We start from the raw sequence: 115343 nt of genomic DNA, 5'->3' as shown, positions 1-115343 counted from the left end.
CAGTGCCGCGCTCACACCGCCGAAGAGCAGGAAGGCCAGCGGCACGACGGCGAAGCCGAAATCGAAGGACGTGAGCGCCACCTGCGAGCCGAAGGTGATGTTCACGAAGGGCGTGAGGCCGAGGAGGAAGTTCACGGCACCGAGCACGGCCACCGCGAGTGGCAGCAACAACGGCACCACCTTGCTCTGGGCGGATGCGCCTGCGGGGAATGTCATCGATTCTCCTGCCGTCGATCGGTATGTGTCGGTCACTCGTCCTGCAGTCAACAGCCTAGGGACTACCCGAGAGAATGGGGTCCATGCCGCACACTCTCGCCCCGGGTCCCGACGTCGTGGTCGAGACGGAGGTGAAGCACTCGCGTTTCCTCGCCGCGGTTCGTCGTGTCGACACGGCCGACGCCGCGCTCGCCTTCGTCGACGAACAACGCCGACTGTATCCCGATGCCCGACACCACTGCTGGGCGTTCGTGGTGGGCGACGACCCGTCGGCGCGTGCCGAGCGGTCGAGCGACGACGGGGAGCCGGGCGGCACGGCCGGCATCCCGATGCTGCAGGTCCTGCACCACCGGGATCTGGTGAACGTCGCGGTGGTGGTAACCCGATGGTTCGGAGGGATCAAGCTCGGCGCGGGCGGGCTGGTGCGCGCGTACTCGGGTGCGGTCGCGACGGCCTTGGACGAGGCGCCCCTCGTCGAGCGCAGGCAGCAGGAGAAGTTCACCCTCGCGATCGATCACGGCGAAGCGGGTCGCGTGGAGGCGGAACTGCGCGGGCGCGGGGTCGCGGTGCTCGACGTGGCCTATGCGGACCGGGTGGTCCTCACCGTCGCGGGGCGCGAGCGGAGCGAACTGGAGGGCTGGGTGGCGTCACTGACGTCCGGGGCGGGCGAACTCGAACCCGCGGGAGTCGACTGGATCGACTCCTGAAACGGCGCGTGCGCGCCTTCCGATGGCGGAACGCCACCGGAAGGCGCGCACGGAAGGCGACGCTGCTGTCAGAGCGACTGCAGGATCTCGCGAGCGAGCGCAGCGGTCTCGGACGGCGTCTTGCCGACCTTCACGCCGGCCGCCTCGAGAGCGTCCTTCTTGGCCTGAGCGGTGCCCGAGGAGCCCGAGACGATGGCGCCGGCGTGGCCCATGGTCTTGCCCTCGGGAGCGGTGAAGCCTGCGACGTAGCCGACGACGGGCTTGGTCACGTTGGCCTTGATGTAATCGGCCGCGCGCTCCTCGGCGTCGCCGCCGATCTCGCCGATCATGACGATGACCTTGGTCTCCGGGTCCTTCTCGAACGCCTCGATGGCATCGATGTGGGTGGTGCCGATGACCGGGTCGCCGCCGATGCCGATGGCGGTCGAGAAGCCGTACTCGCGCAGCTCGAACATCATCTGGTAGGTCAGGGTGCCCGACTTCGAGACGAGGCCGACCGGACCCTTGCCGGCGATGTTCGCCGGGGTGATGCCGACGAGCGCCTCACCCGGGGTGATGATGCCGGGGCAGTTGGGGCCGATGATGCGGGTCTTGTTGCCCTTCTGGACGTTGTAGGCCCAAGCGTAGGCGGAGTCCTGCACCGGGATGCCCTCGGTGATGACCACGAGCAGCGGGATCTCCGCGTCGATGGCCTCGACGATGGCGTCCTTCGAGAAGGCCGGGGGAACGAACGCGATCGAGACGTCGGCGCCGGTCTCCTTCATGGCCTCGGCGACGGAGCCGAAGACGGGGAGCTCGACCGGGTTGCCGTCCTTGTCGGTGTGCGAGACCGTCGTGCCGGCCTTGCGGGCGTTCACGCCGCCGACGACCTGGGTGCCGGCCTTGAGCATGAGCGCGGTGTGCTTGGTGCCCTCGCCGCCGGTGATGCCCTGGACGATGACCTTGGAATCCTTGGTAAGGAAGATTGCCATTGTTCTGTGTGTCCCTTTACTTCGCTGCGAAGGCGAGTTCGGCCGCCTTGTCGGCAGCCTCGTCCATGGTGGCGACGACCGTGACCAGCGGGTGGTTGGCCTCGGCGAGGATGCGGCGACCCTCGTCGACGTTGTTGCCGTCGAGGCGGACGACCAGCGGCTTGTTGGCCTCGTCGCCGAGGATCTCGAGGGCCTTGACGATGCCGTTCGCGACCGCGTCGCACGCGGTGATGCCACCGAAGACGTTGACGAACACGCTCTTGACCTGAGCGTCGTTCAGGATGACGTCGAGACCGGCAGCCATGACGGCCGCGGAGGCGCCGCCACCGATATCGAGGAAGTTGGCGGGCTTGACGCCGCCGTGCTTCTCGCCTGCGTAGGCGACGACGTCGAGGGTCGACATGACCAGGCCGGCGCCGTTACCGATGATTCCGACCTCGCCGTCGAGCTTGACGTAGTTGAGGTCGTTCTCCTTGGCCTTGAGCTCGAGGGGATCCGTGGCGTCCTTGTCCTCGAACTCGGCGTGGCCGGGCTGACGGAAGCCGGCGTTGGCATCCAGGGTGACCTTGCCGTCGAGGGCGAGGATCTGGTCGTCCGGGGTACGGACGAGGGGGTTGACCTCCACGAGAAGAGCGTCTTCCTTGACGAAGACCTCCCACAGCTTCTGGATGGTCACGGCTGCGGCGTCGAGGACCTCGGCGGGCAGGTGGCCCTTCTCGGCGATCTCGCGCGCGAACGCGAGGTCGACACCCTTGACGGCGTCGACGGGGACCTTGGCGAGGCGCTCCGGCTTGGTGGCGGCGACCTCTTCGATCTCCATGCCGCCCTCGACCGAGCACATGGCCAGGTAGGTGCGGTTGGTGCGGTCGAGCAGGAAGGAGATGTAGTACTCCTCCGCGATGTCGCTGGCCTCGGCGACCAGGAGCTTCTTGACGATGTGACCCTTGATGTCGAGCCCGAGGATGTTCTCGGCGTGGGTCTGCGCGTCGTCTGCGGTGGCGGCGTACTTCACGCCACCGGCCTTGCCGCGGCCGCCGACCTTGACCTGGGCCTTGACCATGACCGGCTTGCCGATTTCCTCCGCGATCTCGCGGGCACCGGCGACAGTGTCGGTAACACGGCCGGCCGACGTCGGCACGTCATGCTTGGCGAAGAGTTCCTTCGCCTGATATTCGAAGAGATCCATCTGCTCACCGTCTCGTCTGCGTTCACGCCCGCTCCGGGGTATCGAGCGGGTCGTTTCGGACTCTAGTTTCTCGGCCGGGCCGCGGATCACGCGCGGCAGTCCCATGTGGCACAGGTCACGCGCGCGTAGGTCCGGGAACGACTTCGCAGTTCCCCTCCCGGGACGTGGCGGGCGCCACGTTCGAGCGGAGCACTCGGTTCAGAATGACAGGTACCCACTCGCTCCCCGACACCGGATCCCACGCTGCCGCGATGCAACAGACTCGTGACGTGTCGGAAAACAGTGTTTGGAACTCCGGCCGCTGGGGCATGTCCCAATTTGCCCCGGTTTGCACTGTGATGCCACTCACATAACGTCCGCCGGACGAACTACGGCTTGCCACCCCCGCGATCACTTCGTTACCGTCGCCTGGTCGAAGTAACGATGAGGTCACGAACGGAGGATGGCGATGCGCTCTGGTAACCCGAGTGCCGAGAGCCGAACCCGCCGTCCCGAATCGGCACCCGAAGACTGGAATGCCTGGGAAGCCGCCACGATGGACTTCCGTAACACCGGCCCCGGTTCCGAGCCCACCTACTACTCCGACTCCTTCGGCCACGCCGTCCGCGACGACCGCTTCGCGCAGGATCGTCGCGACGAGAGCACCGACGTCACCGCTCCCGCATCCCGCGGTGGAGCCCATCGACTTCCCACTCCCCCCACTGCCCTCAAGGGCCGCGCCGCAGTCTTCGCGGTCGCCGCAGGCGCCGTGGTCGCCGCGGGCCAGGCCGCAGCCAATGGTGGTCCGGGACAGAACACCGAGCACTCCGAGGTCGCTCTCGCCGCCGGCGAAGCCGATTCCTCGATCATCACGGCCACCGCAGTGCCGCAGGCCGCGCAGTTCGCGCCGAGCGCCGACGCCGAGCCGTCGCAGGCCCCGCAGGTGCTCAACATCGCCGACCCGAACGACCTGTCGCAGTTCTCGAATCTCCTGGCCAAGGGCCAGCGATTCAGCGAGGAACGCGCTGCGCGCGAGGCCGCGGCCCGTCGCCCGCTGTTCGTCCTCCCCGCCGCGGGGTCGTTCACCTCGAACTTCGGCGCACGCTGGGGCACCCTCCACGCCGGCGTCGATATCGCAGGCCCCATCGGCACCCCGATCCTCGCGGTCGCCGACGGTGAGGTCATCGATTCCGGCCCGGCTTCCGGCTTCGGCATGTGGGTCCGCCTCCTCCACGCCGACGGCACCATCACCGTGTACGGGCACATCGACCAGTCCCTGGTGACCGTGGGTCAACACGTCATGGCCGGCGACCAGATCGCCACCATGGGCAACCGCGGCTTCTCCACCGGCCCGCACCTGCACTTCGAGGTGCACCTCAACGGCGTCGACAAGATCGATCCCGTCCCGTGGCTCGCCACCCGGGGTATCGCCCTCGGCATCCAGCGCGACTGACCGACCTCGCCGCCGTACGTTCGGCGTGCGTCCCGTTCCGCCCTCTTTCCCGCTTCGGTGCGGACCCGCTCTTTCGTGCGAATCCGCGCCTGACACAGGCTTTCAGGGCATCACAGTTTGATCATCGGCACACCGCCGACGAGCATCAACCGCACCTTGCCGGCACTGCCGAAGTCGATCACGACGGTGGCCGTGGGGCCCGAGCCCCGAGTTTCGAGAACCGTTCCGAGACCGTACTTGTCGTGGCTGACGCGGTCGCCGACGTCGAGCACCAAGTGGTTGTTGCGTCCGCGCGCCGCACCGAAACTCGGTGTTCCCGAGGATCCGCGCCGCTCGCCCGCACCGAACCGTGAACCGGTGCCCGAGCCGATCGCCTGACCACGGGCGGGCGTGGGCTCGAGGCGTCGCCAGTCGATGAGGTGCTGCGGAATCTCTTGCAGGAAACGAGATTCCGGATTGGTGAGCGGCTGCCCCCAGGACGAACGCAGTACGGCCCGCGTGAGGTAGAGACGACGCCGGGCGCGCGTGATGCCGACATACGCGAGTCGCCGTTCCTCGGACAGCTCGGCCGGATCGCCGAGGGCACGCATGTGCGGGAACTGGCCGTCCTCCCAACCGGTGACGAACACAACCGGGAACTCGAGGCCCTTCGCGGTGTGCAACGTCATCAGCGTGACCACACCGGCCTCGTTCTCCGGGATCTGGTCGGCGTCGGCGACGAGCGAGACCTTCTCGAGGAACGCCGCGAGCGATCCCGGTTCGGGATCCCCCTCTTCACGTTCGTCGTCGACGATCCCGGCCGCGTTACGGACGTCGGCACTGAATTCCCTTGCCACGCTGACGAGTTCGTGGAGGTTGTCGAGACGGGCGCCGTCCTGCGGGTCGTCGCTCGCCGACAACTCGGCGCTGTATCCGGTGCGATCGAGGATCGCCTCGACGACGTCGCCGATGTCCACCATGTCGTTGCCGTCGGCGTCGCTCGCGACGAGCATCGCCCGCAGGCGGTCCATCATCTCGACGAAACCGGCGATCGCCTTCTGCGCCCGCGTGTTCAGCAGCGCGACCTTGCCGGCCGCGGCGTCGGCGAGGGCCTGCCCGAAGCTCACACCGAGCCGCTCGGCGTGCACCGCCACGCACGCCTCGGCACGATCGCCGATACCGCGGCGAGGGGTGTTGAGGATGCGGCGCAGGCTCACCGTGTCGTCGGGGTTGTCGAGCACCTTCAGGTACGCAACGACGTCGCGCACCTCCTTGCGCTCGTAGAACCGCACACCGCCGACGACCTTGTAGGGCACACCGTGCCGGATGAAGACGTCCTCGAACGCGCGGGAGGCATTGTTGGTGCGGTAGAACACCGCGATGTCGGAGTAGGTGGTGTCGCCGCCGTCGACGAGCCGGTCGATCTCGGCGGCGACGAACCGCGCCTCGTCGTGCTCGTTGTCGGCGACGTAGCCGGTGATGAGTTCGCCCTCACCCGAATCGGTCCACAGCCGCTTCTCGCGGCGACCCGTGTTCTTGGAGATGACGGAATTGGCCGCCGACAAGATGTTCTGGGTGGAGCGGTAATTCTGTTCGAGCAGGATCGTGCGCGCCTGCGGATAGTCGCGCTCGAACTCCTCGATGTTGCGGATCGTGGCGCCGCGGAAGGCGTAGATCGACTGGTCGGCGTCGCCCACCACGCACAGTTCGCTCGGGGGGACGGCGGATTCCTCCTCCGGATCGCCCACGAGGGTGCGCACCAGCACGTACTGCGCGTGGTTGGTGTCCTGGTACTCGTCGACCAGGACGTGACGGAACCGGCGCCGGTAGTACTCGGCGACCTGCGGATGAGCCTGCAGCAGCGCCACCGTCTCGCCGATGAGGTCGTCGAAGTCGAAGGCGTTCGCCGTGCGCAGGCGCTGCTGGTAGTGCGCGTAGACCCGAGCGACGACGCGGGTGAGTTCGGTGGCCGCCGAATCGGTCTCCGCCTCGTGGGCGGCTTCTTCCGGCCCGATCAGTTCGTTCTTCAGGTTCGAGATCTGTGTGGACAGCAGCCGGGCGGAGTACTTCTTGCTGTCGAGTTCGAGATCCTTCGCGATCATCGTGAGCAGACGACGGGAATCGTCGGCGTCGTAGATCGTGAAATTCGAATTCATGCCCTGCAGCAGACCCGCCTGCGCGCGCAGGATCCGGACGCAGCTCGAGTGGAAGGTCGAGACCCACATCGCATTTGCGCGCGGCCCCACCAGGGCCGCCACCCGCTCGCGCATCTCGGCGGCGGCCTTGTTGGTGAACGTGATGGCGAGCACCTGACCAGGGACGACGTCGCGCTCGGCCAGCAGATAGGCGATGCGACGCGTGAGCACCGCAGTCTTGCCGGAGCCCGCGCCCGCGACGATCAGCAGCGGGGCTCCTTCGTGCGTGACCGCTTCCCGCTGCTGCGGATTGAGCCCTTCGAGAAGAGCATCGGATCCGGGGCGGGAGTTTGCGAGCGCGACGGGAGTGTTCATCGTTTCACCAAACTACCGGACCGTTCGGACAACGGATCCGGACCACACAGTCGATCAAGCCGAGTGGCAGGGCCTACATGGTGAGTGGCAAACTGGAGACCATGTCTTCTGTCCTTTGCAGGCTCGGATCGAGTTCCGGTTGTCGCTGTCGATTCCCGACTGCCGGCCCGACCCGATACCGGTAACAGCCGCTCCCATACGGGCGATCCTTCAGAGCAGATGCGAGGAGACGACATGAGCACGCACATCGATTCTTCCCTTTCCGGCGAGCCGGACCAGGCGAACGCCGGAACACCGGCCGCGACCGACGACACCGCAGTGCCCACCGAGGCCGAGATCGAGGAGCTCCGCAAGGAGATCGATCGTCTCGACGCCGAGATCCTGGCCGCGGTCAAGCGCCGCACCGAGGTCTCCCGCATGATCGGGCGTACCCGCATGGCGTCCGGCGGTACCCGTCTCGTGCACAGCCGCGAGATGAAGGTCCTCGAGCGGTTCAGCGAGTTGGGCCAGGAAGGCCACACCCTGGCGATGCTGCTGCTCCGCCTCGGGCGTGGCCGCCTGGGCCACTGACGGCGAGGCCGTCCGCGTCACTAACGGCGTGGCCGTCCGCGTCACTGACGGCGAGGTCGTCCCGGCCATCGCCGAGTTCCCTACTGCAGGGCGATGTACTTGGTTTCGAGGAATTCCTCGATGCCTTCGGTACCGCCCTCGCGTCCCAGCCCGGAATCCTTGATTCCGCCGAAGGGGGCCGCGACATCCGAGACGACACCGCGGTTCACACCGACGATGCCCGTTTCGAGCGCATGCGACACGCGCAGGGCCCGGTCGAGGTCGCGCGTGAAGATGTAGGCAGCGAGCCCGTAGCGGGTGTCGTTCGCCGCCGCGAGGGCTTCCTCCTCGGTGTCGAAGCCGGTGACGGCCGCGACCGGCCCGAAGACCTCTTCCTGCAGGATGCGGGCCTGCTTCGGCACGTCGTCGAGCACGGTGGCCGGGTAGAACCATCCCGGTCCGTCCGCGGGTTCACCGCCCAGGCGCACCGAGGCACCCGCCGACACCGCGTCCTGCACGAGTTCGATCACGGTCTTCTTCTGGTTCTCGTTGACCAGGGGGCCCAGCGTCGCGTCGGGGTCCGTTCCCGGCCCGAGCTTGTACGACGCCATGCGTTCGGTGAGCTTGGCGACGAAGGCGGCGCGCACCGAGTTGTGGACGTGGAAGCGGTTCGCGGCCGTGCAGGCCTCTCCCCCGTTGCGCAGCTTGGCTGCCACCGCGCCCTCGACCGCGGCGTCGAGGTCGGCGTCCTCGAAGACGACGAACGGCGCGTTGCCTCCGAGCTCGAGCGAGGTGCGCAGCAGCGAACGACCGGCCTTCTCGGCGAGCATGCGCCCGACCTCGGTGGAGCCGGTGAAGGTGAGCTTGCGCAGCCGGGGATCCTCGAGGAGCGGCCCGGTGACCTCACCGGCATGTGAGGACGGGAGCACCGACAGGACACCCCTGGGTAGTCCTGCCTCGTCGAAGAGCTGCGCGAGCAGCTGGATCGTGAGGGGCGTCTCGGACGCGGGCTTGACGATGATCGTGCATCCCGCCGCGAGGGCGGGACCGATCTTGCGGGTTCCCATCGCGAGCGGGAAGTTCCACGGTGTGATGGCCAGGCAGGGACCGACGGGTTGTTTCGTCACGAGAACGCGACCGGTGCCGGCAGGGGCGGGCGTGTAGCGACCGGCGATGCGGACCGCCTCCTCGGAGAACCATCGCAGAAATTCGGCGCCGTAGGTCACCTCCGATCGGCTCTCCGGTAGTGCCTTACCCATCTCGAGTGTCATGAGCAGCGCGAAGTCGTCGGCGCGTTCGGTGATCTTCCGCCACACCGTCCGCAACAGTTCGGCGCGTTCTCGCGGCGGGGTCGCAGCCCATTCCGGACCGGCCGCGACGGCCGCGTCGAGGGCCCGCAAGGCATCACCGGGCGCGGCATCGGCGACACGGGTGAGTTCGTCACCGGTCGCGGGATCGTGGACTCCGAAGGTGGCTCCGTTCTCGGCCGCCACCCACTCACCGCCGAGGAACAGGTCGGTGGGGACGGACCGAATCAGTTCTGCAGCATCCATATGCCCCATCATGCGCGTCGCGGTCGCTCGCTGTGGGAAACCGAGGGATCCGTTCGTCACACCGGGGCCCAGTTGCACACCGGGCGCACCGTGTCGGGGCGCACTACTGTCGACGACATGAGCGACGTAACCGCAACGGCACCGTGGAAAGCTCTGGAAGACCATCGCGACCGGCTCGAATTGGTGTCGCTGCGGCAGTTGTTCACCACCGAACCCGACAGGGTCTCGGCGTTGACGGTCCCTGCCGGGGATCTGGTGATCGATTTCAGCAAGCAACGCCTCGACACCCCGGTCGTGCAGGCCCTGCTCGAGCTCGCCGACACCGCGGGGATCGCCGCGGCTCGGGAGGCGATGCTCTCGGGTGCGCACATCAACGTCACCGAGGATCGGGCGGTGCTGCACACCGCCCTGCGCCTGCCCCGCGATGCGCAGTTGATCGTCGACGGGGTCGATGTCGTCGCCGATGTCCATGCCGTGCTCGACCGGATGGGCGAGTTCACCGACCGCCTCCGCAGCGGCGACTGGCGCGGCGCCACCGGGCAGCAGATCACCACGGTGGTCAACATCGGCATCGGCGGCTCCGATCTCGGCCCGGCGATGGTCACCCGCGCACTGCGGCGCTTCCACGACGGGCCGGCGACGCGGTTCGTCTCCAACGTCGACCCCGCCGATCTGACCGCGGCACTGGCCGACCTGGACCCGGCGACGACCGTGTTCATCGTCGCGTCGAAGACGTTTTCCACCCTCGAAACCCTCTCCAACGCCACCGCCGCCCGCCGCTGGCTCGTCGACGCCCTCGGTGAAGACGCGGTGGCGAAGCATTTCGTCGCGGTGTCGACGCACACCGAGCGGGTGGTCGAGTTCGGCATCGACCCGGCGAACATGTTCGAGTTCTGGGACTGGGTCGGCGGCCGCTATTCGGTCGGCTCGGCGATCGGGCTGGCGGTGATGTGCGCCATCGGACGCGAGCGGTTCGCCGAGTTCCTCGCCGGCATGCACACCATCGACACCCACTTCGCCACCACCGCCCCGGCCCGGAACGCACCGTTGCTGGCGGGGGTGATCGGGGTGTGGAATGCGAGCGTCCTCGGTTATCGGTCGCGCGCGGTGGTGCCCTATGCGCAGGATCTGGCGCGGCTGCCGGCCTATCTGCAGCAGCTGACCATGGAATCGAACGGCAAATCCGTGCGCGCCGACGGCACACCGGTGGTGTGTCCGACCGGGGAGGTGTTCTGGGGTGAGCCCGGTACCAACGGTCAGCACGCCTTCTTCCAGCTGCTGCACCAGGGCACCGAGATCGTCCCCGTCGACTTCCTCGGCCTGGCCCGTAGCGGCGACGACCTACCGGCCCGCGACGGGCAGACCAGCATGCAGGTGTTGTTGCTGGCGAACATGTTCGCCCAGGCCAAAGTGTTGGCCTTCGGGCGTGATGCCGACGAGGTCCGCGCCGACGGCGTCGACGAGGCGTTGGTCGCGCACAAGGTGATGCCCGGGGATCGGCCGTCGACGACGATCCTCGCCCCGGAACTGACCCCGTCGGTGGTCGGGCAGATCATCGCCTTCTACGAACATCAGACCTTCGTCCAAGGCGTCGTGTGGGGGATCGACTCGTTCGACCAGTGGGGCGTCGAACTCGGCAAGACCCAGGCCACCGCCCTGCAGACGGTGCTCGCCGGCGACGAGATCCCCGAGACCGGCGACGCGTCCACCGACCACCTGATCGAGGTCTACCGCACCCTGCGCGACGGAGCCTGACCGCATCCTGCTCGAGAGATCAAGCAGCCTTCGGATCGGACCAGGCCGTGGTGGTCCGGACCCGTCCGTGCGTGTCGACGAGACGCGCCGGCAGGTCGTACTGTTCGAGCCACGACAGGGCTCCGATGCCCCGCTGCAACGCCGTCGCCGCGGCCGCATGAGCCCACACCGCGTCGGGAGCGATGACGCTGACGAGACGCCACCGCTCGGGGTCGACGACGTCGCTGGTGTGCGACGCCATCGCCGATCCGGCAGGCAGTTCGACCGAGCCCCGGTCCGGGAGCGGCACCTGCCATCCCCCGGCAGGCGCGTGCCCCGCGGTGGCCATCACGTCGCCGATGCGCACGAGCGCCCCGCATTCGAGCAGATTCGCGACGAGCGCCGCGGAGTAGTCGACGGTGTCGGCCACGGCCGTCGCGCCGAGTTCGAGACTCACCCCGAAAGGAGCGAGCACGATGTCTCCGTCGATCTGCACGTCGCGGTAGGTGGGGATGGGATGGATCGGCGGGATGGCTCCGGCATCGACGGAGGCGTCGTCGGAGTCGACCGGGGTGATGGTCCCGCCCGTCATGCGGGCCGCCCACAGCGCCGACCGCACCATCGATGCCAGTCGGGGGCTCATCGTGACCGGAGTGCCCTGCGCGAGGTTGACGGAGTGGATCTCGGCGTCGCCCCGGCGGCTGTCGCTCACCGCCTCGGATTCGGCGACGACGCCGCGCACGATCATGCGGGCACGGTGCAGTGCATGCGGCTCGGTCACCGCGAGTGCGATCTGCCGACCCCACTCCCACCATTCGTTGCTGCCGATCATGACGGGCTCCACCCGTAGTCGATTCCTCGCAGGACGTACTCCAGTATGCCCTCGACCTGAGACGGGTGACAGCGCCGCAGGATCGGACCCGCCCTCGTCAGACCCGGTCGAGGATCGCGGCGGTGTCCACGCCGGTCGGCAGTGTGCCCATCGCGATGCCCCAGTCGTCGTCGAGCCGACTGCGGCAGAACGCCTCCGCGACGGCGGGATGTCCGTGCCGGACGAGCTGCGCGCCCTGCAGGGCCAGGGCCATGAGCTCCACGACCCGCCGTGCCCGGTACTCGGCGTCCTCGAGGTCGGCGAGTTCCTTGCCGATCCGGGCGATGGCCGAATCGAGCCGCGGATCGGCACCTTCCGCAAGCCTGACCTCGGTGAAGAACGCCTCGACGGTGTCGGGTTGCCGCGCCATTGCACGCAGCGCGTCGAGTGCCGCGACGTTGCCGGATCCTTCCCAGATCGACATGAGCGGCGACTCGCGATAGAGCCGCGGCATGCCCGATTCCTCGGCGTAGCCGTTGCCGCCGAGGCATTCGAGGGCTTCGGCGGCGACCGCGGGTGCCCGCTTGCACACCCAGTACTTGGTGACGGCCAGCGCGATGCGGCGCAGGGCGGCCTCCTGCTCGTCCCCGGCGGCGCGGTCGGTGGCCCCGGCCAGACGCATCATCATCGTCGTCGCGGCATCGGACTCGACGACGAGATCGGAGAGGACGTTGCGCATGAGCGGCTGGTCGACGAGCAACGCGCCGAACGCCTTCCGGTGACGGGCATGGTGAACCGCGCGCAACGTCGCGATCCGCATGTTCACGGCCGAGCCGATGACACAGTCGAGTCGCGTCATGTTCACCATCTCGATGATGGTGTTGATGCCGCGACCTTCCGGGCCGACGAGCCAGCCGATCGCGTTCTCGTACTCGATCTCGGAGGAGGCGTTCGACTTGTTGCCGAGCTTGTCCTTCAGCCGCTGGATGCGGATGGCGTTGCGGGTGCCGTCGGGCAGGACGCGCGGGAGCAGGAAGCACGACGGTCCGTGCTCGGTCTGCGCGAGCGTGAGGAACAGGTCGGACATCGGCGCGGACGTGAACCACTTGTGCCCGACGATCGTGTACGAACCGTCGGCGTTGGGGGTCGCGGTGGTGGTGTTGGCGCGGACGTCGGAACCGCCCTGCTTCTCGGTCATCGACATCCCGGCGATCAGGCCACGTTTCGTGGAGGGTTCGCGCAGCCCGAAGTCGTAGTGCGGCGCGGCCAGCAGCGGCTCGTAGCGCTCGGCGAGTTCGGCGTTGTGGCGCAGCGCCGGGATCGCGGCGTAGGTCATCGAGATCGGGCACATGTGCCCGGCATCGGTATGCCCCCACACGTAGAACTTCGCGGCACGGGCAACGTGCGCGCCGGGACGCGGGTCGCGCCAGGGTGCCGCGTGCAGGCCGTTCTCGACGGCGACGGTCATCAGGTCGTGCCAGTGCGGATGGAACTCGACCTCGTCGACGCGGTGGCCGTAGCGGTCGTGGGTGTGCAGCACGGGCGGATACTCGTTGGCGAGCCGCCCCCAGTCCTGGGCACGGGCGGTGCCGGCGAGGGCGCCGAGTTCGCGGACCTCGTCCTCTGCCCAACTCGCCCCTTCGCGGCGCAGTCCTTCGAGGAGGGCGGGGTCGTCGGCGGCCCCGTAGGGCTCGAGGTCCGGTACCTGGTTGAACACTTCGTGGGTGGCGGGGAAATTCACGGCTTCACTCCTGAGTCGTTCCGGAAGGCAGATGCCCCGCCGCTCGCAGTACGAGGACGACGAGGTCGGGGACGGTGGATCCGGCCGCGCTGTCTCGAAGGCGACCGTCGGCCGCACTGTCTCGAAGGCGACCGTCGGCCGCACTGTCTCGAAGGCGACCGTCGGCCGCGCCGGGGAGGCGACCGGTGAGCACCTCACCGACAGCCCCGACGAGCGCCGCGGCGGTGAGCTCGACGTCCTGTTCGGGGAATTCACCGGTCTCGACGCCGTGGCGCACCGCGTTCGCGAAGGCCGCTGCGAAGGCGCGGCGCAACACGAGTCGTTCGGCGTCGACCGCGGCGTCGACCGGTTCGGCGAGCAGGGCGTAGGCGAGGGTGGGATTGCGCAGCGCACGGCGGGAGAAGGTGTCGACCACCGCGGTCACCCGGTCGGCACCGGATCCGGTTGCGGCCGCGGACGTCACGGCCTCGACCTCCCGCTCGCACAGTTCCCGGAAGATCCGCACCATGAGATCGGACTTGTCGACGTAGTGCCGGTAGACGCTGCCGGTGGCGACGCCGGCCCGTTCGGCGACCGCCGAGACGGACAGTCCGCTGTATCCGCGTTCGCTGAGCAGAGTCACGGCGGCAGCGGCGATCGCCTCGCGCTGCGCGTCGAGTCGCTCCTGCACTGCGGGTGTCCGCCGGTACGCCACACCAAGGATTGAACCTCGGTTCAGTGCTTCGGTCAACGGTCGGCGCTACGGTCGGGATTGTGAATCGCCTGAGCGTCGTGGACGAGATGTTCCTCCACCGCCACAAAGGAACCGGCCTGCCGTCGGTGATGCAGGGTCTGTGGCGCACCGACGAGACCGTGGACGCGACCCTGTTGCTGTCCCTGCACGACGTGCTGTCCGAAGGCCCGCTCGGTCGCCGTGTGGTCCGCCCCCGGGTTCCCGGTGCACGCCCCCGCTTCGAACCCAACACGCACGTCCATCCACTGCGCTATCCCGCGACCCCCATCCCCGACGACGAGCTCCTCGCCTGGGCCGACGAGCACGCGAACGTGGACGTCGATCCCGAGCTCGGTCCCGGCTGGGCGGTCGCCGCGACCCGACTCACGAGCGGCGGCACCGCACTGTCGATCGTGTGCTCGCACGTCCTGACCGACGCGCGGGGATTCGTCCGCGCGGTCGCCGACGCGCTCGCCGACCGGCCGCGACGACCCGACCCCGGTCGCCAATCCGACCTACGCGATGCGATGCAGTTGTTCCGGAAGGTCGGCAGCGGGCTGCGCCGCGTGAAGTACACACCTCGCACGGAGAAACCGCCCGCGCCGCAGACGGTGCACTCGCGACCGCGCACCGCGCTCGTCGACGTCGACGCGGCGCAGTGGAAGGCCGTCGCGGCCGCGGAGGACGGCAGCCCGAACGCCCTGCTGCTCGCCGTGTCCGCCGGTGTCGCCCGGCGCGCCCGCATCCCGTTCCCCGTGCGCATCTCCGTTCCGGTCGACGACCGGAAGGAGGGAACCGTCTCCAACGGCGTGTCGATGGTGGGGATCACCGTCGACGACGGCGACACGCTCGCCTCCATCCGGGCCCGCGCCGCGCACGCCTATTCGCAGCCGCGGGAGGGCGCGCCGCACAACATGCCGGCCGAGATCCTGCAACTCCTCCCCGACCGGATCGCCGCCCGCGTCGCGCGCGGTGCCGGTGAGCGGGACCTGTTGTGTTCCAACATCGGTGCGGTGCCCCGCGAGCTCACCACGCTGGGCCCGTACCGCACCACCGGGATCGCGATGCGCGCTATGCACCCGGGACTCGACACCCGGCCGGCCCGCACCACGACCCGCCTGTCGGTCTACGCCTGCCACACCGACGAGCGGTACACACTCGCGTTCGTCGCCCTCGACGAGGAGCGCTTCCCCGACACCGCGACGCTGCGCACCTACCTACGGGCAGAGCTCGCGGGCCGAGGCCTCGAGCCCCACTTCTGGTGACGTCGAGACGGTGGACACGGCGGCTACCGTGACGCCCCGTCACGTACAGTGCGGAGCATGACGCCCGAGACCCACGTCACATTCGCCGACGGAACCGTCCGCGGCACCCGGCTCGGCGGCCTCCTCGCCTGGCGCGGCATTCCCTACGCCGCTCCCCCGGTGGGCCCGCTGCGGCTGCGGGCGCCGCAACCGGTCGAGCCCTGGACGGGAGTGCGCGATGCGACGCAGTTCGGAAATGCCGCCCCGCAGCGTCCGCGCTACGCCGAGACCGGTCGTCGCGGGGTGCGAGTGCGTCCCGACGAGGACTGCCTGACCCTCAACGTGCTCGCCCCCGCCGGTCGGGTCCATGCGCCGCGACCGGTCATGGTGTTCATCCACGGCGGCGCCTTCACCCTCGGCACGAGTGCCCTGTCGGTCTACGGCGGCGAGTCGCTGGTCCGACGCGGCGACGTAGTCTACGTGTCGATCAACTACCGCCTCGGAGCGCTCGGCTATCTCGACTTCGGGTCCTTCTCCACCGATTCGGTCCGATTCGATTCCAATCTCGGTCTGCGCGACCAGGTGGCGGCGCTCGAATGGGTCCAGCGCAACATCGCGGCCTTCGGCGGCGACCCCGACAACGTGACGATCTTCGGCGAGTCCGCCGGCGGCACCTCGGTGACGACCCTGCTCGCGACACCCGCCGCGCGCGGGCTGTTCTCCGCCGCGATCGCACAGAGCCCGGCGCCGAATCTCGTCGTCACCTCCGACCGCTCGGCCGAATGGGGCCGGAAGTTCGTCGAACTGCTCGGTGCCGATCCGGATACCGCCGCGCAGGCGCTGCTCGACACCTCCCCCGTCGAACTCGGGCGGGTGGGATCGCGCCTCGGGGCGCAGGTACTGCGCGCGACTCCCGGTCTGCATCCCTTCGGCCCGGTCGTCGACGGCGATTTCGTTCCGCTCCAACCGCTCGAGGCGTACGAGACGGGCGCGGCGCATCCCGTTCCGCTCGTGCTCGGGACGAACGACCGCGAAGGTGCACTGTTCCCGAAGTTCCTCGACGCGCTGCCGACGAACCCTCGGCGGATCGACGCACTGTTCGCCGCGACCGATCCCGAGGCGAAGGATCGCATCACGGGGATCTATCCGGGATATCCGGACGAGCGTGCCGCGATCGATCTCGGCGGCGACCTCACCTTCTGGTATCCGTCCGTGCAGTTCGCGCAGGCACATTCGCGTTTCGCGCCGACCTTCATGTACCGCTTCGATCTCGCGCCGCGAGTGCTGCGCTGGACAGGCTTCGACGCGACGCACGCGGTGGAGTTGCTCGCGGTCTTCGACCAGACCGACGAACCGCTCGGCCGGGCGCTCACGGCACTCGGTGGGCGACGCGGCCTGCGGACGGCCGCCGGGGCGATGCAGCGCCAGTGGCTGAACGTGGCCCGGCACGGTGAACCACTGCCGTCGTGGCCACCCTACGACGAGAAGGACCGCGCGACAGTGATTTTCGACGAGGTCACGCGCATCGAACACGATCCGCGTCGCGAGCGCCGCCTCGCGTGGGAGGGCTACCGCGGGTACGCCGCTCCGGCACCTGTTCAGTAAGCGCCGCTTCTCGACGCGCGCAATGAGCGTCGCTACTCGGCGCGTGCAGTGAGCGACGCTACTTGGCGACGGTGAGCAGGAAGGCGACGTCCTCGATGGCGCTGACGCTGTGCCGGGCCGGCGGGATGATGATCATGTCGCCCGCCGAACCCTTCCACACGTCGTTGCCGGCGACGAGCTGGAGCTGACCCGACAGCACCTGCAGGGTCGCCTCGCCGGGGCTGTCGTGCTCGCCGAGTTCGTGGCCGGCGAGCAACGCGACGACGGTCTGCCGCAGGTGCTTGGTATGCCCACCGAAAACCGTCTGGGAGCTGCGTCCGCTGCTGGACGTAGCTGCGAGTTTGAGCTGCTGCCGTGCCAGGGCGGTCAACGAGAGCTTGTCCATGTACCGCAGTATCGCTCAGATGCCGCCGCGAGAACTCAGCTTCGCGCGTACCGGATCCAGCGGAACCTGATTCCCTTGGTGGACGTCATCCATTCCCCGGGTTCCGCCACCCACTCGGGCCCGATCGGAGGTGCGGTCGCATCTCCTACGACGTCGAGGTCGACCTCGGTCACGAGCAGCCGAGTCGCGAACGGCATCGCCTGCGCGTAGATCTGACCCCCGCCCATCACGACGACCTCGTCCTCACCGGCGAGCGTCAACGCGTCCTCGAGGCTCATCGCGGTCTCGGCGTCCTCGGCCGACCACTCGACGTTTCGGGTGACGACGATGTTCCGGCGTCCCGGCAGCGGCCGGAATCCGACCGGGAGCGAGTCCCAGGTGAGCCGGCCCATGATCACCGGCTTGCCCATCGTGGCGTCCTTGAAGAACGCCATGTCCTCGGGGATGTGCCACGGGATGGTGTTCTCCCGGCCGATCACACCACCACGTGCCTGAGCCCAGACGAGGGTGACATCCCCCATCAGACGGCCACCGGCGCCTTGATCGCCGGGTGGTGCCGGTAGCCGACGACCTCGACGTCCTCGTAGCGGTAGTCGAAGATCGAGTCGCGCGGGTGCAGCTTCAGCGTCGGGTAGGGATACGGATCGCGGGTGAGCTGCTCGGTGACCTGCTCGATGTGGTTCGAGTAGATGTGGCAGTCGCCGCCGGTCCAGATGAACTCTCCCGGCTCGAGTCCGGTCTGCTGCGCGACCATGTGGGTGAGCAGCGCGTAGCTGGCGATGTTGAACGGCACGCCGAGGAACATGTCGGCGCTGCGCTGGTAGAGCTGGCAGCTGAGCTTGCCGTCGGCCACGTAGAACTGGAAGAAGGCGTGGCACGGCATGAGCGCCATCTTGTCGAGCTCGGCCACGTTCCACGCCGAGACGAGGATGCGCCGCGAATCGGGGTTGGTGCGCAGGGTCTCGATCACCTGGCCGATCTGGTCGATGTGCTGCCCGTCGGGGGTCGGCCACGAGCGCCACTGCACGCCGTAGACCGGGCCGAGATCGCCGTCGGGTGCGGCCCACTCGTCCCAGATCGTCACGCCGTGCTCCTGCAGCCACTTGACGTTGGAGTCGCCGCGCAGGAACCACAGCAGCTCGTAGACGATGGACTTCAGGTGCACCTTCTTCGTGGTGATCAGCGGGAAGCCCTCGGACAGATCGAAGCGCATCTGATGGCCGAACAGGCTCCGTGTGCCGGTTCCGGTACGGTCGGCCTTCTCCGCGCCGGTCTCGAGGATCAGGCGCATCAGGTCTTCGTAGGGCGTCGACACAGTCACGAGCGCAGTCTATCGGTGGGTCGAAGGTGTCCGTCGCCACCCGCGAACGGCCCGGCGACCGTAGCCTGTTCCCATGCCCGAGCTCCCCGAGGTGGAAGCACTTGCGGTGTTCCTGCGCGAGCACGCGGTCGGCAGCGTCATCGGACGCATCGACGTCGCGGCGCTGAACGTGCTGCAGACGGCCGACCCGCCGATCACGGCGCTGCAGGGACGCGACATCACCGGAGCGGTGCGCTTCGGCAAGTTCCTCGCGATCGACTGCTCGGGGCTGCACCTGATCACGCACCTGTCGCGCGGCGGCTGGTTGCGCTGGCTCGACGAACCGTCGCAGACTCCCCCGAAACTCGGTCGCGGTCCGCTCGCCCTCCGCGTGCACCTGTTCGCCCCCGACGCGACGACACCGGCCTTCGATCTCACCGAGGCCGGCACGAAGAAGCGCCTCGCGGTCTGGATTGTCGACGATCCGCAGCAGGTGCCCGGCATCGCCCGCCTCGGCCCCGACGCGCTCGCCCTCACCCGCGACGAGTTCGCCGAGCTCCTGACCGACAGCACCTCGCGCCTCAAGACGTTGCTGATCGACCAGAAGATTCTCGCGGGCATCGGCAACGCCTACTCCGACGAGATCCTGCACGTCGCGCAGCAGTCACCGTTCGCGACCGCCGGACGGCTGACCGACGACGAGGTGACCGCGCTGTACGGGGCGATGCGGTCGGTGCTGACCGATGCCGTCACGCGCTCGGTCGGGCAGGACGCGGCGCGCCTCAAGGGCGAGAAACGGTCGGGGCTGCGCGTGCACGGCCGCACCGGTGAGCCGTGCCCGGTGTGCGGCGACACCGTCCGCGAGGTCTCCTACACCGACCGTTCGTTCCAGTACTGCCCGACCTGCCAGACCGGAGGGAAGGTCCTCGCCGACCGGCGGATGTCCCGCCTGCTGAAGTAGCGGGCACGCAGTGCAGGCCCCTTCCCGTCTCCGCGAAGAAGTCCGCATCCTCGCGCCGGGTTACTTCGCCTTCGTCATGGCCGGCGGAATCGTGTCCACCGGACTCCACCTCCGCGGTTTCCACCTCGCATCGGCCGTGCTGCTGATCGTGTCCGCGATCGGATACGCGACGCTGGTGGCCCTGTCGGTGTGGCGGTTCTTCGCGTTCCGCGACGAGGTCCGCGCCGATCTCGCCGATTCCGGACGGGCGTTCGGCTTCTTCACCTTCGTCGCGGGCAGCAACGTGCTCGGCGTACGCCTGATGATGGACGGCTGGCATTCCACCGCGGCCGTACTACTCGTGGGCGCGGCGGCGACGTGACTGGTGCTCGGATATGTCGTCCCGTGGACCGCCGTGCTCGGCACGGCGGAGCGTCCCGTCCTCGCGAAGGCGAACGGAACGTGGTTCATCTGGGTCGTCGCCAGCGAGTCGGTGGCCATCGCCGCGGCCACGCTCCAACCGGTCTACCGCGAACTGGACCGGCTCCTCGCCGCCCTCGCGGTGTTCACCTGGGGCGTCGGGCTGTTCCTGTACGCGGCGGCCGGCGTCTTCGCCGCGGTTCGGATGTTGGAGTACCCGTTGCGACCCACCGACCTGACCGCTCCTTACTGGGCTCTTCGCGCTTGAGCGGGGTGCCCGGTAGTTGATGGGGCTCGTGGCCCCGACATGCTGTTGGTCTCTCACAACGCGACAACAGCGAGGCCACGAGCATGAACGAGGGTACGTCAGTGCTGCTCGGGCTGGAGGACGAGTTCACCGTCCTGCAGCTCGAACGAATCGATGCCGACACGGTGCGTGTCGTCATCGAGGTCATCGACCCGGAGGGCGCCTGCCCCGAGTGCGGGGTGCTCACCTCAAGGATCAAGGAGCGGCCACTGGTTCGAGTCAAGGACTTGCCTGCCTCCGGCCAAAGAACCGATCTGTGGTGGCTCAAACGGCGCTTGGTGTGCCGCGAACCGGCCTGTGGGACAGCGACATTCACGCAGCAGTCCCGCGCTGTGCCGGCACGGTCGCGGCTCACGACCCGGCTACGAGAGAAGATCGGTTCGGCGATCGCGTCGGGCAACCGCGCCGTCAGCGAGGTCGCTAGCGAGTACCAGGTGGCGTGGTCGACCGCGCACCGGGCGCTCATCGCACTGGCCAACCAGTGGCTGCCCGAGCCGGAACCCACCCGCGTGCTCGGCATCGACGAGACCCGCGCCCGGTCGGTGCGCTGGGTGCTCGAAGAGGCCGGCTGGACACGGTCGAACCCGTGGATGACCTCGTTCGTCAACGCCGACCCCACCCTGCCCGGGCACCTTCTCGGGCTGCCCCCGGGACGCTCCGGGGCGTGCGTGATCGACTGGCTCGCGCTGCAGACACCCGCGTTCCGGGCCGGCATCGACCTGGTCGTGATCGACCCGTCCGCGCCGTACGCGGGCGGGATCCGCACCGCCCTGCCGGACGCGCGGATCGCAGTCGACAAGTGGCATCTCGTCGCCCTCGCCAACCTCATGGTCACCCAGGTCCGTCAACGGATCACCCGGCAACTGCACGGCCGCCGCGGCACCGCCACCGACAAAGTCTGGGCCAGCCGGCAACTGCTGCTCACCGGCTACGAGCACCTCACCGTGAAGCAAAAGGCCCGGTTCAACGCCGCCCTCGCCGCCGAGGATCCGACCAACGAGATCGCCGCCGCGCATGCCGTCAAGGAACGCCTGCGCCTGCTGCTGGCCGAACACCAGCCGCACCAGATCCGGCGCAGGCTGTACGACTTCTACGACGCCGCCGCCCGCGCCGACATGGAGGAAACCAGCCGCCTGGCGACCACGATCGACACCTGGTGGCCAGCGGTGCTCGTCGCGCTCACCGAGGACGTGACCAACGCCCGCACCGAGGGCTTCAACCGGATCATCAAGCAAACCAAGCGTGTCGGATGCGGCTTCACCAACATGGACAACTACCGAAGGCGCATCATGGTCCACATCGCCCTCACCCGAGGGCAGAGACCAGCAGCATGAAATCAGCACACGCCCCGCTCAAATGCGGAGAGCCATTTATCTCTGCAGTAAACGCCCGGCCCGTCTTCGGCGCCTCGTGCCACACATGCCTTCCCGCTCGGGTTGCGGCGGGCCATAATTCGCCTTTCACGTGCCCGGCTTGCCGTCTTCGGAGCTGGGCCTTGACACCCCTGCACCGGGTACCCCCGCATCAGTACCGCACCTGCCGCTGGGCAGTCGATGCATCATCTGTCCGAACGGAATCGACCGGCCCCACGCTGATCACTGCTCCCACACCGCCGAAGCACTTCAACCGATCCGTCACTGCAGCATCATCGAGAAGCCGTCCTCGACACCGGCAGGTCCCGGGCCCGCTGGCTGTGATGTCTTCGCGCTGGCGGCGTCGGCGGGGAGAGGATTTCGCAGTGAGCAGCACCGCTCTCTCCGGGATCGAGGCGACCACCGAATCCGGCCCGCGGTGCTGCACGAAACCTTGGGGCTCCATCGAGCCAGTGGCAATCGGCCCGTGGTTGCCTCACCATGGAGCGGTGACTGCTAAGCGTTGCCGATCCACCCCCGATCCTGCCGAACCCCTTTCCGATGCCGAGCTGCTCATCGGCCTGGTGGTCTCACCATCCCTGAGTGCGATGCTCGGCCCCGAGGTCACCACCTCGGTGCGCAAGATTTTGGTGCAGCGGTATCCGGGAGTGCGCTGGCAACTGAAGATGGCCGAAGACCGGCTGGTCGATCCACCCACCGAGACCTTGGACCTGCTGGAGGCGGCCCGAAACCGCGTGCTGGAGGAGAACTGGGATTTGGCCGTGGTGCTCACCGAGATCCCCCTGAAGACCGGCCGACGTCCGGTGCTCACCCAGCTCAGCCCCGTGCACGGGGTAGGACTGGTCTCCGTCCCAACCCTGGGAGCCGTGCACGTGCGGCAGAAGGTGCAAGAGACCACCGTGCACGTGGTCGGGCAGCTCCTGGGCTACGACGCCGAAGACCTCAACGCCCAGCGGGATCTTGCTCGAAGAGCCCACCAGCTGTCCACCGATCTCGACGAACGCCCGGACGACAACGTCGTGCAGTTCACGGCCCGAGTGCTGAGCGGCAACGTGCGGTTGCTGCTGGGCATGATCCGCGCCAACCAGCCTTGGGCCTTCGTGGCCCGGCTCTCCCGGGCGATGGTCGTGGCAGCGGCCACCGGCATGCTGACATTGGTGGCCTCGGACCTATGGGTACTGGCCATGGCCTACGGGCCGGTGCGCCTGGTCCTGCTGGCGGTGATGGCGATCGGGGCGGTGAGTGCCACCCTGATCCTGGGAGCCGACTTGTGGGAGCGCCCACGGCGGCGAGCCCAACGTGAGCAGGTGATCCTGTTCAATTTGGCCACCACCGCGACCGTGGCCATCGGGGTTGTGGTGTTCTACCTCGGCTTATTCATCCTGTCCTGGGTCGGCGCGCTGCTGCTCATCGACGAGCAGGTACTGGCCGGTGTCGCCGGTCACCCAGTGAACGCTTTGGACTACGCGAAGATCAGCTGGCTCACCGCCAGCCTGGCCACCGTGGGCGGAGCACTAGGAGCTGGACTGGAGGACGACGATGTGGTGCGCGCCGCTGCCTACACCCGGTCCAGCACCTGACACAGCCCCAGCACAGAAGAAACTGAAACATCTACGCGTTGATGCCACGTCTATGCAGGTGTCATTGCCGGTCGCGATGACTTGGTGGGCTCAGCGCAGTGCGCTGCCTCGTACTCGGCGGGTGGGGCGTTGCCGAGGCGGGTGTGCGGGCGGGCGCTGTTGTACCTGTCGATCCGGGATCCGCACCGCCCTGCCGGACGCGCGGATCGCAGTCGACAAGTGGCATCTCGTCGCCCTCGCCAACCTCATGGTCACCCAGGTCCGTCAACGGATCACCCGGCAACTGCACGGCCGCCGCGCATGCCGTCAAGGAACGCCTGCGCCTGCTGCTGGCCGAACACCAGCCGCACCAGATCCGGCGCAGGCTGTACGACTTCTACGACGCCGCCGCCCGCGCCGACATGGAGGAAACCAGCCGCCTGGCGACCACGATCGACACCTGGTGGCCAGCGGTGCTCGTCGCGCTCACCGAGGACGTGACCAACGCCCGCACCGAGGGCTTCAACCGGATCATCAAGCAAACCAAGCGTGTCGGATGCGGCTTCACCAACATGGACAACTACCGAAGGCGCATCATGGTCCACATCGCCCTCACCCGAGGGCAGAGACCAGCAGCATGAAATCAGCACACGCCCCGCTCAAATGCGGAGAGCCCCTTACTGGGTGTCGATGGGAGCGTGCTCGATCACCGTCGTGGCGGGTTCACGGATCGTCGAGATGGACGACGCACCGATGGTCGACGCGACCCGCGGACTGATCGCGGGCCTCGCCGTCGTCATCTGGGTCTTCGCGACGTGGCTGCTCCCCGCTCGTCGCGGCCGGTTGGTGGCGACACCGCGTCCACCGGGTGCGGCTGGACTACGACTCGTCCCTGTGGTCGATCGTCTTCCCGCTCGGCATGTACGCGATCGCGGGGATGTATCTGGGTCGCGCCGACGATCTGCCACTGGTCGGCGCGATCGGCGCCGCCGAATTGTGGGTCGCGGTGGCGGCCTGGGTCGCGGTGTTCGCCGCGATGCTGCACCGCACGTGGGTACGGCTCATACGGCCGGTCGAGCGCGACCGACGGTGACCGCCCATGCTCGGGCCCGCCCCATCCCGCCGTACCAGCGGACGGCGAGCACGACAGCCAGGGCCACAGGCCTGGTCGCCGGTGCGGCCGGCGTGGCCGCCATGACCGTTGGGGAGAAGATCGAGCAGGCTGTCACCGGGCGACCGAACTCCCACGTGCCGGGCCGCGTACTCGCACGGTTGACGGGCGCCTCGGAATCGGCCGGACAGCACTCGACCGCCCTGAACTGGGCGATGCACTTCGGGCAGGATATCGCCCTCGGCGTCCTGCGTTCGGTCATGGCCGAGGTGGGCCTGCGGGGGCCGCTCGCATCGTCGAAGTTCACCGTCGTCCGTCTGACCAACGACCAGATCCTCGAGAACGCGACCGGCGTGGGAGAACCCCCGCAAACGTGGCCCCGTTCCGAGCTGGCGATCGACGTCCTCCACAAGAGCGTCTACGGCTTCGTCACCGGTGCCGTCGCCGACGCGGCGGTTACCGTATCGGTGTGAATGTCGAACCGCTGGACACCGGCACCGTGGCCGGTCACCTGCATCTTCCCGAGGGCAGTCCGCGGGGTGCCGTCGCGTTGACGCACGGCGCCGGCGGCAACTGCGACGCCCGGATCCTGCAGCTGATGTGCTCCCGGTTCGCCGATGCCGGCTTCCTCGCCCTGCGCTACGACCTGCCGTTTCGCCGTCGCAAGCCCAAGGGACCCCCGCAGCCGTCCCGCGCCGCGGAGGACCGCGAGGGTGTGTCCGCCGCGGCCGCGGAGCTGCGCGACCGCGTGTCCGGGCCCTTACTGCTCGGCGGCGTCTCCTACGGCGGCCGGCAGACGTCGATGCTCGCGGCCGACGAACCCGGCATCGCCGACGCCCTCGTCCTGCTGTCCTATCCCCTCCATCCCCCGGGCAAGCCGGAGAAGCTGCGCACCGAGCACCTGCCGAAGATCTCGGTGCCCACGGTGTTCGTCCACGGCGACCGCGACCCCTTCGGTACCTTCGACGAACTGCGGGAGGCACTCGATCTCCTGCCCGCGGCCACGACTGTCATCGAGGTCACCGGGGCCGCACACGACCTGAGCCGCGCGAAGACGGATCCCTCGGAATCCGCCGTGTCCGCGGCGCTGCACCTGCTGGAAGAGAAGAAGTCATGATCGAACCCACCGACGTCGCCATCGACACGCTGCTCGCCGAGCTCCGCGACCGGCTCGACGATTCCGTCGACGCCCCGACGACCCTGCGCGGACTGCTCGAAGCGGTGCTCGTCGTGGGATCGGGTCTCGAACTCGACTCCATGCTCCAGCGCATCGTCTCCGCCGCGACCGCCCTTCTCGACGCCCGCTACGGCGCGCTCGGCGTGCGCGCCGCCGACGGTGGCCTGTCGGAGTTCGTGTACGTCGGGATCAATCCGACGCAGCGCGAGGTGATGGGCCATCTGCCCGAGGGCCGGGGCATCCTCGGTCTGCTCATCAACGATCCCCGGCCGGTCCGTCTCGGCGACCTGTCGAAGCATTCCGCCTCCATCGGTTTCCCGCCCAACCATCCGCCCATGAAGAGCTTCCTCGGAACTCCGATCATGGTGCGCGGCAAGGTTTTCGGCAGCATCTACCTCACCGAGAAACTGGGCGCACCCGAGTTCACCGAAGAGGACGAGGTGATCCTCAAGGTGCTCGCGATGTCCGCCGGTGTGGCCGTCGAGAACGCGCGCCTGTTCGAGGGCTCCCTCGACCGCGAGAGATGGCTTACCGCAATGGCATCCATCAACTCCCGGCTGTTGATGGGCGGGTCGGTGGACGAGACGCTGTCGATGCTCACCGGCCAGGTCCGCGAACTCGCCCGGTGTGCGGGCGCCTATGTGATGCTCGTCGACGGCCACCACGGCCGCCTGCAGGCCGCGTCCCCCGCAGCGCCGTGCGGGAAGGACAAGCGTTTCGATCTCACCGGATCGCCTGTGCTGAAAGCGCTCAAGAGCAGGCAGCCGATGCACCTCGATACCCTCGAGGGACTGCCACCGATGGAGCAGGGCGACGAAGGACACGCGGTGGTGCTGCCGCTGTCGGCGACGTCGACGGTCACGGGTGTGCTCGTCGCGACCCGCGAGGCCGGTACCGAACCGTGGGACGACGAGGACGTGGCCCGCTTCGAATCCATGGCGAACCTCGCGGCCGTGGCCCTCGAATTCGCCGAACAGCAACGCAAGAAGCGGTTGCTCGACGTGCTGGCCGATCGCGATCGCATCGCACAGGACCTGCACGACAACGTCATCCAGCGCCTGTTCGCCACGGGTATGAGCTTGCAGAGCGCGACCGCGGACGGAGCGAACAACGAACGCATCGTGGAGGTGATCCGCCACGCGATCGAACAGCTCGACCGGACGGTGCGCGAGATCCGCACGACCATATTCGATCTGCACACCACCGGCGCGGCGGCGTCGAACAGTCTGCGCCGGAGACTGCTGGACGTGGTGGGCGACCTGAGCATCCACTCCTCGGTGGCGCCCAACGTGCAGTTCGTCGGACCCATCGACACGCTGGTGCCGATGCGCATCCACCCACACGCGGAAGCCGTGCTCCGCGAAGGGCTGAGCAACGCGCTGCGCCATTCCCAGTCCGACAACATCTCGGTGTCGGTCTCGGTTCAGGACGACTTCCGGATCGAGATCCTCGACGACGGCACGGGTCTGCCCGACATGCCTCGCCGCAGCGGGCTGGCGAACCTCGAGCGGCGCGCCGTGCAGTGCGGCGGGTCGTGCGAGATCGGTCCGGCCCACCCGCGCGGCACCCGGGTGCTGTGGGCGGTCCCGCTCTGACGGAACGGGTCCCGCCCGCATCGGACTAGGACGTCGGCTTGCCGCGCTCGTTGCGCAGCTCGGTGGCGAGCACCGCGGCCTGCGTGCGGCGCTGCATGCCGAGCTTCGCCAGCAGCCGCGAGACGTAGTTCTTCACGGTCTTCTCCGCGAGGAACAGCCGTTCGGCGATTTCCCGGTTGGTCAGGCCCTCACCGATGAGTTCGAAGACGGCGCGTTCCTGCTCCGACAGCTCGGCCAGCGGATCGGCCGTGCGCGACGCCCGGATCCGCTCCATGAGGGCGGCGGTGGCGCGGCTGTCCAGCAACGAGCCGCCCTCGCCGACGGTGCGGATCGCCGAGACGAGGTCGGTGCCGAGGATCTGCTTGAGCACGAACCCCGAGGCACCCGCCATGATCGCGTCGAGGAGCGCCTCGTCGTCGGCGTAGGAGGTGAGCATCAGGGCGCGCAGACCCGGCATGCGGGTACGCAGCTCGCGGCACAGTTCGACACCGTTGCCGTCGGGAAGCCGCACGTCGAGCACCGCGACGTCGGCACCGCTCTCGGGCACACGGGCCAGGGCCTCCCCCACCGAGGCGGCCTCACCGACGACGGTGAAGTCGGGCACGCTGCTCAGCAGATCCACCAGGCCGCGCCGCACGATCTCGTGATCGTCGACGAGGAACACGCGGGTCATCTCGGGCACCTTTCGTTGACATGCTGTCCCGTCATTGTCCCAGGTGTACCGCGATACCCACGTCCTCGGGGCCGTTCGACACCCATCTGGGGACCTTCTCCCCCTGCCCCGCGGGCACCGCCCGGGAGACGCTGGAGGAGCAGAGGTGGACATGTGGGGACGAACGAGCCGACGCGGAGGATGTCGTGACTGTCGATGCCGGAACCTGGTCGCTCGGTGACACCGAGATCATTGCGCGTGCGGTGGTGGAGGCACCCTCGGTACACGACACGCAACCGTGGAATCTGCGACTGCCCGATCACAGCGCCGAACTGGAGGAACGCCTCGAGTTCGCCGAGCCGGGACCGGACCCGCTGCGCGTCGACCGGTTGATCTCGTGTGGCACGGCCCTCGCGAATCTCGAGCTCGCGATCCGGGTCCTCGGCAACCGATCGCGCACCTCCGTGCTGCCCGATCCGCAACGTCCGGAGCTCATCGCCCGGATCGAGACGCTCGGCTCGGGTACCCCGAGCAGCCGCGACCTGCGGTTGTACGCCGCCATCTCGCATCGGCGCAGCCATCGCGAATCGTTCACCGACATCCCGGTGCCGACGGCGACGCTCGCCGACGTCGTCGCCGCGGCCGGGGAGATACCCGACGTCGACGTGCGTCTGCTCGCCGCCGACGAGGCCGTCGCCCTGGCGCAGGTGCTCGCCTATGCGGCGGAGGCCCGCCGGCGTCACCCGCACTACCAGCGGGAGATGTTCTCGTGGACCTCCCACTGGCAGCCGCGCGGCAACGCCGAGGTGGTCACCACCTGGAGCGCGACCCTCGACGAACACGGCGCGGCCGGCGAGGCCATGGTCACGTCGGGGATCCCCGACGTCGATGCGCTGGCGGCGGCGATCGCGCGCGAATCGGTGCTGCTGTTCTCCGCCCCGTCCACCTCGCCGGCGGATCTGGTCCGGGTGGGTGCGGCGGTGGAGCGGTGCTGGCTCGCGGCCATCGATGCGCGATTGTCGGCGTCGGTCGTGACGCATCCGCTGCGGGTCGAGGACGCCGGTTCGCGCCTGGCCGAGATGCTCGACCTGCCGGTCGTGCCGCTGGTGATCCTGCGCGTGGGTTTCTGACGAGAAGAGAGATCGAGGTGACGATGAGCGCACCGACCGAGGATCCGATCGACGGTCCGACCCGCGAGTTGTTCCGCACGGCCCTGGACATGGCGCAGGCCGCCAAGGCCGGCAACGTCTCCGGGTGGCTGTCCGCCCGTTACGAGTGCGGTCGCGTCGAGGACGTCGCGTTCGTACTCTCGCAGATGCTCGGGGTGCTCATCGAGAACGGCGCGATCAGCCGCGGCGTGCATCCGGCCGACGCGTGGAGGGAACTGCGCGAGCGGGGCGTCGACGACTTCGGGTGACGCCCCGCATCGCTCCCTCGCCCGGGATCAGTCCTCGGTCTCCTTCGACCGGACGACGAGGACCGGGCAGTCCGCGGTCTGGATCAGCGCGTTGCTCGTGGATCCGAGCAGCAACCCCTTGAATCCGCCACGTCCGCGGGTTCCGACCACGAGAAGCTGTGCGGTCTGTGCGTACTCGCTGAGCACCCGCACCGGCCGGTCGCGGGCGACGACACGTTCGACGGTGACGTCCGGGTACCGCTCCTGGTATCCGGCGAGACGTTCGGCGAGCACGATCTCCTCACCGGTCTGGATCCGGCTCCAGTGCGGGTCCTCCGGGACGGCGCCGAGCGAGGGCTGGACGCTCACGTCGCTCCACACGTTCACCGCGACGAGCGTCGCGCCGCGTGCGGATGCCTCCTCGAACGCGACCTCCACCGCGTCGCGGCACGAGACCGAGCCGTCGACACCGACGACGACGGGCCCCTTTGTCGGCGGCGCACCGTCGAAGGTGCGGCCCCGCACCACGACGACGGGCGCCGTCGCGTGCGAGACGACCGCCGTGGAGACCGAACCGGCGAGCAGGCCCTTCACCTCGCCGAGGCCGCGCGAGCCGACGACGAGCCGGTCGGCGTGCTCGGCCTGCGCGATGAGCGTGGGAACGACCTTGCCTTCGAGCTGTTCGGTGGTGATCTCGACGTTCCCGTGACGGTTCTCGTCGATGATCTGCCGGGCGAGCACGGCCGCGTTGTCGAGCCGGTCGCGGGCCGTCGCCTTCATCTCCTCGTGGAAGCTCTGCGCGAGGTAGGGCTCGGAGTAATAGAAGGCGGGGATGTGCACGACGGTGACGATGCGCAACGGCAGGCCGCGGATCGCAGCCGTCCGTGCCGCCCAGTGCACCGCGGTCGTGGACGCGTCGGATCCGTCGACGGCCACGACGATCGGCTTGTTCTCGGTCATCGCACGAGGAACCTTTCTCGGTGGGTCAGCCGCAGATCTGCCGCAGCTGTTCGATCAGTCGCACACGACCTGCGGTGTCGGCCGCGAAGGGGGTGACGTTGAGGGTGGTGACCCCGGCCTCCGCGAAGGCAGCGACTCGCTCCCGCACGAAGCCCTCCGAACCGATCAGGGAGATCGAGCGGAGCAGTTCGACGGGCACCGCCGCGGCCGCCTCCTCCTTCTTGCCGGCCAGGTAGAGCTCCTGGATGGTCTCGGCTTCCTTCGCGTAGCCGTAGCGGATCGCGAGGTCGTTGTAGAAGTTCTTGCCCTTGGCGCCCATGCCGCCGACGTACAGCGCGACCATGGGCCGGACCCAGTCGAGCATGTGGTCGACGTCGTCGCCGATGGCGAGCGGGGTCTGCGCGTAGATCTGCAGGTCGCCGAGTGCGGGATCGCGCTTGGCCTTGCCCTTCGCGATCGATTCGCCCCACACGTCGGCGGCCTTCTCCGGGTAATAGAACAGCGGCTGCCAGCCCTCGGCGATCTCGGCGGTCATCTCGACGTTCTTCGGGCCGAGCGACGCGATGATGATCGGGATACGTTCGCGCACAGGCTTGTTGATGATCTTCAGCGGCTTGCCGAGTCCGGTGCCGCGGTCTTCGGGCAGCGGGATCTGGTAGTACTTGCCCTGGTGGTCCACCTTCTCGCGGCGCCACACCTGCCGGCAGATGTCGACGATCTCGCGGGTGCGACCCAGCGGCGCGTTGTAGGGAACGCCGTGGAAACCTTCGATGACCTGAGGGCCCGACGCGCCGACACCGAGCACGAATCGGCCGTCGGAGACGAAGTCCAGACCGGCCGCCGTCATGGCGGTGAGCGTCGGTGTCCGGGTGAACAACTGGAGGATGCCGGAGGCGAGTTCGACCCGGGAGGTCTTCGCCGCCAGATAGCCGAGCTGACTCACCGCATCGAACGAATAGGCCTCGGGTACGAACACGATGTCGAGGCCGGCCTTCTCCAGGTCGGCCACCTCCGCCGCGGTCTCCGCGAAACCTCCGCTGTAGTTCAGTCCCATCCCGATGCGCATGCGCCACCTTCGTCCCTGCTGCACACCCCCGTTCGGGGGCGCGATCGTCCATGTGCCCCGCACACTACCGCCGTCAGGAGGTGACCGGTCGCACCACCATCACCGGGCAGCGCGCCTCGCGCATGAGCGCGTTTCCGGTAGAACCGAGCACCATCCCCTTGAAGCCTCCCCTGCCGCGAGTCCCTACCACGACGAGCTGGGCTTTCTCGCTCCAGGACTGCAGATGGGCGCGGGGGCCGTCGACGTAGACCTTCCGGTGGACCGTCACGTCCGGATAGCGCTCGCCGTAGCCCGCGAGGCACTCGGACAGCAGGGAGTGCTCGTACTCCTCGAACGCGCGGGGATCGAAGTCGAGGGGCGACTCGTCGATCTCCCCGACTTTCAGGTCGCTCCAGACGTGGACGGCGACGAGGTCGACCCTGCGCCAGGATGCCTCCTCGAACGCCAGATCGACCGCTTGGCGGCTCGCGGGGCTGCCGTCCACGCCGACGACGACGGGTCGCTCGTCGGGGACGGGCCCTTCCGGTCCCCGCACCACGACGACCGGGCATTCGGCATGACCGGCGACGGAGACCGGGGTGGAACCGAGGAAGGCCTCCCCCATCTTGGTGCTGCCGGTGGCCCCGAGGACGATCATGCGCGACGTGCGGGACAGTTCGACGAGCCACTTGGCACTTCCGGTGAGGGCGAGCTCGGCGGTGATCTCGAGGTCCGGCGCCACCGCCTCGGCGGTCTCTGCAGCCTCCTTCAGGAGTGCCTGAGCCTCGACCTCGCTCCATTCGAAGACCTGCGAGGGGCGGAAGAAGGGAAGTTTCGTCCAACCCGAGGGTGCGAAGTCCACCGCGTGGACGAGATGCAGTGGGATCTTCCGGCCGGCCGCGGTGGCGGCAGCCCACCTCACCGCCCGCTCGGAGGCCGGGGAACCGTCGGCACCGACGGTTATGTGGTTGTGGTCGCGGGGTGCTTCACCGAGAGGTTTCACGTCCGTGAGGCTAGTCGGATCCGGTACGTCCAGATACGGACTTTGGTCATCACATCGGGATTCCTTCGGTGGCAATGCATTCCATCGACAGCGATGTGCGTCACATAAAATTGTCATCGCGAATGCGAATTTACTAGCGTAGGGCCATGCAACTCACCCGGTTCACCGATCTCGGACTGAGAGTTGTGATGCATCTCGTCGCCGGCCCGGCGGGGAGTATGCCCGGTACCAGAACGATTGCAAACCAGCTCGATCTGTCGTACGCACATACGACGAAGGTCGTCGCCCGACTCGGCGAGCTCGGGGTGGTGGCCACCCGCCGCGGACGCGGCGGAGGCCTGACCATCACCGAACTCGGCCGCACGGCGAGCCTCGGATGGCTCACCCGAGCCCTCGAAGGTGAAGAAGAAGTCGTCGAGTGCGAAGGAGCGAAGCCGTGCCCCCTGCGTCACGGCTGCAACCTGCGCTCGAAGCTGCGTACCGCACAGGACGCCTTCTACGCCGCTCTCGACGACGTCACGATCGCCGACCTGGCGACCCCTGACGCCGGTCCGGTCCTGCTCACCCTCGAACCACCCACCGGCCGCTGACCCACGGCGAGGCTGCCGGTGCAGCCCGTCACGACACACACGAGGAGACACACCATGCCGCTCTCACCCGAATCCAAGGACGTCATCGCCGCGACCCTCCCGGCGGTGGGAGCCGCCATCGGCGACATCACCCCGTTGTTCTATAGCAAGATGTTCGCCGCCCATCCCGAGCTCGAACGCGATCTGTTCAACCGCGGCAACCAGAAGCAGGGTGAGCAGCAGAAGGCACTCGCCGGATCGATCGCGGCCTTCGCGACGCTCCAGCTCGATCCCGATCCCGCCCGTGTCGAGGCGATCCTGTCCCGCATCGCCCACAAGCACGCCTCGCTCGGCATCAAGCCCGACGAGTACTGGATCGTCCACAAGCACCTCTTCGAGGCGATCGTCGAAATCCTCGGAGAGGCAGTGACTCCGGAAGTCGCGAAGGCGTGGGACGAGCTGTACTGGCTGATGGCCAATACCCTCATCTCGATGGAGGCCGATCTGTACCGGGCCGCAGGTGTCGAGGCCGGCGACGTCTGGCGCACCGTCCGCGTCGCCGACCGCGTCCACCAGTCCGCCGACACCGTCTCGTTCGTGCTCACCTCGCTCGACGGTTCCCCGCTGCCCACCTTCCGTCCGGGCCAGTACCTCTCGGTCGGCGTCCGCCTCCCCGACGGCGCCCGCCAGATCCGTCAGTACAGCCTGTCGAGCGCACCCGCGAAGGGCGACTGGCGTATCACCGTCAAGCGGGTCCTGGAGACCACCGCACCCGACGGCACCGTGCTTCCCGCCGGTGAGGTGTCGAACTTCCTGTACAACAACGTCTTCGAGGGCGACGAGCTGGAAGTCACCACTCCCTTCGGCGATCTCGTACTCACCGAGGACGACACCCCGATCCTGTTGGCGTCCGCCGGCATCGGATGCACCCCGATGATCGGCATGCTCGATCATCTCGCCGGCGTCGGCGACGAGCGTCCCGTCGCGGTCCTGCACGCCGACCGGTCGGTCGCGAGCCACGCCCACCGCCGCGAGCTCGAGACCCTTGCCGAGAAGATCCCGTCGGCCCAGCTGTACCGCTGGTACGAGGACCTCGGCAACCGCCGGCCGCTCGAGACGGTCCGCGTCGGACGTGCCGACATCTCCGATCTGCCGCTCGATCCGAAGACCCAGGCCTACCTGTGCGGCCCGCTGCCGTTCATGCTCTCGCTGCGCGAGGCCCTGATCGAGCGCAACGTCCCGGCCGAGAACATCCACTACGAGGTGTTCGGACCCGACAGCTGGGCGCCTGCCTCCTGATCCGACCCGATCCGATCGCGGTGCCCCGGCCGAGTCTGCCGGGGCACCGCTGCATTCGCGGCTAGGCTGCACCCATGGACTCCGCCGCGGCTGTTCGCCACCCGGCCCCGTCCCCGCGTAGCCGATTCCAGGCACTGGGTAGCAGTGTCCTCGCGCTGATCGGAGTCCTTCTCATGGCGGGCCTCGTTGCGCTGTTCCCCGGGTCCGACGAGCCGCTCGGAACCGATGCACCCGCCGATGTCTTCAGCGCCGCCCGCGCCGGTGAACACATCGACGCGATCGCCACCGGCCCACGACCGCCCGGGTCGACCGCCCACGCCGCCGCCCGCGACCATCTCGTCGCCGTCCTCGAGGATCTCGGGTGGTCCACCCGCGTCGACTCCGGCGTGGGATGGATGGCGCGGTCCGGTGAGGCGACCCAGCGCGGCGCCCGCGTGCAGAACATCGTGGCGACCCGAGCCGGTACCGATCCCACCGGCACCGTCGTGCTCGCCGCGCACTACGACACGGTCCGGGGCTCCCCCGGCGCGAGCGACGACGGGATCGGCGTCGGCACGGTCCTCGAGGTCGCCCGTGCCATCGAGTCCGGTCCTCCCTCGCGGAACGACGTCGTCGTCCTGCTCACCGACGGTGAGGAGAACGGTCTGCTCGGCGCCCACCGGTTCGTGGGCACGGAGTCCGTGCGGGCCGGTCCGGTCGTCGTGCTCAACCACGAGGCCCGCGGGAACGCCGGTACACCGACGACCTTCCGGATCACCTCACCGAACGGCGTCCTGATCAACAGTCTGGCGGGGGCACCGGGAGCGAACGCGGACTCCCTCACCGAACTGATCTTCGAGGCGCTGCCGAACGACACCGATTTCCGCCGCTTCGTCGAGCACGGCCACCACGCCCTCGACACCGCGATCTCCGCGGGATCGGCGTACTACCACAGCCCTCTCGACACCCCCGACCGTCTCAGCCGGACGTCGCTGCAGCACATGGGCGACACCTCCCTCGCGACGGCCCGCACCCTCGCCGGATCCGATCTCACGACGGTCGACGACGGCGGCGACCAGGTCGTGACGACCGCGCCCTGGGGACTGCTCCACCTGCCGCGGTGGGCCGAGGTCGTCGGGGCGATCGTGCTGGCAGGCGTCGTGGGGGCGATCGTCGTGCTGCGGGTGCGCCGCGGCCAGACGTCGGCCTGGCAGGCCGGCGCTGCCGTGGCCGTGTCGTTGCTCGCCGCCGTCCTCGCGGCGGGCGCAGCGTGGCTGCCGTGGTGGATCGTGCAGACCGTCGATCCGGGCATGGCCGCGCCGGTCGCCGACGAGCCATACCGGCCGGGTGTCTTCCAGTTCGCGGCGGTCGTCGCGGCCCTCGGTGTACTGCTGGTCGCGCGATCGTGGTGGGGTCGCGGCCGTCCGGCCGCCGCGCTCACGTGCGGAGCGTTCACGCTCGTCGCGGTGCTCGCTCTCGCCGGTATCCCCTTCGCCGGTGTGCCGCTGACAATGCTCGTACTCGTCCTGCCGACGGCGCTGGGTCTGCTGGTGGCGCTGCTTCTCCCGCAGGACAACACGGTGTGGCCGCTCGTCGCGATCACCCTCGGCGCGCTCGGCTCGCTGATCTTCGGCCTGCCCGCCGTGCTGGTGTCGTTCGACGCCGGACTCCTCTACGGGGCACCGGTGGCCGGTCTGTTCGTCGCATTCACGTTCGCCGCGGTACTCCCGCTGTGCGAGCCGTTCGCGTCGACCACCCGCGGGCTCGTCGTCTCCGCGACCGGCACGATCGCGATCGTCGTGGTGGGCACGCTGCTCGCCGGCTACCTCAACCGGGACGGGGCGACCGATCCCCGGCAGGAATACCTCTGGTACTCGCTCGACGCCGATCGGGGTGCCGCGGTGTGGGGATCGCCGGACGGCCCGAGATCCGACTGGAGCGAAGGGCTGCTCACCACCGGTCCCGAATCGCTCCCCACCGCCTTCCCGTGGCGGGAGCACCGGCCGATGTACCACGGGCCCGCTCCGGTCGCCGACCTCGAGGCGCCCGAGGTCGAGATCCTCGAGGACACGACCGGCGGAAGCGCCCGGAAGATACGACTGCGGTTGAGCTCACCGAGGAACGCCCAGGCTGTCGGGTTGTGGATCGACAACACCACCGCCCACGTCCACGGCGCGACGGTGGACGGCTTCCGCGCCGAACCGTCCGACGACTTCGGTTTCCTGTTCTGGGCTCCCGGCGCCGACGGGATCGAGGTCGAGCTGACGTTGAGTATGCTCAAGAGCCGCCTAGGCGTCCGCGTCGCCGATCTCGGTGACGATCTCGGCGAAGTAGCCGGCTTCGAGCCACCCGCGGATCGCGTCGTCGTCCAGCCGACGGTGGCCGTGACGCGGACCCTACAACTGTAGGGCCGTCACTCCCACTCGTGAGCGGGAGTACCCGAGGCCATGTTCTGCACGTAGTCCTTCATCATCCCGAGCAGGGCGGTGCGACGGTTCTCGCCGGCAGCCTCGCGTCGGGCCACCTGCCGTCGTTGCCACGCCGCCCCGGTCTGCCGGGTCAGTGCACGCCCCTCGACGATGCCGAGATAGCGGTCGCGGACCGCCGCCGACAGTCCGTATGCCTCGAGGCCCTGGTGCGCAAGCGGCAACAGGCACCGCAGCACGAGTTCGTCGGCGCCGACCCATCCGGTGCGCGGCCAGTACAGCTTCGCGTCGAGACCGAACTTCGCACCGAGCACGAGGTTCCGCTCGGCGGCGTCGAAGCTGAGGTCGCGCCAGAGCGGCTCGTCGGCGTCGGTGAGGGCGCGCAGCGTCCCGTAGTAGAAGGCGGCGTTGGCCATGGTGTCGAGGACGGTCGGTCCTGCAGGGAGCACACGGTTCTCGACGCGCAGGTGCGGATGGCCGTCGCTGATGTCGTAGACGGGCCGGTTCCACCGGTAGATGGTGCCGTTGTGCATCTGCAGTTCGCGCAGTTCGGGAATCCGGCCGGCGTCGAGTTCGGCCATCGGATCGACGTCCGAGACCTCCGGAAGGAGAGCCGTGAAGTAGTGGGAGTTCTCCTCGAACAGGTCGAGGACGGAGTCGATCCACCGCTCACCGAACCACACGCGGGGACGGACACCCTGGTTCCGCAGTTCGAGCGGACGTGTGTCGGTGGCCTGCGCGAACAACGGGATCCGGCTCTCGTGCCACAGCGCCTTGCCGGCGAGGAAGGGCGAGTTCGCCGCGAGCGCGACCTGCGCTCCGGCCAGGCACTGGGCCGCGTTCCAGTGCGTCGCGAAATCTTCGGGGGCGATCCGCAGGTGCAGCTGCAGGGACGTGCAGGCAGCCTCGGGGACCACCGAATTCATGTCTGCACGAAGGGTTTCCACGACATCAGTGCCGGGCAACGGCACACCGTCGAGATCGAGTTCGATGTCCTCGCCGCGCGCCGCGAAGATCTGCTCGTTGAGCGCTTCGTAGCGGGGATTGGCGGTGATCCGGCCCCGTTCGAGGTCGTCGAGTTCGAGCGTGGGCAGCATACCGATCATGACCAGCTGCGCGTCGTGCAGGTGCATCCGCTCGTCGGCGCGCCGCAGCGACGACCGCAGCGACTCTTCGAGTTCGAAGGGTTCGTCGCCGGTGAGACGTCGCGGCTCGACGTTCATCTCGACGTTGAACTGGCCGAGTTCGGTCTGGAAGACCGCGTGATCGTCGATCGCCTGGAGCACCTCGAGGTTCGACATCGCGGGCGACATGTCGTCGCGGACGAGGTTGAACTCGATCTCCATGCCGAGATGCGGTTCGGGTGACGAGTGCACGTCGACGAAGACGTCCTCTCGAAGCATCCGCTCGAGCGCCTTCATGCAGTCGCGAACCTTGCTCCGGAACATCCGCCGGTCTTCCCCGGTGAACGAACGAGCGGATATCTCAGCTCCCAATGGAACCCCCGGGTCGGCGCGCGGTCTGTCGAGCCAAGCCTAGCGCGCGCTCATGCTGGCGGTGGGATCGACGGCGTGCCGTCGGGTGGGATCGAACACTGCGGTGGGATCAGACGGTCACTGCGGTGGGATCAGACGGCGCGGTAGCCGCCCCAGTCGGTGACGACGCCGCGATCGCTCAGCCACGCGTTCGGGTTGATCTTGGTGCCTTCGGTGTCCCAGACCTCGAAGTGCAGGTGCGGTCCGGTGGACCAGCCCTCGTTGCCGACAGTGGCGATCTGCTGGCCGGCGTTGACACGCTGACCCGCCGAGACCTGGTAGGTGCTCACGTGACCGTAGACGGCGGTGGTGCCGTCGTCGTTGAGGACGCGGACCCACTGGCCGAAGCCGGAAGCCGGTCCGGCGTCGAGGACCGTGCCGTTGGCCGCGGACTTGATGGGCGTTCCGATCGGGGCTGCGATGTCGATGCCGCCGTGGTGGGCGCCCCAGCGCGGACCCCAGTCGGAGGTGAGGGTGCCGGAGACGGGCTGGACGGCGGAGGGAGAAGCCGGGTTGAGCTGGTCGAGCCAGCTGGGACCCGAGAACTGATCGAGGAAGCCGGTGACCTCGGCCGGAAGCTCGGGTGCGCCCTGCTCGGCCGGGGTGGTGATGCCGGGGATGGCCGGGATCTCGACACCCTCGGGCAGCAGGCCCGCGGGGAGCTCGAAGGGCAGGCTGGGCGCGGGGGCCTCGGCCTGGACGTGGTCGTGGCCGGGATGCGCGGCAGCGGTGCCGGCGCCGATCTGCGAGCCGACGGCGAAGAAGGCACCCGTGGCAGCGGCGACGGTGGCGGCCTTGACCGGAGCGGACGTACCGGTGGGCTCGACGCGGTGACGGCCCTTGCCGGAGAAGGGCGCGCCAATCGTCTCGAGGTCGAATGCTGCGTCTTCGCGCGTGCGCTGATGGCGTCCCACAGTATGTCCCTTGTTTCGTCCCGACTTCGACCGGGTATCCCCGGCCGCTCCTGGCGACCCAAGGTAACAAAACGGTATAGGGAAAGGCCAGTGTTACCTTTCCTTGATCTCAATCGGCGGGAACCTGCAGGTCATACGCGCCACCTCGAGAGCCTCGGGAGCGGGCGCTTGGTTACGGCGCATGCCCGGCGGCTACACTCACAACGCGCCAAGGTCGGCTCCGCCCGGCCGGACGCCTCCGTAGCTCAGGGGATAGAGCACCGCTCTCCTAAAGCGGGTGTCGCAGGTTCGAATCCTGCCGGGGGCACACATCGGGTTCCGCTCGCATCCGCAAGCACTGGCGGACCCACTCCCTCGAACAGCACAGGCATCGTCCTGCCCACGCATCACAGTTCGATCTAGTCAGCCATCCACCGTCCGCGCGACAGTTAGCATCCACAACGACGCCGCTCGACGACGACGGAATTCGAGGACCCCACATGGACATTCGGCCTCGTGCCCGACATCTCGCCGTGATCGTCTCGGCGGCGGTCCTCGGATTGTTCGTCACTCCTGCACCCGCGGTCGCCGGGGGCGTCTCGGGCCTCGTCGAAGGACCCGCTCATCCCATCGGGGCGGGCAACGCCCGCACGTACGTCACCGTCGACGAGGAGGGCACGCCGGCCACCATCGGGGTGCGACTCGACGCGGCCGCACTCGACGACCTGCCCAGTGCGCTGCTGCCGGTCACCGAGGCGTACGTGCTCGAGTTGCCCGAGGAGGCGTCCGCCACCGCGTTCGACCACGTCACCGTCGACTGGAACTCGCACGGCCACGACCCCCAGCACGGCTTCGACGTCCCGCACTTCGACGTCCACTTCTATCTCCTGGATCGGCCCACGGTGGAGTCGATCCATCCCTTCGCCCCCGGCTACATCCCGGCCGCGGCCCGCGTGCCCGACCCGCGTTACGTGCCGGAGGGGTACGCACCGTCCGGGGATCCGCTGACGTCGACCGTCGCGGGCATGGGACTGCACTGGGTGGACACCACCGAGGCGGAGCACGATCCGGCAGCGGGACACCACCTCACCGAGACCGTGCTCTACGGCACGTGGGACGGACGGCAGGCGTTCATCGAACCCATGCTGAGCCGGGAGTGGCTCGCGACGCGGCCGGCGCACCACGAGGAACTCCGTCTGCCCGAGGCGTACCAGCGCGAGGGCCTCTACCCCACCACCTACTCCGTGTGGTGGGACGAGGCGTCGCAGACGTACACGGTCGAACTCGGTGGGCTCACGATGCGCGAGGCGTCGTAGATCGTTCCGTCGAGCGGGGACTCAGTCCAGCGGGGAGACACGGATGAGGTTCCCGTCCGGATCCGACACCACGAACGTCCGTCCGAACACCTCATCGTGCGGTGCCTCCACGACCGTCACTCCCTTGCCGGCCCACTCGTCGTGGATCGCATCGACGGCGGCGGCCGAGCCGGGCACCATCAGGCCCACCTCCGAGAGCCGCGGCGCGTTCGCGTCCACGGTCCCGGCGCGACCCGACCACAGTGCGAACAGCACTCCCGGCGCCACTTCGAAGGAGACGTAGCGCGGGGTCGTCATCTGCGGGGTCATGTCGAACAGGTCGCTGTAGAAGCGGGTCGCGCGTTCGACGTCGGTCACGTAGATCAGGAACAGGTTGGGCGACGACACGGTCATCGACATCTCCTCGGATCATGTGTGGATGTGAAGGGCTTCGGGAACTACCGTGACACCGAAACCCGACAGTTCCTGTCGTGTTTTCGAAAGGAGATCCGACATTCGATGAACCGGCCGCAGCGGTTGCTGAGCATGCTGGTCGTCCTGCAGGCCCGCAGACGGGTCACGGCCGCCGAACTCGCGGAGGAGTTCGGCGTCTCCGAGCGCACCGTGCTACGCGATGTGGAAACGCTTGCTGCTGCGGACCTTCCGGTGGTCGCCGAACGCGGCAGGTACGGCGGCATCGTGATGCTCCCCGGCCGGCAGACCGACCTGAACCGGCTCAACGCGTCCGAGGTGGACGTCCTGCGCGCCCTGGGTGTCGACATGGGCCGGGCCCGGCAACTCGGTGTCGACGCCGCCGCCCGGGACGCCGTCCACAAACTCACCGCACGTGCCCGGCGCACGCCCGCCACCGCACGCGAGAACGACCTGCTGCCACTGACCGAGGTGGTCACCGTCGACAATCGGGGATGGTTCGCCACCGAGGACCGGGCCGACGTCGCTGCCCTCACCCGCGACCTGCGGCGCGGACGGCAACTCGCCATCACGTACCGGTCGAGCGGGCACCGCGGCGAACGCGAGATCGTCGTCGATCCCTACGGTGTGCTCTCCCGCGCCGGCCGTTGGTATCTCGTGGCGGACGACGAGGGGCGACCACGACTGTTCGCACTGACCCGCCTGAGTGCGTGGACAGTGCTCGACCGGCCGCGCCGCCTGTCCCCCGGCCGCACCCTGCCCGCGCTGGCACGCGAACTCGGCGACGCACTCGAACGACGCGAGGACGTCGTCGTCACCGCCGATCTCGCGGCGAACCGCCTCGATCTCGCCCGGCGCATCCTCGGTGCCCGCCTGCGCGGGAGCACCGCAGGGCCGCGACCGGACGTCTCGCGGATCACGGTGGCCTACGACTCGATCGACGGTGTGCGGCAACTGCTGCAGTTCGGTGAGCACATCGAGATCGTCGGGCCACCCGAGGCACGGAACCTCGTGGCGGGACTGGCCGAATCCCTCCTCCGCCGTCACACCGCGCATCGCCGCCGCGAGTGAACTCCCGCTGATCCGAACCCTGTTCCGCTCGGACCGGGCTTCCTATCGTGGGGAGATGTTCGACGCCCACCTGCACATCATCGATCCGCGTTTCCCCCTCGTCGAGAACGACGGCTATCTGCCCGAACCGTTCACCGTCGACGACTATCTCGCGCGGGTCGCGCATCTGGGTGTCACCGGTGGCGCGGTGGTGTCAGGGTCGTTCCAGGCTTTCGACCACGGCTATCTCCTCGATGCGCTCGACCGGCTCGGGCCCACTTTCGTCGGCGTCGTACAACTTCCGGCCACCGCCTCGGGCGACGAGATCACCCGGCTCGACGCGGCGGGAGTGCGGGCCGTGCGATTCAACGTCCGCCGTGGCGGATCGGCCACGCTGTCCGACCTCGACCGGCTCGCCCGGCGGGTCCACGATCTCGTCGGCTGGCACGCCGAGTTGTACATCGATTCGCGCGATCTGGCCGAGCTGCACACCACGATCGCGGCACTGCCCGCCGTCTCCGTCGACCACCTGGGACTGTCGCAGGACGGCTTGCCGTCACTGTTGCGGCTGGTGGAGAGCGGTATCCACGTGAAGGCAACAGGGTTCGGGCGCGTCGATCTCCCGGTGGCCGACGCGCTTCGCGCCGTTGCCGATGTGAATCCCGGGGCACTCGTGTTCGGCACCGACCTGCCGTCGACCCGCGCACCGCGACCGTTCCGGGACAGCGACATCACCCTCGTCGAGGACGTGTTCGGCGACGAGCTCTCCGACGCGGTACTGCGCCGCAATGCTTCCGAGCTGTATCGGATCGAGACCGAAACCGCTCCTGGGTCTTCGGTGTCTCGATAGACTCACGCACGTCATCGGTGCGCGGGACGCGCCGCGGTATTCCTCGCTGCGGTCGGCTCCCGGACGTGACCTTCCCTTTCCGAGGAGCAGCACCATGCCTGCACTGCGAATTCCACGTCGAGTTCTCGCCCTGGCGGCACCCGTCGCCGCCGCAATCGCATTCACCGGTGTGGCCACCGCTGCACCCCCTCAGCCTCTGGGCACGGCGATCACCATCGGCTGCATCAACCAGGGCAGCCTGGCGTCGTTCACCTCGGTCACGGCGCAACCCGGACCGGACGAGGGCATCCCCGGCGGCCACGTCCTGTTCTCCACACGGGAGGCCCTGTGGCCGGTCCCGGCAGCGGGGCAGGTCAGCGTCGCATGGCTCAACCGCAACAACGGCCGCACCGGCATCGTCGATCTGGTCGGTACGTACCCGAACCTGTCGACCCTGGTCGACACCGGTCCGGGCGAGGTCGTGGCGACGGTCTTCGGTTCGGTGAATCTCGGCAGTGGACCGCTGTGCAACTCGACCCCCGCAGTCGGCGGCGTCGTGGTGCCGTGACGCCCGGACGAGGCATCCGGCCGAGTTGTGCCGTATGCCTCGTCACCGAGGTGGTGCCGGATGCGTCGTCACCTGGGTGAATACATGATGATGGCAACGCCGGCAAGGCACACGAGCGCGCCCGCGACATCCCACCGATCCGGCCGGAAGCCGTCCATCACCATGCCCCACACCAGGGAACCCGCCACGAACACACCGCCGTACGCCGCGAGGATGCGACCGAAGTTCGCGTCGGGCTGGAGCGTGGCGACGAAACCATAAGCGCCGAGAGCGATCACGCCCAACCCCATCCAGATCCAGCCGCGGTGCTCACGCACGCCCTGCCACACCAGCCACGCACCGCCGATCTCGAACAGGGCGGCAACGGCGAACAGCAGCAACGACTTCAGCACGGTCACGAGGTGTGACTCTAACCCTGCGACGCCTTGCCCAGCTCGATGCGGCGCACGGAGTCCCCCCGCACGAGGATCGTCACGAGGGCCCGACGTCCCGGAGGCAGGACCCGCACCGTGACGGAACCGTGTGAGACCGAGTCGAGTTCGTCGGCGACCGCACGGCGGAGGCGGGCCTGTTCGTCCGGGGGCACCCCGTCCAGGCCGTGATCGTCGAGCATCACCACGTCCACGCCTCGTCGGCGCGCGGCGTCGGCCGCCTCGACGACCTGCGGGTCCTGCAGGGCCGGCGCTCGAAGCCCGTCCCGCAGACGTGCTTCGAGCAGCACACCGGTGCGCCGCTCCCCCGCGTCGAGCAGCTCCCCGGTCGCGATGCGTTCGAGCAGGGGCCGGGCCAGGGAGTCGAGCCGGTCGAGCTGCGCGTCGCGCTCCTCGAGCGCTGCAGCCGAGGCCGCCTGTTCCGCACTGCGCTGCAACGACATCGCACGCAGCAGGTAGATGGATCCGGCGAGGGGTCGCAGGGTGAAGGCGAAGAAGGTGGACATGAGGACCGGCGCTGCGTTGACGACCGACAGCGACAGGCCGGAGCCGATCCCCTGCCCGGTGGCGTAGGTCCAGAAGGTCGCGGTCGCGATCATGCAGGCCAACCCGATCCACGCCGCGAGCGTGCGTCCGCGCACGCACATGAAGGTGAAGACGACCGTGGACATCCCGAGCGGCCACGTCGCGATGCCTCCCGGAGACGGCACCGGCAGCACCGAGAACACGAGCGCCGACGAGACCGTCCCGGTGGCGGCGAGCAGGATCGTCGCCGGCATCGGCAGCGGGTCGCCCGGAACGGTGATGAGGGTGAATGCCGCGAACGTGCACACGAGCACGGCGAGGGCGGGAGGCCAGCTCGCGGACGTGTGCTCGGCCCCGAACGCCGCCAGCACGAGGCAGACCAGGGCATAGAGGCTCACGAGCACACGTGCGGCGGTGGTGCGCATCCCCAGCAGGTCGCGCACGTCGCGGGTGGGTTCGGCGGTCACGGCGCGCGACGCTCGGCCGGATCGCACCAGAACAGCGTCACCGTCGTGCCCGCGGGACCCGAGGTGATCTCCGAGTCGCCCCCGGCCATGCCGCGCATGCGTCCGTGGATGCTCGCGCGGATGCCCATCCGGTAGGGGTCGATCTGGGCGGGGTCGAATCCGTGGCCGTCGTCGCGGACGACCACCCGGACCGATCCGGGCCCGAGGTCGACGTGCACGGCCCGCTGCGTGCCCGGGCCGGCGTGGCGGACACTGTTCCGCACGGTCTCGGCCAGTGCGGCTCCGACCGCCCTGATCACGTCGGCCGGGTAGTGCGGTCCGGCATCGGCGCTCGTCGTGGTCGTGAACTCGACGTCCTCGTCGACCTCGGAGGCTGCCGAGCGGAACTGGGCTGCCACTCGGTCGGCGTCGAAGCTGCTCTCGGTGTCGTCGCCGCGCCGCAGGGAGTCGAACATCTCCAGCGCACGACGGGCCTGGGCCGCGACGGGACCGTCGGATGCGCCGCGACCCGAGGCGAGCAGAGTGGACATCACCTGGTCGTGGACGAGTGCGTCGAACCGCTCGCGTTCGACCGTCCTGGCCGCGGCCGCCGCTGCTGCGACGACGGATTTCTCCGTGGCCGCGACGGTGGAGTCGAGGACGTCGCCCGTGCGGAAGGCGACGATCGCCGCGGCGGCGAAGACCCCGCAGAACATGAGCGCGAACGCGAGTTCCGGGACGAAGCGGTATCCTGTCGTGGTGTTCACCAGCAGATAGTTGGTGGTCTGCACGACGAGCACCACCACCGTGAGGTAGGCGAGCGCCGTCCGCGGCCGCCACGCTGCCGCCGCGGACAGTCCTGCCACTCCGGGGAAGAGCGCCTGCCAGGCCGTGTTCGTGGAAACCTCACCCGTCCAGGCCGGGAACCACAGGACCGCCGCGACCAGGAAGGCGACGGCGTTGGCGGCTGCGAGTCGTCCGACCCACCGGACATCGCTCAGGAAGGTTGCCACCCCGAGCGCGATCCCGGTGCCGAAGATCGCGAGCAGTGCCGTCGGCAACCACCACCATGCCGTGAGGTGGGCCTGCGACACCGCTGTGGGGACGACGAACAGCAGGTAGAACACATAGCCCGCACTGATGAACCGGCCGAAGACCCGGTGGATCCGGTCGGCCGCGCTCATCGGATCCGTCGTGTGTCCACCCCGTGCGGTGGCAGGCCGACGGGTCACAACTCGTCGATGGAGACCACACCGTCCTGCAGAGCGCGGGCGAGCAGTGCCGTCTTCGTGGTCGCCGTACGCCCGACACGGGCGTACTTCTCACGGATGCGGACGATGTGGGTGCTGACCGTGGCTGCGGTGACGAACAGGCTCGCAGCCGCCTCGGACTTGGACTCGCAGAGCAGCCAGGCCCGCAGGATCTCGATCTCGCGAGCCGAGAGTGCGGGCTTCTGAGGCGCAGGCTTCTGTGCCGGGGAATGTTCGAGCATCGTCGTCATAGCGCGTCCCTACCGAGATGAATACATGGGATCGAACCGAGTCCCCCGACGAACTCCGTTTCGAGTGCCTACAACTTAACGGTTGAAACCGACAACTACCCAGACAGATTTTTCTCTGCCCAAGAAAATATGGGCATCGGTGTTTCGCCTAATTACCGGTGCGCCGGCCGTCGTGTCCGATCTCGATTCGGCGCACATCCTCGCCCTTCACGAGCATCGTCACCATCGCCGCGCGGGCCGGCGGCAACACACGCACGGTCACCGACCCTTCTCTCACCGAATCGAGCGCGTCCACCACCTCCCGGTAGACGGCGCGCCGAACCTCGGGAGATGCCGAGTCCATGGCGTGGTCGTCGAGCATGACGATCTCGACGCCGCGCCGGCGGGCCGTAGCGGCGGCCCGGTCGACCTCGGGTACCTGGAGTACGGGAGCACGCAGACCGTCGCGCAGTCGTGCCTCGACGAGTCCGCACTCGATCCGTTCGTTCTCGTCGAGGGGTTCGCCCGAGACGATCCGCTCGAGCAACGGACGCGCCGACGCGTCGAGACTTCCGAGGCGGACGTCACGTTCCTCCAGAGCCGCGGCAGCCGCGGACTCCGCCGCGATCCGCTGCATCGACCGGGCGCGCAGCAGGTAGATCGACCGCGCGAGCGGGCGGATCGTGTAGGCGCAGACGGTGCCCATGAGCACCGGTCCCGCACTCGTGATCGTCAGGCCGAGCCCGTAGCCCATCCCGGGGCCCGTGAGATGCGACCACAGCGCGGCGACGACGAGCATGAGGAGCATCCCGCACCAGGCGTACGCCGTGCGTCCCCGCACGCACATGAACACGAGGATCGTCGTGGACATCCCGAACGGCCACAACTCGATGGGGTGCGGCGCCGGATCGGCGGGCACCACCCACAGCACCGACGCCGACGCGATCGCGCCCGAGAACGTCATCGCCAGTGCGGGTCGCACCGGTAGTGGGTCCCCCTCGACTGCGACGAGCGCGTAGGCGGCGGCCACACACACGATCACGGCGATCGCGAGGGGCCAGCGGACCTCCGCATGGGGCGCGGTGTTCAGGGCGAGCACCACGCAGGTCACCGCGTACAGGACGGCGAAGGCCCGCGCGGGCCTGCTGTGCATCCGCAGCAGATCGGAGACGGTCGAGTTCGCAGTGTTCATGCGGCCGGATCCCGCCAGTACAACAACACCCGGGTCCCGGCCCCCGGCGCGGACTGCACGACCGCCCGGCCCCCGGACACCCGGCGCATACGTCCTCGGATGCTCACTTCCAGACCGAGCCGGTGCGGGTCGACGGCCTCGGGTTCGAAGCCTCGGCCGTCGTCCACGACCTGCACGGAGATCCATCTCGGTGCCACGTCGACCTCGACCGTGCGGGACGCGTCCTTTCCGGCATGCCGCACGCTGTTGCGTACCGCCTCAGCGAGGGCAGCGGCGGTCGCGCGCGCGGGTTCGGGTGGGAACGCAACGTCGCCGGATCCCGGGGCGACACGGCCGGTGAAGACGACATCCTCGTCGGCCTCGGTCGCCGCCGATCGGAGCCGCGCCACGACCGCGGCGGCGTCGAGCGCCGACTCCCGATCGGTGCCGCGCCGCAACTCGTCGAGTTCGGCGACCGCTCGTTCGGCCTGCTCGACGAGCGACTCTCGGGGTGCGTTGCGTGACACCGCCAGCAGGGTGGACATCACGCGGTCGTGGACCAGGGCATCGAACCGTGCGCGCTCGGCGTTCCGTGCTTCCGCTGCGGCCGCGGCGGCCGCCGTGGCCTGGGTGGCAGCGATGGTCTCGTCGAGGGTGCGGCCGGTGCCGAGTCCCACCACCGCGGCCGCGAGGAAGACCGTGCAGAAGACGAACGCGAACGCCAGGTCGGTTGCCAGGAAGTATCCGAAGGGGGCGTCGCGGGCGAGGTGATTCGCGCACTGCGCGAGCAGAACCACGAGGATCATGTGGACGAACGCCCGCCGGGGTCTCCACGCGACCGCCGCCGCGAGCGACGCGAGGCCGGGAAAGGCGGTGAACCACAACGACTGGTCCTGCGGGATCTGCGTCCCGTTCCACGCCACGAACCACAATGCGACCATCACGACGTAGGCGAGCGCATTGACGGTCGCGGTCCGCTGCATCCACACCGTGCCGCGGAACGAGGCGAAGCCGAGCGCGACCCCGGATCCGAACATGAGGACGGCCGCGGTGGGAGTCCACCACCACGCGACGAGTGCCGACACTTCGAGGATCTCCGGCACGAGCAACGCGAAGTAGCAGAGATATCCGATCGCGACGAATCGCGCGAACATCCGGAGAAGTCGGTCGGCAGCCGCCGTGCTGCGATCGTGCGACTTCTCCCCGGTGTCCCCGGCCGGCTCGTCAGCGACGGCGGACATCCGACCGTTCGGGCATCGGCAGCCACCCGTCCTCGACGGCACGTTTGTACAGATCCGTCTTCGTGGGTGCGGGACGACCTGCCTCCGCGTACTTCTGGCGGATCCGCTGCAGGTAGTCGTTGACGGTCTGCGGAGCGAGACCCGTCAGCCGGGCGACCCGGTCGAGCTTCTCCCCCGACGCATACAGTTCGAGCACTTCGAGCTGCCGCGGACTCAGGCCGACATCGTCGAGTTCGGGATCACCGTCGATCGCCGCGGCCCACTCGGTGCTGGCGACCTGCCCTCCGGCGGCGGCCACGCGGATCGCCTCGATCACCACGGCCGCGGGCTCGGATTTCCGCACCACCCCGAGCACACCGGCGCGGGCGGCCGAACGCAGCAGATACGGGTTCTCGGCGCCGGTGAAGACCAGGGTCTCGAGGCCCGCCGCGCGCAGCTGCTCGACGTTGCTCTTCGGGGAGGATCCGTCGGACAGGCGCAGGTCGAGAACGGCGAGGTCGAGGTCGGTGACCTGCTCGAGCAGACCCGAGACGGTGGTGGCGGTACCTGCGAGCTCGAGATCGGGTTGATCGGCGAGCATCGCTGCGAACCCGAGCGCGACCGACTCGTGATCCTCGACCAAACCGATCCGACGGACGACGCCACGCGAGCCCTCGGCCATTGATGCCTCCCCTAATGCCCGATCACCCGACTTCGAACGAACGTTAGCAGTCAGCGCCTGTTTCCTCTTCTCGCACCACACTCGACGCGTCCACATCGTCGCGCAGACCACGCCAGCTCGCGTGCCGCACCCGGTCTCCTTCCGTCCATCCTCCGAACCGCACCTCCCCCACGAGTTCGGGCCGCAACCACACCGCATCGCGGCGTTCGGCGGCCGGCACTTCGTTCGCGAACGGGTTCGTGCGGCTCGTGTGCCCTTTCACAGCCTTCGCCACCGACAGGAGCGTCTCGTCGTCGAAACCGGTGCCGACCTTGCCGACGTACACGAACTCACCGTCGTCGTCGTAGACGCCGAGCAGCAGGGAGCCGAAGGTCGAGGCACGGTTGCCGTTGCCACGGCGGTATCCGCCGAGCACGACGGTCTGGGTGAGCCAGTTCTTCGATTTGATCCATCCGGCGCCGCGCTTGCCCGGCAGATACACGGAGTCCCGGCGTTTGGCGACCACGCCCTCCCAGTTCTTCGCGCGGCTGCGCGCGAGAGCCTTCGAGCCGTCACCCGAGAGCAGATCCGGGACGATCAGTCCGTCCGTGGCAGCGGCGAGCGCCTCGAGGACCCGTCGGCGATCGTCGTAGGTCTTGCGCAGCAGCGACACCCCGTCGAGATACAGCACGTCGAACACGCGGTACTCGTAGTTCACGCCCCGCTGCAGCATCGAGAAGCTCGTCACCCCGGAGCGGTCGACGGCGACGATCTCCCCGTCGAGCACCGCCCGGTGACCGTCGAGGATCGTCGCGAGTTCGACGAGCTTCCGGTAGTCGCCGGTGACATCGCGACCGGATCGGCTGCGGAGCCTGACGGTGCCGTCCTCGATCTCCGCGATGGCGCGGTATCCGTCCCATTTGCCTTCGAACGCCCAGTCTTCGGCGTCGAGACCCGAGACGTCACCGGAGGTCGCGAGCATGGGCGCGAGATCGCGCGGGAAGGACTTGGACCCCGACGATCCGACGAGGGAGGCCGGATCGGCATCGGACGACTCGGTGCTCGGCGACGACTGGTCCTTCATGCGGTGCGCCAGCCACTGGTTCTTCTCGGTGCGGATCAGCGCGTACCGTCCCTCGATCCGGTCGCCGTGGAACCGCACGATCACCTCGTCGTCCCGCCACTTCTCGGTCTCGTAGGTGCCGGTGTCCCACACGGTCATGCTGCCGGCGCCGTATTCGCCCTTCGGGATCGTCCCGTGGAAGGTCAGGTACTCGATCGGGTGGTCCTCGGTCCGTACCGCGAGATTGTTGCGCCCCGAGGTGTCCGGCAGGTTCTTCGGTACGGCCCACGACGCCAGCACACCGTCGCGTTCGAGCCTCAGGTCGTAGTGCAGGCGACGCGCGTGGTGCTCCTGGATGACGAACCTGTTGCCGGGGCCGTCGTCGGGGACGCGGTCGGGTACCGGTTCCGGGGTGCGCGACGCGTCGCGCTTGCCGCGGTAGGTGTCCAGGGCGTCTCCGCCGGACACGGTCTTGCCGCCGGACCCGGCCTTGTCTCCGGACACGACCTTGTCTCCGGACACGGCCTTGTCTCCGGACACAGCCTTGCCGAGGGGCGGGTCGAGACCGGCGAGCAGGTCCCCGAACTCCTCGATGCGGGCGAGGACCTCCCGGAACTGCAGTTGCGCGAGGTCGGGGTCGTCGAGTTCGTCCCAGCTGCGCGGCGCCGCCACCCACGGCTCGTCGCGACCGCGCAGCGAGTACGGCGCGACCGTCGTCTTGGAACTGTTGTTCTGGCTCCAGTCGACGAAGACCTTGCCCTCGCGCGCCGATTTCGCCATCGTCGCGGTCACCAGGTCGGGAAGGGTGGTCTCGAGATTGCGCGCGACCTGCTTCGCGACCTTCGACGCCCCCGACGACGACAGCATCCGATCGAGCGGGACGTACAGGTGGATGCCCTTGCTGCCGCTGGTGACCGGATAGGCCGACCACCCGAGTTCGGCGACGGTGTCGCGCACGTGGCGCGCGACCTCCGCACACTCGGCCAGGCCCACGCCGGGCCCCGGGTCGAGGTCGAAGACGATGCGGGTCGCGGGTCCGGCCTTCTCTCCGTCGAAACGCCACTGGTGCACGTGGAGTTCGAGGGCTGCCTGTTGCCCGAGCCAGACGAGCCCGGCGGCGGAATCGAACAGCGGGTAGGTGACCCGCCGGTCCTTGTGATGCAGGGTGCGACGGTCGAGCCAGGCCGGTGCGTGGTCGGGGAGGTTCTTCTCGAAGAAGGACTGTTCGCCGACACCGTTCGGCCACCGATTACGGGTCGCTGCCCGGCCGACGATGTGGGGAAGCATCGCCTCGGCGACGGCTTCGTAGTACTCGACGACCTCGCCCTTCGTCGTCCCGGTGCTCGGATACAGCACCTTGTCGAGGTTGGTCAGGGTGATGCGGTGACCATCGATCGTCCGGGTCGGCATACTCCGGATTCTGCCAATCCGGGCACGTTCCAGTGGGATGTCGCACCGAGCGGTCGGGATGGTACGTCCACGAACGTCGATGCTCGGGAGCGGGTAGCGTCGAGGCATCGGAAGATGCACGAGGGTGCGTTCGGGCGGGAGGTGGGATATGACGGAGTCGCATGATCCGACTCCCGAGGCATGGGCCGCGGTGTTCGCCCGCATGGCCGGAGTGTTGCTGTCCGAACAGACCGTGGCCACCGTGCTCGAGCTGATCACCTCGCTGGCGAAGGACACACTGCCCGACACGGACGGCTCGGGAATCACTCTCGTCGACGACGAGAGCAACCGGTCCACTTCCGCCGCGACCGGAAAGATGGTCGAACGTCTCGACGCGTTGCAGTACGAGCTCGGTGACGGTCCCTGTCTGGCGGCGATCCGTGACGGCGTGCCGGTGCGCGTGGACGACTTCCGAGAGGAGCAGCGCTGGCCGGAATGGCCCAGGTGGGCTGCAGAGATGGGAATGTCGTCGTCGCTGAGCGTTCCCCTGCAGTACGCGGGCGAGATCATGGGCGCACTGAAGGTTTATTCCACACGCCCGCGTGTCTATTCGGCAGACAGTGAGGACATCCTCGGCCGCTTCGCCGAGCAGGCCGCGATCCTGCTGGCGAACATGCACACTCTGACCGAAGCCGAAGCACTCAACGCGCGGTTGCTTCGGGCCCTGCGCGACCGGGACCTGATCGCTACTGCCAAAGGAATCGTGATGCTGCGCGAGAACATCGATGCCGATCGTGCTGTGCAGCGATTGCTCGAATTGTCTACACAGCGGCGCATCACCGTACGGGAGGTGGCAGCGGAGATAGTCGCGTCGACCTACAACGAAACAGTTTGAGGTCGCAATGCACTTTCTCCCCGACGGGGAACACCGTCACAGATTCCTCGCTGCGCTCCGTGTCGCCGGACTGGGTGTGGAGGAGTTGTGGCTGCGCTACTTCGCCCTCGGGGGCGAAGTGGGAAGGGTCGAGATCGAGGCGTATCTGAACGGATTGTTGCCGCTTCCCTGTCTGCAGCACGATCTGATCGCCCATGCGATCAACGAACGTCTCGACGAGATCGCCCCACCGCGTGCACCGTATTCGGCCGAACTCCCCGTGTCTCTTCCCGAAGGAAACGGAGTACACGGGAAGGACGATCCTGAAGGCGTCGATTCTCACGCTTCGGGGGAAGTCGATTCTCCCGGCGCGAACGACGAGGTCGATGCGGAAGCCTCGGGAAACGACGTCGACGAGGAGCCCGGGAGATCACAGGACCCGGAGCCGGATTCCAACATATAACGTACTGACAGCACCGAAACCCTGCCACCCGAGCAGGGGGAATGGGCGACAGGGTTCGGCATCGCCTGGGTGGCCTACCTCGAATCCACCCGGCGGCGGTGATCGTCCGTGCAGGGGGTGACAGGCGATCACCGATGTTCCGAGCATACGCCGAAATGTCATCACCAGGGCCGAATGTGGGCACTCGGAGTACTGCCGGCGGGGCAGGTCGACAGATCCAACCCCCTGCGTCGGAAGTCTCGCGCCCCGCCGGCAGCGTCGACAGCGAACACATCGTTCGCTTTCGGTACAGTCTATTCGTTTTCTGCAGGATCGGCAGTAGTTCGATCGGACCACCGCGCGTCCGACCGGGTCATGCGAGGGGATCTGCCATAGACGGACCGGTACTGCGTCGCGAATCGTCCGGGCGACGAGAAGCCCCACCGCGTAGCGATCGACGCGACCGTCTCACATTGTGGGTCGGCGGCCTGCAACTCCCGATGAGCCCGCTCGAGACGCACCGAACGAAGGTATCGGGTGGGCGTCGTATGGAGGTGGCGCACGAAGTCGTACTGCAGAGCTCGGGCTCCGACCCCCGCAGCAGCCACGATGTCCGCCAACCTGATGGGACGAGCCGCTTCGGACTCGATGAAGGCGACGGCCTTCCGTAGACCGGAAGGCGCGGACGCGGCGTCCAGCACCACTCGGATCTCGGGGGGTTCACCTGCTCGACCCGAAGTGAGCACGTCCTCCGCGAACTGCGCCATCGACACGGCGGCGTGACGGGAGGCCTGGAGCAACGTCTCCTTCGCCTGCTCGGCATCGAGTCCGTACCGCTCCATCAGCACGCCCGTGGCCCGCTCGATTGCGGCTCGGGAGGCCCACACCTGCTCCTCGGTCGGAGTCGCAGCATGAATGTGGGTCTCCTCCGCCCTCTCGTTCGCCCGCGTGTCCATTACTCGATCACACACCATCCGAGCGTCCCGTATGTCAGCACACCTGCACGTTGACCGCCTGTCGTCCGAAGATCCCGTAACCGATCTCGAATCGGACCCGTTGACCCCCGGTCAGGAAGCGGTAGCCGCTCCCATCTATCTGTGAGTAGTGCACCAGGATCTCCGTACCGTCGTCGTCACGGATGAACCCGTGACCCAGACCGGCGTCGAACCACAGCACAACACCATGTTCCATTGTCGCTCCCCTGCCACCGTTCGCGTTGTCCCGACGGAGCAGCGACGCGGAAGCGTATCCCCTGCGCTCCCGAGAGCCCCTCTGCACCTGTCATTGAAACGTGCTCGGCGGGTCCGGGGAAGTACCCCCGCCGAATCGGTGACATTCGTACGATTTCTACCGATTTCCAAGCGCATCAACGTAGTTCGTTCGATGTACAGACACCGACGAACACGGGGCGCATCCGGGTTGCACGTACCCCCTGGATACATGCAGTACGCACGGCTGCGAGCGAAGATCTCACGGAAACACGACATTCCGATGGAGTGGGATCAGACGGCCGGAGCTCCGTCGACCGGATCCACGGCGTGCGCCCATTCGGCCACAGTGATCGCGCAGGCCGCGCCGACGAGAGTGAGGCGGCTGAACGCCTGAGGGAAATTACCGACCTGTCGTCCCGCCTGCACGTCGTAGTCCTCGGCGAGCAGGCCAGGAACTGCCCTTCGTCTCTGGGAAGCCCGTGGTCGGTATCCGTCGTGGAATACCGGGACACGAAGCCGTCGCGACCGAGTTCGTTCCGGATCGCGTCGATCGTGGAGGTGACCCGGTCGTCGGTCGGCGGGAGGAAACCGACGAGCGGTATGAGCAGCACGCTGGCGTCGAGTTCCGTGGAGCCGTAGAACTGCGTGAACGTGCCGCGGACGGGGTCGTATCCACGTTCGCAGATCTCGTGGTGGATCTCGTCGCGGGCCCGCTTCCACCGCTCGAGCGGAGCGTCGAGCCCGAATCCCTCCTGCACGTACGACGTTTCGAACGGTCCGGCAGAGTGCCATTGCCGTCGACCGGCCTGTTCCGCAATCGCACGTCGAATCTCGCGCTCGTCACCCAGAACATCCAGTGGCTGCTGCTGATGGGTGTCGCGTTCGTCGTCTCGGCATTCCTGCAAGTGGTCCGCGGCTACAACGCGATCGAGACCGGCGTCATCTTCACCGCCGCCACCGCCGGCCATCCTCAGTTCCTCGCTGCTGGCCGAACGGTTGGCCGCCCGGCATTCACAGCGCTCCCTCATCATGAGCGGCTTCGTCGTCACCCTCGCCGGCATCGTGGTTCTGCTCCTGCTGGTGCGTGCATGGACCAGCGCATGGGCGTTCGCCCCGGGTCTGTTGCTCCTCATCGGCGTCGGACTGGGTGCGATGCTCACTCCCTCCGTCAACGTCGTGCAGTCGGCGTTCCCGGAGGAACAGCAGGGTGAGATCTCGGGCCTGTCGCGCTGCGTGTCCAATCTGGGTTCGTCCCTGGGCACCGTCGTGGCAGGTACCGTCCTCGTCGTCGGCCTCGCCACCCCGGACCGTTCGTATGCGGCCGCGATGATCGTGCTGGCGTACATCGGGCTCGTCGGACTCGTTGCGTCCGCACTCGTTCCCTCGAGCTCGAGTGCAGCGCCTTCCGCATCCGGAGCACGGTGACGACTGCATCGGAAAGGAAAGTCGGAGACGTACCGGACGAAACATGCTCTCCGTCAACCGATGCAGTGCGTCCTCGGTACGGCATCATGTCGACGGCGGCCGAGTCGACGGTGACCGGGTGGACGGTGGCCACTGGGACGACCAGTTCTCCGGCTCGACCTCCCCGACGTCCACGTCGTGCCCGAAGAGCTCACGGGCGAGCGCACGCGCACGATCCTGTACTTCCGCCGAGGTGAGTTCGTCCGCGAGCACCAACGACAGCCTCGCCAGACGGTCGGCCGGCTCGCCGATCCGGTGTACCGTGCACCTCCAGTCGTCCACGAGCCCGGTCCCATCGCATCGATCGTCGCGTCGGAACGGTCGTAGCCACTCGCACCGGATGCCGCACTCGTATTTCAGGATCCGAGAATTCGCGCCTTCTCCCTCTCGAACTCGACCTCGGTGAGCACGCCCTGTGCCTTCAGTTCGGCGAGGTCCTTCAGCGCGGCGATGCGGTCCGTTCCACCCGGAGGTGGGGCGGCCGGAGGAGGCGTGGGCACGGGTTCGGGTTCGGGCGCGTACTGCGCCGGACGACCGTAGACGGCCTGCCCCTGCGATGCCCATCGCTCTCCCTGCCGACGGGAGACGCGGTTGGAGACTGCCGTCGCCGTCCCGGCTACGACTGCGGTGCGAGCCACCCCGCGGAGTAGTCCTGGCATGTCGATCTCCTCCTGTATTTCGTTCGCTCGACTCACATTTCGACGTCGAGCTTCTCCAGCGAAGCCAGGATGCTCTGGACCGGGATACGCCCGGACGCGACGAGTTCGGCACCGTTGCGACGCAGTGCCCGCGCCAGCGGAGCAGCCCAGGTGTTCTCGTAGACGAGTACGGCCGCCGAGCAGCCGGGTTCGAGCGCAGCCCCCGCTTCGTCGAAATCGGTGTCGCCGAGCAGGCCCGACGACGCCTCCGCGAACAACGTCACGTCGACTTCTCCTTCGAGTCCGACCTCGGAGATGTCGATCCCGGTGACCGAACCGTCGGTGTCCTTGCGGACGAACGCGAGATCGAGCACCCGGATGATGCCTTGCTCGACGAGGTCGAGCAGCAGCGGTAGCGCAGAGCCGTTCGGTGGTCGGTCGGCAGGGAATTCGATGACGAGGTAGTCGACCGGGCCCATCTCGTCTATATCCGAATCGGTCACCTGGAGCCTCGTTTCGATGAAAGATCGTTCACGGAAGCCGGGAGCCGACTTCCGTCGGTGTCGTCGAGAACAGATCCCCCTCCCGTCGAGTATGACCGCCCGACGGCCACTTCTGAAGCGAATACGGTTCGAATTCCTGTCCGAGCGATCCGCAGCGGCGCATACTGGATCCGGCCCCGAAAGGGGGCGATGCCGGGATGACCACGAACATCGGCGCGGGCGGTGAAGAGCCCCGACCGGGCCGGCTGGACGACGACGAACGCGCCGAACTCGACCGGTTGCGTGCGGAGGTCGCCACGCTTCGGGAGCGAGCCGCTGTCGGGGTCGAGCCCGTTCCCGAGCCGCGGCCCGGCGAGACACGGATGGCGCTGGGCTGCGGTTGCGCTGCTCACCGTGCTGGTCGCGGTTCTGGCCGTCCTCTCGGTCACCGCACGGTTCGTGCGCAGCGAGATCCTCGACACCGACCGGTACGTGACCACCGTCGCCCCACTGGGCTCGAATCCCGCCGTCCAGACACAGATCGCGAATTCCGTTACCGACGAGATCTTCACGCGCGTCGACGTCGAAGGACTGACGACCGACGCTCTCGTTGCTCTCACCGATGCCGTTCCGGCCACGGAGAACGCGCCGCGCGTCGACCGCGCCGTCGAGGGACTGGCACCGGTGATCACCGGGCAGGCACGAAACTTCGTCAACGAGACGGTGTTGTCGCTCGTGCAGAGCGAGCAGTTCGAGGATCTGTGGATCCAGGCCCACCGCGCCGCCCACAACGCATTGGTCGCGGTCGTGACCGGGAACGTCGGACCGTCGTCGGTGACGGTCGACGATTCGGGCACGGTGAGCATCTCGCTCGGCACGGTGATCGACAACGTGAAGGGACGTCTTCTCGACCGCGGTTTCACGTTCGCCGAGAAGATCCCGAGTGTCGACAAGCAGTTGGTCCTGTTCCGATCACCGGAACTGGTCCGGGCGCAGCGGGCGGTGAACACTCTCGACAACGTTTCGGATGTGCTGCCCTGGATCACTCTCGCCGCTGCTGCCGGCGCAGTCGCCGTCGCGCCGCCGGGCCGTCGCCTACGCGCACTCGCCTTCGTCGGCCTCGCACTGGTCGTAGGAATGTTCGTTCTGGCGGTCGCGCTCATCATCGTCCGGTCGATGTATCTCGACGATGTCCCGCCCGACGTCCTGTCGCCGGAGGCGGCAGCAGCCATCATCGATGCCGTGCTGATGCCGCTGCGGACCAGCCTTCGGGCGGTCGCGGTGCTCGGACTGGTGATCGCTCTCGGTGCCTACCTCACCAGTGGCTCGTCCTCCGCCCGGACCGTTCGGCGTGGGCTCGGCCGCAGCCTCGATGCCGTTCAGCGACTGCGACAGCCCCGTTCGCCGAATCCCTTCGAGAAAACCGCTTTCCGCGCCCGCACCGCCATCCGATCGGTCATCATCGGAGCGGCCGCACTGCTCGTGATGTTCTGGCGTTATCCCACCGGACTCGTGGTCACGCTCATCGTGCTGGGTGCGGTACTGGCACTGCTCGCTCTGGAACTGGTGATCAGGCCCGCGCGCAACCCTGGGAACCAACCGACGACCTGATCGTTGCCGCACTCGGCGGGAGCGACGTCTGTAGCGGGGAATTCGTCGTGATCACATCGAGCGCACGGGCGAGATCGGCGCGAACGGCCGGAACTCCTGATCGCTCCCCCGAACGACACCCGCGCTCGACTCGGGAACCTCCAGCCAAGCCCCTTCGAGATCCCGAAGGGGTTCGGACACCACGAAGCGGGTGTCGTCCCCCAGCTTGTACAGCACTTCCACTTCGGGATGCTGCGCCCGTATCGCCTTGATGTCGGCCGAGTAGAACAACGAGCGTGTCTTCCGCCCCGTCGAATACCGGAACACCCAGACGCAGCTGCCGTCGGTGGTGGCGATCGTTCCCTGCATGGGATTCTCGATGCCCATGCGTGCTCCGATGTCCTCCACGAAACCGACGGCCTTCGCCACGCCGGTGAACGGGTCGTCGGCGAGGCCGAAGGTGAGCGCGAGGTAGAACAGCATCTCGGAATCCGTCGATCCCCGGATCGCGTCGTAGAGACCCGGATCTACGGCCATCGCCAGGTCCCGTTTCATGAGGTGGAATCCGTGCACCGCCCCGTTGTGCATCCACAACCTGTTGTCGTAGCGGAAGGGGTGGCAATTGGTGCGCTGCACCGGAGTTCCCGTCGAGGCGCGGACATGCGCGAACATCAACGGCGTACGGATCTGCGTGGCGAGCTCGCGGAGGTTGCTCTCGTTCCAGGCGGGTTCGATGCACTTGAACAATGCCGGCCTCGGGCCTTCTCCGTACCAGCCGATGCCGAAGCCGTCCCCGTTCGTGGTAGTTGCGCCCATCTTGGAATGCAGGCTCTGGTCGATCAGGGAGTGCACCGGCCGGAAGAGCAGGTCGTCCATCAGGACGGGATCACCGGTATACGCCATCCATCTGCACATCCCTCCATTGAAGTCGTGGGATACGCCGGAATGTGAGATCCGAAGAGTTCAATTCGGCCACAATATCTTCCGCAATCGGGCGGAGTCGAGGTGCGGGGGTGGCACACGCACTCCCGGACGGTTGCGGGGAACACGAACTCGTAGCGCTCCGGTGGAGATCGTGCATCGTACCGGTGTCGACAGCATCACCGACTCGCCGTCGACTCCGACCGGAATTTCCGGTACGTCCGCATGGACTACCACTTCTGTCGCCGTGCGCTGCAACAGTCCTCGGTCGTGGGTGCGGCGGAACAGGCCGACCGCCTGGCGTGCGTTCGAGACCGAGATCGCGACGACACCGAGCCGGCCGCTGTCCAGGCGGGGCCGTCGGCCCATTCCTGCCAGGTCGTCGAAGGCGTACGGACCGTTGCTGACCAACACCGCCTGAGGTCCCTCGACGGTCTCGGTGTCGATGTGCGCCCGCAGGCCCGGCCTACCCTGCTCACCGAGCAGATCGGGCAGCATCTGCAGCACCGTCGCCGTCTTGTCGGCACGGTACTGCGGACTCCGGACCACCTCCGCGTAGACACCGAAAGACGCATTGTTGACGAACGGCCACCCGTTGATCCGGCCGAGATCGACGCGCAGTTCGACCCCGTCACGGAGGGCGTCCAGACCCGCGGCGGGATCCTCCCGATCCAGTCCGAGATCGAGAGCGAAATGGTTCCGGGTTCCGGCGCTGATCACCACGAACGGAAGTCGATGTTCTGCTGCGACCGCCGCGACCAGAGCCTGGGTTCCGTCGCCACCCGCAACACCGAGCAGGTCCGCCCCGCGCTCGACGGCCTTCTCCGCCAGTTCGGTGACATCGAGTTGCTGCGGTCCACTCAACAACACCACTTCAGCCCCGAGTTCCTCGGCTTTGCGCTGCAGATCGAAACGGACGACCGTGCCGCCGCCGGAGCGTGGATTCATGACGAAGAAGGGATGCCGAACGGGTACGGCCGGAAAGACCGGCTGCGGCGCCGGTCGAGCATGTCGTAGAGCGCGGCGCCCACACGCGACCGCCACCGCGACGAGCAGCACCGACACGATCGCAACCCACAGGTGACCCGACGCCGCGAAGACGACGATCACGACCACCGGCGCGAGGACGGTCATGGCCAGAGCTGCCCCGCGGATCACGCCCCGGTGGGTGAGGAACCAGTAGGCCCCGGCAACGGCCAGGGCTACGCCGACCACCGCGACCAGCAGCAGTGCGACGACGCCACGCAGACCCGCCTCCGCGAGCGGCACCACGATCGCCGCGGTCACGGCGAGACAGGCCGCCCACGCCCACCACCGCGATTCGGCGGCATGCCCGCCGCTACCCGGGTCGTGATCCTCGGACATGGGCGTCGACCTCGCATTCGCGTCGAGTACCGAGCACTCGGCGACGGATCCGATCCGCGGGCGGGCCGCGGTTGCCCTTACGGGTCTACGCCTTTCCCGGGGACGTGTCCAGAGGCGTCAGTTCCCGCCGTAGCGGCGCGCGAAGGTGTCGAACGACGACTGCAGGTCGCCGTGCAGGACGCGCGCAACCCCCGATCCGATCGGACCGAACAGGGGCGCACCGCCGAGGTCGATCTTCATCGACAGCGTCGAACCGTCCCCGCGAGCTGCAACGGCGAGTCGCATGGAGAACTTCGTACCTCCCTTGCCGGTCCCCTTCAACACCACGTGGTGCGGCGCGTCCAGCTCGACGATGGTCCACGTGACGCGGTTGCGCATGCCCTTGACGGATACCACCGACTGCAGGGTGGTGCCCTCGGCGAGGGTGTCCGGCAGGTCGCTGCGCCACCCGTCGTGGATGCTCAGCCACTCCCCGAACGACTCGAGGCGGGAGGCGTGCTCCCACGCTGCGTGCGGGTCGAGCGGAAGGTCGGTGGACACTTCGAGTTTCGCCATGGTCCGCAACAGTAGACGGTCCGTTCCGCCGACGGGGCGCCCCGACACGACGGTGGCCCGCCCCCGGCTCGGGAGCGGGCCACGCGGCGCAGAGGATCAGTGGGAGACGGCCTTCTCCACACCGACGCCGGTAAGCGAGCGGACCTCCATCTCCGCCTGCTTGTACCGGTCCTCCTGCTTGCGGCGTCCGACGTAGGTGCCGACGATGCCGAGCGCGAACGCGAGCGGGATGGACACGATGCCCGGGTTCGACAGAGGGAACCAGGAGAAGTCCACGTTCGGGAACATCGCCGAGGGTGCACCGGACACCGCCGGGGAGAACACGATGAGCACGAGGCAGCTGATCAGACCGCCGTAGATGCTGAACAGGGCGCCGGTCGTGTTGAACTTCCGCCAGAACAGCGAGTACAGCAGGGTGGGCAGGTTCGCCGAGGCGGCGACCGCGAAGGCCAGGGCCACCAGGAAGGCGATGTTCTGTCCCATGGCGAGGATACCGAGGACGATCGCCACCAGACCGATCACGACGACCGTGATCCGCGAGACCCGCACCTGCTCGTCCTCGGTGGCGTTGCCACGCTTGATGACACTGGCGTAGATGTCGTGGGCGAAGGATGCCGAGGCGGTGATGGCCAGGCCGGCGACGACCGCGAGGATCGTGGCGAAGGCGACGGCCGAGATGATCGCCAGGAACAGAGTGCCGCCGAGTTCGAAGGCCAGCAACGGAGCCGCAGAGTTCTCCTTGCCGGGAGCGCCGAGGATCGCGTCGGGGCCGACCATCTTCGCGGCACCGTAACCGAGCACCAGGGTGAACAGGTAGAAGGCGCCGATGAGGGCGATGGCCCAGGTGACCGAACGACGTGCTTCCTTGGCGGTCGGCACGGTGTAGAAGCGCATCAGCACGTGCGGCAGGCCCGCGGTGCCGAGGACCAGCGCGAGACCGAGCGAGAGGAAGTCGATCTGCGTCATGTTGCTGATGCCGTACTTGGCACCGGGAGCGAGCACGTCACGCTGCGCGACGGCCTCGTTCGACGAGCTCGACACCATCGCCTGAGCGTCGGCGAGCAGCTGCGAGAAGTTGCCCCGCACCGCGAACAGGACGAGCACGAACATCAGGCCCGCCCCGGCGACGAGCAGCACGGCCTTGACCATCTGCACGTAGGTCGTGCCCTTCATGCCGCCGATGAGCACGTACACGATCATGAGCACACCGACGACCGCGACGACGATCGCCTGGCCGGCCTTGCCCTCGATGTCGAGCAGCAGCGCGACGAGTCCGCCGGCGCCGGCCATCTGTGCGAGCAGATAGAACAGCGACACCGCGAGGGTCGAGAGCGCCGCCGCCATGCGGACGGGGCGTTCCTTGAGCCGGAAGCTCAGCACGTCGGCCATCGTGAACCGGCCGGTGTTGCGGAGCAGTTCGGCGACGAGCAGTAGGGCGACGAGCCATGCGACGAGGAAGCCGATCGAGTACAGGAAGCCGTCGTATCCGTAGACGGCGATCGCACCGGCGATACCGAGGAACGACGCGGCCGACAGGTAATCGCCGGCGATGGCGAAGCCGTTCTGCGGCCCGGAGAACTGGCCACCGCCGGTGTAGAAGTCGGAGGCCTTCTTCGTCGTGCGGCTGGCCTTGATGACCAGGCCCATCGTCACGACGACGAACGCGACGAAGATGGCGATGTTGAGGATCGGGTTACCGACGTCGGCCCCACTCTGCGCGAGAACGGTCACTGCTGCGGTCCTTCCAGTTCCTCGCGGATCGCGGCGGAACGCGGATCCAGCTCACGGCCGGCGAACTTCACGTAGACGGCGGTGATCACGAAGGTCGTGACGAACTGGCCGAGACCCAGGATCAGCCCGACGTTGATGTTGCCGATGACCTTCGTCGCCATGAACTCGTCCGCGTAGGTGGCGAGCAGGACGTACAGGGCGTACCAGGCCAGGAAGAACGCCGTCACCGGGAACACGAAACGGCGCAGACGGCTGCGCAGTTCCTGGAACTCCGGGCTCTCCTGCATCGTGACGAACTCCTGCGGCGTCGGTATCCGTCGCTGCTGGGGTACGCCACTCTCGCTGAGTGGTGCTGTGGTCACTACCGACTCCTTGGTCGTCGTGTGAGGTGAGGATGATCACAACGCTAATGAGACGGCTGTCACACGAACAGAGGATGCAAGAGATGGAACGACGAGGGGTGTCCTCGTGCGACGAACGGTCACGTCACCGCGACGAACGGCGCCTCTCCCCGGGTCCCCGCCCCCGGTCGCCGAACGCTCCGAGTTCGCGGTCGCGGCCCATGCCGAGCCGCTCGGGCACGTGCATGCGAGAGAAGGTCCTGCCGACGTCGCGCGGGATCCGGCGACGCGTCAGCACGCTCACCGCGATCATCGTGACGAACGCCAGCGGCACGCTCAACGCCGCAGGATAGGCAGAGAGCACCGTCGGCCACCCTGCGGCCACCGACGGATCGATCGGCAGCAGCACGGTGGCCAGGGCGGCGCCCCCCGCAACGAGACCACCGACGACCATCCCTGCCGCGGCACCGATCGCGGTGAGGCCACGCCACCAGATCCCCAGGACCAGCAGCGGACACAGCGTCGACGCAGCGATCGCGAAGACCTGCCCCACCGAACGCGACAGGTCGAGCGAGGTCACCGACAGCGCCAGCACGAGCGGCACCACGCCCGCGAGCACCGCGGCGATCCGGAAGTCGCGCACCCGTCCGCGCAGCACGTCCGTGGACAGCACGCCCGCGACACTGACCAGCAACCCGGAGGAGGTCGACAGGAAGGCCGCGATCGCGCCCGAGGCTACGAGGGCCGCGAGCAACTGCCCTCCCCAGCCGGACAGCACCGATCCCGGCAGCAAGAGCACCGCGGCGTCCGACCGTCCCGTGATGAGCAACTGTGGGACGTACAGGCGCGCGAACACTCCGAGCAGCGTCGGGAACAGATAGAACAGCCCGAGCAGCCCGATCACGGCAAAGGACGTCATGCGCGCCGCGCGACCGTCCGGGTTCGTGTAGAAGCGCACCAGCACGTGCGGCAGACCCATGGTTCCGAGGAAGGTCGCAAGCATCAGCGAGTAGACCTGGAACAACGGATGTTCGCTGCTCGCCCCCAATCCGGCCCCCGGCGACGCCCAGCTGTCGTTGTCGGTCGGCGCACCGGCCACCACCGGCACCGGAGAACCGGCATCGAGGACGAGTTCGGTGCCTGCCCCGAGGACGTGCTCTCCCGGCTCGAGTTCGAAGTCACCTGCGACCGATCGGCCGTCGATCTCCCCGGTCACCACGACCGGCAACGGCTCGGCGACCTGCACGACCACGTCGATCGTCACGTCGACGGTCGTGATCTCCGCGACGGTGGGCGGCACGGGTTCGTCGACGGCCCGGTGGTCGCCGACGAAGTGCAACGTGAGGACCAGTGCGGGCAGGGCGACCGCGGTGAGCTTGAGCCAGTACTGGAAGGCCTGCACGAACGTGATCGAGCGCATCCCACCGCCGACCACGTTGGCCACGACGATCACCCCGACCACGGCGACGCCCACCCAGTCGGGCACTCCCAGAAGGATGTTGAGCGTGAGTCCCGCGCCCTGGAACTGCGGCACCAGATACAGGATGCAGATGATCGCCACGACCATCATCGACAGCGTGCGCAGCCACTTCTCCCCCAGCCGGAACTCCGCGAAGTCCGGGACGGTGTAGGCACCCGAACGTCGCAGCGGCGCAGCGACGAACAGCAGCAGACCCAGATAGCCGGCTGTGAAACCGACGGGATACCACAGGGCATCGGCACCGAACTTCGCGACGAGCCCGGCCACCCCGAGAAAGGATGCCGCCGAGAGGTATTCACCGGAGATGGCTGCGGCGTTCCAGCGTGGCCCGACGCTGCGGGAGGCGACGAGGAAGTCCGAGGTGGTGCGCGCCATCCGCACGCCGTACACACCGATCGCGACGGTGGCGATCGCCGCGGCGACGAGACCGACGACGGTGACGACGGGAATCGATCCGCTCACGGGGTCGTCAATCGTCGGTGAGGTCGGTGAAATCCTGCTCGTTGCGTTCGGCGAGGCGCAGATACACCCACGCGATACCGAGCAGGATCGGATAACCGACCACACCGAGCAACACCCACGGCAGGCGGATCCCGAGGACCGTCACCACGGCGAGACCGGGAGCGACATGGAACAGCACCGGAATGGCGCCCAGCAGGCACACGGTGAACAGCGCGACCCGCAGGGCGAGCCCGAGCTGTGCCCGGACCAGCCCGCGGACCATCGCGTCGCCCACCTCGGTCTGTTGCTGCACCTCGACCCGGGTGCGGACCATGCGCGCCCCGCGCCGTTCGGCGAGGACTACACGCTGCCGCTGCGGGGGCGATCCGCCGGTGGTGCTCATCGCGACGTCCACGACTGCATCGGACCGCGGATGAGCCGGTCCTTGAGTTCCCGCGTGTGCCGGCGGCTGACCGGCAGTTCGACGGGCGGGGAGTTGCTGTCGCTGCGCAGGCACACGACGAGACCCGAACCCACACTGCGGATACCGGTGACGAGCGGCAGCGCCACGAGAAAGGAGCGGTGCACGCGCAGGAAGCCGGCATCGGCCCAGCGGCTCTCGAGCGTCGATATCGGGATCCGCACCAGGTGCGAACCGGTCGCGGTGTGCAGTCGCGCGTAGTCGCCCTCGGCTTCGACCCAGTGGACCGACGAGCGCGGCACGAGCGTGGTGACACCGCCGAGCTCGACCGGGATCACGTCGTCGCTCTGGCCGGTGTCGGATGCGGCCTGCGCCGCGGGTCGGCTGCGTTCGGCGATCCGCCGGACCGCTTCGGCGAGTCGTTCCTCCCGCAGCGGCTTGAGGACGTAATCGACGGCGCCGAGGTCGAACGCCGAGACCGCGCGATCGTCGTGCGCGGTCACGAACACCACGGCCGGGGACACCGCGAAATTGCGCAGGATGCCTGCGAGTTCCAGCCCGTCGAGTCCGGGCATGTTGATGTCGAGGAAAACCGCGTCGATGCCTCCGTCGCGCAGCACGCGCAGAGCGGTCGTCGCGTCTCCCGCGGTGTGGACGACGCCGATCTCCTCCTGCGCGCGCAGCAGGTAGGCCAGCTCGTCGAGGGCGGGCGGTTCGTCGTCGACCGCCAGCACGGTCAGGTTGTCTGTGATCTCGTTCACGGCGAATCCATCGTGCCATGCCCGGTGTTCCTCACGGCCGGATACCCGCCCTGAACTTCGGCACGCGCATGCTCACCCGGGTGCCGGCCCCCGGCGCGGTCTCGACGACGAGGCCGTAGTCGTTACCGAAAGCCGCACGCAGCCGGTCGTCGACGTTGGCGAGACCCACGTGCGCGGACTCGCGGACACCGCTGCCGTGCTCGCTCTCGGCGATCGCGTCGAGCGTGCCCGATCGCAGCAGGTCCGGGTCCATGCCGATCCCGTCGTCCTCGACGCTGATGACGCAGTCGGTGCCCTCGTCCGCCGCGGTGATGGTGATCGTGCCCGTGCGAGTTTCCTTGCCCGCGATCCCGTGTCGCACGGCGTTCTCGACGAGCGGCTGCAGAGCGAGGAAGGGCAGCGTCACGTTGAGCACCTCGGGCGCGATCTGCAGGCGCACCTCGAGGGCGTTGCCGAAGCGGGCACGTTCGAGCGTCAGGTACCGGTCGATGTTGCGCAGTTCGTCGGCGAGCAGGGTGTACTCACCGGCCGCGCGGAACGAGTAGCGGGTGAAGTCGGCGAAATCCAGCAGCAGTTCGCGGGCCCGGTCCGGGTCGGTCCGGACGAACGACGCCACCGTATTGAGCGCGTTGTAGATGAAGTGCGGACTGATCTGGGCGCGCAGCGCGCGGACCTCCGCGCGGTCGAGCCGGGCGCGGGAGGCATCGAGTTCGGCCAGCTCGATCTGACTGCACGCGTACCGCGCCACCTCGGTGATCGCGCCGAGCAGCGCCGGGCCGGGTTCGACGGTCGTCACGACGCCGAGCACCCCCGCCACACCCATGTCCTCCACGACGAGCGGCTGGGCGATCAGTGCGCGGGCCGCGAGGTCGCCGTGGTCTCGTCGCAGGTCGTGGTGCCCGACGAGCACGCGACGCTTGTCGGCGACGGCACGGCCCGCGGCGGTGATCATCGCGTCCGTCAGTTCGTCGAACGGGCCGTCCCAGGCGAGCAGGGCGCCGTTCTCGTCCAGCAGCGCCACCGCGCGCGCTTCGGCCAGCAGCATCCGCAGGTGCGGAGCGGCCTCCTTCGCGGACGACGCGTCGAGCCCGGCGCGCAGGGGGCGCGCCGCGAGGGACGCCGTGTGCAGGGTCGCGTGGACTGCGCGTTCGGCGGGTGTGGTGACCACCCGCCGGGTCCACAGCACCACCGAGACCACGACCAGCACCAGGAGCAGTACCACCGCGGCGAGCTCGATCGCGATCATGCGCTCACGTTACGTCGAATCGATCGCCGTCGAGTTGCGCCTCGACAACGGCAGTCTGCTCCCGGGATGCGCGGTCAGTTCTCCCCACCGAGTCGGCCGGACAACCGGCGGAGGCGTTCTAGGCTCGCGCCGTCCAGTCCGACGATGGTGACCGTCTTGCCTTTGGCCGCGTACTTCTGCTGGATCGCATCGAAGGTCGCGACGGTGGACGCGTCCCAGATGTCGGCGGCGGTGAGGTCGACGACGACGTTCTCCGGGTCGCCGATGTAGTCGAACTGGAAGACGAGATCGTTGCTCGACGCCCAGAACAGTTCCCCCGTGACCCGGTAGGTGCACGTGTCGTCGCTCGTGAGGGTCCTCTCGACCGTGGTCATGTGCGCGACCCGGCGGGCGAACAGCACCATCGCGGTGAGCACTCCGAGCGACACCCCGATCGCGAGGTTGCCGGTGCTCACCGTGGCCACGACGGTGACGACCATGACGACGGTCTCGCTGAGCGGCATCAACCGCAGCGTCCGCGGGTGGACGCTGTGCCAGTCGACCGTCGCGATCGACACCATGATCATCACGGCGACGAGGGCGGCCATCGGAACCAGACCGACGATGTCGCCGAGCGCGACCACGAGGATCAGCAGGAACACGCCGGCCGCCAGGGTGGACAGACGGGTCCGTGCCCCGGAGACCGTGACGTTCATCATGGTTTGGCCGACGACGGCGCAGCCGCCCATGCCACCGAAGAATCCGGTCACGATGTTGGCGACGCCCTGGCCCCAGCCCTCGCGGGTCTTGTCCGACCGGGTGTCGGTGATGTCGTCGACGAGTTTGGCCGTCATCAGCGATTCCATGAGGCCGACGAGGGCCATCGCGAGCGCATACGGCGCGAGGATCCGGAGGGTCTCGAAGGTCAGCGGCACGTCCGGGAAGAGGAGGGTGGGCAGGCTCTCGGGCAGTTCACCCTGGTCCGCGACGTCCGGCACGTTCAGCGAGAAGGCCACGGTCACGACGGTGAGGAGCACGATCGTGACGAGCGGAGCCGGCACGTCCTCGGTGATCTTCGGGAGGAACACCAGCACCAGCAGACCTGCCGCCACCAGCGGGTAGACCATCCACGGCACGTCCACGAGGTGCGGGATCTGGGCGACGAAGACGAGGATCGCGAGCGAGTTGACGAAGCCGACCATGACGCTGCGCGGCACGAACCGCATGAGCTTGGCGACGCCGAGGAAGCTGAGCAGCACCTGGAAGACGCCGCCGAGGATCACCGTCGCGATGAGATGGTCCACCCCGTACTGCTCGGACACCGGGGCGATCACGAGTGCCACGGCCGCGGTCGCCGCCGAGATCATCGCGGGCCGTCCCCCGACGATCGCGATGGTGATGGCCATGGTCACCGAGGCGAACAGCCCGACCCGGGGGTCGACGCCGGCGATCACGGAGAAGGCGATGGCTTCCGGGATCAGGGCGAGCGCCACGACCAGGCCGGCCAGAAGTTCGGTCTTCAGACGAGCAGGTGACCGGAGAGCGAACCGAACGGAGACGTCGGTGCGGGGATCGTGCGGCACCTGTTCCGGGCCGTGCGGGGTGTTCACTTGCGGAAAGTCTACCGTTGCGCCCGGTTGTCCCACCGTTGTGCACTGTCGTCCTACCGTTGTGCACTGTCTCGTCCTACCGTTGTGCACTGTCGTCCCAACGACGGCGGCGGATGCGCTCCTCCACCGCCGCTTCGTCGATGTCCAGGCTCTCGAGCACGTCGCGGAGGATCTCGTCGTCGAGTTCACCCCGATCGCGAGCGTCGATGAGGGCCTGGCGTCGCGCCTGCAGGGATGCCCGCCGGATGTCGTCGAACAACGCGGCCAGTCGTGTTCCGGCGTCCTCCGCGGTGTCCTCGACGGTCTCCGCCTCCTGCCGGGATCGGAGTGACTTGCGTGCCTTGGCCAGAAGTCTGTCGTAGATCTCCGGGTCCACGCCGTCAGGTGGATGCGCGGCGAGTTCGGTGAGAACCCGGTCGCTCGACTCGGCCGAGATCCTGCGGGCCACGGTCATCTGTTCCTCGGTCCGCAGCCGCTCGTAGGGGTCGGTGACGTCGAGTCTGCGGATGAGCCACGGCATCGTCGCGCCCTGGATGAGGAGTGTGCCGATGGCGACGACCAGCGCGGAGATCTGGATCATCTCGCGGCCGGGGAAGGCAGCACCCGATGCGATCACCACGGGCACCCCACCGGCTGCGGCGAGGGTGACGACCCCACGCATGCCCGCCCACGACACCACGACATGTTCCCGGAAGTTCAGTTGGTCGCGGCCGAGGCGTTCGGATCCGGCGCGCCGCACGAGCGCGCGTCGCCCCCAGTGCAGCAGACCCCATGCGGGTCGCACGATCATGACGACGAGCAGGATCACCACTGCACCGAGCAACGCGAGGCGCAGGTCGGCACCGCTGTCGCGGACCTCGTCGAGGACGAACCGCAGTTGCAGGCCCATGTAGGCGAAGACGAAAGTCTCGAGCACCACGTCGACGCTCTTCCACACCGCGCGTTCCTGCAGTCGCGTGCTCACCGAGACCTCGGTGGCACGGTGCCCGATGAACAGTCCGGCGGCGACGACGGCGAGCACTCCCGAGGCGTGGATCTCCTCGGCGGCGAGATAGGCCGCGAACGGCAGCACCAGGCCGAGCACGGTCTCGAGAGGCGAGTCGTACATCCGGGCGCGGATCAGGTGGACGGCGTACGCGAGCACCAGGCCGACGGCGATCCCGCCCGCGACCTCGTAGAGGAAGAACAGGAACGGGGAGTCGGCGAGGATGTGTGTGCCGGTGACGGCCGAGATCGCCACGGTGAACAGGGTCAGGGCGGTGGCGTCGTTGACCAGACCTTCCCCGGTCAGCACCGCGATGACCCGTTTCGGCAGTCCGAGTCGCTGTCCCACGGCGACGGCACTGACCGCGTCGGTCGGTGCGACGACCGCGCCGAGAGCGAGTGCCGCACCGAAGGTCAGCGTCGCCATCATCGCGGACGCCGTCCACGCCACGACGAACGCCGTGACGAGCACGGTGTAGATGCCGAGCCGCAGAATCGACGGCAGGTACTGCCGGAAGGTGGGAACCGAGAACCGCAGGGCCGACGAATACAGCAGCGGCGGCAGGACGACCCCGAGGATGATGTCCGGATCCAGTTCGAGCCGCGGCAGACCCGGTGCGAACGACACCAGTGCTCCGACGGTGACGAGCACGAGCGGGGCCTGCAGGTCGCGTCGCGACGCGACGGCCGTCACCGCGATCCCGGCGATGACGACCAGCAGGATCCACGCGCCGTTCATCGCGACGGCACCGTGCCAGGTGTCCGGTTCACGGTGTGATGGTGACACAGCCGGCGGCCGGCCGTCGCGAACCTGCAGGTCGTTTGCACCGATCCGGCCGGGGTATGCAACCGATCGACCGCCGTGTACCCGGCCCAGCGAGGAGTGCGTGTGATCCCAGCCTGCGACGACGACGACTATGCGGACCTGCGCACCTATGCCGCGCTGGGTGACGGTGACACCGTCGCCCTCGTCGCCGAGGACGGGTCGGTGGACTGGTATCCGGTACCGCTCCTCGATTCGCACCCGGTCTTCGCACGACTGCTCGACGCACCGGCGGGCGGTTCCATCGAGTTGCAGCCGGTCGACGAGTTCACCGTCGAACGCGCATACGTGCCGGGCACGAACGTGCTGAGCACCGTCTTCACCACCGCACACGGCCGGGTCCGGGTGACCGATTCGATCGACACGGGTGTCGCCGGGCGGTTGCCCTGGGGTGAGCTCGCCCGCCGCGTCGAAGGCCTGGACGGCGAGGTCTCGATGCGCTGGACGGTTGCCCCCGGCACCGGACTGGGCCGGTACCAGCCCTGGTGCGACCGGACCGAACACGGACCCGTCCTGCGAGTGGGGACCGTGAGCATCGGAGTGCGCACGTCCGGCACCGGCGAACCGATGATCGAGCACCGCTCCATCGGCGGCGGCTTCGTCACCTGGGCCGGATCCCGGCACCTCGTCGCCGTACTGTCGACGGAGAACGAACCCCTGCCGTTGCCCGACGCCGACGCGATCGACGCCAACATCGACCGCACCGTCGATCGGTGGAAGCAGTGGTCGTCGCTCCTGCACTACGACGGGCCGTGGGCCGATGCGGTGATCCGGAGCGCGCTCGCACTGAAACTGTTGCAGAACCGGTCGGGTGCGATCGCCGCAGCGGCGACGACGTCCGTTCCGGAAAGCCCGGACGGCGAGAAGAACTGGGACTACCGTTTCGCCTGGGTGCGCGACGCCGCCTACACCCTGCACGCGCTGATCCGTCTCGGCGATCGCGAGGAGGTGCACGCCGCGATGAGCTGGTTGCTCCGCGTGGTGCGCGATCAGGGTGCCGACGCGGAGGTGTTCACCCGGCTCGACGGCGGAACGCCCGACGACGAACGGCGACTGGACGTTCCGGGTTGGCGCGGCATCGGCCCGGTGGTCGAGGGGAACCGGGCCGCAGGCCAATTGCAGCTCGGAATCTACGGCGACCTGTTCGAGATCGTGACCCTCTACAGCAGTGAGGGTTACGTGCTCGACATCGCGACCGCGCGTCTGCTCGCCCGCATCGCCGACCACACCTGCGATGTCTGGCAGCAGGCGGATCACGGCATTTGGGAGCTGCTCGAACGCGAGCACTACACGAACTCGAAGATGAGCTGCTGGCACGCGCTCGACCGCGCCGTCCATCTCGCCGAGGTCGGGCAGATCCCGGGGACGGCGGATCGCTGGCGGCGCGAACGCGATCTCATCCGCGACTGGATCGAGGAGAACTGCTGGTCGGACAAACTGGGTTGTTACACCGCCTATCCCGGCACCGATCGACTGGACGCGTCCGTCCTGCTCGGAGCCGTCGGCGGGTACGACCGGGGTCCGCGAATGCAGGCCACCTGCGACGCCCTGCGGCGGGAACTCGGTCGCGGGCCGCTGCTCTACCGGTTCAGCGGCGCCGACAAGGAGGAAGGGACGTTCGTCGCCTGCGCGTTCTGGATGGTCGCGGCGCTGGCCGAGACGGGACGGCCCGACGAGGCCACCGAACTGATGGGCGAACTCGTACCGCTCGCCAACGACGTGGGCCTGCACTCGGAGATGATTGCCGAGGACGGCACCTTCCTCGGCAATCTCCCCCAGGGACTGAGCCATCTCGCACTCATGACGGCTGCACTGACCCTCATCGAGAAGTACTGATCGCCGATCGACCGGAGGAGCGGACAGGTATGACGCTGATAGGTTTTCACGCCTCACACGAACAGGCGTCCCCATCCCGCCTGCTCGAGGACGTCCGGCTCGCGGAAGCGGCCGGTTTCGGGGCGGCCATGTGCTCGGACCACATCGAACCGTGGTCGCGTCGCCAGGGGCACTCGGGGTTCGCGTGGTCGTGGCTCGGAGCGGCCCTGGCCACCACGGACCTACGTTTCGGCGTCGTCACCGCGACCGGCTTCCGCTACCACCCGGTCGTCACCGCCCAGGCCACCGCCACTCTGGCATCGATGTTCCCGCAGCGCTTCTGGTTCGCCCTCGGCAGCGGTGAGCACTGCAACGAACGCATGTCCGGAGTTGCCTGGCCGCCCAAGGAGGAACGGCAGCAACTGCTCGGCGAGAACCTCGACATCGTGCGACGCCTGCACGCGGGCGAAGTCGTCGACCACGACGGCGCGGTGAAGGTCGACCGCGGACGGGTCTGGGACCGGCCGGAGACTCCTCCCGACATTCTGCTTCCCGCACTGACTCCCGAGACGGCCGGTCGTTTCGCCGACCGGGTCGACGGTCTCGTCACCGTGAACGCCCCGCTCGAGGACCTGCGGCGGATCCTCGGCGCTTACCGCGACGGGGGCGGACGCGGACGGACCGTGCTGCAGGTCCATCTGAGTTGGGCGCCCACGCGGGAGCGCGCTCGGGAGATCGCGCGGGAACAGTGGGCGACGAACGCCCTACCGCCGGAACTCATGGCAGAACTCGCCACGCCCGAGGAATTCGAGTCCCACGCCGCCGAACTCGACGACGGCGACCTCGAGGGCGCGGTGATCGTGTCCGACGATCCAGCCGAACACGTCGACTTTTTGTGCGAATTCGCCGAACTCGGTTTCGACGAGATCTATCTGCACCATGTGGGGCCGGATCAGCGCCCGTTCATCGACACCTTCGGCGACGCCGTACTGCCATACCTGCCGTGAACGGGGCTGCCGCCCCTGCCTCGATCAGGGCTGACGCGGACCCGGTTGCGCTTCGGGTCCGGGACCACCCTCCGGACCGGGCTCCCCGCCGGGTCCGGGCTGCGCGCCCGGTGCGGGATTGTCGGTGGTACCCAGATGCTGACGGGCGGCGTCCTGCGCCTTGTCGACGTGCTGGGTGTACTTCCCGCCGGTACGTCCGTCCACCTGGTCTCCGACCTTCTCGATGAACTGATCGGCCTTGTCGGGGTTCTTCGAGGCGTAGTCCTTGCCCTTGTTCACAAGGCCCTTCACCGAATCCATGAAACCCATCGTTCGGTCCTTCCCTCGTCGGATCGCTGTGAGGTTCGGGCGCACCGATCCGTGCGCTGCGGGTCAGTGTACGCCTGGGAGCAGATCGCCGGAGGCGGCGAACAGGCGGCGATGCTCCCCGTGGAGACGTCCCGACACCCACCACAGGGCCTCGACGAGGACGACTCCGATCAGCCCACACGTCACCGCGATCGTCGAGTACGCGACGTTCGACGGATCGAGCGCGAAGAACTCCCGGGTGAACGGCACGGAGAACAGGATCACGTAACCGAGCACCGAACCGGCGAGCAGCACGATCTTCCACCACTGGTACGGGCGGGCGACCACGGCGAGCACCCACAGCGCGATGATCAGCAGGGTGATCAGGGCCGAGGTGCCGGCCTGGATCTTCTGCTGCTCGGTCTGCTCCGGGCCGCCATAGACGAGCACGTAACAGACGAAGGTCGCCACACCGACGACCACGCCCGAGGGGATCGCCAGTCGCATCACGCGGGAGACGAAGCCCGAGCGTGCCCGCTCGTTGTTCGGTGCCAGCGACAGCAGGAAGGCGGGGATGCCGATGGTGAACCACGCCGCGATCGTCACGTGCCGGGGCAGGAACGGATAGGGCAACGGCTCGAAGTCGAACACCTGCGACAGCACACCCGACACGCCCACCAGGAAGGCGAGCAGCACCGAGTACACCGTCTTGGTGAGGAACAGGTTGGAGACGCGTTCGATGTTGCCGATGACCCGGCGACCCTCGGCCACCACGTAGGGCAGCGTCGCGAACTTGTTGTCGAGAAGGACGATCTGTGCGACCGCGCGGGTCGCGGGACTGCCTGACCCCATCGCGACTCCGATGTCGGCGTCCTTGAGGGCGAGCACGTCGTTGACGCCGTCGCCGGTCATCGCGACGGTGTGACCGCGCGACTGCAGCGCGCCGACCATCGAGCGCTTCTGATCGGGACGGACCCGGCCGAAGGTCGTCGAGCCTTCGACGACGTCGGCGAGTTCGTTCTCGCCCTCCGGCAGGGAACGCGCGTCGATGGGAGACGCGCTACCCGGCAGGCCGAGCGACGAGGCGACCGCACCGACGGCGATCGCGTTGTCGCCGGAGATGACCTTGACGTCGACCTGCTGGCCGGCGAAGTACTCGAGGGTCGGCTTCGCGTCCGGGCGCACCCGCTGTTCGAGGACGACGAGCGCGACGGGCGTGACCGTGCCGGGGGCGAGTTCGTCGTCGACCGGGCGGTCGCTGCATGCGAGGAGCAGCACCCGCAGCCCGCTCGAGCCGAGTTCCTCGGCGCGTCGCGCCGCCTCGGTGCCGGGGTCGAGCAGCACGTCGGGTGCGCCGAGCAGCCAGTTGCCGTGGGTGCCGTACGACTGGCCGCTCCACTTCTTCGCCGACGAGAACGGCGCGACCGCCGTCGGCTCGCCCCAGCCGGGGGCGGTGGGGAACGCCTCGGCGATCGCGAGGACGCTGGCGTTCGGACGCGGGTCGTCGGCCGCGAGCGCGGCCAGGGCGGCGCGGGCCTCGTCGAGGCCGCTGCCGTCGAGGGACTCGAGATCGGACAGGCGCATGCCGTTCTCGGTGAGCGTGCCGGTCTTGTCGGCACACACCACGTCGACGCGCGCGAGGCCTTCGATCGCCGGCAGCTCCTGCACGAGGCACTGACGACGTCCGAGGCGGACGACTCCGACCGCGAACGCGATGGACGTCATGAGCACGAGACCCTCGGGCACCATCGGCACGAGGGCGGCGACCATGCCGCTCAGCGCGGGGCCGAGCGACTCGCCGCTGGAGAAGAGCTGGTTGTAGATGATGAGCAGACCTGCGGGGATCATCAGGTAGGTGATGAAACGCAGGATCTTGTTGATGCCCGCGTTCAGCTCCGACTTCACGAGCGTGAACTTGCTCGCCTCTTCCGCGAGTCGCGCCGCGTAGGCGTCGCGACCGACCTTCGTCGCACGGTAGGAGCCGGAGCCGGAGGCGACGAAGCTGCCCGACATCACCGTCGAGCCGGGCACCTTGTGCACGGCATCCGACTCACCCGTCAGCAGCGACTCGTCGAGTTCGAGACCCTGGGCCTCGACCACCTCGCCGTCGACGACCAGCTGGTCGCCGGGGCCGAGCTCGATGATGTCGTCGAGCACCACCTCGCGCGGAGCGATCGGTGCGGCGATGCCGTCCCTGCGCACGACGGGTTTCGTCTGGCTGACGATGGCCAGCTTGTCGAGGGTGCGCTTGGCACGCACCTCCTGGATGATGCCGATGCCGCTGTTCGCGATGATCAGCAGACCGAACATGCCGTCGATGATCGAGCCGGTGGCCAGCACGATCAGCAGCAGCACCCCGAGGATCGCGTTGATCCGGGTGAACACGTTGGCCCGGACGATGTCCTTGACCGATCGGGACGCGCGGTCGGGGACATCGTTGGTGAGGCCACGTGCCACACGCTCGGCGACCTGCTCGGTGGACAGCCCCGTGGCTGCATGGTCGGATGCGAGGACCGGTGCCTCGCCCGTTCCCACCACCGTCGTGGGCTCTTCTACTGCCATGACGAACCAGATTAGGGCACGAAAGCGAACAACCGGTGCCGTGGCAGGGGGATCAGCTCGACGTGAGCCACCACGGATCGACCGCGACGGACTTCGACGCATCGGACTTCGACACGTCGATCCGCTGACCCGGCATCGGCACCGCCGTGATCACCTCCGACTCCCGCGCGGCGGGCAGCAAGCGGGTGATCGGCTCCGACCAGGCGTGGAAGGCGAGGTCGAAGGTTCCCCAGTGCACGGGGACCAACAGACTGTCGTGACGGTCGACGCCACCGAGGTCGAGATGCGTGCGCACCGCCTCCTCGGGGTTCATGTGCACGTCGGGCCATCGCTTGTCGTAGGCGCCCACGGGCAGCAATGTCAGGTCGAACGGGCCGTAGGCCTCGCCGACGTCGGCGAACCGCGGGGTGTACCCGCTGTCGCCGCCGAAGAACACCCGGCGCGTCGGCCCGGTGAACACCCACGACGACCACAACGTGATGTTGCGCTGCAGGCCGCGCCCGGAGAAGTGCCGGGCCTCGGTGCACGTGATGCGCAGGCCGTCCACCTCGACGTGTTCGTCCCAGTCGAGTTCGACGATGCGTTCCTCGGCGATCCGCCAGCGGCGCAGGTGCGCGCCCACCCCGAGCGGCACGACGAACCGGACGGTCGGCTGCAGCACGGCGAGGCTCTCGACCGTGAATCGGTCGAGATGGTCGTAGTGGTCGTGCGAGATCACCACCGTGTCGAGGCGCGGCAGGGTCTGCAGTTCGACCGGCGCCGGATGCAGACGTGCCGGGCCGACAGTCGGTGAGGGTGACACGCGCTCGCTCCACACCGGGTCGCACAGCACCCGGTAGCCGTCGACCTCGACGAGGGCGGTCGAGTGCCCGAACCACGTCACGGCGAGTTCCGCCGCGTCGACCGGCGCGAGATAGGTCGACAACGGCACCTCGGTGCGAGGTCTCCCCCGCGACCCGCGGGTGAGCAGGTCTTTCGCGAAACCGCCCGCCGCCTCGGCGCCGAGCACGGACGCAGGGTCGGTGTTGTGGAAACGACCGTCGCGGTAGCGGGGCGACGCGGCGGCGTAGGGACGGATGTCGGAGACCGAGGCGCCGATGGAACCGGGCAGGCCGTTCACGGCGCGCGCGACCCACAGCGTGCCTGCTCCGGCGAGCGCTGCCGAGACGGCGGACCGGATGTTCATCGTCCGCGGAAGGTCGGGTCGCGGCGCTCGGCACGAGCGAGCCTGGCCTCCTGGGCGTCCTCGCTGAGCCACGCCGCGGCGAGTGCGGCGGTCTGCTCGGGCGTGGCCTCGTCGCGGGTGCCGTCGTCGTTGAGGAACAACTTCATCGCGTTCAGCGACAGCGGCGCGAGCTTCGCGATCTCGTGCGCCCACGCTTGCGCGTCGGCGAGGTCGCCGATGCGATTGGCGAGTCCACGCGCGAGGGCTTCCTCGGCGTGGACGGGTTCGGCGGCGAGGAAGACTGCGCGTGCCGGCCCGCCGCCGATGAGCGAGGCGAGTCGCCGGACCGTCCATCGATCCACCGAGATACCCAGGCGCGCAGCAGGAACCGAGAATCGTGCAGTGGGCGCCACGACCCTCAGATCTGCCGCGAGCGTCAGCTGGGTGCCGGCACCGATGGCCGGGCCGTTGACGGCCGCGATCACCGGGATCGGAGCCTCGACGATGGTGCGCAGCATCTCGGCGAGGCTGTCGGTGAACCCTTCGGCGTAGACGTCGCCGGAGAGATCGGCCCCGGCGCAGAAGCTCGTGCCCCGCCCGGTGATCACCACGACACGCGCGTCGTCCGACACGGCCTTGTCCACCGCTTCGCGGATCTCCACGCACAGCTGCGTGTTGAGCGCGTTACGACGCTCTTCGCGTTGCAGTTCCACGGTCACGACGTCGCCGTCGCGGCTGATCCCGATCATGTGTCGCCCCATCCCTTCGTCACCGAACACCCCGCATCATTCCATCAGTTCGAGCGTGCATACTCCGAGACCGGTTCATCGAGACGCGACGGAGGACGGAAGTGACGGAACCCGTGAAGACGTCCCCATCCGAGGGCCGGGCCGCTACAGACGTCGTGGCCCGCGCCCTCACGGAGGTCGGGGCACCCTGGGTGATCAACATCGTCGGGTCGGTGGTCTTCGGCATCGGTGTCGGCGCCCCGGGCTGGGGCGTCTTCGTCGCGATGATCGCCGGGGTGATCCCGATGGGGCTCATCCTCACCGGGATGCGACGCGCCCGGATCGGCGACCATCACGTCACCCGGATCGACGAGCGGCACGCGCTGATCGTCGCCATCCTCGGCGTGGTGGTCGCCGGACTGGTGATCCAGATCATCGCCCGGGCTCCGATCGAGACGATCGCGTTCACCTCGGCCGGTGTCGCCGCCCTCGGTGTCGCCGGGATCATCACGAGCTTGGCGCACTGGAAGGTCAGCATGCACACCGGCGTCGGGGCCGGCGTGAGTGCGGTTCTGGCACTGGCTCTCTCACCGTGGTGGCTTCTGGGACTGGTGATCACCGCCGCCGTCGGCTGGTCGCGTGTGCATCTCGGAGACCACACCCGCGGGCAGGTCGTCGTGGGGGCGGTCGCCGGTGCACTCGCCGCCGGCCTCACTTACGCCCTGATCGCCTGATCCGATTTCGGTGGATCCGACCCCGCTGAGCGGGGCTGGAACCACCCGAATCAGTGAAACCAGTCGAGAATTCGGCCACGCGACCAGCAGCGCGCCACCGCGTCCACCCGATGCTCGGCGCCCTCGTACAACGCGATGCCGACGATGCTGTGGCCGGAGGCCGGACGATCACCGAGCGTCGGGACCGACGGCGCGACACCTACACCCTCGGCCGACACCCACGCGACCGTTCGTCCCGTGGCCGCCTCACGAAGGCGGTCGACGAACGACGGGCGCCGCGGGATCGGCAGACGTGACAGAGCCCTGGTCGTCGTCACGACGACCAGGGCATCCTCGGGTACCGCCGCGATCGCCTCGGACAGCAGTTCCACGACGTCGCCGTAGAACCGGACGGGTGGGTCCTCGGCGAGCAGGGCGTCCTCGACGTCGGGGCGGTGCCGTGTCACGGCGACGCGCCTGACCACCGGAGGCATCGTCCGGTCGGGAACCGCCCCGCCGTGGACGATCGAACAACTCTCCTGCACAGGAGAATCCGGGTCGCCCAGGAACACCCCGTCGCTGTAGGTGATGCCCACGCGGTCGACGCACAGGTTCAGCGCCGCGGGGCGTCCCACGTCGATCAGACCGATCGCGGTCGCGCCTACGCGGTGGGCCGCCTCGGCGAGCGCGGGATAGAGCACCGCGTAGCGACCCGTCTCGTCGGTGGTGCCTCCCCGTCGTGCCGTGCCGGCCATGTCTGCTCACTCCTCGTCGTGGGCATCGGCACGCGGACGGCCCGGTCCGCGTATGCGCCCCACCTCGCGCGGCATCCGGCCGGCCTCGGTGAGGGCCCGCCGGAGCAGGAACTCGATCTGGGCGTTGGTGCTGCGCAACTCGTCGGCAGCCCACCGCGCGAGCGCGTCGTGGACTGCCGGGTCGAGGCGCAGCAGCACCTTCTTACGTTCGACCATGCCGCATGATCCCTACTGGTACAGCGATCCCGTGTTGAGGACGGGCTGAGCACTCTGGTCTCCACACAACACGACGAGGAGATTCGAGACCATCGCGGCCTTGCGTTCCTCGTCGAGTTCGACGGTGTGTTCGGCCTCGAGGCGGGCCAGGGCGGTGCCGACCATCGAGACGGCACCTTTGACGATCTGTTCGCGGGCGGCGATGACAGCGCCGGCCTGCTGACGTCGCAGCATCGCCTGGGCGATCTCGGGTGCGTAGGCGAGCTGGTTGATGCGGGTCTCGATGACGCGGATACCGGCGGACTGCACGCGGTCGTGGACCTCGGCCGAGAGCTTGGTGGTGATCTCGTCGGCATTCTGACGCAGCGACATCACTTCCGGCGTAGCGTCGTATGGGTACGAACCGGCGATGTGGCGGACCGCGGCCTCGGTTTGCACGGCGACGAACTCCTCGAAGTCGTCGACGTCGAAGACGGCGCGCGCGGTGTCCTCGACCTGCCACACGATGACCGCCGAGATCTCGATGGGGTTGCCGTCGGCGTCGTTGACCTTGGCTCTGCCCGTCTCGTGGTTGCGGATGCGGGTGGAGATCTTGCGGCGGGTGTTGAGCGGGTTCATCCAGCGCAGACCGGGTTCGCGCAGGGTGCCGGTGTACGAGCTGCCGAGGAGTTGGAGGACACGGGCCTCGTTCGGTTCGACGAGGACGAGTCCGGCGAGCGGCACGAGGGCGAGCACCACGATGACGGCGCCGGCGACGATCAGCGGAACGGTGACATCCACTGCTCCCCAGCCGATCAGACCGGCGCCGACGGCGATTGCGACCAGAGCGGCGATCAGTACCGACCAGCCGTTGGACGAGGCACCCGGCCGCTCGACGGTCACGGGCGACTGCACGACATCCATGTTCCTACCTCCCAGGATCAAAGCGATATTAAAGTGATATCACATTTCTACGGCTGCGGACAGCGTTCCCTCCGCGCACCGGCCGCGATCGCGGCATGATGAAGGACAACGATCCGAGAGGGAGGCTCGCGATGCTCGCCGACGAGGCACTCGATGCGGCCGAGGTACAGACCGCCGATGCGGCGCCGGTCGACATCGTCGTGATCGGCGCCGGGCAGGCCGGCCTGTCGACCGCCTACTTCCTCACCCGCTTCGGAGTCGCACCCGAAACAGGATTCGTCGTCCTCGACCGCTCGTTCGGCCCCGGCGGGGCATGGCAGGACCGCTGGCCATCACTGACACTGAGCACCGTCAACGGCGTCCACGACCTGCCCGGCCTCGCGTTCGCGGACGTCGTCGACACCTCCGCGGGCGAGGTTCCGGCAGCCTCTGCGGTACCGCAGTACTACGCCGCCTACGAGAAGGAGTTCGACCTTCCCATCCACCGCCCCACCACCGTGCGGGTCGTGTGCGACCGCGGCGAGCGACTGCGGGTCGAGACCGAATCGGCCGTCTACGCGGCACGCGGCATCATCAACGCGACCGGCACCTGGGAGCGCCCCTTCGTCCCCTGGTATCCCGGCGCCGCGCGGTTCACCGGACGGCAGCTGCACACCAAGGACTACCGAACGGCCGAGGAGTTCACCGGGCAGCACGTGCTCGTCGTCGGTGGCGGCATCTCCGCGGTCCAGCTCCTCGACGAGATCTCCCGCGTCACCGAGACCACCTGGGTGACGCGACGCGAACCTGCTTGGAGCGAGGAACCTTTCACGGCCGAGCGCGGTCACGCCGCCGTCGCTCTCGTGGAGGATCGGGTACGACGCGGACTGCCACCCGGATCGGTCGTCTCCGTCACCGCGCTCCCGCTCACCCCGGCGCTTCGGGCCGCGCGCGAACGCGGCGCGCTGGAGCGGTCCCCGATGTTCTCCGAGATCACCGAGACCGGCGTCCGCTGGAGCGACGGCCGGACACTCGACGTCGATGTCATCCTGTGGTGCACCGGATTCCGGAGTTCCCTCGACCATCTCGCACCGCTGTCGTTGCGCAACGCCGGTGGCGGCATCACGATGGACGGCCGGCTCGCGACCCGCGTCGCGAAGGATCCGCGCATCCATCTCGTCGGCTACGGCCCGTCGGCGTCCACGATCGGAGCGAACCGCGCCGGTCGCGCCGCGGCCCGGGAACTGGTCGACCATCTCACCGGCGAGGTGCCGCAGCAGTGAGCGGGCGGGGTGGATCGGTGCTGCTGGTCGCGCTCGCGACCACCGCCAGTCTCGTCGCATCGGCACCGGCCCTGGTCGACGTCGCACTCCCTCCCCCACCGCCGGCGCCGGTCGCTCCTTCCCCGACACCGCTGACCGCCGACGAACTCACCGCGCGCACCCTGCCGGTCGTCGTGACGATCGACGCGAGCGCGGGATGGACGGGCATGACGGGCACCGGGATCGTGATCACCCCAGACGGCACGGTCGTCACGAACCATCATGTGGTGAGCGGAGCCACCGATATCAGCGCGGTGAGCGGCGCGGACGGTCTGATCTACGACGCGGAGGTCCTCGGCTACGACCGCGAGCGCGATCTCGCCGTCCTGCGGCTCGGCACCGCGAGCGATCTTCCGGCCGCCGCGATCGCCGAGGACCTGCCGCCGGTGGGCAGCCGGGTCACGGCCTTCGGCAATTCCCAGGGCGGTGGGGTCGTCGTGGCGACCCCCGGCACCATCGTCGAGTTCGACCGCAATGTGGTGGTGCGCGACGCCACGGACGGTTCACGTCACCGCCTCACCGGGATGATCCGCACCGATGCCCCGATCCGGCCGGGTGATTCCGGCGGGCCGCTCGTCGACGAGTACGGAACGGTCGTGGGGATCAACACCGCGGGTGCGGTGCAGCGGAACATCGACACCTCGCCCGATACGACCCCCGAGGCGTACGCCGTGCCCATCACCGAGGCGATCACCGTCGTCGAGCAGGTGCGGACGGGAGTGAGCGAAGGGTCGGTGCACGTGGGCCCGACGCCCCGGCTGGGCGCGAGCGTCACCACCGCCCGCAAGGACGGGCAGGATCTCGGGGCCGAGGTGCTGTGGGTGTCCTACGACAGTCCCGCCTATCACGCCGGTCTCGACGCCGGCGACGTCGTGGTGTCGTTCGACGGGGAGCGCGTCTCGTCGACCGGAGAACTCGAGGAACGTCTGCTCCGTCACCGTCCCGGCGACGTCGTGTCGATCGAGTGGACCACCGAGAACGACGAAAGGCGTTCCGCAGACATCGTTCTCGAAGTCGGACCCGCACGCTGACGGCGACGCTCACGGAAAAATCGGTTGATCGGTCACCCGGGGGGCGAAGACACTTGACCTCGAGTCGCCTCGAGGTCGCAAGATCTCATCGGACCGTCCGACGACCGGGGGAACGCGATGAGCAACCACACCGCATCACCGACGCACCGGCGTCCGCGCCTGGCGCGCGGACCCGTGCGGCCGTTCGCTCATCCGCAGTACCGCCTGCTGATCCTGGCGCTCGCCGCGGGACTGCTGTCCGTGGGCACCTGGGTCATCGCGGTGGTGTGGCAGGTCGTCGAGATGGGTGGCGGTCCGGCCGAACTGTCCTCGGTCGCAGTGGGGCCTGCCGTGGGCATGCTCCTCGTCGCACTTCTCGGGGGTGTGCTCGCCGATCGGATCCCGCAGCGCACCCTGCTCCTCGCGACGTACATCGTCCGGGCGGTGCTGGTCGCGGTGACGGCTGCGCTCGCCGTGAACGGATCGATCGCCTTCTGGCATCTCACCGTCGTGGGTTTCGCACTCGGGCTCGCCAACGGTGTCCAGTTCCCGGCCTATTCGGCACTGTTGCCGTCCATCGTCCCGCCGCAGGACCTGCTCGCCGCCAACGGTGTCGAGGGTGTGCTCCGGCCGACGCTCGTGCAGGCGGCCGGTCCGGCGGCGGCGAGCGCCGTCGTGGCGGCCTCGTCCCCCGCCGTCGCCATGTGCACCGTCGCGCTCCTCGAGGTGGTCGGGGCATTGTGCATCCTCGCGATGCACCCGACCGTGGTCCGCTGCGACGACACGCGGACCGGAGGGTCGAACGGATTCCGTTCCGTGCTCGACGACCTCGCGGAGGGTGTGCGGTTCACCGTGCGCACGCGGTGGTTGCTCGGAACGCTCCTGTTCGGGTCCGTCGCGGTCTTCTGCGTGCTGGGACCGATCGAGGTGCTGATCCCGTTCGCGATCCGCGAGGCGACCGGGGGCGGGCCGTTGCAGCACGCGATGGTGATGGCCGGTTTCGGTGTCGGTGGGGCAGTCGGGTCGATGCTCGTGGCGTCGCTGCGGCTGCCGAGGCGCTATCTCACCGTCCCGCTTCTGATGTGGGGGCTGGGCTGCGTCCCCCTCGCCGTCATCGGGGTCTCCGGGTCGGTACCGATCATGATCGCCGCGGTGTTCGTCGTCGGCGCGCTGTTCAACGCCGGATCCGTCGTGTGGGGAACGCTGCTGCAACGGCGGGTGCCCGCGCACCTGCTCGGTCGGGTCTCGAGTCTCGACTTCTTCGTCTCGATCGTGTTCATGCCGCTGTCCATGGCCGTGGCCGGGCCGCTGGCCCTCACGGTCGGGCTCGCGCCGACCTTCGCGATCGCCGGGTTGGTGCCGGCCGTCGCCGCGGTGATCGTGATCGTCGCGGCCCGGACGCGGCGCGACGAGATCGACAATCCACTCGACGCCGTCCCGGTGGGCGACGATGGGATCGTGCCCGCGGAGTGCGGTGGCTGAGGGGCCGCTCGTGGCCGGTACCGACCCGCGCCGGACCTCGGATTCGTCGCACCCGGGATACTCGGAGCGTGAGCGCAACACTTCGTATCAACGGCCTGTCGGCTTCCCGCGGGGAACGTGTCCTGTTCGACGGACTCGATCTCACCGTCGCACCCGGCGATGTGATCGGCCTCGTGGGGGCCAACGGCGCCGGGAAATCGACGCTGCTCACGACCCTCGCGGAGATCGGTGACGCCGATGTCACCGGCTCGGTGGTCCTCAGCCCGCCCGACGCCACCATCGGCTATCTCGCCCAGGAACCCGAACGGGTGCCGGGCGAGACGATCCTCGGTTTCCTCGCACGTCGCACGGGTGTCGCGGCGGCAGAACACGTCATGAACGCCACTGCCGAGCGACTCGGCGACTCCGACGAGGACGAGTACACCCCGGCGCTCGAACGGTGGCTGGCGCTCGGCGGGGCCGACCTCGCCGAGCGCGCCGAGAAGGTGATCGACGACCTCGGCCTGGAAGCGGGCCTCGACGCTCCGATGACGGCGCTCTCCGGTGGCCAGGCCGCCCGCGCCGGGCTGGCGGCACTGCTGCTGTCGCGCTACGACGTGCTCCTGCTCGACGAACCGACGAACGACCTGGATCTGGCCGGCCTCGAACGACTCGAACGCTTCGTGGACGAGACACGCACGGCATTGGTGGTCGTCAGCCACGACCGCGAATTCCTCGCGCGCACGGTGACGGGCATCGTCGAACTCGATCCCGTGCAGCAGCAGATCTCGGTCTACGAGGGCGGGTACGAGGCGTATCTCGTCGAGCGCGAGGTGGCGCGCCGACACGCGCGCGAACAGTACGAGGAGTTCGCCGACACCAAGTCGCAGCTCGAGGAACGCGCCCGGATGCAACGTAACTGGCTCGAACACGGCGTCCGCAACGCGCGCCGCAAGTCCAAGGACAACGACAAGATCGGACGCAAGCACCGCGCGGAGGCCACCGAGAAGCAGGCGGCGAAGGCGCGTCAGACGCAGCGGCGCATCGAGCGGCTCGACGTCGTCGAGGAGCCGCGCAAGGAATGGGAACTGCGCATGTGCATCGCCGCCGCCCCGCGCAGCGGCACGGTGGTCGCGACCCTCGACGAGGCCGTCGTCCAGCGGGGCGACTTCGTCCTCGGGCCGATCACCACGCAGGTCGAGTGGGGCGACCGCATCGTCGTCACCGGCCCGAACGGCGCCGGGAAGTCTACGCTGCTCCGGTTGCTGCTCGGCACGATCGAACCGGATACCGGTCGCGCGTCGCTGGGGTCGGGTGTTCTCGTCGGCGAGATCGATCAGGCCCGCAGCCTGTTCGAGGGGGACGAACCGCTGGTCGAGGCGTTCGGGCGCAACGTGCCCGACTGGCCGGACGCCGACGTGCGGACCCTGCTGGCGAAGTTCGCCCTCAAAGGGCACCACGTCCTGCGGACGGCGTCGTCGCTGTCGCCGGGCGAACGCACCCGCGCGGGACTCGCACTGCTTCAGGCACGCGGCGTCAATCTGCTGGTGCTCGACGAACCCACCAACCACCTGGATCTGCCGGCGATCGAGCAACTCGAGCAGGCCGTCGACAGTTTCGAGGGAACCCTACTGCTGATCACGCACGATCGCCGCATGCTGGAGACCACACGGACGACACGTCGATGGATGCTCGACGACGGGAAGCTGAGCGAGGAGTTGATGTAGATGGGTGGAAGCGTGCGCGTGGACAGCTGGACGTGGTCGGTCCGGCTGTTCAAGACCCGGTCCGCCGCGGCGAGCGCGTGCCGCGCCGGGCACGTCCGCGTCGACGGTGTGACGGCCAAGCCGTCGACGCCGGTGACGATCGGAGCCGAGGTCCGCGTACGCGCGCACGGAACGGAGAAGATCGTCGAGGTCACCCAGCTCGTGAACAAGCGCGTGGGTGCACCGATCGCCGCGACCGCCTACATCGATCACAGTCCCCCGCCTCCACCGAAGGAGATCCTCGCGGCGCTCCCCCGCCGCGACCGCGGGGCGGGCCGTCCGACGAAGAAGGAACGCCGCGAACTCGACCGTCTCCGCGGTTTCGCCGACGACGACTGACAACACTACGACATATCGATCCATCCTCACCCATTGACAAAGCGTTGGGTTTTCACAACACTTTGTTCCATGAGTCCGGTACGTCGTGGGGAAGCTCTCCCCATCTACAACCGCATCCGCGTCCTGCGTGCGGAGCGTGGCATGAGCCGCGCACAACTGGCCGCGCTCATCGATGTGAACCCGCAGACCGTCGGAGCACTCGAACGCGGCGACCACTATCCGAGCCTCGATCTCGCCTTCCGCATCTGCGATGTCTTCGGACTACCGGTCGAAGCCGTCTTCTCCCGTACCGAGTTCACGCCGTTGTCGACCGAGCTGTACAAGCCCCGGAAGGAGGCCTGAGATGACCACAGAATCCCTGCTCGATCGCTACGAGGAGTACCGCACCCGCAGGTTCCTGAAGAACGAGGAGATCACCGGGGGGTGGATGCCGAACTGGCGTACCCGCCGTCGCCGCCGCATCCTCGCCGTCGCCGTCATGGTGCTGATCGCGCTGATGTTCGTCGCGTCGATCGCGTCGTACTTCACGATGGCGGCGGCGATCGCCTGGCTGCCGGTGACGCTGGTGTTCCTGCCCACTTGGACGTGTCTGCAGATCGTGTCGGGAAGGCAGTCCGATGCACCCCGTCGCGCCCTCGATGAACGCGAGATCGCCGAGCGCAACAGCGCCCGCTCGATCGGTCTGTCCGTGGCGCAGGGCCTGCTGATGATCCCGATCTTCGCGTTGCTGTGGAGCCCGGCGATCGACTCGATCGACCATCGGGCACTCGCCTATTCCGCAGGCGGATTCGCTCTCGCCTCGATACTGCTCAGCGGTTGCCTGCCCGCCGTTCTGCTCGCCTGGACCCGCCCCGACGACGATCCGGAGGACCTGCTGTGACACTGACGATCGACAATCTCTCGAAGCGCTACGGCGACACGGTCGCCCTCGACGGCGTGAGTTTCGAAGTCCGCCCCGGCGAATTGTTCGGTTTCGTCGGCAGCAACGGCGCCGGCAAGACCACCACTATGCGGATCACCCTCGGCGTCCTGGCCGCCGACTCCGGCGAGGTCCGCATCGACGGGAAGCCGGTCGACCTCGAGATGCGCCGCAACATCGGGTACATGCCCGAGGAACGCGGCCTGTATCCGAAGATGAAGGTCGGCAAGCAACTGTCCTATCTCGCTCGGCTGCACGGCCTTTCGAAGTCGGAGGCGTCGGAGGCGGTGCAACGGTGGACCGAACGTCTCGGCATCGCAGAACGTCTCGGCGACACCGTCGACGCCCTGTCGCTCGGCAACCAGCAGCGCGTGCAGCTCGCCGCGGCTCTCGTGCACGACCCGAAGGTCCTCGTCCTCGACGAGCCGTTCTCCGGCCTCGACCCGGTAGCCGTCGACGTCATGAGCGACGTCCTGCTCGAGAAGGCGAAAGATGGCGTGCCGGTGGTGTTCTCGAGCCACCAGCTCGACCTCGTCCAGCGCCTGTGCGACCGCGTGGGCATCATCGGCGCAGGTCGGATGCGCGCCGTGGGCACCGTCGACGACCTGCGGTCCAAGGGCGACGCGCTCCTCGTCGTCCACGCGCCGCAGGCACCCCGAGGCTGGGCGCACGGTCTGCCGGGCGTCACGCACGCCGAGTACGAGGACGAGCGCACCGTGCTCACCGTCACCCCCGGCGCCGACGACCAGCTGATCCTCAAGGCGGCCCTGGCCACCGGCCCGGTCCACGAGTTCTCGCTCCGACGCCCATCCCTGACCGAGCTGTTCCGAGAGGTGGTTTCCGCATGAGCGCCCCGTTGAGCAACGCCCGCGCGGTCGGTCTCGTCGCGTCGCGCGAGTTCGTCACGCAGGTTCAGAAGAAGAGCTTCCTGATCAGCAACGCGATCATCCTCGTCGCGATCGTCGTCGGCATCGTCGCCACCTCGATCCTGTCCGGCGGCGACGACGACCGGCCCACCGTCGGAGTCGTGGGGGCGCCCGCGCTGCAGACGACGATCGAGTCGCTCGGCGAGACCGTCGGCACTCCGCTCGAGGTCTCCGACGTTCCCGACGCCGCCACCGCCCGCGAGCAGGTGTCCTCCGGCGATCTCGACGTCGCGCTCGTCCCCGGCGACGGCGCATCCGTCACAGCGATCACCGAATCGGAACTCGACACCGACGTCCGCGCGGTCGTCGAGGCCGCTGTCGTGCAGCAGGCCCAGGTCGCCGCGCTGACCGACCGCGGCGTCGATCCCGCCGCGGTCGCGGCCGACGTCTCGGCGGCGACCGTGACCGTCGACGCCCTCGACCCGCCGGACCCCGAACAGGGACAACGCATCATCCTCTCGATCATCGCGGTGATCCTGCTGTACATGCAGATCCTGATGTTCGGCATGTACGTCGCGATGGGTGTCGTCGAGGAGAAGTCCTCGCGTGTCGTCGAACTGCTGCTGTCCACGCTGCGTCCGCTGCAACTGCTGTGGGGCAAGATCCTCGGCATCGGCGCGGTCGGGCTCCTGCAGCTCACCGCCTACGGCGCGGTCGGTGTCGGCACGGCGCTCGCCACCGACACCCTCACGATCACCGGCACCGCCCTCGGCGTGCTCGCCGGCACCCTCGGCTGGTTCGTCCTCGGCTTCGCGTTCTTCGCCGTCCTCTACGCGGCGGCGGGGTCGATGGTGTCGCGGCAGGAGGACGTCAATTCCACCTCGGGTCCGCTGGTGATGCTGATTCTCGCGATGTTCTTCGCGGCGTTCTCGTCGGTCGACGACCCCGAGGCCGGATGGAGCACCACGCTGAGCTGGATCCCGCCGTTCTCCGCGATCCTCATGCCGCTGCGCATCGCGGCGGGCGTGGCCACGCCGGTGCAGATCGTCGGCACCATCGTGCTGATGGTCGCCGCGATCGCGGTGCTCAGTGTGATCGCCGCGCGCATCTACCAGCGGTCGATCCTGCGCATCGGCCGGACGGTCACGTGGAAGGAAGCGCTCGGCCGATAGCCGATCCCACAACGAGGGGGAGGATATATGCGGTGTGTCGCAAGAACACGCACATGTCCTCCCCCTCGTTCGCGCCGGTATAGGTTGACCGCGACGGACGAGGACAGGTGGAGGCGACGTGGCCGGTAGCAGGATCTCGGCGCAGGAGTTCATCGACAAGGTGCTCGATCCGGGAAGCTTCGTCTCCTGGGACGTTCCGCCGATCGATGTCGGGGCCGGCGAGAAGTACCTCGCCGATCTGGACAGGGCCGCCGAGAAGTCCGGGGTCGACGAATCCGTGCTCACCGGTTCGGGCACCGTCCACGGCCGCCGGGTCGCTCTGATCGTGTGCGAATTCTCCTTCCTCGCAGGCTCGATCGGTGTCGCCGCCGCCGAACGCATCGTCACCGCCGTCGAACGCGCGACCGCCGAGGGACTGCCCCTGCTCGCGTCGCCCACCTCGGGTGGCACCCGCATGCAGGAGGGCACCCTCGCCTTCGTGCAGATGGTGAAGATCGCCGCCGCCGTCGCTGCGCACAAGGCCGCACATCTCGGTTATCTCGTGTACCTGCGCAATCCGACGACGGGCGGGGTGTTCGCGTCGTGGGGGTCGCTCGGGCACGTCACTGCCGCCGAACCGGGCGCGCTCGTCGGGTTCCTCGGTCCGCGCGTCTACAAGGCGCTCTACCAGGAGAACTTCCCCGAGGACGTCCAGACCGCGGAGAACCTGTACCGCAAGGGCGTGATCGACGGGGTCGTGCCCCTCGGCGGTGTGCGTCAGGTCGTGCACCGGCTGCTGCGCGTACTCGTCGAGGGCAACCGGCCCGAGGTGACGTCGAGTCCGGCGATCACCACCGTCGACGACGTGCCCGACATCCCGGCCTGGCATTCGGTAATGCTCAGCCGACGGCCCGAACGGCCCGGTATCCGGCAGTTGCTGCGTCACGCCGCCTCCGCGCAGGTCCCCCTGTCCGGGACCGGTGAGGGCGAATCCGATCGCACCGTCCTGCTCTCCCTCGCCCGGTTCCGCGGCGTGTCGTGTGTGATGTTCGGCCAGGACCGTGCGGGACAGTCACCCGAACGCACGATGGGGCCGGGAGCACTGCGCGAGGCCCGCCGCGCGATGCGTCTCGCCGACGAACTGCGCCTGCCGCTCGTGCTCGTCATCGACACCCTCGGCGCGTCGCTGTCGAAGGAGGCAGAGGAACGCGGGCTCGCACCCGAGATCGCCCGCTGCCTCGCCGATCTCGTCACTCTGCCCACCCCGACGGTGTCGGTGCTGCTCGGTCAGGGAACCGGAGGCGGCGCGCTCGCCCTGCTGCCCGCCGACCGCGTGTTGTGCGCGCAGCACGGCTGGCTCGCCCCGCTCCCGCCCGAAGGCGCGAGTGCGATCGTGCACCGCGACACCACCCACGCACCGGCCATGGCGCAGGATCAGGGGATTCGCTCCCGCGACCTGCTGCGCAACGGCGTCGTCGACGCGATCGTCCCCGAGCATCCCGATGCCACCGAGGAACCCGTCTCGTTCGTCAAGCGGGTCGGTGCTGCGGTCGCCCGCGAACTCGCGATCCTCACCGACGAGCCCGCGGAGGACCGCTACCGGCGACGGATCGAGCGGTACCGCAAGCTCGGCGTGCACTCCTGACCCGGCGCGATCCGGATCAGCTCGAACCCGCCACAGCCCCGCCGGCCGCGACGGCGGCCATCATGGCCGCGTTGACGGATGCGACGGCGTCGCGCACCGCCTCGGCCGCCCACTCGCCCTGCGCGATCTCCTTCGCTCGTTTCTTCACTGCCCGCTTGTCGGCGTCCGGGAACACCTTCGGCGCCGCATCCGCCGCCGACAGCAGCGCGATCAGCGCCGTGGTGCGCGGCTCCGGGGTCAGGCCGTCGATCAACGCCGCGCGGATCAGGTCGCGGACGCGCTGCTCGTGGGTGGAATCGATCGCGGGCCACTTCTTCGTCGGGAACACGCCGAGGATCCTCCCGCGCTCCTCCGAGACCCAGCCCTGCTCGACGACCCGCGCGAGAAGCTTCTCCTGCAGGTCCTTCTGCAGTTTCTCGATGGCCGACGTCGGCTTCAGCGGCCTGCCCGAGCCGAGACGCTCGACTGCCTCGGCAAGGATCGGATCGGCGGGTCGTGCCTCGGTGCGTATCGCGATCCGCCCCTTCTTCACCTGCTCCCCCTCGGTGTCGACCGCCACCACGTCGTCGAGGGCGAGTTCGAGGAGCACCGCACCCGCGAGAACGCGGGGCAGTTTCACTCCGTCGACGAGAGGCTTTCCCGATTCGTCGTCCAGAAGCAGGAGCAGCAGGTCTTCCGCGATCGAGGTCATGCGGCTCAGGGTAGGCACTTCGTCCGTTCGTCGCCTGGTCGTGTCCGTCCGACGCAGACCTGCAGCCACCCCCTTGCAGGTCACATAGAGTGGTTCGGGCCACAACCGCCGTCGAGGAAGGACACGAACGATGGGCTCGTACGAGGAGGCGTTCCGTCGGAGCACCGAGGATCCGGAGGGATTCTGGCTCGAGGCCGCCCGCGCGGTCGAGTGGGAGAGCGCGCCGACGCGAGCTCTCGACGACTCGGCGGCACCGTCGTACAAGTGGTTCCCGGACGGCACCCTGAACACCAGCGTCAACGCACTCGACCGGCACGTGGACGCCGGCAACGGCGACCGCCCGGCCCTGATCTGGGATTCGGCAATGGTCCCGGCCAAGCGCACCTACACCTACGCCGAACTGCTCGACGAGGTCGCGAAGTTTGCCGGTGTGCTGCGCGACCAGGGTGTCGCCGCCGGCGACCGCGTCATCGTCTACATGCCGATGATCCCCGAGGCCGCCATCGCGATGCTCGCCTGCGCCCGCATCGGGGCAGTGCACTCGGTGGTTTTCGGCGGGTTCGCCGCGAAGGAACTCGCGACCCGCATCGACGACGCCACGCCGGTCGTGCTCGTCACAGCCTCCGGTGGTCTCGAACCCGGCCGCACCGTCGAGTACCTGCCGATCGTCGAGCAGGCGATCGGCCTGTCGCCGACCCCGCCGCACACCGTGATCGTGAAGAACCGCGAGCAGATCCCCGGATCGGCGGCCGACTACCAGACGTCCTCGGCGGCGTGGTTCGACTGGGACGAGCTGTGCGCCGACGCGTCCCCTGCGGAGCCCGTGACGGTCGCGGCGACCGACCCGCTCTACATCCTCTACACCTCCGGCACCACCGGGAAGCCCAAGGGCGTGGTCCGCGACAACGGTGGGCACGCCGTGGCCCTGACGTGGTCGATGCGCAACATCTACGACATCGATCCGGGCGACGTGTGGTGGACCGCGTCCGATGTGGGCTGGGTGGTCGGCCACTCCTACATCGTCTACGGCCCGCTGCTGGTCGGAGCAACGACGGTGATGTACGAGGGCAAGCCCGTCGGCACCCCCGATGCGGGTGCGTTCTGGCGGATCATCGCCGAGAACGGCGTCAAGGCACTGTTCACCGCTCCCACGGCGATTCGCGCTGTGCGCAAGGCGGATCCGAACGCCGAGGAACTGAAGAAGTACCCCATCGACTCGCTGCAGACGCTCTTCGCCGCCGGTGAGCGCCTCGACCCCGACACCTACCACTGGGCGACGAAGGTGCTCGACCGCCCGGTGGTCGACCACTGGTGGCAGACCGAGACGGGCTGGGCGATCGCGGCGAATCTGCGCGGGCTCGAGGCGATGCCGCTCAAGGCCGGCTCCCCCACTGTCCCCGTGCCGGGCTACCGGGTCGAGATCGTCGACGGAGAGGGCAAGCGCGTCGATCCGAACACCGAGGGCAACATCGTCATCCGCCTGCCGTTGCCGCCGGGCACACTGGCCGGCCTGTGGCAGGACGACGACCGGTACCGTCGGTCGTACCTCGACACCTTCCCCGGTTACTACCTCACCGGCGACTCGGGCTATGTCGACGAGGACGGCTACGTCTTCGTCCTCGGCCGGTCCGACGACGTGATCAACGTTGCCGGGCACCGGCTCTCGACCGGCAGCATGGAGGCCGTGGTGGCCTCGCATCCCGCTGTCGCCGAATGCGCCGTGGTGGGCATCCGCGACGAATTGAAGGGCCAGCGCCCCTCGGGTTACGTGGTGCTCAAGGCCGGTGTGGAGATCGAGCCCGAGACCCTGCGTCAGGAACTCGTCACGATGGTCCGCGACCAGATCGGTGCGGTCGCGACCTTCCGCGACGTGACCGTGGTCCAGGCCCTGCCGAAGACGCGCTCCGGCAAGATCCTCCGCAAGACCATGCGGCAGATTGCCGACCACGAGGAGTACACCGTGCCGTCGACGATCGAGGACCCGGCCGTGCTCGACGCGCTGAAGGAACAGCTCGGCGGCTGACGGCACGCCCCGCTGAGCCTGCACACAGCAGCGGACGGATACTCGGTGCAGAACACGAGTATCCGTCCGCTGGAGTACGCCTACGTCACTTCCGTCTTCGGCGCCTCACGACCATCAGCACGAGCACGGCCGCGATGACCCCGCCGGCCACCGCGATCAGATCGGGCCGGTTGCGGACTTCCTGGGCCCGTTCGGCCGCGGACTGCTTGACCCGGGTGGGCACGTCGAGTCTGTCGGTGAGTTCGCCGACGGTCGCGGCGAGTTCGGCCCGTTGACGTTCGATGTCGGCCACCTCGTCCGGACGACCACCGTTGTCGGATGCGGTCACTTCGTTGCTCCCTTCGCGGCGTCGATGTCGGCGCGGACACTGGCGACCGTGCGTTCCGGCACGGGCGGTGCGGCGTTCTTCGCCTTCGAGGCACCGACCGCGGCGAGGATGCCACCGACCGCGAGCACCACGAGCGCGACGATGAGGGCCGCGAGCCACGGTTCGACGGCGGTGGCGAGGCCGAGTACGGCCGTCGCGATCAGGGTCGCCAGACCGAGGAACAACAGGATCGCTCCCGCACCCGAGATCCCCACGCCCACACCGATGCGGGTGCCTTTGGACTTGACTTCCTCGAGCGCGTGCGAGACCTCGGTCCGCACGAGGGTCGAGACCTGTTCGGTGAGCCGCTCGGTGAGTTCGACAGTGGACAGGTTCTTCGGTTGTTCGGCTACGGGGCGCGCATTGCCGGGTGTCGTCATCGCGGATTCCTTTCCGTCGTGGGCCCGGTAGGGCCCACGGGGTCGGCCGCCTCTCCGGAGGAGCCGTCGGCGCTGTGGGCTTCGCGCAGCTTCCGCCCGTGTTCGACGAGTTCCTCCAGCTTGGCGGCGTTCTTCTCGCTCGCGCGCGAATCACGTTCGGGCAGTTGCAATGTCTTCTCGGCAGGCATACCGGCCTGCAGCTGGCGGCCACGTTCCATCTCGGCGTCGAACTCGGCACCGAACAACAAGGCCAGATTGGTGATCCACAACCACAACAGGAAGATCACCGCACCGGCGAGTGAGCCGTAGGTCTTGTTGTAGCTGCCGAAATTCGAGACGTAGAAGGCGAATGCCACCGAAGCCACGATCCACACGACGATCGCGATGAGCGATCCGAGGCTGACCCACCGGAACTTCGGCTGGGACACGTTGGGCGTCGCGTAGTACAGCACCGCGACGATCATGACCACCAGCGCAAGCATCACGGGCCACTTGACGATGTTCCACACCGTCACGGCGGTGTCGCCGAGGCCGATGACGTCGCCGATCGTGCGTGCGACCGGGCCGCTGATCACAAGCATCAGGGCGGTCGTCCCGGCGGCCACCAGGGCCACAGCGGTGATCAGCAGCATCAGCGGACGCAGCTTCCAGACGGGCCGGCCCTCTTCGATCTCGTAGATCCGGTTCATGGCGCGGCCGAAGGCGCCGACATATCCCGAGGCCGACCACAGCGCGCCGAGAATACCGACGATCAGGGCGAATCCGGCTGTCGGTGCGGACACGAGCTGTTCGATCGGCCCTCGCAGGGTGTCGACGGCGGAGGACGGGCCGAGGTCCTCGACCATGCCGAGCACGGTGTCGACCGTCGTCTGTCCCTGGCCGAACACGCCGAGCAACGAGACCACGACGAGCAGCGCAGGGAACAGCGACAGGACGGCGTAGTACGTCAGTGCGGCTGCGAGATCGGTGCACTGGTCCCGACTGAACTCCCGAATCGTCCTGCGCAGCACATATTTCCACGACGGCGTGGACAGATCGGTCGGTGAGTCGGGTTTGCGCGGGTCATCGGGGGCGAGGGTGGCACCCGACGATCCATCACCTCTGTGCTCGGCGTCCATACTGCGGCGGGTACCCCACCTCGCACACCGACCAAACTCACAGCCGCACCGCGGCCGAACCACCGCCGCATCGGTGTGACGGCCGTACGATTCCGCTCATGGCCGACACCCCACTCGAAGGATTCGCCGACGGTTTCGCGGACATCGCCTCGCAGCTCGACTACCCGATGTTCATCGTCACCGCATTCGACGGCGAGGAACGCAGCGGTTGCCTGATCGGTTTCGCGACCCAGTCCGCGATCGATCCGGCCCGCTTCCTGGTGGCGCTGTCGAACAAGAACCGGACCTACCGGGTGGCGTCGAAGGCGAAGCACCTCGCCGTGCACGTCCTGACCCCGGCAGACCGCGAACTGGCAGCGCTGTTCGGCGAGCACACCGGCGACGACATCGACAAGTTCGACCGCTGCTCGTGGCACGAGGGACCCCACGCACTACCCGTGCTGGACGGCCCGCGCGCGTGGTTCGTCGGCCGGATCCTCGAGACCTTCACGACCGGCGACCACGGCGGTTTCCTCCTCGAACCCGAACGCGGTGAGCTCCGTGGCGACCTGGACCGCCTCATGACCTTCAAGTCCGTGGGTGATCTCGACGCCGGGCACGGCGCGTGACGTGCATCCGGCGGGCGGGAGTGGTCTGATCGGCGTCATGCGACGACTCGACGGCACCGATGCGACGCAGCACGTGGACGACACGGCGCTGCGCGCTCTCTACGCCTATCCCGACGACCTGTCCCGGCCGTGGATGCGGATCAACTTCGTGTCCTCCCTCGACGGAGCCGTGGCGGTCGAGGGACGATCGGGCGCCCTCGGCTCGCCCGCCGACAAGAAGGTCTTCGGGCTGCTGCGCGAACTCGCCGATGTGATCCTCGTGGGCGCAGGCACCGTGCGGGCCGAGAACTACGGCGGCGCGAGGACCAGCGAGGCCCTGCGCGTGCGCCGCGAGGAGGCCGGACTCGCTCCGATACCGCCGGTCGCGGTGGTGACCGCCTCGTGCGACCTGCCGCCCGACCTGCGTCTGTTCACCGACACGACGATCCCGCCCGTGGTCTTCACGACCGCACGGGCCCCCGAGACCGCCCGGCGCGCGGTGGAGGCCGCCGGAGGCGACGTCCGCGTCATCGCCGACGCAGTGATCGACGGCCCCTCCCTGCTCGCGGCGATCGGCGAGGCGGGATGGCTCCGGGTGCTGTGCGAGGGCGGACCGAATCTGTTCGGCCGCATGATCGAGGACGGCGTCGTCGACGAGCTGTGCCTGACCTGGGCTCCGGTCCTGGCCGCCGGCAGCGCCGCGCGTATCGCGCATTCGCCGACGGCCGCTCTGACACCCCTGCAACGTGCGCACCTGGTGTGCGACGACGACGGCACCCTGCTCACCCGCTGGGTGCGACCCGATGCTCTGGAAGGAGACACGCATGGCCGATGACGACGTGGTGGAGGGGACGGACACCTCCGACGAGTTGATCGAGCAGCTGGCACAGCTCGCCTCCGACAAGGAGCTGACGCTCGGCTGCGCGGAGTCGCTCACCGCGGGCACGCTCGCAGCCCGCCTGGGTGCCGCGAAGGGCAGCTCCGACTGGTTCCGCGGCGGCATCGTCGCGTACTCGCGCGAGGTCAAGTACGGCCTGCTCGAGGTTCCGGAGGGCCCCGTCGTGTCCGAGAGCGCGGCCCGCACGATGGCGGAGAGCACCTCCCGCCTCCTGGGCGCGGACATCGTCGTCGCCGTGAGCGGAGCCGGTGGGCCCGACCCGCAGGACGGCCGCCCGCCGGGCACGGTGTGCTTCGCGACGACCGGTCCGGACGGCACCCGCAGCGAGGAGCAGCGCTTCGACGGTGATCCCCAGGACGTGCTCGCGAGGACGGTGCGTCACGCCCTGTCGTTGCTCGTCGAGCGCGCATCCGCCTGAAAATCGGATGCGATCTTCCACCCGCGGGGCCTAAGAGAGTGTCTCTTATGGTCGAGATCGTTTGTGCGACATAATGCACCGTCGTGGTCGATGCGTTGTCTTCCCGGCTGGTACCGGATGCGTTGTGGGATATCGTCGAACCGTTGTTGCCCGGCTTCCGGGCGCGGCCGCAGGGTGGCGGCCGGGCGGCGCTCGATGATCGGGCGGTGTTCACCGCTATCGTCTACGTGCTCACCAGCGGCTGTGCCTGGCGGCACCTGCCGCCGTCATTCGGAGTCAGTGTTCCGACCGCGCATAGAAGGTTCACGACCTGGGCCAAGGCTGGGGTGTTCGACGAGCTGCACCGCCGGGTCCTCGACCAACTCGGTGCCGGTGGGGACCTGGACTGGTCCGCCGCGATCCTCGACGCCGCGCACGTGCGGGCGAAAAAGGGGGATCTTTGACCGGTCCCAGCCCGGTCGATCGAGGCAAGAACGGCTCGAAGATCCACATCCTCTCCGACGCCGATGGTATCCCACTGGTCACCGCGGTGACCTCGGCGAACACCCACGACAGTGTCATGCTGCAGCCCATGGTCGCTGCGATTCCTGCGGTGCGTTCGCGTCGCGGTCCGCGGCGCCGCCGACCCGGCCGGTTGCGGGCGGACAAGGGTTACGACTACCCCGTGCACCGCCGGTGGCTGCGGGCCCGGGGCATCGTTCCGCGGATCGCCCGCCGCGGCGTCGACAGCAGCGAACGCTTGGGACGTTACCGGTGGAAGATCGAGCGCACTCTGGCCTGGCTCACCGGCTACCGCCGGCTGACCATCCGCTACGAGCGCCACGGCGAGCACTTCGCTGCTTTCCTCCAACTCGCCGCGGCGTTGACCTGCTTCAAGAAGCTCGCCAAATGAGACATTCTCTAAGTTGACAATTCAACTACCTGAACTACGGTGACAACTAGTTGACCACGCAACCTTTTGCGTGTGTCACCCCATAACCCGACAGAACGGATCGAGCCCCATGAAGTTCAGTTTCCGCCGCCTCTTCCGCGGGGAAGCCGGCGCAGATCCCACCCCCATCCGCAAGGACTCGACCACCGAGCAGGAAAGGACCGATATGACCAAGCTGTCGATCATCTACTATTCCGCCACCGGCCACGGAACAACGATGGCCGAGCGCCTGGCCGAGGCCGCCGAGGCCGCCGGCGCCGAGGTGCGCGTGCGCCACATCGCCGAAACCCGCGACCCCGCCTCTTTCGCGGAAAACCCCGCCTGGACAGAAAATTACGAGGCCACCAAGAACCTGCCGGCCGCTACCGGCGAGGACATCGTGTGGGCCGACGCCGTCATCTTCGGCTCACCGACCCGCTTCGCCAGCACCGCCGCCCCGTTCCAGACGTTCATCGACTCGCTCGGAGGCTTGTGGGCGCAGGGCAAACTCGCCGACAAGGCCTACGCCGCCTACACCTCGAGCCAGACTGCGCACGGCGGCCAGGAGACGACCCTCATCGGTCTGTACACCTCGTTGATGCATTTCGGCGGGATTCTCGTTCCGCCCGGCTACACCGATCCGCTCAAGTTCGCCGACGGCAATCCCTACGGGGTCGGGCACGTCACCGGACCGAACAACCAGAACGAGCTCGACGACGCCACGATCGCGGCGCTCGACCACCTCGCCCACCGCGTCGTCACCGTCGCCGCCAAACTCGCGAACTGACACCGTCCCTCCCGTCGCAGACCGGAAGGGATCACCGTCGCGAACAACTCCGCAATCGAGTGTTGCCCGGACGACCTTCCGATCTGCGCCATCCGCCATCCGGTCGTCGAGGGCTCCGCCGCGGAGGAGGTCCCGCTCGACGGCTCTGTGCCCTGCTGCGCATGGGGCCGGCAGAGACCGAACCCCACCGCACTCGGCGCCGAAATCATCGGCGGAAAATGCGCGTCACGATCGTGCAGTAACACGCCGAGGCGATCCCAATCCGATTGGCAAGAAGATAAATACACAGTTCGCCCTTCCCAGCCGAAGGCGTATCAACAACTGAAGGTTGGAGGATCATGATCGGCAATTCGACTCAGTTCAGCGGTTCCATCGGAACGGTGCCCCACAAGGGCATCCCGCAGGAGGTGGACGTCGCAATCGTCGGCTCCGGCGGAGCCGGCCTGATGGCGGCGCTGACCGCCGCCAAGGAAGGCGCACGAGTCCTTGTGGTCGAATCCCGCGAACTCGTCGGCGGCGCCACCGGCATCTCCGCAGGCGCGGCCTGGATCCCGAACCACGGCTTCTCCACCGACGACCTGAAGGTGAACGACGACCTCGACCAGGCCCGCCGCTACATCTACGGCGAGGGACGCAACAAGATCCTCGACCACACCATGATCGAGAAATTCCTGGAAACCGGCCCCTCCGTCGCCCGGTACATCGAAGAGAACACCTCGTTCGGGTGGATCCCGACGATCTGGCCCGACTACCGCTCCGACATCGACGGCGCGTCCGTCGGCCGCGCACTGTTCCCCGGCCCCTACTCCCCCGCGGGACTCGGTGAAGCCGCAAGATATGTCCGGCCGGCTCTCACCACGGGCATGGCCAAGAACCCACTTCCCTTCTGGTTGCTGGGCGGCATCGGCATCGACGAAGTCTGGCTCGCCGGCCCGGCCCTGATCGGCGCACTGCTCGAAGCGAACCTGCGCAACGGTGTCGACGTGCGCGTCGAGGCACCCGCCACCCGGCTCGTGATCGAGGACTCCAAGGTGAAGGGCGTCGTTGTGACGGCCGGCGGTGCCGAACACACGGTCCGCGCCACCAAGGGTGTTCTGCTGGCCAGCGGCGGATACGAGAGCTCCCCCGAGCTGACGACGACTCACCTCGGCGCACCGTTCGGTGTGCAGGTCTCACCCAAGGGCCACGACGGCATCGCCGTGCAGCTGGCCGAGGAAGTGGGCGCCGACCTGACCGGCATGCAGGACGCCTGGTGGATGCCCGGCGTGCAGCTGCCCGGCGAAGAGCTCGAAGGCACGCCCCTCAGCCGCGTCTTCCTCGGCGAACGTGCCCTACCGCACAGCATCATGGTCAACAGCAAGGGCGAACGCTTCGCGAACGAGGCCTTGGCCTACGACCAGTTCGGCAAGATCATGCGCGAGGTGGACCCGGAGACCGGCACCATGCCCAACGCCACCGCATGGCTGATCTTCGATCATCAGTACTGGACGAAATTCGGCATCTTCGGAGTCACCCCCGGTGGCGAGAAACCCGAATACCTCTACCAGGCAGAAACTCTCGCCGAGCTGGCGAGCAAGATCGGCGTGGACGAGGTCGGCTTGCTCCGCACGGTCGACCGGTTCAACCCCGACGCCGCCCGCGGCCACGACCCGCAGTTCCACCGCGGCGATACCCTGTTCGACCGGTACTTCGGCGCCTACTACCCGCGACTGGGCAAGTACTCTCCCGACAACCGCTTCCCCGCCGCCACCGCGAAGGCCCGCACACTCCTCGCCGAGGCCATCGGCCCAGTAGTCGACAAACTCGCCGGAAGGGTCGCGCGGAAGAACGATCCCGAACGCCTGCGATCGCTCGTCGTCGGCCCGCTGGCGAAGATCATCCGGCCCGTGCTGAACAGCCCGAAGTCGAGCGTTCTCGGCACCGTCGATACCGCGCCGTTCTACGCACTGAAGGTCGAAGCCAGCGCACTCGGCACCGTCGGCGGGCCGAAGACCGACGCGAACGGACGAGCACTGGACACCGAAGGCGAGGTCATCCCCGGCCTGTACGCCGCGGGTAACTCCGGCGGCGCACCTACCAAGGGCTTCTACGGCGGTGCCGGCGGCACCATCTCGCTCGGACTCGTGTTCGGCTACCTGGCCGGACGGGACGCAGCTACGCAACAGAACACCGTGTAAGCCACGCGTGGGTGACCATGCCCCTCGGGTGGGTGCGTACCAATGCCATGAAGCACACGTGAGGTAGCTCGATGCCAGCATGTCCGACTATCTTGGAGTGCTCGAACGGGCCTTTTCGCCTGACGTGGAAGATGCTCTCCTCGGATCCGTCGAGCTCGCACTCGAGCTTGGGGTGGCTTCAGAAGAGGTCTTGGATTCCGTCGAGAAAGTCCTCGCCTACTTCCTCAACTAACGAGTACACCTCGATGGTTCCGGATCCCGTCACACAGTCTGCATCGGCGCGATCATTTTTCGTGTAGCGCTGATGATCCTGTCGAGCCACGCATCGTCACCCAGTGCCCGGCGCAGCGGCTCGTTGGGAAGTTCGATGCTCACCGGGAGACCTTGCGGTAGGGCAGACCAGATTCCTCGCAGGTCGATTCCCCCCGTTCCCGGAACGAGCCGTTCCTCCCGTGCGTGCCGGATCAGCTCTGCGTCGTCCTCCGGGACAGGGTGGGATCCGTCGCACATCTGCGCGTAGTGCAGCCACTCGCGAGGAATCTCGGCGAGATCCTCAACGGTCGTACCCGAACGGTCCACGTGCAGGGCATCGACGAGAACGCTGCGTGCCGGCCCGTCGGCCTGCGACACGATGTCCACCGCCGCTCTGGCGTCGGGAACGGCGGTCCACGGCATGAACTCGAGACTCGCGACGATGCCGTACTCGGCGCACATCTCCGCCAGGCGCGCGTATGACTCGGTCAACCGGACACGATCGGGATCGTCGCCGCCGACCAGCACGGCCCGCGCGCCGAGCCGTGCTCCTGCTTCGAGCAGCGGCCGATAGGTCGAGGTGTCGAATCCCTCTGCGATGCGGATGATTTCGAGGTCGAACAACTCGACAGGCGAATCTGCGAGGCGGTGCACGAGTTCGTCGAGCGTGGCGGGATCCTCGTGCAGTGGGTAGGCGGTGGTGCCGGGTGCAGCGGGTAGTAGGCGCAGGCCGATGGTGTCGAAGCCGTGGCGTTCGGCGAGGTCGATGTGCTGCAGCGGCGGGGTGTCCAGGACGGTGAGCGCGGCAAGTCCGAGGGGTGCGGTCATCGGGAGGCTCCTGTGGTCGAGGCGAGTCGGCGTCCGGTGAGATAGCCGAAGGTCATGGCGGGGCCGAGGTTGATACCACCGGACGGATAGTGACCGCCCATCACACTCGCCTGATCCACCCCTACGGCGTAGAGGCCTTCGATGGGTTCGTCACCGGAGTCCAGAACGCGGGATTGCGAGTCGGTGACGAGGCCGGCGAACGTACCGAAGCTGCCGGGAACCACTTTCACTGCGTAGAACGGCCCCTTCTCGAGCGGAGCCAACGACGGATTGGGCCACGGGTTGTCGGCGTCACCCGACCGGACATTGAACAAGGTCGAGCCGCGGCCGAACTCCGGATCCTGCCCGACCCGCGCGTTCTCGTTGAAGACGGTGACGGTCTTGTCGAGCCCGTCCGGGTCGACCCCGATCTTCTCGGCGAGTTCCCGGATCGTGGCGGCGCGGGTGAGGTACCCCGAACGTAGGTACGGCCAGGTGGGGATCGGGAACGGCTTGGCCATGCCGAGGGGGTAGTACTTCATGTAGCGCGCGTCGGCGATCAACCACGAGCAGACCTCCTCACCCTCGGGGACCTGTTCGATCATGGCGAGCGTGTAGTCGTGGTAGCCGAGCGCTTCGTTGACGAATCGGTGGCCGTTCGCCAACACGCCGATGGCGCCGGGTTTCGCGCGGTCCATGATGTGCGGGAAGACTCCCTGCTTGCCGTTGCGGTATCGGACCAGGGAGACAGGGCAGTACGCGACCGGCGAGGCGAGTGTGCGGTCCAGCCGGCCACCGACCGATTCGCCCAGCGAGATCCCGTCTCCGGTGGTGGTCGCCGGAGTGAGGGTCCAGTGCTCACGCCCGGTAGGTGTACGCGGGAACAACTCTCTGCGCCGATCGAGATCGTGCGTGAATCCACCGGTGGCGAGGACGACCCCCTTACGGGCGACGACGGTGTATGCCCCATCGGGGCCCGTAAGGCGCACTCCGCTCACCCGACCGTCGTCGGTGTCGAGCGCGGTGGCCTCAGTGGACACCCGGAACTCGACACCGGCATCGAGCGCCGACCGCAACAGGCGACCGACGAGCGCGGTGCCGTTGACCAGTTGCTGACCGCGCCGTTTGGTGACGAGGTCGAACATGTGCGTGCTGACGCGGCGCGCGCAGTGCGCGAATGCCTTCGGTGACCGTGTCGAGTGCAGAAATGCCTGCAGATCCGGGCCGGCCATGATGCCCATGCCGAGGAACGACGTCTCGTACAGCTGACGGCGCAGCAGTTTCGCGACGTCGGGACCGAGTGTGCGCAGGCTTACCGGCTTCGGTCCGACCGAGCGGTGGCCGGTACCGGCCCCGGGGGTATCGCCGTGGATGTCGGCGATACCGGCGCCGGGCACGAACTGCAGGGCCGTACGTGTCTCGAAGAACTCGACCATCTCGGGGGCGCCGTCGAGCAGTGCATCGACCTTGTCGGCGTCGAAATTTTCGCCGAGCCGGTGTTCGAGATAGGTGCGGGGCAGGGCGCGGTCTTCGTCGATTCCGTCGGCGCGCGCGAACAGGGTGCGCGGGGTCCACATCCAGCCTCCGGACCATGCGGTGGCGCCGCCACACACGTCGGCCTTTTCGACCACCAGGACCGACGCGCCGCTGTGAGCGGCCGCGACCGCGGTGGACAATCCGCCCGCGCCGGAACCGACGACGACGACGTCGAATGTGGAGGTGGGTGTTTCAGAGGTGATCATCGGTTCACTTTCATGGCGGAATGTGCGGTGGCCTGCAGATTGACGACGCGTCCGGTGCGGGACGACTCGTAGATGCCCGCAACGATCGCAAGGGAAGCGCGGGCATCACGCCCGGTGACGGCGGGCTCACGCCCGGTGAGGACGGCATCGGCGAAGTCCTGCACCTGCAGGGTGTGGAAGTCAGTGAGACCTGCATTGACGTCGGCGACGTCCAGGTTGGCGTGGACGTCGATCGAGAACGGCGTGCCGAGCGCGAGCTGTCCAGGCACGGTCCAGATCTCGTTGACACCTTCGCGGCCCTCGGGGAACTCGAGGACACTGGCGATCGCGCCGGTACCGCCTATGACGGTGACCCGGTTGCCGAGGTTGTAGTTCGCGCCGGTGGTCGCGGTGATCGTCGCGGTCGCACCGGAGGCGAACGCGACCACGGCCGACGCGCTGTCCTCGGTCTCGATGTGCGCGCCGTGGGTGTGGGTGCGGATGTGACCGCTCACCGAGACTGCCTCACCCATGAACCACTGCAGCATGTCGATCTGGTGCACAGCCTGGGTCATCAGCACACCCCCGCCATCGGTGTCCCACTGTCCGCGCCAGGCGTCCGCCGCGTAGTACTCGGACGGGCGGTGCAGGATCACCGACACCTCACCGAGGGTCGGGGTGCCGAGCGTGCCGTCGTCGATCGCCTCGCGGATCCGGCGGGCGGCGGGCCAGAAACGGCGCTGGAACAGCACCCCGAACGTGATGCCGGCCCGGTCGGCAGCCTCGATCATCCGGTCGGCCGCGGCGACGTCCACTGCAATCGGCTTCTCGCACAGCACGTGGACGCCGGCCTCGGCGGCGGTGACGACGATCTGTTCGTGCACCGGGTGCGGCGTGCAGACAGTGCATGCATCGATCCCCAGGGCTATCAACTCGTCGACAGTGCGGACAGCATTCGCGATCCCGTACCTGGCGGCGAAGAACCGGGCCCGATCGAGGTCGAGGTCGGAGCAGCCGACCACCTCGACGCCGGGTACCTGCTGCAGGGCCCGCGCATGGTTGCCCGCGATCTTGCCGCAGCCGACGATGCCCACTCTCAGAGACGCCATCAGAAATGCTCCTCCGCTTCGACATCGCGGGCCTCATCCTCACCGCGATCGAGCCTGTCGAGCGCCGCAAGGTCGGTGCCGGTCAGCGTGATGTTCACAGCTGCCAGGTTCTCGGCCTGGCGCACGGGATTCGCAGACCGGACGACCGGCACGACACCCGCCGCGAGGTGCCAGGCCAACACGACCTGGGCAGCGGTCGCGCCGATCCGGGCGGCGATCTCGGTGACCACGGCAGAGCCCAGCACGTCACCGCGGCCGAGCGGGCTCCAGGACTGCGTGAACACCCCGTGCGCGTCGTTTGCCTTCCGGACCGGGATCCGGGCCAGCGACGGGTCCATCTGGATCTGGTTGACGGCCGGCGCTTCTCCGGTGGCCGCGACCACCCGGACGAGGTGATGGCCGAGGAAGTTGGAGACGCCGACGTAGCGGACCAGGCCTGCGTCGCGGCACGCCAGCATTGCCTCGAAGGTCGCGCAGTACCGGTCGATCCGGGGCAGCGGCCAGTGAATCAGATACAGGTCGACACGGTCGAGCCCGAGATTCTCGAGGCTCCGCTCCAGCGCACCTCGCACGTCGCCGGACACCTGATCGTTGCCGCGAATCTTCGTGGTGACGAAGAGTTCGTCACGGGGCAGACCTGATTCGGCAAGCGCCACACCGACCGCGTCCTCGTTCCCGTAGATGGACGCGGTGTCGATCAGCCGGTAGCCGGCCTCGATACCACTGAGCACCGACTTCGTCGCCTCCGCGCCTGCCAGCGGCCAGGTGCCCAGCCCCATCGGTGGCAGCGCCGCGCGCACGGTGTCGCGGTGCGTCACTGTGGTGGTGTCGGTGGTCATGCGAGAACCTCCACGTGGGTGTGGGCAGTTGCAGTAATGCGCGCAGCGACGTCGGCGGCAGTGATATTGGCGGTGTGGATCGATCCGCCGTCTCCGCTCGCATCGCCCACACTGTGGACACCGAACCGTGGGGTGAGCGCGCGTAGCACAGGAAGCAGCTCGGTGCGCGGTTCGATGCCCTGGGACACGAGCAGTTCGCCCGGGGCAGGCACTGTGTGCTCGCGACCGTTCGTGGAGATCACCGCACGATCAGCGTCGAGGCGAACGAGGATCGACGACAGGTGGGCGGTGAAATTCTCGGCCGCCGCCAGGCGGGGCAGCAGCACGATCTTGGCGCGGCGGCCGACATCGTGGGCGATGGTCTCCTGCGGGCCGATCATGACGACCTGCGTGCCCTTCTGCAGCAGGTCGTCGGCCACGGCCGCCGCTTCACGGTCGGCACCGAAGATGGTGACCGCCGCAGGTGCCGGATCCCCCGAGGCGAGAAACTCGCGCACGTCCCGCACTCGCCGTGTCTCCACGCCCGGCACATCCAGGGCGGGGCCGGCGCCGCCGGTCGCGAGAACGATCGCATCGAAGTCCTCGGCGGCCAGAGTGTGGGCGTCGACCTTGATGCCGGTGTGGCACACCACGTCCAGGTCAGTGAGTTCGGCGAGATACCAGTCGACGATGCGGTGGTACTCGGGGTATTCGTGCAGGGCCGAAGCCAGCGCGAAATCACCTCCGAGGGACCCTCGTTCGTCGTAGAGGTCGACGTGGTGGCCGGCCGCGGCGAGTTCGCGCGCCGCCGACAGGCCCGCCGGTCCGCCGCCGATCACCGCGACCCGCACCGGAGCGGGGGCGGGGCCGGCGGGTTGCTCGAGTTCACGGCCGACCCACGGGTTGACCGAGCACGGGACGGGACCGGCGGCCAGACTGTCGATGCAGTAGTTGCACGCGATGCACGGGCGGTAACGGGTGCCGGCCAGCGCACGATTCGGGAACTCCGGGTCGGCGTGCAGAGTGCGGGCCATGCTCACGAAATCGGCCTGACCGGAGGCGATGATGTGCTCGGCAACCTCGGGTGTGTTGATTCGTCCGGCGACACCGACCGGAATGTCGAAGTCTCGTGTGTACGGCGCGGCGTGGGGTGCCAGGAGTCCCCGGGACCATTCGCCCGGTTGGATGATCCATTGGCCCGCTTCGTAGTTGCCCGCCGATACGTCGAGGAAGTCGAGGCGGTGGGTGTCGATCGCGTTGATACGCTCGCGGGTGGTGGCTGTGTCGAGGCCACCGTCGACGCCTTCGAACGCGGAGAACCGCAGTCCCAGCGCCACCCTGGGAGCCATAGCACGCACGGTGTCGATGACGCGGTTGACGAACAAGGTGGGTTCGGCCCACTTGTCGTTGCGCTTGTTGTAGGCGGGCGAGAGGAACTGGTGGATGAGATAACCGTGGCCGCCGTGCAACGAGATCACGTCGACGCCGGCCTGTTCGCATCGCGCCGCGGCCTCGCCGAAGCATTCGATGATGTGCTCGATGTCGGCGTCGTCGAGTTGTTCGGGCATCTCACCGCCCACCACAGCACACGGAATCGGCGTGGGTGCGACGGGCACGAATCCGCTGATCACACCCTGCGCGGTGCGGCCACCGTGATTGAGTTCGACCCCGACGAGGGCACCATGGGCGTGCACCGCGTCGACCAACCGCGCGATACCGGGAATGCGGTCGTCGTCGTCGACACCCATCTGCCGGATGCGCCCTTTACCGTCCGCACGCACGTAACTGGCCTCGGTGAACACCAGCGCTGCTCCCCCAGCGGCGCGGCGTTCGAGGTAGGCGATGTACTCGTCGGTCATGCTGCCCTCGGGGGCGCAATAGTTGCGTTCCATCGGAGCCGAGACGAAGCGGTTGCGTAGCCGGACCGGGCCGAGGTCGAGGGGCTGGGCGTAGGGCGGGGTGGTCATCGGATGTCCTTCGTCGTCGTGGTCGCGGCAGCGAGGTCCCGTTGTGCGAGCAGTTCACCGAGGTGCTCACGCATGCGGTTAGCGTCCGGTGTAACGCCGGTGAGCAAGGCGAAGGTATCGGCGGCCTGGGCCACGAGCATCTGCCCGCCGTCGAGCACCGAACACCCGAGTACCGTTGCAGCCGATAGCACTTCGGTCCGAAGAGGCCGGTAGACAATGTCGGCGACCCACTGGTCGGACCGCAGCTCGGTCGTATCGAACGGAGTTCCGGGGTGTCCGGTCATGCCGATCGGCGTCGCGTTCACCACCCCGCGGCTCGTCCGCAAGGCTTCGGTGAGGTCTGCGGCAGCGATCGGCTCGACGGACACTGCGGGGAACGCCGCGGCCACGCGGGCACACACATCTGCAGCACGGGCCGGGTCGACATCCGAGATCGTCAGGTCCTTCACGCCCGCTGCGCCGAGTGCGTATGCCACGGCCGAGCCGGCCCCACCCGCCCCGACGAGCAGCACCGAATCCAGCGCAGCACCCGGTAGCCCCCGCTGCAACGCTGCGAGGAATCCGCTGTGGTCAGTGTTGTGCCCGATCAACCGGCCGTCGCGGACCACGACGGTGTTGACGGCACCGAGCAGGCGGGCATCGTCGGACAGTGCGTCGAGAGCCGGGATGACAAGCTGCTTGCAGGGATGAGTGATGTTCAAACCGGTGTAGCCCTCGCGCACAGCGGCGCGGACGAACTCGGCTGTGTGCTCGACCGATACACGCCGCGCGTCGAGGTCGAGCAGGTCGTAGCGGTAGTCGGTGACGCCGAGTTCGGCGGCTTCATGTTCGTGGAGTGCGGGTGAGAGCGATGAGGCGATACCGGCACCGACGAGCCCGATGCGGTGCGAAGCAGTGGTGGACACGATGTGCTCCTACGTGAAAGAGATGCCTCGGTGCTCAGATCGAGCACCGAGGCGGGTCGATCGGTCAGGCGTCGGCGCGCACGAGGCCGTCCGTCGCCACCGTCCGTACCGGACGCTTCGGTTCTCCGAGTTCTTCGGTCGGCGTCCGGTACGTCTCAGGGCCGGTCAGCGCAGCGGCCGCGGCAAGCACCGCGAAGCCCATGCACATCGTCGCGACCGGAACCCAGTTCGCCGTGTCGCCCGCGGAGAGCATCTGGGCGACGGCGGGGGTGAACCCGGCGACGAGCAGACCGAGCATCAGGCTCACCGCCATGCCCGTGTAGCGGACCTTGGCCGGGAACTGCTCGGGGAAGTAGGCAGGGTAGATGCCGTTGGGCATCGAGTAGAAGAAGCCGATGAGGATGATTCCGCTGGCGAACACCATGGGTGCGCTACCGGTTCCGATGGCGGCGAAGAACGCGAAGACCATGGCACCGGAACCGAGTGCTCCGAACACGAAGACCGGTTTGCGGCCGATGCGGTCGGCGAGGATGCCGAAGAGGGGCTGAGTGAGCACGGCGACGAAGTTGGCCGCGGCGATCGCCCATAGAATCGTCGAGCGCTCCATCCCTTGGACGTCGACCGCATATGCAAGCGCGAAGACGTTGACGATGGTGTTGATCATCGCGAATGTGGCGCTGAGGGCAATGCGGATGACTGCGCGCCAGTGGGAGCGGAACATCTCTACGACCGGTAGTGCCGCTGTGTCCCCACTCTCCTGGATCTCCTCGAACACCTCGGGCTCGTCGAGCTTGCGGCGCAACCAGATCGCGATGACGGTGACACCGATGCTGAGCCAGAACGGCACCCGCCAGCCCCACGAGTAGAGCGCGTCGTCGGGCAGCGAGGCCACCGGGATGAACACCAGACTCGAAATGACGATGCCGAACATGATGCCGCTCATCGTGAAGGAGGTGAAGAATGCGCGACGCCCGGCCGGGGCGTGTTCCAGGGTGAGCGACGAGGAGCCCGGGGATTCACCGCCGGCGGACAGCCCCTGCAGTAAGCGGAGCAGCACCAGGATGACGGGCGCGGCCATACCGATCTGGTCGTAGGTGGGCAGACAGCCGATGACGAAGGTCGAGATGCCCATCATGAGCAGGCAGGCCAGCAGTGCATTGCGTCGGCCGAACTTGTCGCCCCAGTGCCCCCACAGCACCGCGCCGAGAGGACGGGCGACGTAGGCGACGCCGAGGGTGCTGATGGACAGCAGAGTCGCGGTGGCGCCGCCTCCGGGGAAGAAGATGTGCCCGAAGACCAGCGCCGCGGCCGATCCGTAGATGAAGAAGTCGTAGTACTCGAGCGTGCTACCCAGAAATCCTGAGATGGCGGCCCTGCGGGCATTGGCGGTCCGGTGCCCGTCGCGATCCGACGTGTGACTGTTCGTCATGGTTTTCCTTTCGTCCCGGAATCCGACGAACACTGAGGCGATCGTTGTTGTAACGACCCTCACACTCGTCGGGACGAACAGAGACTGTCACGCGCCACTATGTCGAGTCCAACACTGAAAAAGTCTTGTAAAAAGACCTTTTACGTCTCAATCGGGGTCGGCAGGATCTCCTCAGCGAGCCGAAGAGCGACGTCCAGCGCCGGAGAGACCCGTTTGGGCGACCAGCCCAGACCGTGCAGCATGTAGACCGGTTCGCCGGCGAGGGGCACGAACACCGTGCCCGGCGGGGCGATCGGCGCCATCCCCGAGGTCATGAGCGCCACGCCCACTCCCGTCGAAACGAGCAGCAGGATCATGTAGGGGTCGGTGATCTCTTGCACCACACGCGGACGGAAACCGGCGTCGAGACAAGCCCGCATCGTCACCTCCTGCAGCGACGATCCCGCCGAGATCGGAGTGGTGATGAAACCGTCGTCGGCGAGCTGCCGCAGGTCGATGGCGGTCTCACCGGCCAGTGGGTGATCCACCGGGAGAACCGCGCCGAACGGTTCGCGACGGATCAGTCGAGTGCTCACCCCCGCCGATTGCACCGGCAGGCCGACGAACGCGAGATCCAGCGCACCGCTTTCCAACTGTGCAACTGCATCGCGAGTCATGATGCGGCCGACCAGCGTGAGTTCGATATCGGGATATCGCTGCCGCAGCGCCCGGGTGAGCGGCGGGAGCGACAGGTGGTTGAGCACGCCCGTGAAACCGATCTTGATGCGCCCATATACACCTCCCGCCGACGCGCGGGTGGCCTGGCGGGCAGTCTCCACGCTCTCCAGAATGTGGTAGGCGTGCGGCAGAAAAGCATGACCACCCGCCGTGAGCGCCACACTGCGGGTGTTGCGCTCGAACAGGGGTACGCCGATGTCCTTCTCGAGTTTGCGTACAGTCTGACTCAAAGGGGACTGCGCCATCTGCAGACGCTGGGCCGCACGCCCGAAATGTAACTCCTCTGCGACCGCCACGAAAGCCTGCAACCAGCGGATTTCCACGACTCGTCTCCTTCCGCGGGTTGACGTGCACACCGCAGCCGTATATCAATTTCAAACACAGTATGAGCATAATTAAGCTCAATTTTTACATGATGCGTGCTCGATTCTCACACAATCCACCAGGAGAAACCGATGATCACCTACCCCGAGGGCGCACGAGCACTCGTAACCGGCGGTGCCAGTGGCATCGGCGCCGCGTGCGCGACACTCCTGTCCGACAGAGGCATTCACGTCATCACCGCCGACCTGACTCCAGACGCAGATGAGCACGTCGACGTCGGCGATCCCGAATCTGTCGCGCAACTTCGAACCAGAATCGGTCCCGTCGACATTCTCGTCAACAGCGCAGGAATCATCGGCCCGTCGACACCGGTCACCCGCACGGAGCTTGCAGACTGGCACCGCACCTTCCGCGTCAACGTGGACGGCACCTTTCTCACATGCCGCGCCTTCCTCCCCGACATGGTCGACACCGGATGGGGACGCATCGTGAACCTTGCCAGTATCGCGGCCAAGGACGGCAACCCCAATCAGAGCGCGTATTCCGCATCGAAAGCTGCCGTAGTCGCGCTGACGAAATCGCTCGGCAAAGAACTCGCCACCACGGGCGTCCTCGTCAACGTCGTAGCACCCGCCGCCGTCGAAAGTCCGATGAATACCGGCACCGACCCGGAAATCCTCGCGCGCTCCCAGAGCTTGACCCCGATGGGACGTATGGGCCGACCCGAGGAAATCGCCGAACTCGTCGCCTGGTTGTCGTCGAACGCTCTGAGTTTCTCCACCGGTGCCGTGTATGACGCAAGCGGTGGGCGTGCATCGTACTGACAAGCCGCAAACGACACTGCTCATCCAGCCTGGTCATTGCCTGCTGTCGCTCCCGGCGATCTCCGAAGGCACTGCCCCGACCTGTTCGCGTGCGTGACCAACCTGAGTCCATCACGAGCATGCGCAGTTGCCGGTCGAAGTCGACAATCGATTGCGCATGTAGCCAAGGCTTCGTGTACTCCACCATGAGGTTCCTAAGACCATGTCTCATTTGGCCAGTTTCTTGAAGCAGGTCAACGCGGCCGCGAGTTGGAGAAAGGCAGCGATGTACTCACCGCGGCGTTCGTAGCGCATCGTCAGCCGGCGATAGCCACTCAGCCATGCCAAAGTGCGTTCGATCTTCCACCGGTAACGGCCGAGACGCTCGCTGCTGTCGACGCCGCGACGGGCGATGCGCGGGACGATGCCCCGTGCCCGCAGCCACCGGCGGTGGACGGGAGAGTCGTAACCCTTGTCCGCCCGCAACCGTCCGGGCCGGCAGCGGCACGAACCGCGACGCGAGCGCACCGCCGGAATCGCAGTGACCATCGGCTGCAGCATGACACTGTCGTGTGTGTTCGCCGAGGTCACCGCCGTCACGAGGGGAATGCCGTCGGCGTCGGAGAGGATGTGGATCTTCGAGCCGTTCTTACCTCGATCGACCGGGCTGGGACCGGTCAGAGAGCCACCCTTTTCGCCCGGACGTGCGCTGCGTCCAGGATCGCGGCGGACCAGTCCAAGTCACCACCGGCGCCGAGCCGATCGAGGACCCGGCGGTGCAGCTCGTCGAACACCCCAGCCCGAACCCAGGTCGTGAAGCGGCGATGCGCGGTCGGAACGCCGACCCCGAACGACGGCGGCAGGTGCCGCCAGGCACAGCCGCTGGTGAGCACGTAGACGATAGCGGTGAACACCGCCCGATCATCGATCGCCGCCCGGCCGCCGCCTTGGGGCCGCGCCCGGAACCCGGGCAACAGCGGTTCGACGATCTCCCACAACGCATCCGGTACCAGCCGGGAAGACAACGCATCGACCACGACAGTGCATTATGCCGCGGAGACGATCCCACCCATAAGAGACATGTTCTAACGTGACGAACATGCGCGTCGTCTTCACGAAGGGTCCCGGGATCGGGTACGAGATCGCGGTGCACCGCGACACCGGTCCGGAGCTCGCTCCGCGCAACGGCCCGGGCGGTCACCCCTATCTCCCCCACGACCTCGTGCACCTGCTGGTCGAGAACGAGGCGGGTATCGAACTCGGTGTCTTCGGGCAGCTGGCCGCGGGCGACAACGGCATGTTCTGGCCCGTCGACAATGCGGAGCGGACCAGAGCGGGTCGGCGTCGGCGCTCGAAGAAGCATGCGATGCCGCCGCGCGCGGAGGCCGACATGATCAGGTCGGAGACACTGGCGCGCATCGCCGTTCCCGTCTGGGAGGCGCGACGCGGCCTGGCGTCGGGCCTTCCGGCATATGTGTCCGCGCACGATGTCACCCCGGTGGTCGACCGGATCGTCGACACCTTCGACGACTACGCCGACCGGTGGCATGCGTTACCGGTCGGCGGGTCGGTGACGGTCACCTGGAAGGTGTCGTTACAGAACCGACGGTGACACGTCGAGGGTCGTGCGGTCGAGGCTTGCGAGCAGATCGAACTGCGGACCGGTCCTGGGCAGTTCGAAACGGAAGAAATACCGTGCGGCGGCGCGCTTCCCGTCGAAGAAGTCGCCCTCGCGGTCGCCCACCGCGAGAAGCTGCTCGAGCCACATCCACGCCACCACCACGTGCCCGACGGCTTCGAGGTAGACCGACGAGTTGGCCAGGGCCACAGCGGGATCGCCGGTGGACCACAGCGTCGCGGTCGTCTCCGCGACGCGCGCCACGGCCGCGCCCAACTGCTGGGCGTAGGCGGCGGCGTCGCCCCCGGCCTGCGTCGCCCGCGCGATCGTCTCGCCCACCGCTTCGCCGAGCAGCGCGAGAGCGGCACCGCCCTGCATGATCACCTTGCGGCCGAGTAGGTCGAGGCCCTGGATGCCGTGCGTGCCTTCGTGAATGGGGTTGAGTCGGTTGTCGCGGTAGAACTGCTCGACGTCGAACTCGCGGGTGTAGCCGTAGCCGCCGAGCACCTGGATCGCGAGGCTGTTGGCTTCGAGGCACCACTGCGACGGCCAGGACTTCGCGATGGGCGTGAGCAGGTCCAGCAGCAGACCGGCGCGGGTGCGCTCGTCGTCGCTCTCGGCGGTGCGCTGCACGTCGACGAGCTTCGAGCAGTACAACCCCAGCGCGAGAGCGCCTTCGACATAGGACTTCTGCGCCAACAACATTCGTCGCACATCGGCGTGTTCGACGAGCGGCACCTGCGGCGAGGCCGGATCCTTGGCGCCGAGCGGCCGGCCCTGCGTGCGGGTACGGGCGTAGTCGAGCGACTGCAGGTACCCGGCGTAGCCGAGGGAGGTGGCGAGGAAGCCGACGCCGATCCGGGCCTCGTTCATCATGTGGAACATGTACGACAGGCCCTCGTGCGGCTCACCGAGCAGGTAGCCGACCGCACCGGCCTCGCCGCCGGGGGTGTGGACGCCCTCGCCGAAGTTGAGCAGGGTGTTGGTGGTGCCGCGGTTGCCCATCTTGTGGTTGAGGCCGACGAGCGCGACGTCGTTGCGTTCGCCGAGCGTGCCGTCGGCCTCGACGAGGAATTTCGGGACGATGAACAGCGAGATGCCCTTCACCCCGTCC

At 68.1% G+C, this 115343-nt stretch carries 110 protein-coding genes, 1 tRNA gene and 4 pseudogenes (2 of these 115 only partly in view); 51 read left to right on the top strand and 64 right to left on the bottom strand.

The annotated features are described in order from the left end of the window. Positions 1–216 carry the beginning of a DUF5336 domain-containing protein gene (locus RBB84_RS00875; RefSeq protein ID WP_064255719.1) on the bottom strand. It extends 897 nt beyond the left edge of the window, so 216 of the gene's 1113 nt are visible here — the first part of the coding sequence; its start codon is at positions 214–216; its stop codon lies beyond the left edge, outside the window. 83 nt (positions 217–299) lie between these two features. Here RBB84_RS00875 and RBB84_RS00870 point away from each other — a divergent pair, with 83 nt between their 5' ends. Beyond that, positions 300–923 carry a YigZ family protein gene (locus tag RBB84_RS00870; protein ID WP_064255718.1) on the top strand — a complete coding sequence of 208 codons (624 nt, stop codon included), beginning with the start codon at positions 300–302 and terminating at the stop codon, positions 921–923. Positions 924–991: 68 nt separating this feature from the next. Here the strand turns inward: RBB84_RS00870 and sucD are convergent, their stop codons facing one another. Together sucD and sucC are read right to left on the bottom strand one after the other, a co-directional pair. Beyond that, complete coding sequence (gene sucD / locus RBB84_RS00865; protein ID WP_006553762.1) at positions 992–1894, bottom strand: succinate--CoA ligase subunit alpha; 903 nt, start codon at positions 1892–1894, stop codon at positions 992–994. A gap of 16 nt (positions 1895–1910) precedes the next feature. After that, positions 1911–3080 carry an ADP-forming succinate--CoA ligase subunit beta gene (gene sucC / locus RBB84_RS00860; RefSeq protein WP_064255717.1) on the bottom strand — a complete coding sequence of 390 codons (1170 nt, stop codon included), beginning with the start codon at positions 3078–3080 and terminating at the stop codon, positions 1911–1913. Between the two features lie 448 nt (positions 3081–3528). On the opposite strand from sucC, the gene RBB84_RS00855 reads away from it, so the two are divergent. Continuing rightward, complete coding sequence (locus RBB84_RS00855; protein WP_071936318.1) at positions 3529–4512, top strand: M23 family metallopeptidase; 984 nt, start codon at positions 3529–3531, stop codon at positions 4510–4512. A 110-nt stretch (positions 4513–4622) separates the two neighbouring features. On the opposite strand, the gene pcrA is transcribed toward RBB84_RS00855, so the two are convergent. Further along, a complete protein-coding gene (gene pcrA / locus RBB84_RS00850; RefSeq protein WP_064255716.1) occupies positions 4623–7001 on the bottom strand; it encodes a DNA helicase PcrA in 2379 nt (792 codons plus the stop codon). A 234-nt stretch (positions 7002–7235) separates the two neighbouring features. Here pcrA and RBB84_RS00845 point away from each other — a divergent pair, with 234 nt between their 5' ends. Further along, positions 7236–7571, top strand: a complete 336-nt coding sequence (locus RBB84_RS00845; protein ID WP_006553758.1) for a chorismate mutase — start codon at positions 7236–7238, stop codon at positions 7569–7571. A gap of 80 nt (positions 7572–7651) precedes the next feature. Here the strand turns inward: RBB84_RS00845 and RBB84_RS00840 are convergent, their stop codons facing one another. Beyond that, on the bottom strand, positions 7652–9103 hold the full coding sequence (locus RBB84_RS00840; RefSeq protein ID WP_064255715.1) for an NAD-dependent succinate-semialdehyde dehydrogenase: 1452 nt from the start codon (positions 9101–9103) through the stop codon (positions 7652–7654). 117 nt (positions 9104–9220) lie between these two features. Here RBB84_RS00840 and pgi point away from each other — a divergent pair, with 117 nt between their 5' ends. Then, on the top strand, positions 9221–10858 hold the full coding sequence (gene pgi, locus RBB84_RS00835; RefSeq protein WP_350247033.1) for a glucose-6-phosphate isomerase: 1638 nt from the start codon (positions 9221–9223) through the stop codon (positions 10856–10858). 19 nt (positions 10859–10877) lie between these two features. Here pgi and RBB84_RS00830 read toward each other — a convergent pair whose 3' ends face one another. The 3 genes from RBB84_RS00830 to RBB84_RS00820 all read right to left on the bottom strand — a co-directional run bounded on the left by RBB84_RS00830 (position 10878) and on the right by RBB84_RS00820 (position 14083). Continuing rightward, entirely contained in the window at positions 10878–11669 is a 792-nt protein-coding gene (locus tag RBB84_RS00830; RefSeq protein ID WP_024103166.1) for an FAD:protein FMN transferase, read from the bottom strand. Between the two features lie 97 nt (positions 11670–11766). Next, positions 11767–13389, bottom strand: a complete 1623-nt coding sequence (locus RBB84_RS00825; RefSeq protein WP_019289855.1) for an acyl-CoA dehydrogenase family protein — start codon at positions 13387–13389, stop codon at positions 11767–11769. A 4-nt stretch (positions 13390–13393) separates the two neighbouring features. Further along, positions 13394–14083: a TetR/AcrR family transcriptional regulator gene (locus RBB84_RS00820; protein WP_248689632.1), complete on the bottom strand. Its 690-nt coding sequence runs from the start codon at positions 14081–14083 to the stop codon at positions 13394–13396. 59 nt (positions 14084–14142) lie between these two features. On the opposite strand from RBB84_RS00820, the gene RBB84_RS00815 reads away from it, so the two are divergent. Further along, positions 14143–15366, top strand: a complete 1224-nt coding sequence (locus tag RBB84_RS00815; protein ID WP_064257678.1) for a hypothetical protein — start codon at positions 14143–14145, stop codon at positions 15364–15366. Positions 15367–15423: 57 nt separating this feature from the next. After that, positions 15424–16950 (top strand): carboxylesterase/lipase family protein, encoded by a 1527-nt coding sequence (locus tag RBB84_RS00810; protein WP_064257677.1) that lies wholly within the window; start codon positions 15424–15426, stop codon positions 16948–16950. 58 nt (positions 16951–17008) lie between these two features. On the opposite strand, the gene RBB84_RS00805 is transcribed toward RBB84_RS00810, so the two are convergent. Genes RBB84_RS00805 through RBB84_RS00795 form a run of 3 tightly spaced genes read right to left on the bottom strand, consistent with a single transcriptional unit; the run spans position 17009 to position 18656 of the window. Then, entirely contained in the window at positions 17009–17335 is a 327-nt protein-coding gene (locus RBB84_RS00805; protein WP_024103161.1) for a cupin domain-containing protein, read from the bottom strand. A gap of 35 nt (positions 17336–17370) precedes the next feature. Beyond that, positions 17371–17856: a dihydrofolate reductase gene (locus RBB84_RS00800; RefSeq protein ID WP_064257676.1), complete on the bottom strand. Its 486-nt coding sequence runs from the start codon at positions 17854–17856 to the stop codon at positions 17371–17373. Beyond that, positions 17856–18656 carry a thymidylate synthase gene (locus tag RBB84_RS00795; RefSeq protein ID WP_006551555.1) on the bottom strand — a complete coding sequence of 267 codons (801 nt, stop codon included), beginning with the start codon at positions 18654–18656 and terminating at the stop codon, positions 17856–17858. The genes RBB84_RS00800 and RBB84_RS00795 overlap by 1 nt, the downstream gene beginning before the upstream one ends. Positions 18657–18729: 73 nt before the next feature. Between RBB84_RS00795 and RBB84_RS00790 the strand changes: the two genes are divergently transcribed. The 9 genes and pseudogenes from RBB84_RS00790 to RBB84_RS00750 all read left to right on the top strand — a co-directional run bounded on the left by RBB84_RS00790 (position 18730) and on the right by RBB84_RS00750 (position 27117). Continuing rightward, on the top strand, positions 18730–19596 hold the full coding sequence (locus RBB84_RS00790; RefSeq protein WP_006551556.1) for a DNA-formamidopyrimidine glycosylase family protein: 867 nt from the start codon (positions 18730–18732) through the stop codon (positions 19594–19596). A 76-nt stretch (positions 19597–19672) separates the two neighbouring features. Continuing rightward, positions 19673–20263: pseudogene (locus RBB84_RS00785) on the top strand (tellurite resistance/C4-dicarboxylate transporter family protein). Positions 20264–20346: 83 nt separating this feature from the next. Then, positions 20347–21636 carry an ISL3 family transposase gene (locus tag RBB84_RS00780; protein WP_082937994.1) on the top strand — a complete coding sequence of 430 codons (1290 nt, stop codon included), beginning with the start codon at positions 20347–20349 and terminating at the stop codon, positions 21634–21636. A 527-nt stretch (positions 21637–22163) separates the two neighbouring features. Further along, entirely contained in the window at positions 22164–23255 is a 1092-nt protein-coding gene (locus RBB84_RS00775; RefSeq protein WP_037218220.1) for a hypothetical protein, read from the top strand. Beyond that, positions 23215–23875: pseudogene (locus RBB84_RS00770) on the top strand (transposase). The gene RBB84_RS00775 and the pseudogene RBB84_RS00770 overlap by 41 nt, the downstream one beginning before the upstream one ends. A 31-nt stretch (positions 23876–23906) precedes the next feature. Further along, positions 23907–24327 (top strand): annotated as a pseudogene (locus RBB84_RS00765) (tellurite resistance protein permease); the annotation flags it as partial. Continuing rightward, positions 24324–24818 carry a hypothetical protein gene (locus tag RBB84_RS00760; protein ID WP_064256937.1) on the top strand — a complete coding sequence of 165 codons (495 nt, stop codon included), beginning with the start codon at positions 24324–24326 and terminating at the stop codon, positions 24816–24818. The pseudogene RBB84_RS00765 and the gene RBB84_RS00760, both read left to right, overlap by 4 nt. Further along, entirely contained in the window at positions 24815–25462 is a 648-nt protein-coding gene (locus tag RBB84_RS00755; RefSeq protein WP_064256938.1) for an alpha/beta family hydrolase, read from the top strand. Before RBB84_RS00760 ends, RBB84_RS00755 begins: the two co-directional genes overlap by 4 nt. Beyond that, a complete protein-coding gene (locus RBB84_RS00750; protein ID WP_064256939.1) occupies positions 25459–27117 on the top strand; it encodes a GAF domain-containing protein in 1659 nt (552 codons plus the stop codon). The genes RBB84_RS00755 and RBB84_RS00750 overlap by 4 nt, the downstream gene beginning before the upstream one ends. A gap of 25 nt (positions 27118–27142) precedes the next feature. Here the strand turns inward: RBB84_RS00750 and RBB84_RS00745 are convergent, their stop codons facing one another. Further along, on the bottom strand, positions 27143–27790 hold the full coding sequence (locus tag RBB84_RS00745; RefSeq protein WP_024103152.1) for a response regulator transcription factor: 648 nt from the start codon (positions 27788–27790) through the stop codon (positions 27143–27145). Positions 27791–27975: 185 nt separating this feature from the next. On the opposite strand from RBB84_RS00745, the gene RBB84_RS00740 reads away from it, so the two are divergent. Together RBB84_RS00740 and RBB84_RS00735 are read left to right on the top strand one after the other, a co-directional pair. After that, positions 27976–28899, top strand: coding sequence for a nitroreductase family protein (locus RBB84_RS00740; protein ID WP_039583966.1), 924 nt, complete (start codon positions 27976–27978; stop codon positions 28897–28899). A 17-nt stretch (positions 28900–28916) separates the two neighbouring features. Next, positions 28917–29186 carry a hypothetical protein gene (locus tag RBB84_RS00735; RefSeq protein WP_064256940.1) on the top strand — a complete coding sequence of 90 codons (270 nt, stop codon included), beginning with the start codon at positions 28917–28919 and terminating at the stop codon, positions 29184–29186. 27 nt (positions 29187–29213) lie between these two features. Here the strand turns inward: RBB84_RS00735 and RBB84_RS00730 are convergent, their stop codons facing one another. The 3 genes from RBB84_RS00730 to RBB84_RS00720 form a co-directional block, all read right to left on the bottom strand. Further along, a complete protein-coding gene (locus RBB84_RS00730) occupies positions 29214–30125 on the bottom strand; it encodes a universal stress protein (RefSeq protein ID WP_064256941.1) in 912 nt (303 codons plus the stop codon). A gap of 25 nt (positions 30126–30150) precedes the next feature. After that, a complete protein-coding gene (locus RBB84_RS00725) occupies positions 30151–31191 on the bottom strand; it encodes an LLM class F420-dependent oxidoreductase (RefSeq protein WP_006551568.1) in 1041 nt (346 codons plus the stop codon). 73 nt (positions 31192–31264) lie between these two features. After that, a complete protein-coding gene (locus RBB84_RS00720; RefSeq protein ID WP_350247029.1) occupies positions 31265–32173 on the bottom strand; it encodes a universal stress protein in 909 nt (302 codons plus the stop codon). 146 nt (positions 32174–32319) lie between these two features. Between RBB84_RS00720 and RBB84_RS00715 the strand changes: the two genes are divergently transcribed. From RBB84_RS00715 to RBB84_RS00705, 3 genes are all read left to right on the top strand, one after another. Further along, positions 32320–32763 (top strand): Rrf2 family transcriptional regulator, encoded by a 444-nt coding sequence (locus tag RBB84_RS00715; protein WP_024103147.1) that lies wholly within the window; start codon positions 32320–32322, stop codon positions 32761–32763. A gap of 54 nt (positions 32764–32817) precedes the next feature. Beyond that, positions 32818–34041, top strand: coding sequence for a globin domain-containing protein (locus RBB84_RS00710; protein WP_019289865.1), 1224 nt, complete (start codon positions 32818–32820; stop codon positions 34039–34041). A 74-nt stretch (positions 34042–34115) separates the two neighbouring features. After that, positions 34116–36428, top strand: a complete 2313-nt coding sequence (locus tag RBB84_RS00705) for a M28 family peptidase (RefSeq protein ID WP_350247027.1) — start codon at positions 34116–34118, stop codon at positions 36426–36428. A 5-nt stretch (positions 36429–36433) separates the two neighbouring features. On the opposite strand, the gene RBB84_RS00700 is transcribed toward RBB84_RS00705, so the two are convergent. Next, on the bottom strand, positions 36434–37942 hold the full coding sequence (locus tag RBB84_RS00700) for a glutamate-cysteine ligase family protein (protein WP_033096747.1): 1509 nt from the start codon (positions 37940–37942) through the stop codon (positions 36434–36436). Positions 37943–38073: 131 nt separating this feature from the next. Further along, positions 38074–38895 (bottom strand): M23 family metallopeptidase, encoded by an 822-nt coding sequence (locus tag RBB84_RS00695; RefSeq protein ID WP_024103142.1) that lies wholly within the window; start codon positions 38893–38895, stop codon positions 38074–38076. A 234-nt stretch (positions 38896–39129) separates the two neighbouring features. Here RBB84_RS00695 and RBB84_RS00690 point away from each other — a divergent pair. Further along, positions 39130–39202 (top strand) — tRNA-Arg (locus RBB84_RS00690). Positions 39203–39374: 172 nt separating this feature from the next. Continuing rightward, on the top strand, positions 39375–40190 hold the full coding sequence (locus tag RBB84_RS00685; protein ID WP_064256944.1) for a DUF5602 domain-containing protein: 816 nt from the start codon (positions 39375–39377) through the stop codon (positions 40188–40190). Between the two features lie 21 nt (positions 40191–40211). On the opposite strand, the gene RBB84_RS00680 is transcribed toward RBB84_RS00685, so the two are convergent. Continuing rightward, entirely contained in the window at positions 40212–40583 is a 372-nt protein-coding gene (locus RBB84_RS00680) for a VOC family protein (protein WP_231912069.1), read from the bottom strand. Between the two features lie 105 nt (positions 40584–40688). On the opposite strand from RBB84_RS00680, the gene RBB84_RS00675 reads away from it, so the two are divergent. The 3 genes from RBB84_RS00675 to RBB84_RS00665 all read left to right on the top strand — a co-directional run bounded on the left by RBB84_RS00675 (position 40689) and on the right by RBB84_RS00665 (position 43048). Next, on the top strand, positions 40689–41672 hold the full coding sequence (locus RBB84_RS00675; RefSeq protein WP_064256963.1) for a WYL domain-containing protein: 984 nt from the start codon (positions 40689–40691) through the stop codon (positions 41670–41672). Between the two features lie 55 nt (positions 41673–41727). Continuing rightward, positions 41728–42501 (top strand): amidohydrolase family protein, encoded by a 774-nt coding sequence (locus RBB84_RS00670; protein WP_064256945.1) that lies wholly within the window; start codon positions 41728–41730, stop codon positions 42499–42501. A 94-nt stretch (positions 42502–42595) separates the two neighbouring features. After that, complete coding sequence (locus RBB84_RS00665) at positions 42596–43048, top strand: hypothetical protein (protein ID WP_019289873.1); 453 nt, start codon at positions 42596–42598, stop codon at positions 43046–43048. A 68-nt stretch (positions 43049–43116) separates the two neighbouring features. Here the strand turns inward: RBB84_RS00665 and RBB84_RS00660 are convergent, their stop codons facing one another. The 8 genes from RBB84_RS00660 to RBB84_RS00625 all read right to left on the bottom strand — a co-directional run bounded on the left by RBB84_RS00660 (position 43117) and on the right by RBB84_RS00625 (position 51455). After that, the gene (locus RBB84_RS00660) at positions 43117–43446 is read right to left on the bottom strand and encodes a YnfA family protein (protein WP_006551592.1); all 330 of its coding nucleotides are present in this window, start codon (positions 43444–43446) and stop codon (positions 43117–43119) included. 11 nt (positions 43447–43457) lie between these two features. After that, positions 43458–44471, bottom strand: coding sequence for a hypothetical protein (locus tag RBB84_RS00655; protein WP_064256965.1), 1014 nt, complete (start codon positions 44469–44471; stop codon positions 43458–43460). Further along, the gene (locus RBB84_RS00650; protein ID WP_064256964.1) at positions 44468–45634 is read right to left on the bottom strand and encodes an ATP-binding protein; all 1167 of its coding nucleotides are present in this window, start codon (positions 45632–45634) and stop codon (positions 44468–44470) included. The genes RBB84_RS00655 and RBB84_RS00650 overlap by 4 nt, the downstream gene beginning before the upstream one ends. Positions 45635–45678: 44 nt before the next feature. Next, on the bottom strand, positions 45679–45951 hold the full coding sequence (locus tag RBB84_RS00645; protein WP_016692216.1) for a LuxR C-terminal-related transcriptional regulator: 273 nt from the start codon (positions 45949–45951) through the stop codon (positions 45679–45681). A 148-nt stretch (positions 45952–46099) separates the two neighbouring features. Then, positions 46100–47122: a hypothetical protein gene (locus tag RBB84_RS00640; RefSeq protein WP_024103134.1), complete on the bottom strand. Its 1023-nt coding sequence runs from the start codon at positions 47120–47122 to the stop codon at positions 46100–46102. Further along, a complete protein-coding gene (locus RBB84_RS00635; RefSeq protein WP_350247022.1) occupies positions 47119–48342 on the bottom strand; it encodes an ATP-binding protein in 1224 nt (407 codons plus the stop codon). Before RBB84_RS00635 ends, RBB84_RS00640 begins: the two co-directional genes overlap by 4 nt. Further along, positions 48326–49003, bottom strand: coding sequence for a response regulator transcription factor (locus tag RBB84_RS00630; RefSeq protein WP_006551596.1), 678 nt, complete (start codon positions 49001–49003; stop codon positions 48326–48328). The genes RBB84_RS00635 and RBB84_RS00630 overlap by 17 nt, the downstream gene beginning before the upstream one ends. Positions 49004–49046: 43 nt before the next feature. Beyond that, positions 49047–51455, bottom strand: a complete 2409-nt coding sequence (locus RBB84_RS00625; protein WP_024103132.1) for an ATP-dependent DNA ligase — start codon at positions 51453–51455, stop codon at positions 49047–49049. Between the two features lie 148 nt (positions 51456–51603). Between RBB84_RS00625 and RBB84_RS00620 the strand changes: the two genes are divergently transcribed. Continuing rightward, a complete protein-coding gene (locus RBB84_RS00620) occupies positions 51604–52329 on the top strand; it encodes a GAF and ANTAR domain-containing protein (protein WP_064256947.1) in 726 nt (241 codons plus the stop codon). A 7-nt stretch (positions 52330–52336) separates the two neighbouring features. Further along, positions 52337–52771 (top strand): hypothetical protein, encoded by a 435-nt coding sequence (locus tag RBB84_RS00615; RefSeq protein WP_064256948.1) that lies wholly within the window; start codon positions 52337–52339, stop codon positions 52769–52771. 293 nt (positions 52772–53064) lie between these two features. Here RBB84_RS00615 and RBB84_RS00610 read toward each other — a convergent pair whose 3' ends face one another. The 3 genes from RBB84_RS00610 to RBB84_RS00600 form a co-directional block, all read right to left on the bottom strand. Continuing rightward, positions 53065–53637 (bottom strand): helix-turn-helix domain-containing protein, encoded by a 573-nt coding sequence (locus RBB84_RS00610; RefSeq protein ID WP_231912070.1) that lies wholly within the window; start codon positions 53635–53637, stop codon positions 53065–53067. Positions 53638–53740: 103 nt separating this feature from the next. Then, a complete protein-coding gene (locus RBB84_RS00605; RefSeq protein ID WP_016695737.1) occupies positions 53741–53941 on the bottom strand; it encodes a cold shock domain-containing protein in 201 nt (66 codons plus the stop codon). 175 nt (positions 53942–54116) lie between these two features. Next, a complete protein-coding gene (locus RBB84_RS00600; RefSeq protein ID WP_350247019.1) occupies positions 54117–54929 on the bottom strand; it encodes a glycoside hydrolase family 15 protein in 813 nt (270 codons plus the stop codon). Positions 54930–54990: 61 nt separating this feature from the next. Here RBB84_RS00600 and RBB84_RS00595 point away from each other — a divergent pair, with 61 nt between their 5' ends. Further along, on the top strand, positions 54991–55386 hold the full coding sequence (locus tag RBB84_RS00595) for a hypothetical protein (RefSeq protein ID WP_024103127.1): 396 nt from the start codon (positions 54991–54993) through the stop codon (positions 55384–55386). An 84-nt stretch (positions 55387–55470) separates the two neighbouring features. On the opposite strand, the gene RBB84_RS00590 is transcribed toward RBB84_RS00595, so the two are convergent. The 3 genes from RBB84_RS00590 to RBB84_RS00580 all read right to left on the bottom strand — a co-directional run bounded on the left by RBB84_RS00590 (position 55471) and on the right by RBB84_RS00580 (position 56566). Then, positions 55471–55707, bottom strand: a complete 237-nt coding sequence (locus tag RBB84_RS00590; protein ID WP_080678540.1) for a hypothetical protein — start codon at positions 55705–55707, stop codon at positions 55471–55473. Between the two features lie 74 nt (positions 55708–55781). After that, positions 55782–56084: an SHOCT domain-containing protein gene (locus RBB84_RS00585; protein ID WP_024103125.1), complete on the bottom strand. Its 303-nt coding sequence runs from the start codon at positions 56082–56084 to the stop codon at positions 55782–55784. 32 nt (positions 56085–56116) lie between these two features. Next, complete coding sequence (locus RBB84_RS00580; RefSeq protein WP_024103124.1) at positions 56117–56566, bottom strand: DUF6325 family protein; 450 nt, start codon at positions 56564–56566, stop codon at positions 56117–56119. Between the two features lie 197 nt (positions 56567–56763). Between RBB84_RS00580 and RBB84_RS00575 the strand changes: the two are divergent. Next, positions 56764–58156: pseudogene (locus RBB84_RS00575) on the top strand (hypothetical protein). A 51-nt stretch (positions 58157–58207) separates the two neighbouring features. Here RBB84_RS00575 and RBB84_RS00570 read toward each other — a convergent pair. The 11 genes from RBB84_RS00570 to RBB84_RS00520 form a co-directional block, all read right to left on the bottom strand. Further along, positions 58208–59038 carry a class II glutamine amidotransferase gene (locus RBB84_RS00570; protein WP_041803556.1) on the bottom strand — a complete coding sequence of 277 codons (831 nt, stop codon included), beginning with the start codon at positions 59036–59038 and terminating at the stop codon, positions 58208–58210. A 60-nt stretch (positions 59039–59098) separates the two neighbouring features. Beyond that, positions 59099–60421, bottom strand: a complete 1323-nt coding sequence (locus tag RBB84_RS00565; protein ID WP_064256949.1) for a diacylglycerol kinase family protein — start codon at positions 60419–60421, stop codon at positions 59099–59101. A gap of 117 nt (positions 60422–60538) precedes the next feature. Continuing rightward, the gene (locus RBB84_RS00560; protein WP_064256950.1) at positions 60539–60976 is read right to left on the bottom strand and encodes an SRPBCC family protein; all 438 of its coding nucleotides are present in this window, start codon (positions 60974–60976) and stop codon (positions 60539–60541) included. A gap of 96 nt (positions 60977–61072) precedes the next feature. Next, positions 61073–62707, bottom strand: a complete 1635-nt coding sequence (locus RBB84_RS00555) for a cation acetate symporter (protein WP_019289888.1) — start codon at positions 62705–62707, stop codon at positions 61073–61075. Further along, positions 62704–63069 carry a DUF485 domain-containing protein gene (locus RBB84_RS00550; protein WP_019289889.1) on the bottom strand — a complete coding sequence of 122 codons (366 nt, stop codon included), beginning with the start codon at positions 63067–63069 and terminating at the stop codon, positions 62704–62706. Before RBB84_RS00550 ends, RBB84_RS00555 begins: the two co-directional genes overlap by 4 nt. Positions 63070–63193: 124 nt before the next feature. Next, on the bottom strand, positions 63194–64990 hold the full coding sequence (locus RBB84_RS00545) for a cation acetate symporter (protein WP_019289890.1): 1797 nt from the start codon (positions 64988–64990) through the stop codon (positions 63194–63196). Between the two features lie 7 nt (positions 64991–64997). Further along, positions 64998–65372: a hypothetical protein gene (locus tag RBB84_RS00540; protein ID WP_024103122.1), complete on the bottom strand. Its 375-nt coding sequence runs from the start codon at positions 65370–65372 to the stop codon at positions 64998–65000. Further along, positions 65369–66151 carry a LytTR family DNA-binding domain-containing protein gene (locus RBB84_RS00535; RefSeq protein WP_006551612.1) on the bottom strand — a complete coding sequence of 261 codons (783 nt, stop codon included), beginning with the start codon at positions 66149–66151 and terminating at the stop codon, positions 65369–65371. The genes RBB84_RS00540 and RBB84_RS00535 overlap by 4 nt, the downstream gene beginning before the upstream one ends. Positions 66152–66182: 31 nt before the next feature. Further along, a complete protein-coding gene (locus RBB84_RS00530; protein ID WP_024103121.1) occupies positions 66183–67397 on the bottom strand; it encodes a histidine kinase in 1215 nt (404 codons plus the stop codon). 74 nt (positions 67398–67471) lie between these two features. Further along, positions 67472–68986 carry a SulP family inorganic anion transporter gene (locus RBB84_RS00525; RefSeq protein ID WP_064256951.1) on the bottom strand — a complete coding sequence of 505 codons (1515 nt, stop codon included), beginning with the start codon at positions 68984–68986 and terminating at the stop codon, positions 67472–67474. A 76-nt stretch (positions 68987–69062) separates the two neighbouring features. Then, the gene (locus RBB84_RS00520) at positions 69063–70709 is read right to left on the bottom strand and encodes a Na+/H+ antiporter (RefSeq protein ID WP_024103119.1); all 1647 of its coding nucleotides are present in this window, start codon (positions 70707–70709) and stop codon (positions 69063–69065) included. 150 nt (positions 70710–70859) lie between these two features. Here RBB84_RS00520 and RBB84_RS00515 point away from each other — a divergent pair, with 150 nt between their 5' ends. Both RBB84_RS00515 and RBB84_RS00510 read left to right on the top strand, forming a co-directional pair. Further along, positions 70860–72629, top strand: coding sequence for a glycoside hydrolase family 15 protein (locus RBB84_RS00515; RefSeq protein ID WP_231912071.1), 1770 nt, complete (start codon positions 70860–70862; stop codon positions 72627–72629). 29 nt (positions 72630–72658) lie between these two features. Further along, the gene (locus RBB84_RS00510; protein WP_064256953.1) at positions 72659–73615 is read left to right on the top strand and encodes a TIGR03885 family FMN-dependent LLM class oxidoreductase; all 957 of its coding nucleotides are present in this window, start codon (positions 72659–72661) and stop codon (positions 73613–73615) included. 24 nt (positions 73616–73639) lie between these two features. Here RBB84_RS00510 and RBB84_RS00505 read toward each other — a convergent pair whose 3' ends face one another. From RBB84_RS00505 to RBB84_RS00490, 4 genes are all read right to left on the bottom strand, one after another. Then, positions 73640–73924 (bottom strand): antitoxin, encoded by a 285-nt coding sequence (locus tag RBB84_RS00505; protein WP_006551618.1) that lies wholly within the window; start codon positions 73922–73924, stop codon positions 73640–73642. Between the two features lie 63 nt (positions 73925–73987). Next, positions 73988–76465 (bottom strand): HAD-IC family P-type ATPase, encoded by a 2478-nt coding sequence (locus tag RBB84_RS00500; RefSeq protein WP_024103116.1) that lies wholly within the window; start codon positions 76463–76465, stop codon positions 73988–73990. A gap of 52 nt (positions 76466–76517) precedes the next feature. Further along, complete coding sequence (locus RBB84_RS00495) at positions 76518–77651, bottom strand: MBL fold metallo-hydrolase (RefSeq protein WP_033096764.1); 1134 nt, start codon at positions 77649–77651, stop codon at positions 76518–76520. Beyond that, positions 77648–78379 carry an enoyl-CoA hydratase gene (locus RBB84_RS00490; RefSeq protein ID WP_064256966.1) on the bottom strand — a complete coding sequence of 244 codons (732 nt, stop codon included), beginning with the start codon at positions 78377–78379 and terminating at the stop codon, positions 77648–77650. The genes RBB84_RS00495 and RBB84_RS00490 overlap by 4 nt, the downstream gene beginning before the upstream one ends. Positions 78380–78480: 101 nt before the next feature. Between RBB84_RS00490 and RBB84_RS00485 the strand changes: the two genes are divergently transcribed. After that, complete coding sequence (locus RBB84_RS00485) at positions 78481–79092, top strand: hypothetical protein (RefSeq protein ID WP_231912072.1); 612 nt, start codon at positions 78481–78483, stop codon at positions 79090–79092. A gap of 50 nt (positions 79093–79142) precedes the next feature. Here the strand turns inward: RBB84_RS00485 and RBB84_RS00480 are convergent, their stop codons facing one another. From RBB84_RS00480 to RBB84_RS00470, 3 genes are read right to left on the bottom strand one after another with little or no spacing between them, the layout of a single operon-like run. After that, a complete protein-coding gene (locus RBB84_RS00480) occupies positions 79143–79826 on the bottom strand; it encodes a DUF2332 family protein (RefSeq protein ID WP_006551623.1) in 684 nt (227 codons plus the stop codon). Between the two features lie 6 nt (positions 79827–79832). Further along, positions 79833–80042, bottom strand: coding sequence for a hypothetical protein (locus RBB84_RS00475; RefSeq protein WP_006551624.1), 210 nt, complete (start codon positions 80040–80042; stop codon positions 79833–79835). A 12-nt stretch (positions 80043–80054) separates the two neighbouring features. Then, complete coding sequence (locus RBB84_RS00470; protein WP_064256954.1) at positions 80055–80945, bottom strand: SPFH domain-containing protein; 891 nt, start codon at positions 80943–80945, stop codon at positions 80055–80057. A 131-nt stretch (positions 80946–81076) separates the two neighbouring features. On the opposite strand from RBB84_RS00470, the gene RBB84_RS00465 reads away from it, so the two are divergent. The 10 genes from RBB84_RS00465 to RBB84_RS00420 all read left to right on the top strand — a co-directional run bounded on the left by RBB84_RS00465 (position 81077) and on the right by RBB84_RS00420 (position 91403). Continuing rightward, a complete protein-coding gene (locus RBB84_RS00465; protein WP_064256955.1) occupies positions 81077–82207 on the top strand; it encodes an NAD(P)-binding domain-containing protein in 1131 nt (376 codons plus the stop codon). Further along, a complete protein-coding gene (locus tag RBB84_RS00460) occupies positions 82204–83277 on the top strand; it encodes a trypsin-like peptidase domain-containing protein (RefSeq protein WP_033096767.1) in 1074 nt (357 codons plus the stop codon). The genes RBB84_RS00465 and RBB84_RS00460 overlap by 4 nt, the downstream gene beginning before the upstream one ends. A gap of 117 nt (positions 83278–83394) precedes the next feature. Continuing rightward, complete coding sequence (locus RBB84_RS00455; RefSeq protein WP_064256956.1) at positions 83395–84738, top strand: MFS transporter; 1344 nt, start codon at positions 83395–83397, stop codon at positions 84736–84738. Positions 84739–84806: 68 nt separating this feature from the next. Then, complete coding sequence (locus RBB84_RS00450) at positions 84807–86444, top strand: ABC-F family ATP-binding cassette domain-containing protein (protein ID WP_064256957.1); 1638 nt, start codon at positions 84807–84809, stop codon at positions 86442–86444. Next, entirely contained in the window at positions 86445–86822 is a 378-nt protein-coding gene (locus RBB84_RS00445; protein ID WP_006551630.1) for a S4 domain-containing protein, read from the top strand. A 69-nt stretch (positions 86823–86891) separates the two neighbouring features. Next, complete coding sequence (locus RBB84_RS00440; protein ID WP_033096769.1) at positions 86892–87164, top strand: helix-turn-helix transcriptional regulator; 273 nt, start codon at positions 86892–86894, stop codon at positions 87162–87164. Position 87165: 1 nt separating this feature from the next. Further along, complete coding sequence (locus tag RBB84_RS00435; RefSeq protein WP_064256958.1) at positions 87166–87702, top strand: hypothetical protein; 537 nt, start codon at positions 87166–87168, stop codon at positions 87700–87702. After that, a complete protein-coding gene (locus tag RBB84_RS00430; protein ID WP_006551633.1) occupies positions 87699–88589 on the top strand; it encodes an ATP-binding cassette domain-containing protein in 891 nt (296 codons plus the stop codon). Before RBB84_RS00435 ends, RBB84_RS00430 begins: the two co-directional genes overlap by 4 nt. Beyond that, a complete protein-coding gene (locus tag RBB84_RS00425; protein WP_024103107.1) occupies positions 88586–89779 on the top strand; it encodes an ABC transporter permease in 1194 nt (397 codons plus the stop codon). The genes RBB84_RS00430 and RBB84_RS00425 overlap by 4 nt, the downstream gene beginning before the upstream one ends. A 118-nt stretch (positions 89780–89897) precedes the next feature. Then, complete coding sequence (locus RBB84_RS00420) at positions 89898–91403, top strand: carboxyl transferase domain-containing protein (RefSeq protein WP_033096773.1); 1506 nt, start codon at positions 89898–89900, stop codon at positions 91401–91403. Positions 91404–91419: 16 nt separating this feature from the next. On the opposite strand, the gene RBB84_RS00415 is transcribed toward RBB84_RS00420, so the two are convergent. Beyond that, complete coding sequence (locus RBB84_RS00415; RefSeq protein WP_033096774.1) at positions 91420–92094, bottom strand: GPP34 family phosphoprotein; 675 nt, start codon at positions 92092–92094, stop codon at positions 91420–91422. Between the two features lie 130 nt (positions 92095–92224). Here RBB84_RS00415 and RBB84_RS00410 point away from each other — a divergent pair, with 130 nt between their 5' ends. Beyond that, entirely contained in the window at positions 92225–94117 is a 1893-nt protein-coding gene (locus RBB84_RS00410; protein WP_064256959.1) for a propionyl-CoA synthetase, read from the top strand. An 85-nt stretch (positions 94118–94202) separates the two neighbouring features. Here RBB84_RS00410 and RBB84_RS00405 read toward each other — a convergent pair whose 3' ends face one another. From RBB84_RS00405 to RBB84_RS00395, 3 genes are read right to left on the bottom strand one after another with little or no spacing between them, the layout of a single operon-like run. Next, positions 94203–94445 carry a DUF3618 domain-containing protein gene (locus RBB84_RS00405; RefSeq protein WP_064256960.1) on the bottom strand — a complete coding sequence of 81 codons (243 nt, stop codon included), beginning with the start codon at positions 94443–94445 and terminating at the stop codon, positions 94203–94205. After that, entirely contained in the window at positions 94442–94864 is a 423-nt protein-coding gene (locus RBB84_RS00400; protein WP_006551639.1) for a phage holin family protein, read from the bottom strand. The genes RBB84_RS00405 and RBB84_RS00400 overlap by 4 nt, the downstream gene beginning before the upstream one ends. Beyond that, positions 94861–95982: a YihY/virulence factor BrkB family protein gene (locus tag RBB84_RS00395; protein WP_024103103.1), complete on the bottom strand. Its 1122-nt coding sequence runs from the start codon at positions 95980–95982 to the stop codon at positions 94861–94863. The genes RBB84_RS00400 and RBB84_RS00395 overlap by 4 nt, the downstream gene beginning before the upstream one ends. A gap of 98 nt (positions 95983–96080) precedes the next feature. On the opposite strand from RBB84_RS00395, the gene RBB84_RS00390 reads away from it, so the two are divergent. The 6 genes from RBB84_RS00390 to RBB84_RS00365 all read left to right on the top strand — a co-directional run bounded on the left by RBB84_RS00390 (position 96081) and on the right by RBB84_RS00365 (position 101759). Then, entirely contained in the window at positions 96081–96590 is a 510-nt protein-coding gene (locus tag RBB84_RS00390; protein ID WP_024103102.1) for a flavin reductase family protein, read from the top strand. A 37-nt stretch (positions 96591–96627) separates the two neighbouring features. Beyond that, positions 96628–97404, top strand: coding sequence for a pyrimidine reductase family protein (locus RBB84_RS00385; protein WP_024103101.1), 777 nt, complete (start codon positions 96628–96630; stop codon positions 97402–97404). Beyond that, positions 97394–97885: a CinA family protein gene (locus tag RBB84_RS00380; RefSeq protein WP_006551643.1), complete on the top strand. Its 492-nt coding sequence runs from the start codon at positions 97394–97396 to the stop codon at positions 97883–97885. Before RBB84_RS00385 ends, RBB84_RS00380 begins: the two co-directional genes overlap by 11 nt. A 95-nt stretch (positions 97886–97980) precedes the next feature. Then, a protein-coding gene (locus tag RBB84_RS00375) for an IS5 family transposase (RefSeq protein WP_153008482.1) occupies positions 97981–98777 on the top strand; the annotation gives its coding sequence in 2 pieces (ribosomal slippage) (positions 97981–98311 and positions 98311–98777; 798 coding nt in all). A gap of 205 nt (positions 98778–98982) precedes the next feature. Next, positions 98983–99582, top strand: a complete 600-nt coding sequence (gene wrbA / locus RBB84_RS00370) for an NAD(P)H:quinone oxidoreductase (RefSeq protein WP_064257564.1) — start codon at positions 98983–98985, stop codon at positions 99580–99582. Between the two features lie 338 nt (positions 99583–99920). Then, the gene (locus RBB84_RS00365) at positions 99921–101759 is read left to right on the top strand and encodes an FAD-dependent oxidoreductase (RefSeq protein ID WP_064257561.1); all 1839 of its coding nucleotides are present in this window, start codon (positions 99921–99923) and stop codon (positions 101757–101759) included. A gap of 261 nt (positions 101760–102020) precedes the next feature. Here RBB84_RS00365 and RBB84_RS00360 read toward each other — a convergent pair whose 3' ends face one another. The 8 genes from RBB84_RS00360 to RBB84_RS00325 all read right to left on the bottom strand — a co-directional run bounded on the left by RBB84_RS00360 (position 102021) and on the right by RBB84_RS00325 (position 111807). Then, entirely contained in the window at positions 102021–102839 is an 819-nt protein-coding gene (locus tag RBB84_RS00360) for a sugar phosphate isomerase/epimerase (RefSeq protein ID WP_064257560.1), read from the bottom strand. Then, positions 102836–104560 (bottom strand): FAD-dependent oxidoreductase, encoded by a 1725-nt coding sequence (locus RBB84_RS00355; RefSeq protein WP_156666254.1) that lies wholly within the window; start codon positions 104558–104560, stop codon positions 102836–102838. The genes RBB84_RS00360 and RBB84_RS00355 overlap by 4 nt, the downstream gene beginning before the upstream one ends. Beyond that, complete coding sequence (locus RBB84_RS00350) at positions 104557–105648, bottom strand: Gfo/Idh/MocA family oxidoreductase (protein ID WP_064257559.1); 1092 nt, start codon at positions 105646–105648, stop codon at positions 104557–104559. Before RBB84_RS00350 ends, RBB84_RS00355 begins: the two co-directional genes overlap by 4 nt. Further along, complete coding sequence (locus RBB84_RS00345; RefSeq protein WP_064257558.1) at positions 105648–106487, bottom strand: aldo/keto reductase; 840 nt, start codon at positions 106485–106487, stop codon at positions 105648–105650. The genes RBB84_RS00350 and RBB84_RS00345 overlap by 1 nt, the downstream gene beginning before the upstream one ends. Beyond that, positions 106484–108433 carry an FAD-dependent oxidoreductase gene (locus RBB84_RS00340; RefSeq protein ID WP_064257557.1) on the bottom strand — a complete coding sequence of 650 codons (1950 nt, stop codon included), beginning with the start codon at positions 108431–108433 and terminating at the stop codon, positions 106484–106486. The genes RBB84_RS00345 and RBB84_RS00340 overlap by 4 nt, the downstream gene beginning before the upstream one ends. Next, positions 108430–109341 carry a shikimate dehydrogenase gene (locus RBB84_RS00335; protein WP_064257556.1) on the bottom strand — a complete coding sequence of 304 codons (912 nt, stop codon included), beginning with the start codon at positions 109339–109341 and terminating at the stop codon, positions 108430–108432. Before RBB84_RS00335 ends, RBB84_RS00340 begins: the two co-directional genes overlap by 4 nt. 61 nt (positions 109342–109402) lie before the next feature. After that, positions 109403–110767 carry an MFS transporter gene (locus tag RBB84_RS00330; RefSeq protein WP_064257562.1) on the bottom strand — a complete coding sequence of 455 codons (1365 nt, stop codon included), beginning with the start codon at positions 110765–110767 and terminating at the stop codon, positions 109403–109405. Between the two features lie 140 nt (positions 110768–110907). Continuing rightward, entirely contained in the window at positions 110908–111807 is a 900-nt protein-coding gene (locus tag RBB84_RS00325; protein WP_064257555.1) for a LysR family transcriptional regulator, read from the bottom strand. 132 nt (positions 111808–111939) lie between these two features. Here RBB84_RS00325 and RBB84_RS00320 point away from each other — a divergent pair, with 132 nt between their 5' ends. After that, complete coding sequence (locus RBB84_RS00320; protein ID WP_064257554.1) at positions 111940–112632, top strand: SDR family NAD(P)-dependent oxidoreductase; 693 nt, start codon at positions 111940–111942, stop codon at positions 112630–112632. A gap of 207 nt (positions 112633–112839) precedes the next feature. Here RBB84_RS00320 and RBB84_RS00315 read toward each other — a convergent pair. Next, a protein-coding gene (locus RBB84_RS00315; protein WP_350247622.1) for an IS5 family transposase occupies positions 112840–113636 on the bottom strand; the annotation gives its coding sequence in 2 pieces (ribosomal slippage) (positions 112840–113306 and positions 113306–113636; 798 coding nt in all). A gap of 74 nt (positions 113637–113710) precedes the next feature. Here RBB84_RS00315 and RBB84_RS00310 point away from each other — a divergent pair. After that, complete coding sequence (locus tag RBB84_RS00310) at positions 113711–114223, top strand: hypothetical protein (protein WP_006551644.1); 513 nt, start codon at positions 113711–113713, stop codon at positions 114221–114223. Here RBB84_RS00310 and RBB84_RS00305 read toward each other — a convergent pair. Next, a protein-coding gene (locus tag RBB84_RS00305) for an acyl-CoA dehydrogenase (protein ID WP_019289914.1) crosses the window boundary here: on the bottom strand, positions 114206–115343 show its 3' portion. The gene runs 662 nt beyond the window's last position; only the last 1138 of its 1800 coding nucleotides appear in the window; its start codon lies off the right edge, out of view — the gene reads right to left on this strand; its stop codon occupies positions 114206–114208. The two genes, RBB84_RS00310 and RBB84_RS00305, sit on opposite strands and share 18 nt — an antisense overlap.

The sequence above is a fragment of the Rhodococcus sp. D-6 genome, from assembly GCF_040256695.1.
Lineage (GTDB): Bacteria > Actinomycetota > Actinomycetes > Mycobacteriales > Mycobacteriaceae > Rhodococcus > Rhodococcus pyridinivorans.
The sequence above is the reverse complement of the archived record's forward strand: the minus strand, read 5'-3'. Positions and strand labels throughout refer to the sequence as shown.

Bases quoted from the DNA above. Each gene is read 5' to 3' on its own strand.
- RBB84_RS00870 (WP_064255718.1), top strand. From the start codon at position 300: ATGCCGCACACTCTCGCCCCGGGTCCCGACGTCGTGGTCGAGACGGAG.
- sucD (WP_006553762.1), bottom strand. From the start codon at position 1,894: ATGGCAATCTTCCTTACCAAGGATTCCAAGGTCATCGTCCAGGGCATC.
- sucC (WP_064255717.1), bottom strand. From the start codon at position 3,080: ATGGATCTCTTCGAATATCAGGCGAAGGAACTCTTCGCCAAGCATGAC.
- RBB84_RS00855 (WP_071936318.1), top strand. From the start codon at position 3,529: ATGCGCTCTGGTAACCCGAGTGCCGAGAGCCGAACCCGCCGTCCCGAA.
- pcrA (WP_064255716.1), bottom strand. From the start codon at position 7,001: ATGAACACTCCCGTCGCGCTCGCAAACTCCCGCCCCGGATCCGATGCT.
- RBB84_RS00845 (WP_006553758.1), top strand. From the start codon at position 7,236: ATGAGCACGCACATCGATTCTTCCCTTTCCGGCGAGCCGGACCAGGCG.
- RBB84_RS00840 (WP_064255715.1), bottom strand. From the start codon at position 9,103: ATGGATGCTGCAGAACTGATTCGGTCCGTCCCCACCGACCTGTTCCTC.
- pgi (WP_350247033.1), top strand. From the start codon at position 9,221: ATGAGCGACGTAACCGCAACGGCACCGTGGAAAGCTCTGGAAGACCAT.
- RBB84_RS00830 (WP_024103166.1), bottom strand. From the start codon at position 11,669: ATGATCGGCAGCAACGAATGGTGGGAGTGGGGTCGGCAGATCGCACTC.
- RBB84_RS00810 (WP_064257677.1), top strand. From the start codon at position 15,424: ATGACGCCCGAGACCCACGTCACATTCGCCGACGGAACCGTCCGCGGC.
- RBB84_RS00805 (WP_024103161.1), bottom strand. From the start codon at position 17,335: ATGGACAAGCTCTCGTTGACCGCCCTGGCACGGCAGCAGCTCAAACTC.
- RBB84_RS00800 (WP_064257676.1), bottom strand. From the start codon at position 17,856: ATGGGGGATGTCACCCTCGTCTGGGCTCAGGCACGTGGTGGTGTGATC.
- RBB84_RS00790 (WP_006551556.1), top strand. From the start codon at position 18,730: ATGCCCGAGCTCCCCGAGGTGGAAGCACTTGCGGTGTTCCTGCGCGAG.
- RBB84_RS00780 (WP_082937994.1), top strand. From the start codon at position 20,347: ATGAACGAGGGTACGTCAGTGCTGCTCGGGCTGGAGGACGAGTTCACC.
- RBB84_RS00750 (WP_064256939.1), top strand. From the start codon at position 25,459: ATGATCGAACCCACCGACGTCGCCATCGACACGCTGCTCGCCGAGCTC.
- RBB84_RS00745 (WP_024103152.1), bottom strand. From the start codon at position 27,790: ATGACCCGCGTGTTCCTCGTCGACGATCACGAGATCGTGCGGCGCGGC.
- RBB84_RS00730 (WP_064256941.1), bottom strand. From the start codon at position 30,125: ATGACCGAGAACAAGCCGATCGTCGTGGCCGTCGACGGATCCGACGCG.
- RBB84_RS00725 (WP_006551568.1), bottom strand. From the start codon at position 31,191: ATGCGCATCGGGATGGGACTGAACTACAGCGGAGGTTTCGCGGAGACC.
- RBB84_RS00715 (WP_024103147.1), top strand. From the start codon at position 32,320: ATGCAACTCACCCGGTTCACCGATCTCGGACTGAGAGTTGTGATGCAT.
- RBB84_RS00710 (WP_019289865.1), top strand. From the start codon at position 32,818: ATGCCGCTCTCACCCGAATCCAAGGACGTCATCGCCGCGACCCTCCCG.
- RBB84_RS00705 (WP_350247027.1), top strand. From the start codon at position 34,116: ATGGACTCCGCCGCGGCTGTTCGCCACCCGGCCCCGTCCCCGCGTAGC.
- RBB84_RS00685 (WP_064256944.1), top strand. From the start codon at position 39,375: ATGGACATTCGGCCTCGTGCCCGACATCTCGCCGTGATCGTCTCGGCG.
- RBB84_RS00680 (WP_231912069.1), bottom strand. From the start codon at position 40,583: ATGACCGTGTCGTCGCCCAACCTGTTCCTGATCTACGTGACCGACGTC.
- RBB84_RS00675 (WP_064256963.1), top strand. From the start codon at position 40,689: ATGAACCGGCCGCAGCGGTTGCTGAGCATGCTGGTCGTCCTGCAGGCC.
- RBB84_RS00670 (WP_064256945.1), top strand. From the start codon at position 41,728: ATGTTCGACGCCCACCTGCACATCATCGATCCGCGTTTCCCCCTCGTC.
- RBB84_RS00665 (WP_019289873.1), top strand. From the start codon at position 42,596: ATGCCTGCACTGCGAATTCCACGTCGAGTTCTCGCCCTGGCGGCACCC.
- RBB84_RS00650 (WP_064256964.1), bottom strand. From the start codon at position 45,634: ATGAGCGCGGCCGACCGGATCCACCGGGTCTTCGGCCGGTTCATCAGT.
- RBB84_RS00645 (WP_016692216.1), bottom strand. From the start codon at position 45,951: ATGACGACGATGCTCGAACATTCCCCGGCACAGAAGCCTGCGCCTCAG.
- RBB84_RS00640 (WP_024103134.1), bottom strand. From the start codon at position 47,122: ATGAACACTGCGAACTCGACCGTCTCCGATCTGCTGCGGATGCACAGC.
- RBB84_RS00635 (WP_350247022.1), bottom strand. From the start codon at position 48,342: ATGTCCGCCGTCGCTGACGAGCCGGCCGGGGACACCGGGGAGAAGTCG.
- RBB84_RS00630 (WP_006551596.1), bottom strand. From the start codon at position 49,003: ATGGCCGAGGGCTCGCGTGGCGTCGTCCGTCGGATCGGTTTGGTCGAG.
- RBB84_RS00625 (WP_024103132.1), bottom strand. From the start codon at position 51,455: ATGCCGACCCGGACGATCGATGGTCACCGCATCACCCTGACCAACCTC.
- RBB84_RS00620 (WP_064256947.1), top strand. From the start codon at position 51,604: ATGACGGAGTCGCATGATCCGACTCCCGAGGCATGGGCCGCGGTGTTC.
- RBB84_RS00615 (WP_064256948.1), top strand. From the start codon at position 52,337: ATGCACTTTCTCCCCGACGGGGAACACCGTCACAGATTCCTCGCTGCG.
- RBB84_RS00605 (WP_016695737.1), bottom strand. From the start codon at position 53,941: ATGGAACATGGTGTTGTGCTGTGGTTCGACGCCGGTCTGGGTCACGGG.
- RBB84_RS00600 (WP_350247019.1), bottom strand. From the start codon at position 54,929: ATGGCCGGCGGTGGCGGCGGTGAAGATGACGCCGGTCTCGATCGCGTT.
- RBB84_RS00595 (WP_024103127.1), top strand. From the start codon at position 54,991: ATGAGCGGCTTCGTCGTCACCCTCGCCGGCATCGTGGTTCTGCTCCTG.
- RBB84_RS00585 (WP_024103125.1), bottom strand. From the start codon at position 56,084: ATGCCAGGACTACTCCGCGGGGTGGCTCGCACCGCAGTCGTAGCCGGG.
- RBB84_RS00570 (WP_041803556.1), bottom strand. From the start codon at position 59,038: ATGGCGTATACCGGTGATCCCGTCCTGATGGACGACCTGCTCTTCCGG.
- RBB84_RS00565 (WP_064256949.1), bottom strand. From the start codon at position 60,421: ATGTCCGAGGATCACGACCCGGGTAGCGGCGGGCATGCCGCCGAATCG.
- RBB84_RS00560 (WP_064256950.1), bottom strand. From the start codon at position 60,976: ATGGCGAAACTCGAAGTGTCCACCGACCTTCCGCTCGACCCGCACGCA.
- RBB84_RS00540 (WP_024103122.1), bottom strand. From the start codon at position 65,372: ATGAGCACCACCGGCGGATCGCCCCCGCAGCGGCAGCGTGTAGTCCTC.
- RBB84_RS00530 (WP_024103121.1), bottom strand. From the start codon at position 67,397: ATGATCGCGATCGAGCTCGCCGCGGTGGTACTGCTCCTGGTGCTGGTC.
- RBB84_RS00520 (WP_024103119.1), bottom strand. From the start codon at position 70,709: ATGAACGGCGCGTGGATCCTGCTGGTCGTCATCGCCGGGATCGCGGTG.
- RBB84_RS00510 (WP_064256953.1), top strand. From the start codon at position 72,659: ATGACGCTGATAGGTTTTCACGCCTCACACGAACAGGCGTCCCCATCC.
- RBB84_RS00505 (WP_006551618.1), bottom strand. From the start codon at position 73,924: ATGGGTTTCATGGATTCGGTGAAGGGCCTTGTGAACAAGGGCAAGGAC.
- RBB84_RS00500 (WP_024103116.1), bottom strand. From the start codon at position 76,465: ATGGCAGTAGAAGAGCCCACGACGGTGGTGGGAACGGGCGAGGCACCG.
- RBB84_RS00495 (WP_033096764.1), bottom strand. From the start codon at position 77,651: ATGAACATCCGGTCCGCCGTCTCGGCAGCGCTCGCCGGAGCAGGCACG.
- RBB84_RS00490 (WP_064256966.1), bottom strand. From the start codon at position 78,379: ATGATCGGGATCAGCCGCGACGGCGACGTCGTGACCGTGGAACTGCAA.
- RBB84_RS00480 (WP_006551623.1), bottom strand. From the start codon at position 79,826: ATGGCCGGCACGGCACGACGGGGAGGCACCACCGACGAGACGGGTCGC.
- RBB84_RS00475 (WP_006551624.1), bottom strand. From the start codon at position 80,042: ATGGTCGAACGTAAGAAGGTGCTGCTGCGCCTCGACCCGGCAGTCCAC.
- RBB84_RS00470 (WP_064256954.1), bottom strand. From the start codon at position 80,945: ATGGATGTCGTGCAGTCGCCCGTGACCGTCGAGCGGCCGGGTGCCTCG.
- RBB84_RS00465 (WP_064256955.1), top strand. From the start codon at position 81,077: ATGCTCGCCGACGAGGCACTCGATGCGGCCGAGGTACAGACCGCCGAT.
- RBB84_RS00455 (WP_064256956.1), top strand. From the start codon at position 83,395: ATGAGCAACCACACCGCATCACCGACGCACCGGCGTCCGCGCCTGGCG.
- RBB84_RS00445 (WP_006551630.1), top strand. From the start codon at position 86,445: ATGGGTGGAAGCGTGCGCGTGGACAGCTGGACGTGGTCGGTCCGGCTG.
- RBB84_RS00440 (WP_033096769.1), top strand. From the start codon at position 86,892: ATGAGTCCGGTACGTCGTGGGGAAGCTCTCCCCATCTACAACCGCATC.
- RBB84_RS00435 (WP_064256958.1), top strand. From the start codon at position 87,166: ATGACCACAGAATCCCTGCTCGATCGCTACGAGGAGTACCGCACCCGC.
- RBB84_RS00425 (WP_024103107.1), top strand. From the start codon at position 88,586: ATGAGCGCCCCGTTGAGCAACGCCCGCGCGGTCGGTCTCGTCGCGTCG.
- RBB84_RS00415 (WP_033096774.1), bottom strand. From the start codon at position 92,094: ATGACCTCGATCGCGGAAGACCTGCTGCTCCTGCTTCTGGACGACGAA.
- RBB84_RS00410 (WP_064256959.1), top strand. From the start codon at position 92,225: ATGGGCTCGTACGAGGAGGCGTTCCGTCGGAGCACCGAGGATCCGGAG.
- RBB84_RS00400 (WP_006551639.1), bottom strand. From the start codon at position 94,864: ATGACGACACCCGGCAATGCGCGCCCCGTAGCCGAACAACCGAAGAAC.
- RBB84_RS00395 (WP_024103103.1), bottom strand. From the start codon at position 95,982: ATGGACGCCGAGCACAGAGGTGATGGATCGTCGGGTGCCACCCTCGCC.
- RBB84_RS00390 (WP_024103102.1), top strand. From the start codon at position 96,081: ATGGCCGACACCCCACTCGAAGGATTCGCCGACGGTTTCGCGGACATC.
- RBB84_RS00385 (WP_024103101.1), top strand. From the start codon at position 96,628: ATGCGACGACTCGACGGCACCGATGCGACGCAGCACGTGGACGACACG.
- RBB84_RS00380 (WP_006551643.1), top strand. From the start codon at position 97,394: ATGGCCGATGACGACGTGGTGGAGGGGACGGACACCTCCGACGAGTTG.
- wrbA (WP_064257564.1), top strand. From the start codon at position 98,983: ATGACCAAGCTGTCGATCATCTACTATTCCGCCACCGGCCACGGAACA.
- RBB84_RS00365 (WP_064257561.1), top strand. From the start codon at position 99,921: ATGATCGGCAATTCGACTCAGTTCAGCGGTTCCATCGGAACGGTGCCC.
- RBB84_RS00360 (WP_064257560.1), bottom strand. From the start codon at position 102,839: ATGACCGCACCCCTCGGACTTGCCGCGCTCACCGTCCTGGACACCCCG.
- RBB84_RS00355 (WP_156666254.1), bottom strand. From the start codon at position 104,560: ATGATCACCTCTGAAACACCCACCTCCACATTCGACGTCGTCGTCGTC.
- RBB84_RS00350 (WP_064257559.1), bottom strand. From the start codon at position 105,648: ATGGCGTCTCTGAGAGTGGGCATCGTCGGCTGCGGCAAGATCGCGGGC.
- RBB84_RS00345 (WP_064257558.1), bottom strand. From the start codon at position 106,487: ATGACCACCGACACCACCACAGTGACGCACCGCGACACCGTGCGCGCG.
- RBB84_RS00340 (WP_064257557.1), bottom strand. From the start codon at position 108,433: ATGACCACCCCGCCCTACGCCCAGCCCCTCGACCTCGGCCCGGTCCGG.
- RBB84_RS00330 (WP_064257562.1), bottom strand. From the start codon at position 110,767: ATGACGAACAGTCACACGTCGGATCGCGACGGGCACCGGACCGCCAAT.
- RBB84_RS00320 (WP_064257554.1), top strand. From the start codon at position 111,940: ATGATCACCTACCCCGAGGGCGCACGAGCACTCGTAACCGGCGGTGCC.
- RBB84_RS00310 (WP_006551644.1), top strand. From the start codon at position 113,711: ATGCGCGTCGTCTTCACGAAGGGTCCCGGGATCGGGTACGAGATCGCG.